This is a genomic window from Bacillus sp. CGMCC 1.16541 (assembly GCF_003184905.1).
GTDB lineage: Bacteria > Bacillota > Bacilli > Bacillales > Bacillaceae_H > Priestia.
The window spans coordinates 57672-173014 of sequence record NZ_KZ821207.1 but is presented as its reverse complement, the minus strand read 5'-3'; the positions used below and the strand labels follow the sequence as shown (position 1 = coordinate 173014).

Annotated in this window: 112 protein-coding genes, 2 pseudogenes and 6 riboswitches (2 of these 120 cut by a window edge); of the genes and pseudogenes, 41 read left to right on the top strand and 73 right to left on the bottom strand. The window is 37.8% G+C overall.

From position 1 onward, the window contains the following. Together DIS06_RS02735 and DIS06_RS02730 are read right to left on the bottom strand one after the other, a co-directional pair. Window positions 1-755: the 5' portion of a glucose-1-dehydrogenase gene (locus DIS06_RS02735; protein WP_110111720.1), read on the bottom strand. It extends 31 nt beyond the left edge of the window; 755 of the gene's 786 nt are visible here — the first part of the coding sequence; it begins with the start codon at window positions 753-755; its stop codon lies off the left edge, out of view. 13 nt (window positions 756-768) lie between these two features. Further along, window positions 769-1629: a GRP family sugar transporter gene (locus tag DIS06_RS02730; RefSeq protein WP_110111719.1), complete on the bottom strand. Its 861-nt coding sequence runs from the start codon at window positions 1627-1629 to the stop codon at window positions 769-771. 215 nt (window positions 1630-1844) lie between these two features. Here DIS06_RS02730 and DIS06_RS02725 point away from each other — a divergent pair, with 215 nt between their 5' ends. Continuing rightward, entirely contained in the window at window positions 1845-2315 is a 471-nt protein-coding gene (locus tag DIS06_RS02725; protein WP_110111718.1) for a YkyB family protein, read from the top strand. Window positions 2316-2399: 84 nt separating this feature from the next. On the opposite strand, the gene DIS06_RS02720 is transcribed toward DIS06_RS02725, so the two are convergent. After that, window positions 2400-3305: a chemotaxis protein gene (locus DIS06_RS02720; protein ID WP_110111760.1), complete on the bottom strand. Its 906-nt coding sequence runs from the start codon at window positions 3303-3305 to the stop codon at window positions 2400-2402. A gap of 337 nt (window positions 3306-3642) precedes the next feature. On the opposite strand from DIS06_RS02720, the gene DIS06_RS02715 reads away from it, so the two are divergent. The 3 genes from DIS06_RS02715 (at window position 3643) to DIS06_RS02705 (ending at window position 5893) form a co-directional block, all read left to right on the top strand. Then, entirely contained in the window at window positions 3643-4239 is a 597-nt protein-coding gene (locus tag DIS06_RS02715; protein ID WP_110111717.1) for a TetR/AcrR family transcriptional regulator, read from the top strand. Between the two features lie 172 nt (window positions 4240-4411). Further along, window positions 4412-4642: an IDEAL domain-containing protein gene (locus tag DIS06_RS02710; RefSeq protein ID WP_110111716.1), complete on the top strand. Its 231-nt coding sequence runs from the start codon at window positions 4412-4414 to the stop codon at window positions 4640-4642. 96 nt (window positions 4643-4738) lie between these two features. Further along, window positions 4739-5893, top strand: a complete 1155-nt coding sequence (locus DIS06_RS02705) for an aminotransferase A (protein WP_110111715.1) — start codon at window positions 4739-4741, stop codon at window positions 5891-5893. 51 nt (window positions 5894-5944) lie between these two features. On the opposite strand, the gene DIS06_RS02700 is transcribed toward DIS06_RS02705, so the two are convergent. From DIS06_RS02700 to DIS06_RS02690, 3 genes are all read right to left on the bottom strand, one after another. Further along, the gene (locus DIS06_RS02700; RefSeq protein ID WP_110111714.1) at window positions 5945-6127 is read right to left on the bottom strand and encodes a hypothetical protein; all 183 of its coding nucleotides are present in this window, start codon (window positions 6125-6127) and stop codon (window positions 5945-5947) included. A gap of 85 nt (window positions 6128-6212) precedes the next feature. After that, a complete protein-coding gene (locus tag DIS06_RS02695; RefSeq protein ID WP_275425409.1) occupies window positions 6213-7082 on the bottom strand; it encodes an NAD(P)-dependent oxidoreductase in 870 nt (289 codons plus the stop codon). 167 nt (window positions 7083-7249) lie between these two features. Next, complete coding sequence (locus tag DIS06_RS02690; RefSeq protein ID WP_110111713.1) at window positions 7250-7465, bottom strand: TM2 domain-containing protein; 216 nt, start codon at window positions 7463-7465, stop codon at window positions 7250-7252. Between the two features lie 236 nt (window positions 7466-7701). On the opposite strand from DIS06_RS02690, the gene DIS06_RS02685 reads away from it, so the two are divergent. After that, a complete protein-coding gene (locus DIS06_RS02685) occupies window positions 7702-8313 on the top strand; it encodes a nitroreductase family protein (RefSeq protein WP_110111712.1) in 612 nt (203 codons plus the stop codon). Window positions 8314-8341: 28 nt separating this feature from the next. On the opposite strand, the gene DIS06_RS02680 is transcribed toward DIS06_RS02685, so the two are convergent. Together DIS06_RS02680 and DIS06_RS02675 are read right to left on the bottom strand one after the other, a co-directional pair. Continuing rightward, on the bottom strand, window positions 8342-9127 hold the full coding sequence (locus DIS06_RS02680) for an SDR family oxidoreductase (RefSeq protein WP_110111711.1): 786 nt from the start codon (window positions 9125-9127) through the stop codon (window positions 8342-8344). 344 nt (window positions 9128-9471) lie between these two features. Then, window positions 9472-10248 (bottom strand): peptide ABC transporter permease, encoded by a 777-nt coding sequence (locus DIS06_RS02675; RefSeq protein ID WP_110111710.1) that lies wholly within the window; start codon window positions 10246-10248, stop codon window positions 9472-9474. Between the two features lie 249 nt (window positions 10249-10497). Here DIS06_RS02675 and DIS06_RS02670 point away from each other — a divergent pair, with 249 nt between their 5' ends. Further along, window positions 10498-11388, top strand: a complete 891-nt coding sequence (locus tag DIS06_RS02670) for a LysR family transcriptional regulator (RefSeq protein WP_110111709.1) — start codon at window positions 10498-10500, stop codon at window positions 11386-11388. A gap of 490 nt (window positions 11389-11878) precedes the next feature. Here DIS06_RS02670 and ptsP read toward each other — a convergent pair whose 3' ends face one another. The 10 genes from ptsP to DIS06_RS02620 form a co-directional block, all read right to left on the bottom strand. After that, complete coding sequence (ptsP, locus tag DIS06_RS02665) at window positions 11879-13588, bottom strand: phosphoenolpyruvate--protein phosphotransferase (protein ID WP_110111708.1); 1710 nt, start codon at window positions 13586-13588, stop codon at window positions 11879-11881. Beyond that, window positions 13588-13854: a phosphocarrier protein HPr gene (locus DIS06_RS02660; RefSeq protein WP_110111707.1), complete on the bottom strand. Its 267-nt coding sequence runs from the start codon at window positions 13852-13854 to the stop codon at window positions 13588-13590. The genes ptsP and DIS06_RS02660 overlap by 1 nt, the downstream gene beginning before the upstream one ends. A gap of 20 nt (window positions 13855-13874) precedes the next feature. After that, complete coding sequence (gene ptsG, locus DIS06_RS02655; protein WP_110111706.1) at window positions 13875-15947, bottom strand: glucose-specific PTS transporter subunit IIBC; 2073 nt, start codon at window positions 15945-15947, stop codon at window positions 13875-13877. Window positions 15948-16163: 216 nt separating this feature from the next. Next, complete coding sequence (gene glcT / locus DIS06_RS02650; RefSeq protein ID WP_110111705.1) at window positions 16164-17012, bottom strand: glucose PTS transporter transcription antiterminator GlcT; 849 nt, start codon at window positions 17010-17012, stop codon at window positions 16164-16166. Window positions 17013-17116: 104 nt separating this feature from the next. Continuing rightward, window positions 17117-18001: a hypothetical protein gene (locus DIS06_RS02645; RefSeq protein WP_110111704.1), complete on the bottom strand. Its 885-nt coding sequence runs from the start codon at window positions 17999-18001 to the stop codon at window positions 17117-17119. Between the two features lie 138 nt (window positions 18002-18139). Continuing rightward, window positions 18140-18607 carry a 6,7-dimethyl-8-ribityllumazine synthase gene (gene ribH, locus DIS06_RS02640; protein WP_110111703.1) on the bottom strand — a complete coding sequence of 156 codons (468 nt, stop codon included), beginning with the start codon at window positions 18605-18607 and terminating at the stop codon, window positions 18140-18142. A gap of 39 nt (window positions 18608-18646) precedes the next feature. Further along, complete coding sequence (locus DIS06_RS02635) at window positions 18647-19855, bottom strand: bifunctional 3,4-dihydroxy-2-butanone-4-phosphate synthase/GTP cyclohydrolase II (RefSeq protein WP_110111758.1); 1209 nt, start codon at window positions 19853-19855, stop codon at window positions 18647-18649. Window positions 19856-19868: 13 nt separating this feature from the next. Further along, entirely contained in the window at window positions 19869-20522 is a 654-nt protein-coding gene (ribE, locus tag DIS06_RS02630) for a riboflavin synthase (protein ID WP_110111702.1), read from the bottom strand. Further along, entirely contained in the window at window positions 20503-21615 is a 1113-nt protein-coding gene (gene ribD, locus DIS06_RS02625) for a bifunctional diaminohydroxyphosphoribosylaminopyrimidine deaminase/5-amino-6-(5-phosphoribosylamino)uracil reductase RibD (protein ID WP_110111701.1), read from the bottom strand. Before ribD ends, ribE begins: the two co-directional genes overlap by 20 nt. 203 nt (window positions 21616-21818) lie before the next feature. Further along, a riboswitch (FMN riboswitch) is annotated at window positions 21819-21965 on the bottom strand. Window positions 21966-22082: 117 nt separating this feature from the next. After that, window positions 22083-23111, bottom strand: coding sequence for a YkvI family membrane protein (locus DIS06_RS02620; RefSeq protein WP_110111700.1), 1029 nt, complete (start codon window positions 23109-23111; stop codon window positions 22083-22085). Between the two features lie 141 nt (window positions 23112-23252). Here DIS06_RS02620 and DIS06_RS02615 point away from each other — a divergent pair, with 141 nt between their 5' ends. Then, window positions 23253-24155 (top strand): aldo/keto reductase, encoded by a 903-nt coding sequence (locus tag DIS06_RS02615; RefSeq protein WP_110111699.1) that lies wholly within the window; start codon window positions 23253-23255, stop codon window positions 24153-24155. 57 nt (window positions 24156-24212) lie between these two features. Here the strand turns inward: DIS06_RS02615 and DIS06_RS02610 are convergent, their stop codons facing one another. Beyond that, window positions 24213-26741, bottom strand: coding sequence for a bifunctional 2',3'-cyclic-nucleotide 2'-phosphodiesterase/3'-nucleotidase (locus DIS06_RS02610; protein ID WP_110111698.1), 2529 nt, complete (start codon window positions 26739-26741; stop codon window positions 24213-24215). Window positions 26742-26996: 255 nt separating this feature from the next. After that, a riboswitch (SAM riboswitch) is annotated at window positions 26997-27106 on the top strand. 71 nt (window positions 27107-27177) lie between these two features. On the opposite strand from DIS06_RS02610, the gene DIS06_RS02605 reads away from it, so the two are divergent. Together DIS06_RS02605 and metH are read left to right on the top strand one after the other, a co-directional pair. Next, window positions 27178-29016, top strand: a complete 1839-nt coding sequence (locus DIS06_RS02605) for a bifunctional homocysteine S-methyltransferase/methylenetetrahydrofolate reductase (protein WP_110111697.1) — start codon at window positions 27178-27180, stop codon at window positions 29014-29016. After that, a complete protein-coding gene (metH, locus tag DIS06_RS02600; protein ID WP_110111696.1) occupies window positions 29017-32463 on the top strand; it encodes a methionine synthase in 3447 nt (1148 codons plus the stop codon). Window positions 32464-32498: 35 nt separating this feature from the next. On the opposite strand, the gene DIS06_RS02595 is transcribed toward metH, so the two are convergent. The 3 genes from DIS06_RS02595 to DIS06_RS02585 are packed head-to-tail and all read right to left on the bottom strand — an operon-like array spanning window position 32499 to window position 34061. Next, window positions 32499-33008, bottom strand: coding sequence for a hypothetical protein (locus DIS06_RS02595; protein WP_162595845.1), 510 nt, complete (start codon window positions 33006-33008; stop codon window positions 32499-32501). 32 nt (window positions 33009-33040) lie between these two features. Continuing rightward, a complete protein-coding gene (locus DIS06_RS02590) occupies window positions 33041-33514 on the bottom strand; it encodes a signal peptidase I (RefSeq protein WP_110111694.1) in 474 nt (157 codons plus the stop codon). Between the two features lie 19 nt (window positions 33515-33533). Beyond that, window positions 33534-34061, bottom strand: a complete 528-nt coding sequence (locus DIS06_RS02585; protein ID WP_162595844.1) for a TasA family protein — start codon at window positions 34059-34061, stop codon at window positions 33534-33536. Window positions 34062-34319: 258 nt separating this feature from the next. On the opposite strand from DIS06_RS02585, the gene DIS06_RS02580 reads away from it, so the two are divergent. Both DIS06_RS02580 and DIS06_RS02575 read left to right on the top strand, forming a co-directional pair. Further along, a complete protein-coding gene (locus DIS06_RS02580; protein ID WP_110111692.1) occupies window positions 34320-35750 on the top strand; it encodes a carbon starvation CstA family protein in 1431 nt (476 codons plus the stop codon). Between the two features lie 398 nt (window positions 35751-36148). After that, a complete protein-coding gene (locus tag DIS06_RS02575; RefSeq protein ID WP_110111691.1) occupies window positions 36149-36952 on the top strand; it encodes an HAD family hydrolase in 804 nt (267 codons plus the stop codon). A gap of 29 nt (window positions 36953-36981) precedes the next feature. Here DIS06_RS02575 and DIS06_RS20020 read toward each other — a convergent pair whose 3' ends face one another. From DIS06_RS20020 to DIS06_RS02550, 6 genes are all read right to left on the bottom strand, one after another. Beyond that, the gene (locus DIS06_RS20020; protein WP_162595843.1) at window positions 36982-37128 is read right to left on the bottom strand and encodes a hypothetical protein; all 147 of its coding nucleotides are present in this window, start codon (window positions 37126-37128) and stop codon (window positions 36982-36984) included. Between the two features lie 69 nt (window positions 37129-37197). Next, window positions 37198-37461, bottom strand: a complete 264-nt coding sequence (locus DIS06_RS02570; protein WP_110111690.1) for a hypothetical protein — start codon at window positions 37459-37461, stop codon at window positions 37198-37200. A 105-nt stretch (window positions 37462-37566) separates the two neighbouring features. Then, entirely contained in the window at window positions 37567-37941 is a 375-nt protein-coding gene (locus DIS06_RS02565; protein WP_110111689.1) for a cbb3-type cytochrome c oxidase subunit I, read from the bottom strand. Window positions 37942-38068: 127 nt separating this feature from the next. After that, window positions 38069-39367: an NCS2 family permease gene (locus DIS06_RS02560; RefSeq protein ID WP_110111757.1), complete on the bottom strand. Its 1299-nt coding sequence runs from the start codon at window positions 39365-39367 to the stop codon at window positions 38069-38071. A 238-nt stretch (window positions 39368-39605) separates the two neighbouring features. Continuing rightward, window positions 39606-40931: a short-chain fatty acid transporter gene (locus tag DIS06_RS02555; protein ID WP_110111688.1), complete on the bottom strand. Its 1326-nt coding sequence runs from the start codon at window positions 40929-40931 to the stop codon at window positions 39606-39608. A gap of 284 nt (window positions 40932-41215) precedes the next feature. Further along, a complete protein-coding gene (locus tag DIS06_RS02550; RefSeq protein WP_110111687.1) occupies window positions 41216-41419 on the bottom strand; it encodes a hypothetical protein in 204 nt (67 codons plus the stop codon). A 187-nt stretch (window positions 41420-41606) separates the two neighbouring features. Between DIS06_RS02550 and DIS06_RS02545 the strand changes: the two genes are divergently transcribed. The 8 genes from DIS06_RS02545 (at window position 41607) to DIS06_RS02510 (ending at window position 48201) form a co-directional block, all read left to right on the top strand. Further along, a complete protein-coding gene (locus DIS06_RS02545) occupies window positions 41607-41798 on the top strand; it encodes a hypothetical protein (RefSeq protein WP_110111686.1) in 192 nt (63 codons plus the stop codon). 181 nt (window positions 41799-41979) lie between these two features. Continuing rightward, window positions 41980-43266, top strand: a complete 1287-nt coding sequence (locus DIS06_RS02540) for a GntP family permease (protein ID WP_110111685.1) — start codon at window positions 41980-41982, stop codon at window positions 43264-43266. Window positions 43267-43298: 32 nt separating this feature from the next. Beyond that, window positions 43299-44075, top strand: a complete 777-nt coding sequence (locus DIS06_RS02535) for a 3-hydroxybutyrate dehydrogenase (RefSeq protein WP_110111684.1) — start codon at window positions 43299-43301, stop codon at window positions 44073-44075. Between the two features lie 402 nt (window positions 44076-44477). Beyond that, window positions 44478-44583: riboswitch (SAM riboswitch) on the top strand. A gap of 87 nt (window positions 44584-44670) precedes the next feature. After that, the gene (locus tag DIS06_RS02530; protein WP_110111683.1) at window positions 44671-45684 is read left to right on the top strand and encodes a methionine ABC transporter ATP-binding protein; all 1014 of its coding nucleotides are present in this window, start codon (window positions 44671-44673) and stop codon (window positions 45682-45684) included. Next, window positions 45674-46339, top strand: coding sequence for a methionine ABC transporter permease (locus DIS06_RS02525; RefSeq protein ID WP_110111682.1), 666 nt, complete (start codon window positions 45674-45676; stop codon window positions 46337-46339). The genes DIS06_RS02530 and DIS06_RS02525 overlap by 11 nt, the downstream gene beginning before the upstream one ends. Before the next feature lie 62 nt (window positions 46340-46401). Beyond that, window positions 46402-47223: a MetQ/NlpA family ABC transporter substrate-binding protein gene (locus DIS06_RS02520; protein WP_110111681.1), complete on the top strand. Its 822-nt coding sequence runs from the start codon at window positions 46402-46404 to the stop codon at window positions 47221-47223. Window positions 47224-47265: 42 nt separating this feature from the next. Continuing rightward, window positions 47266-47601 (top strand): iron-containing alcohol dehydrogenase, encoded by a 336-nt coding sequence (locus tag DIS06_RS02515; protein ID WP_275425412.1) that lies wholly within the window; start codon window positions 47266-47268, stop codon window positions 47599-47601. A gap of 231 nt (window positions 47602-47832) precedes the next feature. Continuing rightward, window positions 47833-48201: a YueI family protein gene (locus DIS06_RS02510; protein ID WP_110111679.1), complete on the top strand. Its 369-nt coding sequence runs from the start codon at window positions 47833-47835 to the stop codon at window positions 48199-48201. A gap of 60 nt (window positions 48202-48261) precedes the next feature. Here DIS06_RS02510 and DIS06_RS02505 read toward each other — a convergent pair whose 3' ends face one another. From DIS06_RS02505 to DIS06_RS02490, 4 genes are all read right to left on the bottom strand, one after another. Next, window positions 48262-48867: a cell wall hydrolase gene (locus DIS06_RS02505; protein ID WP_110111678.1), complete on the bottom strand. Its 606-nt coding sequence runs from the start codon at window positions 48865-48867 to the stop codon at window positions 48262-48264. 319 nt (window positions 48868-49186) lie between these two features. Then, window positions 49187-49513, bottom strand: a complete 327-nt coding sequence (locus DIS06_RS02500) for a hypothetical protein (RefSeq protein ID WP_110111677.1) — start codon at window positions 49511-49513, stop codon at window positions 49187-49189. 104 nt (window positions 49514-49617) lie between these two features. Next, window positions 49618-49812, bottom strand: a complete 195-nt coding sequence (locus DIS06_RS02495; protein WP_110111676.1) for a hypothetical protein — start codon at window positions 49810-49812, stop codon at window positions 49618-49620. 44 nt (window positions 49813-49856) lie between these two features. After that, on the bottom strand, window positions 49857-50732 hold the full coding sequence (locus tag DIS06_RS02490) for a patatin-like phospholipase family protein (protein ID WP_162595842.1): 876 nt from the start codon (window positions 50730-50732) through the stop codon (window positions 49857-49859). 312 nt (window positions 50733-51044) lie between these two features. Between DIS06_RS02490 and DIS06_RS02485 the strand changes: the two genes are divergently transcribed. Then, on the top strand, window positions 51045-51230 hold the full coding sequence (locus DIS06_RS02485) for a YkvS family protein (protein WP_110111675.1): 186 nt from the start codon (window positions 51045-51047) through the stop codon (window positions 51228-51230). A gap of 490 nt (window positions 51231-51720) precedes the next feature. Beyond that, the gene (locus DIS06_RS02480) at window positions 51721-51933 is read left to right on the top strand and encodes a hypothetical protein (RefSeq protein ID WP_110111674.1); all 213 of its coding nucleotides are present in this window, start codon (window positions 51721-51723) and stop codon (window positions 51931-51933) included. A 52-nt stretch (window positions 51934-51985) separates the two neighbouring features. On the opposite strand, the gene DIS06_RS02475 is transcribed toward DIS06_RS02480, so the two are convergent. The 5 genes from DIS06_RS02475 to queC all read right to left on the bottom strand — a co-directional run bounded on the left by DIS06_RS02475 (window position 51986) and on the right by queC (window position 55298). After that, on the bottom strand, window positions 51986-52687 hold the full coding sequence (locus DIS06_RS02475; protein WP_110111755.1) for an NAD(P)H-binding protein: 702 nt from the start codon (window positions 52685-52687) through the stop codon (window positions 51986-51988). Between the two features lie 133 nt (window positions 52688-52820). Then, on the bottom strand, window positions 52821-53318 hold the full coding sequence (queF, locus tag DIS06_RS02470; protein WP_110111754.1) for a preQ(1) synthase: 498 nt from the start codon (window positions 53316-53318) through the stop codon (window positions 52821-52823). A 98-nt stretch (window positions 53319-53416) separates the two neighbouring features. After that, window positions 53417-54148: a 7-carboxy-7-deazaguanine synthase QueE gene (gene queE / locus DIS06_RS02465; RefSeq protein ID WP_110111673.1), complete on the bottom strand. Its 732-nt coding sequence runs from the start codon at window positions 54146-54148 to the stop codon at window positions 53417-53419. After that, entirely contained in the window at window positions 54141-54584 is a 444-nt protein-coding gene (gene queD, locus DIS06_RS02460; protein WP_110111672.1) for a 6-carboxytetrahydropterin synthase QueD, read from the bottom strand. Before queD ends, queE begins: the two co-directional genes overlap by 8 nt. A 3-nt stretch (window positions 54585-54587) precedes the next feature. Next, window positions 54588-55298 (bottom strand): 7-cyano-7-deazaguanine synthase QueC, encoded by a 711-nt coding sequence (queC, locus tag DIS06_RS02455; RefSeq protein ID WP_110111671.1) that lies wholly within the window; start codon window positions 55296-55298, stop codon window positions 54588-54590. 173 nt (window positions 55299-55471) lie between these two features. Then, window positions 55472-55515, bottom strand: a riboswitch (PreQ1 riboswitch). A 146-nt stretch (window positions 55516-55661) separates the two neighbouring features. Between queC and DIS06_RS02450 the strand changes: the two genes are divergently transcribed. Beyond that, window positions 55662-56987 carry a DUF2254 domain-containing protein gene (locus tag DIS06_RS02450; RefSeq protein ID WP_162595841.1) on the top strand — a complete coding sequence of 442 codons (1326 nt, stop codon included), beginning with the start codon at window positions 55662-55664 and terminating at the stop codon, window positions 56985-56987. Between the two features lie 127 nt (window positions 56988-57114). Then, window positions 57115-57834, top strand: a complete 720-nt coding sequence (locus DIS06_RS02445) for a 3-ketoacyl-ACP reductase (protein WP_110111669.1) — start codon at window positions 57115-57117, stop codon at window positions 57832-57834. Between the two features lie 60 nt (window positions 57835-57894). Here DIS06_RS02445 and DIS06_RS20300 read toward each other — a convergent pair whose 3' ends face one another. Further along, window positions 57895-58032, bottom strand: a complete 138-nt coding sequence (locus DIS06_RS20300) for a DUF6254 family protein (protein ID WP_204166739.1) — start codon at window positions 58030-58032, stop codon at window positions 57895-57897. 251 nt (window positions 58033-58283) lie between these two features. On the opposite strand from DIS06_RS20300, the gene DIS06_RS02440 reads away from it, so the two are divergent. After that, the gene (locus DIS06_RS02440) at window positions 58284-58694 is read left to right on the top strand and encodes a CPBP family intramembrane glutamic endopeptidase (RefSeq protein ID WP_162595840.1); all 411 of its coding nucleotides are present in this window, start codon (window positions 58284-58286) and stop codon (window positions 58692-58694) included. 38 nt (window positions 58695-58732) lie between these two features. Here the strand turns inward: DIS06_RS02440 and DIS06_RS02435 are convergent, their stop codons facing one another. Then, on the bottom strand, window positions 58733-59635 hold the full coding sequence (locus DIS06_RS02435) for an alpha/beta hydrolase family protein (protein ID WP_110111667.1): 903 nt from the start codon (window positions 59633-59635) through the stop codon (window positions 58733-58735). 293 nt (window positions 59636-59928) lie between these two features. Then, entirely contained in the window at window positions 59929-61311 is a 1383-nt protein-coding gene (gene nhaC, locus DIS06_RS02430) for a Na+/H+ antiporter NhaC (RefSeq protein ID WP_110111666.1), read from the bottom strand. Between the two features lie 378 nt (window positions 61312-61689). Here nhaC and DIS06_RS02425 point away from each other — a divergent pair, with 378 nt between their 5' ends. Further along, complete coding sequence (locus tag DIS06_RS02425) at window positions 61690-63822, top strand: ATP-dependent Clp protease ATP-binding subunit (protein ID WP_110111665.1); 2133 nt, start codon at window positions 61690-61692, stop codon at window positions 63820-63822. A gap of 353 nt (window positions 63823-64175) precedes the next feature. Here DIS06_RS02425 and DIS06_RS20015 read toward each other — a convergent pair whose 3' ends face one another. Further along, a complete protein-coding gene (locus DIS06_RS20015) occupies window positions 64176-64322 on the bottom strand; it encodes a hypothetical protein (protein WP_162595839.1) in 147 nt (48 codons plus the stop codon). Between the two features lie 291 nt (window positions 64323-64613). Here DIS06_RS20015 and DIS06_RS02420 point away from each other — a divergent pair, with 291 nt between their 5' ends. Both DIS06_RS02420 and DIS06_RS02415 read left to right on the top strand, forming a co-directional pair. Then, complete coding sequence (locus DIS06_RS02420; RefSeq protein ID WP_162595838.1) at window positions 64614-64919, top strand: ATP-binding protein; 306 nt, start codon at window positions 64614-64616, stop codon at window positions 64917-64919. A 116-nt stretch (window positions 64920-65035) separates the two neighbouring features. Further along, entirely contained in the window at window positions 65036-66622 is a 1587-nt protein-coding gene (locus DIS06_RS02415; protein WP_110111663.1) for a PAS domain S-box protein, read from the top strand. A gap of 92 nt (window positions 66623-66714) precedes the next feature. On the opposite strand, the gene DIS06_RS20695 is transcribed toward DIS06_RS02415, so the two are convergent. The 6 genes from DIS06_RS20695 to DIS06_RS02390 all read right to left on the bottom strand — a co-directional run bounded on the left by DIS06_RS20695 (window position 66715) and on the right by DIS06_RS02390 (window position 73433). Continuing rightward, a complete protein-coding gene (locus DIS06_RS20695) occupies window positions 66715-66849 on the bottom strand; it encodes a hypothetical protein (protein ID WP_275425408.1) in 135 nt (44 codons plus the stop codon). Between the two features lie 66 nt (window positions 66850-66915). Next, window positions 66916-68898 carry a TRAP transporter permease gene (locus DIS06_RS02410; protein ID WP_110111662.1) on the bottom strand — a complete coding sequence of 661 codons (1983 nt, stop codon included), beginning with the start codon at window positions 68896-68898 and terminating at the stop codon, window positions 66916-66918. Then, window positions 68891-69397 carry a DUF1850 domain-containing protein gene (locus tag DIS06_RS02405; RefSeq protein ID WP_110111661.1) on the bottom strand — a complete coding sequence of 169 codons (507 nt, stop codon included), beginning with the start codon at window positions 69395-69397 and terminating at the stop codon, window positions 68891-68893. The genes DIS06_RS02410 and DIS06_RS02405 overlap by 8 nt, the downstream gene beginning before the upstream one ends. Before the next feature lie 109 nt (window positions 69398-69506). After that, complete coding sequence (locus DIS06_RS02400) at window positions 69507-70457, bottom strand: TAXI family TRAP transporter solute-binding subunit (RefSeq protein ID WP_110111660.1); 951 nt, start codon at window positions 70455-70457, stop codon at window positions 69507-69509. A 680-nt stretch (window positions 70458-71137) separates the two neighbouring features. Beyond that, window positions 71138-72832 carry a M3 family oligoendopeptidase gene (locus tag DIS06_RS02395; protein WP_110111659.1) on the bottom strand — a complete coding sequence of 565 codons (1695 nt, stop codon included), beginning with the start codon at window positions 72830-72832 and terminating at the stop codon, window positions 71138-71140. Between the two features lie 133 nt (window positions 72833-72965). Continuing rightward, on the bottom strand, window positions 72966-73433 hold the full coding sequence (locus DIS06_RS02390; RefSeq protein ID WP_110111658.1) for a MarR family winged helix-turn-helix transcriptional regulator: 468 nt from the start codon (window positions 73431-73433) through the stop codon (window positions 72966-72968). Between the two features lie 196 nt (window positions 73434-73629). Between DIS06_RS02390 and DIS06_RS02385 the strand changes: the two genes are divergently transcribed. The 4 genes and pseudogenes from DIS06_RS02385 to DIS06_RS02370 all read left to right on the top strand — a co-directional run bounded on the left by DIS06_RS02385 (window position 73630) and on the right by DIS06_RS02370 (window position 75985). Next, window positions 73630-74475 carry a PDC sensor domain-containing protein gene (locus DIS06_RS02385; RefSeq protein WP_110111657.1) on the top strand — a complete coding sequence of 282 codons (846 nt, stop codon included), beginning with the start codon at window positions 73630-73632 and terminating at the stop codon, window positions 74473-74475. After that, window positions 74465-74674 (top strand): annotated as a pseudogene (locus tag DIS06_RS20875) (histidine kinase dimerization/phospho-acceptor domain-containing protein); the annotation flags it as partial. The gene DIS06_RS02385 and the pseudogene DIS06_RS20875, both read left to right, overlap by 11 nt. A 33-nt stretch (window positions 74675-74707) precedes the next feature. Then, a complete protein-coding gene (locus DIS06_RS02375) occupies window positions 74708-75142 on the top strand; it encodes a sensor histidine kinase (protein ID WP_110111656.1) in 435 nt (144 codons plus the stop codon). A 75-nt stretch (window positions 75143-75217) separates the two neighbouring features. Next, window positions 75218-75985, top strand: coding sequence for a DUF4931 domain-containing protein (locus DIS06_RS02370; RefSeq protein ID WP_110111655.1), 768 nt, complete (start codon window positions 75218-75220; stop codon window positions 75983-75985). A gap of 114 nt (window positions 75986-76099) precedes the next feature. Here the strand turns inward: DIS06_RS02370 and DIS06_RS02365 are convergent, their stop codons facing one another. Continuing rightward, entirely contained in the window at window positions 76100-78196 is a 2097-nt protein-coding gene (locus DIS06_RS02365; RefSeq protein ID WP_162595837.1) for an EAL domain-containing protein, read from the bottom strand. A 345-nt stretch (window positions 78197-78541) separates the two neighbouring features. On the opposite strand from DIS06_RS02365, the gene DIS06_RS02360 reads away from it, so the two are divergent. After that, window positions 78542-79273: a ZIP family metal transporter gene (locus DIS06_RS02360; protein WP_110111653.1), complete on the top strand. Its 732-nt coding sequence runs from the start codon at window positions 78542-78544 to the stop codon at window positions 79271-79273. A gap of 167 nt (window positions 79274-79440) precedes the next feature. Here the strand turns inward: DIS06_RS02360 and DIS06_RS02355 are convergent, their stop codons facing one another. The 10 genes from DIS06_RS02355 to DIS06_RS02310 form a co-directional block, all read right to left on the bottom strand. Then, window positions 79441-79680, bottom strand: coding sequence for an aspartyl-phosphate phosphatase Spo0E family protein (locus tag DIS06_RS02355; protein WP_239421799.1), 240 nt, complete (start codon window positions 79678-79680; stop codon window positions 79441-79443). A 227-nt stretch (window positions 79681-79907) separates the two neighbouring features. After that, window positions 79908-81239, bottom strand: coding sequence for a CoA-disulfide reductase (locus DIS06_RS02350; RefSeq protein ID WP_110111652.1), 1332 nt, complete (start codon window positions 81237-81239; stop codon window positions 79908-79910). A 90-nt stretch (window positions 81240-81329) separates the two neighbouring features. Continuing rightward, window positions 81330-82247 carry an ABC transporter permease gene (locus DIS06_RS02345; RefSeq protein ID WP_110111752.1) on the bottom strand — a complete coding sequence of 306 codons (918 nt, stop codon included), beginning with the start codon at window positions 82245-82247 and terminating at the stop codon, window positions 81330-81332. Between the two features lie 107 nt (window positions 82248-82354). After that, on the bottom strand, window positions 82355-83860 hold the full coding sequence (locus DIS06_RS02340; RefSeq protein ID WP_110111651.1) for a sugar ABC transporter ATP-binding protein: 1506 nt from the start codon (window positions 83858-83860) through the stop codon (window positions 82355-82357). Window positions 83861-83953: 93 nt separating this feature from the next. Beyond that, window positions 83954-85021: a sugar ABC transporter substrate-binding protein gene (locus DIS06_RS02335; RefSeq protein ID WP_110111650.1), complete on the bottom strand. Its 1068-nt coding sequence runs from the start codon at window positions 85019-85021 to the stop codon at window positions 83954-83956. Window positions 85022-85152: 131 nt separating this feature from the next. Next, window positions 85153-85674, bottom strand: a complete 522-nt coding sequence (locus tag DIS06_RS02330; protein WP_110111649.1) for a 1,2-dihydroxy-3-keto-5-methylthiopentene dioxygenase — start codon at window positions 85672-85674, stop codon at window positions 85153-85155. 13 nt (window positions 85675-85687) lie between these two features. Continuing rightward, entirely contained in the window at window positions 85688-86317 is a 630-nt protein-coding gene (locus tag DIS06_RS02325) for a methylthioribulose 1-phosphate dehydratase (protein WP_110111648.1), read from the bottom strand. Further along, complete coding sequence (locus tag DIS06_RS02320) at window positions 86314-86976, bottom strand: 2-hydroxy-3-keto-5-methylthiopentenyl-1-phosphate phosphatase (protein WP_110111647.1); 663 nt, start codon at window positions 86974-86976, stop codon at window positions 86314-86316. Before DIS06_RS02320 ends, DIS06_RS02325 begins: the two co-directional genes overlap by 4 nt. Continuing rightward, the gene (gene mtnW / locus DIS06_RS02315) at window positions 86973-88217 is read right to left on the bottom strand and encodes a 2,3-diketo-5-methylthiopentyl-1-phosphate enolase (protein WP_110111646.1); all 1245 of its coding nucleotides are present in this window, start codon (window positions 88215-88217) and stop codon (window positions 86973-86975) included. Before mtnW ends, DIS06_RS02320 begins: the two co-directional genes overlap by 4 nt. A 77-nt stretch (window positions 88218-88294) precedes the next feature. Then, window positions 88295-88406: riboswitch (SAM riboswitch) on the bottom strand. A gap of 87 nt (window positions 88407-88493) precedes the next feature. After that, a complete protein-coding gene (locus DIS06_RS02310) occupies window positions 88494-89666 on the bottom strand; it encodes a pyridoxal phosphate-dependent aminotransferase (RefSeq protein WP_110111645.1) in 1173 nt (390 codons plus the stop codon). A 109-nt stretch (window positions 89667-89775) separates the two neighbouring features. Here DIS06_RS02310 and DIS06_RS02305 point away from each other — a divergent pair, with 109 nt between their 5' ends. From DIS06_RS02305 to DIS06_RS02285, 5 genes are all read left to right on the top strand, one after another. Then, window positions 89776-90561, top strand: a complete 786-nt coding sequence (locus tag DIS06_RS02305; protein WP_110111644.1) for a carbon-nitrogen family hydrolase — start codon at window positions 89776-89778, stop codon at window positions 90559-90561. A 114-nt stretch (window positions 90562-90675) separates the two neighbouring features. Next, window positions 90676-90836, top strand: a riboswitch (SAM riboswitch). 138 nt (window positions 90837-90974) lie between these two features. Further along, on the top strand, window positions 90975-92159 hold the full coding sequence (gene mtnK / locus DIS06_RS02300; RefSeq protein ID WP_110111643.1) for an S-methyl-5-thioribose kinase: 1185 nt from the start codon (window positions 90975-90977) through the stop codon (window positions 92157-92159). A gap of 28 nt (window positions 92160-92187) precedes the next feature. Further along, the gene (gene mtnA, locus DIS06_RS02295; RefSeq protein WP_110111642.1) at window positions 92188-93237 is read left to right on the top strand and encodes an S-methyl-5-thioribose-1-phosphate isomerase; all 1050 of its coding nucleotides are present in this window, start codon (window positions 92188-92190) and stop codon (window positions 93235-93237) included. A 161-nt stretch (window positions 93238-93398) separates the two neighbouring features. Next, window positions 93399-93845 carry a chemotaxis protein CheX gene (locus DIS06_RS02290; RefSeq protein ID WP_110111641.1) on the top strand — a complete coding sequence of 149 codons (447 nt, stop codon included), beginning with the start codon at window positions 93399-93401 and terminating at the stop codon, window positions 93843-93845. Between the two features lie 224 nt (window positions 93846-94069). After that, entirely contained in the window at window positions 94070-94252 is a 183-nt protein-coding gene (locus tag DIS06_RS02285) for a hypothetical protein (protein ID WP_110111640.1), read from the top strand. Between the two features lie 29 nt (window positions 94253-94281). Here DIS06_RS02285 and DIS06_RS02280 read toward each other — a convergent pair whose 3' ends face one another. The 10 genes and pseudogenes from DIS06_RS02280 to DIS06_RS02245 all read right to left on the bottom strand — a co-directional run bounded on the left by DIS06_RS02280 (window position 94282) and on the right by DIS06_RS02245 (window position 106948). Further along, window positions 94282-96471: a PAS domain-containing sensor histidine kinase gene (locus DIS06_RS02280; protein WP_275425407.1), complete on the bottom strand. Its 2190-nt coding sequence runs from the start codon at window positions 96469-96471 to the stop codon at window positions 94282-94284. Between the two features lie 608 nt (window positions 96472-97079). After that, the gene (locus DIS06_RS20870; protein ID WP_481746836.1) at window positions 97080-97898 is read right to left on the bottom strand and encodes a methyl-accepting chemotaxis protein; all 819 of its coding nucleotides are present in this window, start codon (window positions 97896-97898) and stop codon (window positions 97080-97082) included. A 123-nt stretch (window positions 97899-98021) separates the two neighbouring features. Beyond that, window positions 98022-98609: pseudogene (locus DIS06_RS20865) on the bottom strand (HAMP domain-containing protein); the annotation flags it as partial. A gap of 526 nt (window positions 98610-99135) precedes the next feature. Continuing rightward, window positions 99136-99858, bottom strand: a complete 723-nt coding sequence (locus DIS06_RS02270) for a LutC/YkgG family protein (protein WP_110111638.1) — start codon at window positions 99856-99858, stop codon at window positions 99136-99138. Beyond that, window positions 99858-101285 (bottom strand): LutB/LldF family L-lactate oxidation iron-sulfur protein, encoded by a 1428-nt coding sequence (locus DIS06_RS02265; protein ID WP_110111637.1) that lies wholly within the window; start codon window positions 101283-101285, stop codon window positions 99858-99860. Before DIS06_RS02265 ends, DIS06_RS02270 begins: the two co-directional genes overlap by 1 nt. A 37-nt stretch (window positions 101286-101322) precedes the next feature. Next, on the bottom strand, window positions 101323-102039 hold the full coding sequence (locus DIS06_RS02260; protein ID WP_110111636.1) for a (Fe-S)-binding protein: 717 nt from the start codon (window positions 102037-102039) through the stop codon (window positions 101323-101325). 186 nt (window positions 102040-102225) lie between these two features. After that, on the bottom strand, window positions 102226-104004 hold the full coding sequence (locus DIS06_RS02255; RefSeq protein WP_110111635.1) for an L-lactate permease: 1779 nt from the start codon (window positions 104002-104004) through the stop codon (window positions 102226-102228). A gap of 327 nt (window positions 104005-104331) precedes the next feature. After that, window positions 104332-104478, bottom strand: coding sequence for a hypothetical protein (locus DIS06_RS20010; protein WP_162595836.1), 147 nt, complete (start codon window positions 104476-104478; stop codon window positions 104332-104334). Between the two features lie 91 nt (window positions 104479-104569). Further along, entirely contained in the window at window positions 104570-105400 is an 831-nt protein-coding gene (gene nadE, locus DIS06_RS02250; protein ID WP_110111634.1) for an ammonia-dependent NAD(+) synthetase, read from the bottom strand. A gap of 21 nt (window positions 105401-105421) precedes the next feature. After that, on the bottom strand, window positions 105422-106948 hold the full coding sequence (locus DIS06_RS02245) for a nicotinate phosphoribosyltransferase (protein WP_110111633.1): 1527 nt from the start codon (window positions 106946-106948) through the stop codon (window positions 105422-105424). A 231-nt stretch (window positions 106949-107179) separates the two neighbouring features. On the opposite strand from DIS06_RS02245, the gene DIS06_RS02240 reads away from it, so the two are divergent. Further along, window positions 107180-107617 (top strand): protein-tyrosine phosphatase family protein, encoded by a 438-nt coding sequence (locus tag DIS06_RS02240; RefSeq protein WP_110111632.1) that lies wholly within the window; start codon window positions 107180-107182, stop codon window positions 107615-107617. Window positions 107618-107668: 51 nt separating this feature from the next. Here DIS06_RS02240 and DIS06_RS02235 read toward each other — a convergent pair whose 3' ends face one another. Next, window positions 107669-108397, bottom strand: a complete 729-nt coding sequence (locus tag DIS06_RS02235) for a FadR/GntR family transcriptional regulator (protein ID WP_110111631.1) — start codon at window positions 108395-108397, stop codon at window positions 107669-107671. Between the two features lie 202 nt (window positions 108398-108599). On the opposite strand from DIS06_RS02235, the gene DIS06_RS02230 reads away from it, so the two are divergent. Next, a complete protein-coding gene (locus DIS06_RS02230) occupies window positions 108600-110369 on the top strand; it encodes a B12-binding domain-containing radical SAM protein (RefSeq protein ID WP_110111630.1) in 1770 nt (589 codons plus the stop codon). A 43-nt stretch (window positions 110370-110412) separates the two neighbouring features. Here the strand turns inward: DIS06_RS02230 and DIS06_RS02225 are convergent, their stop codons facing one another. The 4 genes from DIS06_RS02225 to DIS06_RS02215 form a co-directional block, all read right to left on the bottom strand. Then, window positions 110413-110592 carry a hypothetical protein gene (locus DIS06_RS02225; RefSeq protein WP_110111629.1) on the bottom strand — a complete coding sequence of 60 codons (180 nt, stop codon included), beginning with the start codon at window positions 110590-110592 and terminating at the stop codon, window positions 110413-110415. Window positions 110593-110607: 15 nt separating this feature from the next. Continuing rightward, the gene (locus DIS06_RS20295; RefSeq protein ID WP_204166738.1) at window positions 110608-110763 is read right to left on the bottom strand and encodes a hypothetical protein; all 156 of its coding nucleotides are present in this window, start codon (window positions 110761-110763) and stop codon (window positions 110608-110610) included. A gap of 110 nt (window positions 110764-110873) precedes the next feature. Continuing rightward, on the bottom strand, window positions 110874-111209 hold the full coding sequence (locus DIS06_RS02220) for a DUF3905 domain-containing protein (RefSeq protein WP_110111628.1): 336 nt from the start codon (window positions 111207-111209) through the stop codon (window positions 110874-110876). Between the two features lie 137 nt (window positions 111210-111346). Then, window positions 111347-112708: a TrkH family potassium uptake protein gene (locus tag DIS06_RS02215; protein ID WP_239421789.1), complete on the bottom strand. Its 1362-nt coding sequence runs from the start codon at window positions 112706-112708 to the stop codon at window positions 111347-111349. Between the two features lie 188 nt (window positions 112709-112896). Between DIS06_RS02215 and DIS06_RS02210 the strand changes: the two genes are divergently transcribed. Together DIS06_RS02210 and glcD are read left to right on the top strand one after the other, a co-directional pair. Next, window positions 112897-114003 carry a CdaR family transcriptional regulator gene (locus DIS06_RS02210; RefSeq protein ID WP_239421787.1) on the top strand — a complete coding sequence of 369 codons (1107 nt, stop codon included), beginning with the start codon at window positions 112897-112899 and terminating at the stop codon, window positions 114001-114003. 117 nt (window positions 114004-114120) lie between these two features. After that, on the top strand, window positions 114121-115343 hold the 5' portion of the coding sequence (gene glcD / locus DIS06_RS02205; RefSeq protein WP_110111627.1) for a glycolate oxidase subunit GlcD. 190 nt of this gene lie beyond the right edge of the window; 1223 of the gene's 1413 nt are visible here — the first part of the coding sequence; its start codon is at window positions 114121-114123; the stop codon falls past the right edge of the window.

Genomic DNA, 115343 nt, shown 5'->3' with positions numbered 1-115343 from the left:
AGAGTCATACCACCGTCCGCATAAAGTGTAATACCTGTTACATATTTTGATTCGTTCGATGCTAACCATGCTGCGACTGATGCAATCTCTTCAGCTTCAGCAACATAACCCATTGGAATTAATTTTTCAACGTCTGCTTTCACTCCTGGATCTGAAAATTTCTCTGCATTAATCGGTGTATTAATGGCACCAGGACCAATCGCATTTACTCGAATACCTTGAGGTGCATATTCTAAAGCTAACGTTTCCGTCATCATCTTAATGCCACCCTTACTTGAAGCATAATGGACAAAATGAGGCCAAGGAATGATATCGTGAACGCTTGACATATTAATAATCGAACCCTTTATTTCATGTTTGAGCATATAATCAATTGCTTCACGACAACATAGAAAAGTGCCAGATAAATTAACAGATATGACTTTATTCCATTCGTCCAATGACATCTTATGAGATGAAACTTCACTTTGAATTCCAGCATTGTTAACCATTACATCTAACGTTCCAAATGATGTATGAGCCGCCTCAATAAGACGCTTCACATTCTCTTCTTTTGAAATATCAGCTTGAATGGCGACAGCTTCTCCTCCATTCTCTTGGATCGTTTTCACAACTTTTAAGGCATTTTCTTGTTTTGAAAGATAATTGACAACAACTTTCATTTTTTCTTGCCCAAATCGAATCGCTATCGCTTCTCCAATGCCACTTGCAGAACCTGTTACAATGGCGACTTTTCCTTTTAATTGTTCATACATGTCATTCACTCCTTTATTTCTTTGTAAAGCCTAATAGTACTCCACCGGCAATGATCAATAGGCACCCAATAATGACGAATACAATTTGACGTTTGGATTTCTTTTCACCTAATAAAAAGATTCCGCCTAGCGTTGAAATAATAATACCCATTTGAGAAAAAGAAAAACTTGTAGCAACACCTACTCTAGGAACAGCCAATAACAATCCAATGTTTCCTGTTGCCCATATAAACCCCGTAATCGTGTTTCGAATTGCATATTTATCAAATGGTTTATGACGAATGGTCAAAATGACTGCTCCAACAATCATCCCGAAAGCTTGAGGTAAAATAGCCGTCCAACCGTCTATTTCAAACCAACGAATGATAACAACATACGCAACATAACCAACCGTTGAAACAAGTAACGTAACCATCCCTTTTGTAAAGCTCTTCTTACCCTCTTCATCTGTTTCACTTTTGTCTTTTAAAGATGTAAATACAACACCGACAATAATACAAATTAACGCTGCAATCCCAATCATCAACTGTGTTTTCGTTGACCATTCTCCAAACACCAGAACACCAAATAACGACGTTCCAAGCAATTGCATACCTGTAGAGATAGGTAGCGCTTTTGAAACACCTAGCTGATCAGCAGCTGAGAATTGATTTTTCTGTCCTAGCGTCCAAAAAATCCCCGATATAAAACTGACAACGACTGCTTTTGTTGATAATTCTGGCTGTACAATAAAGTACGCACCTATTGAAAAAAGTAATGCTCCAATTGTTAGTCCTAGTGTTTGGCTATAGGGCGAACCACCTAATTTGGCACTCACTAATAAAATACTTCCCCACATCACTGCGGGAATAAGAGCAATTAAAATATCTGTCATGTTTCTACACCACCTTACTCTTGACGTAACGTTTTATGTATTATTTGTATAACCTGTTATTCCTAAACAAAACCAACAAGAAAAGTGTTTAGTCATCATAAAAAGATGGGTAATAGACTGATAAAGCCACTTTCTATTTCATACTTATTTGCAATTTTAAAAAGACAAGCTATAATAAGGGCAATAGTCTTAATTTATATAGAAGGAGTGACATTATGTCTGACGTAAACGGTCACGAATCCATCGCACCGTCCTTGCAAGAGATTGCTCAAGCTATCTTCACTGTAAATCGACATGCTAAATCTGCTCCTGACCCTAAGCAATTGTATCAGCTAAAAAAAGTCGCACTAGAACAATTAATTTTAGAAGGAAAAGCAAACAAAGAAGGACTTCATTTTTCACCTAACCCTGGTAATAGTAGACAAAGATCTGATGTACTTGTGAAAGTTGACACCTACTATTTCCACATGCCACCAAAAAAGGAAGACTTCAAATTATTACCACACCTCGGACAGCTAAATCATTCTTATCGAAATCCCAAAACACACATGTCTTTGTCACAAGCAAAACGAGTACTAATGAAGTATGTGGGACATTTAATTACAGAAACACCACAACCAACTTCGTCTCAACCAAGGCAAAGAAAGACACCTGTATTCAAACCTCTTGGTAAAAGTTATTTCTAAATGATTATGTTCATTAGAACGATATAGAATGTAAAAAGGGTGTGAAAAGCTGAAGCTTTTCACACCCTTTTTTAACGACATACGTTACAAAACAAGCTTATCAATCAACTGAACAAGCTCAGTGATTTCTGGCTTGCTTACTTGTGCATTAGCACCAACCATTTTTCCTTTGTGACGCAAATCTTCGGTAATCAGTGATGAAAAAATCACAACAGGCAAGACCATTAAACGTGAGTCACCTTTAATTTTCTTTGTAAGGTGATGGCCATCCATTTGTGGCATTTCAATATCTGTAATAATCAATTGTACTTCATCTTCAATTGCCTTACCGGAATCTGCAATACTTTCTAAATAACTCCACGCTTCTTGCCCATTTTCAAAAAACTCCGTAAACACGTAACCTGCTTGTTCAAGTGTGTCGCTAATCATGTGACGAAGTAACGGTGAGTCTTCCGCTATAACAAGTCGTTTATTTGAACGTTCACGTGGACCTAACTTCTTAATTTTACTTACATCAATACCCGAATCAGGATTTACATCTGTGAGTAATTTTTCAAAGTCTAACAGAAGTAACATCTCTCCACTCATCTTAATGACTCCCGTAATTTGTGTTTCGAATCCTTGATAAATCTGAGCAGGTTTTTCAATATCCTTCCATGAAAAACGATGAATTTGTGTAACGGTATGAACATGAAACACAATCTTTTGCTTATTGAACTCTGTGACAATAAATTTATCTTTTTCAGGATTATCTGAAGGTGATAGTTTTAACGCTTTTGCTACATCAACAATTGGTAAAACCTCTCCTCGAAGCTCGATAATTCCCTCTACGTAATGATGAGCATTTGGCACTGGCGTAATTGAAACAGGATTAATAATTTCACGCACTTTAATAACATTAATCCCAAAACGAATAGAACCAATGCCAAATTCTACAATTTCTAGTTCATTCGTACCACTCTCTAACAAAATACCTTTATCATTAAACATCCATTTTCGCCCTTCCATGTTAAAGTCTTCTAATCTAGTTCTATTATATAGCGCAAAAATTATTTGGCAAAGAGCAATTATGTACAATTCTAGATCTAAGATACCATTTTATCTTTTAAACATGATGTTCTTCCGACTTATACGTGGACTAAATATGAATGATTAACCCCATAACTTCAATTTAAAGTAAGAAGCCTAACGCCATTCGACTTGCTAGGCTACCCAAATCAGCAAAAAGCAACGTGAAAGACAGTTATTATTCCTTTCATTTTCTCGATAGTGATATAATGAGAACGGGATAAGAGTTATAAAAGTAGAGCTAAATGGAGTGGGGAAAATGAAGCGCACAATTCAAAAAGAGCAAACAAAACAAAAGCTTCAAAAGGTAGCAATTCGTCTTTTTCAGCAGCAAGGGTACCAAAAGACCACGGTTTCGCAAATTACAGAAGAGTCTGGGGTAGCAAAAGGAACTTTTTTTAATTACTTTAAATCGAAAGAAGAAGTATTGCATACATTAGGAGAAAAACAACTTGTACTTTTTGAACAACAAATGAAAGTGATTTTAAGTTCTGAGCAATCCATTTCATCTTCTATTCATGATATGTTTCAGTCATTAGTTAAAACGTATGAAGAAGCAAATACTCAACTTGTAAGGTCTCTTTTTCATATTTCCATCACAAATGAAACGTTTCAACGGTCTGAAATTCTTCAAATTGAACAAATCAAACATTATTTAATTTCATTAATTGAAGAAGGAAAAAAACGCGGTGAATTTAGGGGGGATATTTCTTCAGAAGAAGTAGGCTCATCTGCCATCTTACACTTTTTTGGTATCCTATTTTACTGGTGTACAACCTCTCAGCAATTCGACGTTTCGCTACAACAAAAAGTACATCATTCTGTTTCGCTTTTACTAAACGGAATTTGTTCGTAGTATATAAACGTTCTAAGATGTACACCTCATCACGTACTATTATGAATAGGTTACTCGTTTTTCATTAAAATTCTAACATTCTTTTTTAACACCTTGCGCTTAACTTACATATATATGGGTATATACCTAGTAAGTTGAAAACGTTCTACTTAGAAAACAGGGAGGTAGTAAAATGAATTATCATGGAAAACGAGCAAACGAGTTTTACAAAGAAAAGCAGTCTATTACAAGGCCGACACGTTTTGAAGAAGAAGCTGGCGCCCTTTTAAATCATGTTAGTGATGTTTTCAATAAAAAGCATTTACTATCTTTGATTGATCAGTCGTTGGACTTAAAAGATAAAGATACATTTCTTCAATTAACAAATGAATATAACAATCTAGTTCGTTTAGAACAAAAATAAAACGATGGGGCGTCTCCATCGTTTTATTTTTGTTCTATGATGTGATAAATACAAATGTGTTAAAATAGATGGTACAGTAAAGAAAGGATGAAAGAAATGGAACATCTCATTAATCATCGCGTTAAGGACATTCAAATTTCGGGTATCCGAACATTTTTTAATATGGTTTCACAGTATGAAGACGTCCTTTCATTAACCATTGGACAACCTGACTTTTTAACCCCAGAGTCTGTGAAAGAAGCTGCAAAACAAGCCATTGATGATAATCAAACATCATATACTCATAACGCAGGTATCTTGGAGTTAAGACAAGCTGCTTCTGAATTTGTGCGTACAAACTACGCTCAACACTATAACCCAGAAACAGAAGTCATTGTAACCATTGGTGCTAGTCAAGCCATTGATATTGCCATGCGCACCATCTTAACTGAAGGTTCTGAAGTTATTTTACCAGGCCCTGTTTACCCTGGCTATGAGCCACTTATTCGTTTAGCAGGCGCTGTACCTGTTCACGTTGATACAACGAACACAGGATTCCGCTTAACCGCTGAGTTAATTGCACAGCATATTACAGATCAAACAAGGTGCATTATTTTACCTTATCCTTCAAATCCAACAGGGGTTACATTAACAAAAGATGAGCTAGAAGACATCGCTACCCTTTTGGAAGAAAAAGATATTTTTGTATTATCTGATGAGATTTATAGTGAGCTTGTATTCGATGGAAAGCACGAATCCATTGCAACAATCCCTTCCATGCGTGAAAAAACGATTGTAGTAAATGGTGTATCGAAATCTCATTCGATGACCGGATGGCGCATCGGACTATTATTCGCTCCAGCGTACATAACCAAACATATGCTAAAAGTACATCAGTACAATGTGAGCTGCGCTTCTTCTATTTCACAAGCTGCTGCATTAGAAGCGTTAACAACAGCAAAAGACGAATCCATCGAAATGAAGAAAGAATACGAAAAAAGAAGAAATTATGTGTATGATCGATTAATTGAAATGGGACTTGAAGTGGAAAAGCCATCTGGTGCTTTTTATATGTTCCCTTCGATTAAAAAGTTTGAAGAAAATTCCTTTGACTTTGCGCTCAGCCTTGTAAAAGATGCCGGAGTCGCACTTGTTCCAGGAGATGCCTTCTCATCTTTAGGTGAAGGTTATGTGCGCCTTTCTTACGCATATTCTATGGAGACCTTAACAAAAGCATTAGATCGCCTAGAACAATATATCCGTACAAAATGAAAAGCTGTACGAGGAGGAGTGTAAAATCTCCATCTTCATACAGCTTTTTTGTTATAGTCCACCTTTATATTTTCCGTCATTCTTCGATGCTTTTTCTTGTTTCGCTTTTTCTTTATGGTTATGATTTGCTTGTGCACTTCCAAATTCGTGACTGAATTCAGCGTTTAATTTTGTTGCATCAAAGCCTTTTTTATTTTTTTGATCAGCATCATTCTTTTTTGTACGTTTCGCCATCTTTTAACACTCCTTTACTCTGTGAATACCGTTAGTGTAATCAGAATAGAAGAAGTTATAGCTGTTAGTACATACTACCTTACCCTTATTTATACAATTTATATAACGCTTGTGTGCCACTATTTTCTTCGCCTTGCTTAGCAAGCTGTTCATACAATTGTTTGGCAAGAGCTAAACCATGAGTTGGCATCTCCAACGCTTTTGCTTCTTTCAATGCAATATTCATGTCTTTAATGAAATGTTTAATATAAAAGCCAGGCTCAAAGTTTTGCGCAATCATACGCGGAGCTAGGTTATCTAACGACCAACTTCCTGCAGCGCCTGTTGCAATGGAAGAAAGTACTTTCTCAGGATCTAAGCCAGCTTTTTCAGCATACACCATCGCTTCACTGACTCCCATCATCGTAGAAGCAATTGTAATTTGGTTACACATCTTTGTATGCTGTCCTGCACCTGCTTTTCCTTGAAGAATGATGTTTGTTCCCAAACGTTCTAAAACTGGCTTACACGCTTCAAATACGCCTTCTTCTCCTCCAACCATAATAGTCAACCTTGCATCTCTTGCTCCTACGTCTCCTCCTGAAACAGGAGCATCTAATACATGAATATTCTTCTTTTTCCCTTCTTCATAAATGCGAATCGCTAAAGATGGTTCAGACGTTGTCATATCAATTAAATACGCTCCTGGCTTAGCATGATATAATAGCCCTTCCGCTCCTAAATACGTTTCTTCCACATCTTTTGGGTAACCAACCATTGTTAAAATAACATCACATTCTTTTGCTATTTCTGCTACACTTTCTTTCCAAACTGCTCCATTATCTAACAAAGCTTTTGCTTTTTCTTTTGTTCTTGTATAAACGTACAGTGAGAAACCTGCTTTTAAAAGATGTGATGCCATACTTTTCCCCATTACACCAATTCCAATGAAACCAACCTTTACATGTTTGTCCAATTCCTACATCCCCTTTATATGTACATATATAACCATCTTACACAATAACAACCACCGAAAAAAGAGGAAACGTTACTTCCTGTCTATTACATTCAATTACATGGATAGATAAACAAGAAATGATGTTTCAGGATGACTACAGATGGGGAGTGTAAAGACAAGAGGATTTACAGAAGGTGTTGACTTTTTTCATATTCTTCAAACTGTTCATCCGTTTTGAGTAGATACGACAAGCCTTCAATTACACCAATTACTTGAGGAATTCCTGTCCAGCAAAAAAGTAAATAACACACACCTTGAAAGGTTCTCCCAATGTAAAATTTATGAAAGCCAAGTCCGCCGAAAAAAAGAGCAAGAATGGCAGCTTTTATTCTTCTTGACATTCACCTCGCCTCCTTTATGCTTTCTATTCACTATATGAAAAGTACATCATAAACTTGACTTGTATTGAGATAAAGCAGAGAAGAAAAAGTTTGAATGAAAGAAATGTTCAAAAACGCACAAACTAAGTTATATTGTTTGACATTAAGAAATAGCTACTGTAGAATTTCTCTGACTTACGCATCGTAGGTCGCTTTTATCGCTACAATACATACTACGAACTACGGAGGTTTTATTTATGAGTAAAGATTTTTTCGAAGTAGTCAACGAACGTACATCGGTTCGTCATTACGACACATCCGTTAAACTAAGCAAAGAAGAAGTAACTGACCTATTAGAAACAACCATTAAATCTCCTTCTGCATGGAACCTACAACAATGGCACTTTATGGCGTTTACAAGTGATGAAGCAAAAGAACGTTTATTGCCAATTGCATACAATCAAAAGCAAGTGGTTGAAGCAGGAGCTGTTGTCGCGATTTTAGGTGACTTAGAAGCAAATAAAAATGTAGATGATGTCTATAATCCACTTGTTGATGCTGGACATATGAAAGCAGAAGTAAAAGACATTTTAGCTGGACAAATTGAAGGAGCGTACAGCAACCCTGTATACGCACGAGATGCAGCATTTACCAACTCTTCGTTAGCAGCGATGACATTAATGCTTGCAGCAAAAGCAAAAGGCTATGATACATGCTCAATGGGCGGATTTAATGTCCAACAATTCATTGACGAATTCAAAGTTAGCGATCGCTATATTCCAGTTATGTTAATTTCAATCGGAAAAGCAGCAAAACCTGCTCACCACAGTGCTCGCTTTTCAGTTGACCGCGTGACTACATGGCTATAAAAAAAATCCTGCTTAGGCAGGATTTTTTTTATATAGACTTCACCATTCCACCATCAACAAGGAATGATTGACCTGTCATATATGTATTTCCATTTGATAATAAAAATGTCACAACTTTTGCAAATTCTTCTGGCTCTCCATATCTTCCTAACGGAATACCGGCTTTTACTTTTTCTTCAATCTCTTCTTTTGAGATACCTTGTTTTTCTGCATTAATTTGATCTAGATGTAATGTACGCTCCGTTGCAATTCGTCCAGGTGCAACGGTATTAATTAAAATGTTATACTGCGCAAGTTCTTGAGCTAACGTCTTTGTTAAGCCAACGATTCCTGTGCGAAATGTATTTGATAAGAGCAATCCTGGAATCGGCTCTTTAATGGAAGATGATGAGATATTGACGATTTTACCGCCTTGTACTTGCATATGAGGAAGAACTTCACGAATCGTTCGGATATAACTTAATAAATTCAGTTCAAATGCTTGCTGCCAATCTTCATCACTTAATGATAGAAAACCACCCGCTTTTGGTCCCCCTGCATTATTGACTAAAATGTCAATGGTGCCAAATGCCTCAACGGTTGCTTGCACAAGTTGCTCGATTGATTCTTTATTGGCTACATCGACAACGTGATAACAAATTTCACCTTTTGAACCTACAGAGAGCTCTTCCACAACTGCTACTAATTTCTCTTCAGAACGGCTCGCTATCATCACATTTGCCCCTTCTTGCGCTAATTGTTTGGCAATCGCTTTTCCTAATCCTTGACTAGATGCTAGCACTAATGCATTTTTACCATTTAATTGTAAGTCCATGACACATATCCCCCTTTTCCTATATGTCATAATCGTACAGGAATTAAACAGATTACTCAATCAATTCACACTGCATTTCAATATTTGTTTCTAAGCAACTGCTTACTATTTTTCTACTATCAAGACATACAAAAAGAGGGTGGGACATAACGAAATGATTCCTTCTCAAAAACGAACAATACCGTTTCTATCATCGTTATGTTACAACAACAATTTCGTTCCATTTCGCTCCACTATTCTTTTAAACTTGTTTTCCAAACCTAAAAATGTCCGAACTATAAAGAGTATATAACTCAAAATAGTTCGGATATCTTATCAACTGAAACACTTATGTCCCAACCTCTTTACGCTTCTACTAGCGTCCACTCTAAGTCTTTTTTATTTAAAACAAGTGACGCTTGCAATTTGCTTTTCTTTTTATATTCATGACGATCATTATATAGTTCATCCATATCAATCATTTCTTTTCCAATTGTATAAATAGGTATTTGAATATCTTTCCGTGTTTGAATCATTGCTTCAAAGTCAATGATTAAACCATCACTCATTAAGGTTAAGAGAGTATTAGCTAACACAAGCGGTACAGGAGGGTACTCCACTTTTTTACGCCTTAATGCAAATCTCTTTTGCTTTAACAACGTAATTTTCAAAGGAATTAAACGGCTAATCAGATGTTTGACGTCATATACATCTCGGTAATACGTTTTGTTGCTAGACCCATCATCATGAGCCAAATAAACAAATTGATTACTTAATTTATTACTAAATGGGGTCACTAATGGTTTTTTATAATGCCCTAGATACAAAAGAGCTGCGAGTTCTGCTGGTTCAAGCAAATCTAATGAAGAAAGATCATCAAAGTCGATCCAACAAAAATCTCCATACTGATAAACATTGTCTTCAACAAGAGACCAAATTTGCTCATCCTCTACGTAATCTAAATGGGTAGGAAAATGATAGTCGCTATCCTCAAATTGATGCTTTAACAGTAACACATTCGTAAGAGGCCTAGGAAGTGAATGGACAAACTCTTTAAACTCAATTCCATAAGCCGTAAAATAGCGCTCTGCTAAATGATTATGTATGTAAACAACATCTCGGATTCCGTCTGCTTTACTCAACCGTACTAACCACCTTATATCATCATTCTACGTCTCGTATACAAGTGTGTATTCAATTCATATATTATATATCTAATACGGCTTTAAATCTACATAAATTCAATTAGAAATTTTTATGATAAATGATTATCTTTTTAGTTAAAATTGTTTAAGTACCAATCGACTTTTAAATGTTTATTCTCTATATAGAATGCGTTATGATAAGAAAATAAACTTCGTAATGAGACTTTAAAATGAAAGGTGAATTACATGGATGTACGTCATTTACACTATTTTAGCGAAGTAGCTAAACATGGTAGTTTTACAAGAGCATCTGAAGCGTTACATATTTCGCAACCATCACTCAGTAAAATGGTCAAATCTCTTGAAAGTGAGTTAGGCGTCATGCTCATTGATCGTTCTGGTAAAAGACTACAGCTAACGGATGCAGGGAAAATCGTGTATCAACAAGCCGATGGTATTTTGTCATCATTACGCGATTTATCAAACTCATTATATGATTTAATGCATCTACAAAAAGGGACGATAAAAATTGGACTTCCACCTCTCATTGGAACACTTTTCTTCCCTCGTATCATTAAATCATTTTATACTACTTATCCGGAAATTCAGGTGAAACTAATTGAATACGGTGCGAAAAAAATGCAAAAAATTTTAGAAATTGGAGAAGTGGATATTGGCATTGCTTTGTTACCAGTCGATGAACAAAAATTTTCTACCATTCCATTTGTGAAAGAACGACTACAACTTGCTGTACATAAGTCGCACCCTCTTTCTCATCGACAATCAATATCGTTAAAAGAATTACAAGACGAATCGTTTATTCTTTTCCATGAAGACTTTACAATGCACGAGCTCATTTATAATGAATGTATCAAATACGGATTTACACCTAAGATTGCTTATACAAGCTCTCAGTGGGACTTAATTGGAGAAATGGTTGCTGCTAATTTAGGAATTACGCTATTTCCATATTCAATCTGCCAAAAGCTAAATAAAGAGCAAATCTCTATTATCGAACTCGAAGCGGAAATCCCATGGGACTTAGCACTCATTGTTAAAAAAAACCGCTATATCTCGTTCGCTACACAGGCATTTATTGATCATATGAAATCAATTACTGACATTAAAAGAGACTGAGAAAAAAACACGAATGTTTTCCTCAGTCTCTTTTTATTGTTTCATTCATTCTCCTTCTTATTACAACAACATAACAAATATTACCCATACAACACGATTAACATTTGAACCCATCTAGCTCGCTTCGTTAACTATAACTTTTTTGCATGGTTTCTATAACTAATCGATATTTTACCTTTCTTCTCTTATCTAGTACACTTTAGTTGTAGCATTCATTTTCTCAATTTGTATCCCCATTTGCATAATTTAAAAAGTTTCTCTTTTCCCAATGATTGAGTCGCCGAACGTTAGGCGGCTCTTTTGTTTTGCCTATTTACATAAGTTTTGTCACCATTTAATGAGTTGTAGAAAATGGTTACTTTCCGCTTTTACCGACCACCAAAGAGTATCTCTACCAAACCAATCAACCTAAAAAAGCCATCACTTAAAAAAGGTCTGTGTATGGAACAAATCAAAAAAAGAAGCTCAGGAAAACCTGAACTTCTTTTTCTTATGCTAAATTGAATGTTGATTTAACAAATTCAATTACTTCTTCAGTTGAAGACATTGAAAGGATTGTTTCAATGTGTGGTTCGATGTCTGCTTTTGAAAGCTGACGGATTTGTGAGCGAGCTTTTAGAATCGATGTTGCACTCATTGAGAACTCATCTAAACCAAGGCCTAATAAGATTGGAATCGCAATCTCATCTCCAGCCATCTCACCGCACATACCTACCCATTTACCTTCTTTATGAGCAGCTAAGATAACCCGAAGAATCGCTGGGTTATACGGTTGATATAAGTATGATACGCGTTCATTCATGCGGTCTGCCGCTAGCGTGTATTGAATTAAATCGTTTGTTCCGATTGAGAAGAAGTCTACTTCCTTCGCAAATAAATCTGCCATGACTGCAGATGAAGGAATTTCAACCATCATTCCTACTTCGATGTCCTCTGAGACATTCACACCTTCAGCTTGTAGCTTTTCTTTTTCTTCTAAAAGAATTGCTTTTGCTTGGCGGAATTCATCAACAGTTGCAATCATTGGGAACATGATTTTCAAGTCACCATAAACACTTGCACGTAGTAGCGCACGAAGTTGTGTACGGAACATGTCTTGCATTTCAAGACATAAACGAATTGCACGGAAACCTAAGAATGGGTTCATTTCTTTTGGTAGATCTAAGTATGGTAACTCTTTATCTCCACCAATATCAAGTGTACGAACGACAACTGGTTTACCTTCCATGCGCTCTAACACTGTTTTATAAGAGTTAAATTGCTCTTCTTCTGTTGGAAGATCTTCACGACCCATGTATAAGAACTCAGTACGGTATAGACCAACGCCTTCTCCACCGTTTTCTAATACACCTTTCACATCTTCTGGTGTACCGATATTTGCTGCTAACTCAACATGATGGTCATCAGCCGATAGTGTTTTTTCGTTTACAAGCTTCGCCCACTCTGCTTTTTGCGCTTCATAAGCTGCTGCTTTTTCTTCATATTGTTTAACAACTTCTTCGCTTGGGTTCACAATTACTTTTCCATCTAAGCCGTCGACAATGACTAATGTACCATTTTTAATATCATGCATCACTGTTTTTGTACCAACAACCGCTGGAATTTCCATTGAACGTGCCATAATCGCAGAGTGAGACGTACGGCCTCCAATATCAGTCGTGAAACCTTTTACATATTGACGGTTAAGTTGTGCTGTGTCAGAAGGTGTTAAATCTTCCGCAATAATAACAACTTCTTCCGAAATCATGCTTGGATTTGAGATGTTTACACCTAAAAGGTGAGCTAATACACGCTTTGTTACGTCACGGATATCTGCCGCACGCTCTTTCATGTACTCATTATCCATTGATTCAAACATGTTAATGAACATAGATGCCACTTCGTCTAAAGCGAATTCTGCATTTGCATTCTCTGTTTGAATTTTTTCTTTAATTGGATTAATAAGTTCTGGATCGCTTAGTACTAATAAGTGAGCAGAAAAAATCTCTGCTTTATCTTGACCAAGCTCTTTTAATGCATGTTCTTTAATTTTTTCAAGTTCTGATGTAGATGTCGCAAGGGCTTTCTCTAAGCGTGCAATCTCGCTGTCAACGTCTGCTACTTGTTTCTTTTCTACTGTTAACTCTGGATTTTCAAGGCGAAATGCTTTAGCAATAGCAATGCCGCTAGAAGCGGCAATGCCTAGAATTTCTTGTGTCATTATTCGCCTAATCCTTCTTTTTTGATTGTTTCTTCGATGGCTGCGATTGCATCTGCTTCGTCAGAACCTTCAGCTGTTACTTTAATTGTAGCATCTTTTGGAATACCTAGAGACATAACACCCATGATTGACTTTAAGTTAACTGTTTTACCGTTGAACTCTAAGTTAACATCTGAATCAAATTTACTAGCTGCTTGTACTAATGTTGTTGCTGGACGTGCGTGAATTCCTGAATCTGCTGTTACTGTAAATGTTTTTTCTGCCATGATAATCAATCTCCTTTTGCCTATTTAGAAATAGTAATAATTTTTTCTTCTTTTAGGTTAACATTTCCTTGTTTTAGAATGCTAACTTTTTCATCTGCTTGTAGGTTTGTAAAAATGATTGGTGTGATAACTGAAGGTGCATTTTCTTTTACAAAGTCGAGATCAACTTCTAATAAAGGTTGACCTTGTTTCACTTCATCTCCTTGAGAAACAAGTGCTGTAAATCCTTCACCTTTTAAGTTCACTGTATCAATTCCGAAGTGAATTAATACTTCACGCCCTGTGCTAGATTCAATTCCTAAAGCATGCTTCGTCGGGAATAAGTTTACTATTTTTCCGTCCACTGGTGCAACTACTGTGCCTTTTGTCGGAATAATCGCAAATCCATCTCCCATTAACTTTTGTGAAAACACTTGATCTGGTACTTCTGATAACGGTACGATTTCCCCTTCAATTGGAGAGACAATGTTTGTTCCGTTTTCACTCATAGCAGCTGGTGTAATCACTTCTTTTTCAACAGGCTTTGGTTGTTCTTTTGGAGCCGTCGGTGTTTTTCCATCCATAATGTCTTTAATTTGACCTTTTAACGTGTCAGATTTTGGACCAAAGATAGCTTGGATGTTGTTTCCTACTTCAAGAACACCTGAAGCCCCTAATTTTTTCAGACGGTTTTTGTCTACGTTTTTCACATCGTCTACAGATACACGTAAGCGAGTGATACACGCATCTAAATGCGTAATGTTTTCTTTTCCACCTAATGCCTCTAGTACATTGCGTGGTAATTCTCCTGCTTCGACTTTTCCTTCTTCTTCGTCTTCTTGCTTTTCTTCACGACCTGGTGTACCCAAGTTGAATTTACGAATTGCAAAACGGAAGCCGAAGTAATAGATAACAGCAAGCACTAAACCGACTGGAATAACAAGCCACCAATCTGTTCGGTTTGGTAGAATCCCGAATAACACATAGTCAATAACCCCACCTGAGAACGTCATCCCGATTTTCACATTCAATAATTGCATAATCATAAATGATAGTCCAGCAAAAACTGCGTGAATCGCGAATAAAACAGGTGCTACGAATAAGAATGAGAACTCAAGAGGTTCTGTAATCCCTGTTAAAAATGATGTTAAGGCAGCTGAACCCATAATACCTGCTACATATTTTTTATTTTCAGGGCGAGCTTCATGATAAATCGCTAGTGCTGCTGCTGGCAAACCAAACATCATGAATGGGAATTTACCCGTCATGAACGTACCAGCTGTGAATTCAACACCATCACGTAATTGAGCCATAAAGATACGTTGATCTCCACGGAACACCTCACCTGCTTGGTTCACATATGAGCCAAACTCAAACCAAAACGGTGAATAGAAAATGTGATGAAGACCAAATGGAATAAGTGAACGTTCAATCAAACCAAATACAAACGCTGCTACTGTCGGATTTGCATCCAACATCGTTTGCGAAAATGCATTTAGACCATTTTGAATAGGCGGCCATAAAAATACCATTACAAGTCCTAGTACCAATGTAGAAACCGCTGTAATAATTGGAACAAAACGTTTTCCAGCAAAGAATCCTAAGTATTGAGGTAATTCAATTGTATAGAAACGATTATACATCGATGCAGCAATAACTCCGACGATAATCCCTCCAAATACCCCTGTTTGCAGGGTTGGAATCCCTAACACCATTGCTAGAGTTGGATCCTGACCAATTAAGCTAGGATTTTCTAACATCTCCGGTGTTAACGTCCCCATTCCTTCTAAAATTGTACTCATTGTTACATTCATAATTAAATACCCGACGATGGCTGCAATACCTGCTACTCCATCACCGCCAGCTAAACCAACCGCTACACCCACTGCGAAAAGCAATGGTAAGTTAGCAAATACAATGTCACCAGATTGAGCCATAACATTTGCGACTAATTGAAACCAATCCGCTTCAAGAGCAGGAATACGAGCTAATAAATCTGGGTTTTGAAACGCTGTCCCAAATGCTAATAGCAAACCTGCTGCTGGTAAAATCGCAACTGGTAACATAAGCGCTTTACCTACTTTTTGTAATACACCAAAAAGTTTTTTAAACATCGCGCCTACCTCCTTTTCTATATTTGTAGTGTGCAACAAGCAACATAATTGATACGCTTACATTCTTTACCTTTTTGTAGATGACCGTTGTTTGACAAATACAAAAAAGGCATGAGGAAAAAGAAACGGAAAAGGATAGACTACTCCCCTTATGTAAAAAATCCGCTTCATTTCTCACTCATGCCTGATCGAATCAGTAACACGTACCGAAATGATTTATAATTCAGTTTTGCTGACTAATCGTTGCAAATGCATCGTTAAGTAGACAGCTTCTGCTTCATACACAGGTAAACGTAACGCTTGTTGCATAACTTTTACCACTTTCCAAGCAACATTGTAGCATAGAGGATATTCTTCTTTCAAGAGTAAAGCTAATTTTTTTGGCTCCTCAATTTCTTCCCCTGTTTTCACACGATCAATCGCAAAGTGCAGATGACGAATTAGACGCATATAATGAACAGATTCTTTATCTAAAGTTACTTTAAATGAATCTTGAATCACTTGAATGATTGTCTGAATTAGACTTGAATGCTCGTTTACTTCTGAGATGTTTTTTTGAGTAATAGCACTATGAATATGCAACGCAATAAAACCGATTTCTCCTTCAGGAAGCTCCACACCCATTTCTTTTTTTATCATGTGAATGACCTCTGTTGCAATAACGTACTCTTTTGGATAAAGTGCCTTCGTTTCAATTAAGAAAGGATTTCTAAAATCCATTCCTTGTTGAAAACGCTTAATAGCAAATGCAATATGATCGGTTAAGGCAATATGAATATGTTCATTTAATGATGTTTGAACATGTTCTTGGATATATGAAATAATATCATTCATTAATTCTACAAACGATTCATCAATTTGCGTTAATAACTGTTTGTATTGCTCCTGTTCTTGTTCGTTTTTTAAAAGAAACATTTTTTCAACGTCTGAAGAATCAATACAATCATCTTTTTTCTTATTAAACCCAATCCCTTTGCCAATGAGAACTACTTCATTGTACATATGGTGAGTTGCAATTAATACATTATTATTTAGTACCTTTTTGATAAAAAAGGACTCCTTCACGAATCCTCCACTCCCCTATTTACTTTCAAATATTCGTCTTTTCATCTTACAAAATAGTTTGTTTTATCGTCAATTAGTTTTTTTGGGACGTTTATGATTTATTGTTAGTCGCTTTTATAACACTTTTGAAATGCCTGTTCTTTTGCTTGGTTTGTACCATAGCAATTTTTTATAATAAAACGATGCAAAACAAATGTAATGAGTAAAATAATTCCATCCAACAGTACAATGCTCCACAAAGAGTTCCAAGAAGCTAAAGATAAAATCCCTAATTTGATTAACATAAAGTCAAATAATCTTATTAAAAAGACTATTGCTACGATCCATATGATTGATACTCTCTTTAATACAATCCACACATAAATAAGTGTTAATATGCAAACATATAGTGTATTTAAATTGATATGATCTCTGATACTGTTTGCAAATAAGTTCATTTGCAGCCAATGTGTTTTATACCCAGCAACTGCAATAAACATAACGGTAGCATTGATGCTAATCATTGAAAAGTAAAGCGTTGCTGTGTGAATAAACACATTAAATCTTTCATGTAGCCACACATACCATGTTTTTGCAATCAAATAACCAATAATCATAAAGGTAGCCGTATAATATGTTTTCCACCAATACTGCGTATACACTCCCCACGTGATAAATAGCTCTTCAATTCCCATAAACATGATCGAAAGTACAATAATGTAAGACAAGCGCAATTGATAAGCCGCAATAACTACTGCCATCACGGGAAACGCAAATGCTTGTGAAGTAACAGAACCTAATATATTATCAAAATAATCATTTTGCATTAAATTTGGGTTGTACCGATAGCTATTAAGTAAAATTAAAATAATATATTCCAAAACATACGCTAACCCTGTCATAAAAAGGAAAAGCACAATTAATATCGGATCACGTTTATGCCATAGTACGATAGTAAATAAGACTAAGCTTATAATAACTAAGAAAAGAAAAGGGATATAATGAGGCATATAATTCTTCCTCTCACAGAAGCAGATGATACTATATAGGTTTAGACGTTTAATGGAAATTATACACCTTTAACAACAAGAAGTGGTGAACCACTTCTTACGGTCACCACTTCTTCAAGCACTTGTTATTTTCTTTATTTACTCGATTCCTCTTAGTAAATTCGCCATTTCAATTGCAGCTGCAGCAGCTTCCCATCCTTTGTTTCCTGCTTTTGTTCCAGCACGTTCAATGGCTTGTTCAATTGTTTCAGTTGTTAAGACACCAAAGATAATTGGAATGCCTGACTGTAAGCTTTGAGATGCCACTCCTTTTGACACTTCACTACACACGTAGTCAAAGTGTGGTGTCGCACCACGAATCACAGTTCCAAGTGTAATCACAGCATCATACTTTTTTGAATCTGCTAACTTTTTTGCTACTAAAGGAATTTCAAATGCACCTGGTACCCATGCGATATCGACATTCTCATCTTCTACACCATGACGTTTTAATGCATCTTGTGCCCCACCTAATAATTTACTCGTAATAAATTCATTGAAGCGACCTACAACGATTGCCACTTTTAGACCTGTCCCAACTAAATTCCCTTCAAATACGTTACCCATTTTTAACGTCCTCCTCTAATGTGTTTGTTGTTGTATTGATTAATGTTTAGAATGAGCAAAATTTAATAAATGTCCTAACTTCTCTACTTTTGTGGTTAAGTATTTTTCATTATCTTTAACTGCTGGCATTTGAATCGGAACACGCTCCACAACTTCTAAATCGTATCCTTTTAAACCTGTAATTTTACGCGGGTTATTTGTTAATAACTTCATTTTGCGCACACCTAAGTCTTTTAACATCTGTGCACCAATGCCATATTCCCTTAAATCTGCACCGAATCCAAGCTTTTCATTTGCTTCGACTGTGTCATAGCCTTCTTCTTGCAATTTATAGGCACGCAGTTTATTTAACAAACCAATGCCTCTACCTTCTTGACGCATATAAAGTAAGATGCCTTTTCCTGCTTCTTCAATTTGCGCAAGTGCCGCATGAAGTTGAGGGCCACAATCGCAACGATAAGAGCCAAACACATCACCTGTTAAACATTCTGAATGCACACGCACTAATACAGGTTCTTCTGGTGTGATGTCTCCTTTTACAATCGCGATATGTTCTTTGCCATCCACTTCATTTGTGTAGCCGACTACTTTAAAATCCCCAAACGAAGTTGGTAAGTTAATCTCTACTTCACGATGAACAAGTTGCTCGTGCTTACGGCGATAGGCGATCAGATCTTTAATTGTAATCATCTTTAAGTTGAATTTTGCCGCTACCTCTACTAAATCCGGAACACGTGCCATCGTACCGTCTTCTTTCATAATTTCACAAATGACACCCGCAGGCTGACTTCCTGCTAAAACAGCTAAATCAATGGCAGCTTCTGTATGACCAGCACGTTGCAATACGCCACCCTTTTTACCAACTAAGGGGAAAACATGACCAGGTCTTCGAAAGTCAGCTGCAACCGCATAATCGTCTAATAACGCTTTAATCGTTGTAGAGCGCTCATATGCACTAATGCCTGTTGTCGTCGATTGATGATCAATACTTACAGTAAAAGCTGTTCCATGCATATCTGTGTTCGTTGTCACCATTTGCTTTAAGTCTAATTTTGCTGCTAGCTCCTCAGTAACAGGCGTGCAAATTAGACCTCGCCCATGAGTTGCCATAAAATTAATCACTTCCGGTGTAGCAAGGTCTGCTAGAGAAACAAAGTCACCTTCATTTTCTCGATCTTCATCATCACACACAATGACTACTTTGCCATTTCTTAAATCTTCAATGGCTTCTTCAATTGTATGAAACATACTATTCACCTCATCATTCATCTGTATATCCATGTCTTTGTAAAAGATCATACATGTTCCCTTTACTTGATGGAACTTCTCTTTTTGTCGTCATTTCTTTTATATATTTAGCAAGCATGTCACATTCAATATTGACCGTGTCACCTCGTTGCTTGTGACCAATTACTGTATGAGTGACGGTATGTGGAATAAGTGAAATTGTAAAGCTATTAGTACTTAATCCAAATATCGTTAAGCTCGTTCCATCAACTGAAACGGATCCTTTTAGCATCATAAATTCTCTTAGCGATGGACTCACTTCAATTTCGTAATAGATTGCATTTCCTTTTGGAGTCTTACGAATGATGCTTCCCACTCCATCAATATGACCACTGACAAAGTGACCTCCAAACCGTCCATTCGCTGCCATTGCTCGTTCAAGATTTACTTTTGCACCTGCTGTCAATTCTTTTAGTGTTGTTGCCTTAATGGTTTCAGGCATGACATCAACGGTAAACTCCTGCTTTGAAAAAGAAGTAACCGTTAAACAAACACCGTTCACTGCGATGCTATCTCCTAAATGGACATCTTCTAAAATTTTGTTTGCACCAATAGAGATGACAATGGCTTCGCTACCTTTTTGAATCCGATTCACTTCACCTATTTCTTCAATAATCCCCGTAAACATTCATTTCACCTTCTTTTGGAACTGCCACAATTTTAAGATCTTGACCAAGCTGTTCAACAGACTTAATCTCTACATTTACTATGTCATTCATTGACGCTATTCCTTTGCCACCAAATGACGTTGGAGCTTCTCGACCTCCAATCAGCTTTGGAGCGATATACGTAATAACTTGATTAAACAACTTCTCTTTTAAAAATGCACCGTGAATTGTAGAGCCACCTTCAACAAATAGAGAAGTAATCCCTCTTTCACCTAGCGCGTGTAGAACATCTTTTAACAAAAGCTGTTTCGTCGGTAATTTGATGATACGAACAAATTCATTTGTAATAGCTTCAATCTTTTTACTTTGTGCAGGTTGTCCGACAATAATCCACGTAGGTGCTTGTCCATCGTGAAGAATGGTTGATTTTTCATCGATACGCAAATGAGTATCTAAAATAACACGAATGGGGTTTTTACCACCGTTAGGGAGTCTTGTTGTCAGACTTGGATTATCGATATTCACTGTGTTCACACCGACTAATATGGCATCGTGTTGATGTCGCAACTCATGCACATCTAGCCGAGCTTGTTCACTTGTAATCCATTTACTCTCTCCTGTATACGTTGCTGTTTTCCCATCTAAGCTCGTCGCTGTTTTTAACGTGACAAACGGAAGCTTTGTGTCAATAAAATGAAAAAATGATTGATTCAGAGCAGTCGCTTCTTGTTCTAACACACCAACGACGACTTCTACACCCGCTTCTTTCATAATTGCAATCCCTTTACCTGCTACTAATGGGTTGGGATCTGTGGATGCAATGACTACTCGCTTGACTTCCTTTTCAACGACTAAATGTGCACAAGGGGGTGTTTTTCCATAATGCGCACAAGGCTCTAGTGTCACATATAGCGTTGCACCTGTCGCTCGTTCTCCAGCCATTCCTAATGCATGCACTTCAGCATGAGCTTCTCCTGCTTTTAAATGTGCCCCCATTCCTACGATCGCACCATCTTTTACGACAACGGCTCCTACAACTGGGTTAGGACTGGTTTGCCCTTGTGTCGTTTTCGCTAATTCAATGGCTAGCTTCATGAAATGAAAATCGTTCAATGTATCTCCTCCCAACCAAATGTAAACGAAAAACCCCTAGGAGTACCTAGGGGTTGGTTGAGTTGAATCAGTATCTATTGTATACGTTTTAAGCATACTTAAATAAACAGTCGTTATCTTCGTCAAAATGAAAAGGCATCTGTATTTATGTAGCACAAATACACCCTTTACACGTTGTAAAAAGAAATAACATACACTGCATCCTGATCCTTCTCCCATCCAGACTATACTGTCGGCTCTAGATTTTAACTAGATCCACCGCGTGTTAACGTAACAAGCGGGTCACGGGCTTAAAGATACGAGATCTTATCACCGCCGGTTGGGACTTTCACCCGACCCCGAAGGATTCACTATTTTATTATCATTCTTACCATAATGCGGACACCTCTACCTTGTCAACGAATTAACTCAGTGAGTGTGTCCTATTTCATTATATCAAAAGTGACACGAATTGTCATAATTTTTATTTATTTTACTTTTTTTACGCATAACATCGCAATGAACAACAATCCCATATAACCAAATAAGGGATAAAGTACTTCTAATAACTTTCCATATCCAATCTGACCGACTGTAAAACAAAGAAGTAAGATAATGATAAAAGCTTTATGTTCAGAAATACGTAACACACTCTTCACTTGCCTTGCCATTCCAAACACATTTCCAATTAACGTCGTAAAAATCTCTCCAAAAATAACAATTAAAAAGAGCCAGTTAATCCAAACTCCAACATCTTTAATCACTTCACTCATTGGAATCTCAAGTTGAAACGTGTAAGGTACATTTGATAACGCTAAGTGAGTCGCTACCATCATAAATGTTAGCCCAATCCCCCCTAAAATTGCACCACGCTTAATAATTGACTTATCTTTTATTTCACTACCAAGAGGAACCAATACCGCTTGTGACATCGCTAAATTAAACGCAATATATAAAAATGGACTTAGCGCCCAGCTTAAATCACTTGTTATTAGATGGACAGATGATACCTGTAAAAACGAAAAGTGTTGAAGGTATGGAAACATAATGATAATTGAAAACGTCAACATCATCGGTACCACTAACGAGTTTACAATCATCAACCCTTCAATGCCTTTCATAATGGATACATACGCTAAAATCATTGTCAAAACCATTCCTAGCTGAGGCCATAACCCTAGCTGTTCATGTGCAATCGCTCCTGTACTGGCCAACATAACGGATGTAATCCCAAATAAAATAATAATGGTAAAAAGATTCACCACTCTCCCAATGGCAGAGCCAAACAAATGATTATTTAAGTCTTGATAGGATTCAGCTTTAATCTCATTTGCCATTAACATCATTTTAGAACCAAGCCATATAAAAAAGAGCCCACTAATTAAAATGCCAATTAATCCTGCTGTTCCATACTTCGTAAAAAACTGTACAATTTCTTTTCCTGTCGCAAAGCCTGCTCCAACGACTGTTCCGATATATGTTGCAGCGACTTGTAATGTAAGCTTCCACTTTTTCATGTAACCACCCTTTTCTAGCGCGATAGTACACTATATGTGGTTGTCTTCAAAAAAAGACGAGCCTTTTCTTCCTTAACATTCGCCGACTGCCCTTTACTTTGCTATAATAAGCGAGAAAAACTTACATACGAGGTGACCGATATGCAAACGGTTAATTTAACAGACGATTTACAGTTTTCACGTATTATACATGGATTATGGCGCTTATCTGATTGGAAGTTAACAAAAGAGCAAACGCTTGCATTAACAGAACAATGTTTAGACCTTGGCATTACAACATTTGATCACGCTGATATTTACGGAGATTACACATGCGAAGAGCGTTTTGGAGAAGCATTAGCTTTAAAACCTTCGTTACGAGAGTCCATGCAGATTGTGACAAAGACAGGGATTAAACTTAAATCCAGTAAATTCCCTGAACGTAAAATCAACTTTTATGACACAAGCAAAGAACATATTGTAAAAAGCACGGAACAATCTCTGCGTAACTTACAAACAGATTATGTAGACGTTCTTCTCATTCATCGCCCAGACCCATTCATGAACCCAGAAGAAGTGGCAGAAGCATTTATTCAGTTAAAAGAAGAAGGAAAAGTTCGTCACTTTGGTGTGTCAAACTTTAAACGATCACAATTTGACATGTTGCAGTCATACTTACCGTTCTCACTTGTGACAAATCAAATTGAGATTTCCCCTACTTACTTAGACCATTTTGATCAAGGTACCATCGAACAGTGTCAACAACATAAGATTGCACCAATGGCTTGGTCTCCATTAGGTGGAGGAAAGATTTTTACAGCTGATGATGAACGTTCTGTACGTGTTCGTTCAAAGCTTGAAGAAATTGGTGCTGAAATTGGTGCAACTTCACTTGATCAAGTTGCATACGCTTGGTTACTTGCTCATCCAGCAAACATTATGCCGATTGTTGGTTCAGGTAAGATTGAACGTGTTCAAGCTGCAGTTGATGCAATGAATTTAAAGATGGATCGTATGCAATGGTTCCAAGTTCTAGAAAGTTCAAAAGGCCGTCCTGTCGATTAAATTTCAAAAAAGAGCGTTCCCCTCGCTTATCACGAAGGGAACGCTCTTTTTATTTCTTTATTTATTTAAGTAATACACGACTTTTGACGCTTGAGCACGGTTTGATTTACTTTTTGGATTAAATGCCGAGCCTTGTCCTGTCATAAACTTTAGTTCATACGCTGCATTTACATAATCTTTCGCCCAACCTTGAACGCTTTCTTGATCTTGATAAGGTGCTGGTTGTTTTGTTTTGTATTCACTACCTGTTTTGTACTCATATGCACGCATAATCATCGCAGCCATTTGTTCACGAGTAATCGATGCGAACGGTGCAAACGTATCATTCGTTCTTCCTGTTGTAATTCCCGCTTCTTGTGCTGCTGCTACATCAGCTTGTAAGTAAGCTGGAACATCTTTAAACTTCGATGTACCCTCTGCTTTTATATTCAATGAACGAACAAGCATTGAAGCAAATTGACCTCGCGTAATGTTTCCTTGTGGATTAAATAATTCTTCTGTCTGTCCTTTAATAATGCCAGCTTCTTGTAAAGCGGTGATGTAATCAAACGCCCAGTGAGCTGTTGGTACGTCTTTAAATGGCTTTTTCTCCACTTGCTTTGGTGATAAGTCCACTGTGTATTTGGCAAAACCTGTTGATAAGGTTTCTTGATATTGAATATGCTTATTACTTGCTAAGTAGTTTTGTGCTTTTGGTGATGATTCAAATGTTACCTTCACATCACCTTTGATTGGTGTTAACTTCCAGTTTTGATCAGCCGCTGGATTGATTGTTTTTGTTTCCGTAATATAATCAATAATCACTTGGCGGTTTTCATCTGGAGCGGCTAAAATTGTATTTTTCCCTTTCGGATTCACAAGGTTACTTGTCCCTGCACGATAATTATTCGTCACAACTACAAATTCTTGATCATCTTTTAACGCTTTTCCTTCGAATTGAATATTTTTGACACGATTTGCTTTTTCATCAACAATCGCTGCGTTGCGATCATATTTTGCTGGTTCCGTTACATCAATCTCATAAGTAATTCCATCAATGATATCAAAATTGTACGTTGGGAAGTTTCCATTTACAAGTGATTGTTCTTCTGTTTTCTTTGGATCGATTTGATTAAATTGACCTGCTGACCATTCTAACCACTCTTTGATTTCTTTCCCTGTTAATTTTAACGCATATACCGTATTCGGATATAAATACAAATCGGCTACGTTCTTAATTGCAATGGTTCCAGCTGGGATATCTGTATAGTAATCCGCTCCATTACGCCCACCTGCTTTAAATGGTGCAGCTGAAGAAAGGATTGGTAAGTTCTCATACTGTGTTCCTTTTAATGACTTTTCTACATACCATTTTTGAGCTTGATTGACAATTTGAACAGATGGATCATCCTGCACTAACGCAAAGTAACTGTTAATTGGTGCTGTTGTCGTTCCAACAGGTCCGTTCACATATTTGATCGTTCCTTCATGGCGTTCTTTCACTGCTGCTTCAATCTCTTTATCTGACTCCACTGTCGGCTTTCCATCTGTCCCAACAATTGGTTTAATCGTTGCTGCAGACTGCTTGACTGCCCACTTCCCATCTGTTTTTTCAATCGTTAAGTCAATTTGACCTAAATGATCGCCCCAAGATCCTGGCATCGTAACAGGTACACCATTAATTGTTCCTGTTGCGTTATCGATTTTCTTTTCTTCGCTATCTGGAAAATCTTGTTTTGCTCCGTTGATTGCTGGGAACTTGTTGTGTTGATGCCCCGTAACAACTGCATCAATTCCTTCCACTTCTGTTAGATAGTACGCTGCGTTTTCCATACCTTCTTTATAACCAGAATAATCAATTCCTGAGTGAGAAAGAACAACAATGACATCTGCTCCTTCTTCTTTCATCTTTGGAACAATTGCTTTTGCTGATTCGACGATGTCTTTTACAACTACTTCACCTTGTAAGTGAGAGCTATCCCAGCTTAAGATTTGAGGTGGGACAAATCCAGTTACACCTACTTTAATTGTGTGCTTCTCTCCGTCTTCATCCGTTACTGTACGCTCTAACATCTGATATGGAGAAAAATAAAATTTATCGTTTGTTGGATCATTATCTTTATCATCATGATACACATTAGCATTTACATACGGGAATTGTGCATCTTTTGAACTCTGTTCAAGGAAGTCAAGTCCATAGTTAAATTCGTGGTTTCCTGGTGTAGCAGCATCATACTTCAATAAATTCATCACATCAAAAACAGGGTGAACTTCCCCCTCTTTTAACGGTGCTACTCGCGCTGTATAATCACCAAGCGGATTTCCTTGAATAATATCACCGTTGTCTACAAGTAATGTGTTCGGTTGTTCTTCACGAGCTTGCTTAATAAGTGACGCTGTTTTAGATAAGCCAAAGTTTTGAACCGTCTTATCTTGATAGTAGTCATAGTTTACAAGGTTTGTATGAATATCCGTTGTGCCAAGAATTCGCAACTTTACAATGTCCTCATTAAAGTCTGCATACGAAACTGTCGGTGCTACTTGTGGAACAATTAATCCTAATGCAAGCGCTGCACCAGCGAGTGTTCTTTTCTTAAACTTTTTCACTTAAAACTCCCCCTATATGTAAATGAAATATCGTAACCAACATCTATTTTAATGGAAAATTCGACAAAAAGATAAAGTTTTTGTTGAAATTTACAAAAAAATTACTTTTATCACACCATTCGATCAATCTACCTATGAAAAGAATACAAAATTTTAAAAATTCCAATGAATCTATTGTATAATTGTTAAAAATCAGATAAATTAGAACGTACATATTCTTTTTCGTACTGACGTACATAAGTTTATAATCAAACAATCTTATCCAGAGAGGTGGAGGGACTGGCCCTTTGAAACCTCAGCAACCAGTCGTAGAGACATGGTGCTAAATCCAGCTAAGCAATGATTTATTGCTTGAAAGATAAGGAGAGAGCATGCATTCAAGCCTTCTTCTATAGAAGGCTTTTTATTTTATCTAACGCTAAAGGAGGCTTTTTCAGTGGGACTACTGGAAGATTTACAATCAAAGATTTTAATTGGAGATGGTGCAACGGGCACACTTTTATATACACATGGTATTGATAGTTGTTTTGAAGAATTGAACCTGACGAAAAGCGAAGAAATTTTCGGTATTCATCAAGCTTATTTACAAGCTGGAGCAAACGTTATTCAAACAAATACCTATGCCGCTAACTATCAAAAACTTTCTCGACACGGGTTAGAAGACTCTGTCAAAGACATTAACGTTGCAGGTGTAAAGGTTGCAAAACAAGCCGTACGTCATAACGGGTATGTCGTTGGAACAATTGGAGGAACAAGATCTTTTCAAAAAAGTTCCACAACGATTGAGGAAATAAAAAGAAGCTTCCGCGAACAACTCTTTTGGTTATTACACGAAGACGTGGATGGCCTTCTCCTTGAAACATATTACGACTTTGAAGAGTTAAAGACTGTTTTAGAAATTGCTAGAAAAGAAACAGATAAACCGATTATTTCACACGTCTCACTTCATGAAATTGGTGTCTTGCAAGATGGTACCCATATTGGTGATGCTCTCTCTCAACTTGAAACGTTAGGAGCGAATGTCGTTGGGTTAAACTGCCGACTAGGACCTTACCATATGATTCAATCACTTGAAGAAGTGCCATTACCAAAGCATGCACACTTGTCTGCTTATCCGAACGCAAGCTTACCGTCTTATGTCGATGGCAAACTTGTGTATGAAACAAATAGTGACTATTTTACTGAAAGTGCTCTCTCCTTTCGCAATCAAGGTGTACGCCTGATCGGTGGCTGTTGTGGTACGACACCTTCTCATATCTCAGCGATGGCAGATGCATTAAAAGACAAAGAACCCATTACAACAAAAGCGGTAAAAGAGCGACCTAGGATTATTGTAGAAGAACAAACCATTGATCATCAACCGCATTTACATGAGATTGTCAAACAACGCAAATCAATCATTGTTGAATTAGATCCACCCAAAAAGCTAGGAGTGACGAAGTTTTTAGAAGGAGCAAAAGCGTTAGAAAAAGCGGGTGTAGACGCTGTTACTCTTGCTGATAACTCACTCGCTTCACCACGGGTAAGCAACCTGGCGATGGCAACATTAATGCAGCAACATACAACAGCACGACCGCTCGTTCATCTTACATGTCGTGATCGAAACTTAATTGGACTTCAATCCCACTTAATGGGGCTTCATACGTTAGGAATGAACCAAGTGTTAGCCATTACAGGTGATCCATCAAAGGTTGGGGACTTTCCTGGTGCAACATCTGTATATGATTTATCATCATTTGATTTAATCAGTCTTATTTCTCAATTCAACGAAGGGCTTTCCTATTCTGGAAAACCACTCGGTCAGAAAACAAACTTTTCTATCGCAGCTGCTTTTAACCCAAATGTGAGGCACTTAGATAAAGCCGTACAGCGCCTTGAGAAGAAAATCACCTGTGGTGCTCACTACTTTATTACGCAGCCACTTTATTGCGAAAAGCAAATTCGTGATGTATATGAGGCAACTAAACATTTAGACGCACCTATTTACATCGGTATCATGCCGTTAACAGGTTCACGAAATGCCCGGTTTATCCATCATGAAGTACCTGGTATTAAATTATCAGATCAAATCCTAACGAGAATGGATGCTACAGGAAACGACCGAATCCAAGGTCAAATCGAAGGATTAGCCATTGCAAAAGATTTAATTGATACAGCTTATGAGTTGTTTGATGGCATTTATTTAATTACGCCTTTTATGCGCTATGAAATGACCGTTGAATTAACACAATACATTCACGAAAAACAACTTGTCACAACAGAAAGGAAGATTTAAATGAGCACAAGCATTCAACAGCAACTTCAACATAAAATCCTTGTCATCGATGGTGCAATGGGAACAATGATTCAAGATGCCAACCTTACTGCATCTGACTTTGGTGGTGAAGAATACGAAGGGTGTAACGAATACCTCTCGTTAACTGCTCCTAACGTCATTCAGTCTATTCATGAAGCATACTTACAAGCAGGTGCAGATATTATTGAGACCAATACGTTTGGTGCAACCTCCACTGTACTCGATGAATATGAATTAGGTTACTTAGCGTATGAAATCAACGTCGAATCTGCAAAACTAGCCAAGAAAGCTTGTGAAAGGTTTTCAACACCTCAATGGCCACGTTTTGTTGCAGGTTCCATTGGACCGACAACTAAGACACTTTCTGTAACAGGCGGAATCAGTTTCCAAGAACTAATCACATCTTATGAAGAACAAACAAGAGGTTTAATAGATGGTGGTGTAGACTTACTACTCGTTGAGACATGTCAAGATATGCTGAACGTGAAAGCTGCCTTTTTAGGTATTTCAAACGCCTTTTCCACGACTGGCAAAGAAATGCCAATTATGATTTCAGGTACGATTGAGCCAATGGGTACAACACTTGCTGGTCAAGATATTGAGTCCTTTTATTTATCACTTGAACATATGAAACCTTTATCTGTTGGATTAAATTGCGCAACAGGCCCAGAATTTATGACTGATCATATTCGTTCACTATCAAACTTAGCTACAACAGCTGTAAGTTGTTATCCGAACGCTGGTTTACCAGATGAAGATGGTCTGTATCATGAATCACCAGAGCTATTAGCGATGAAAATTAAAAACTTTGCAGACAAAGGTTGGTTGAATATTGTCGGGGGCTGTTGTGGAACTACTCCTGCTCACATTGCAGCTCTAGCTGAAGCTGTAAAAGACGTGCAACCGCGTTCGTTATCTATTCCTTCTCACTCTCATGCAGTATCAGGAATTGAAGCACTCATTTACGATGACTCCATGCGCCCTCTTTTTGTCGGGGAACGTACCAATGTAATTGGATCTCGTAAGTTTAAACGACTGATTGCAGAAGGAAAGTTTGAGGAAGCATCCGAAGTTGCTCGTGCACAAGTAAAAAATGGTGCTCACGTCATTGATATTTGTTTAGCGGATCCGGACCGCGAAGAATTAGAAGACATGGAAAACTTCATTTCAGAAGTGGTTAAAAAAGTAAAAGTACCACTTGTTATTGATTCTACAGATGAAGCAGTGATTGAAAAAGCATTAACATACTGCCAAGGAAAAGCGATCATTAACTCCATTAACTTAGAAGACGGAGAAGAACGTTTTGATGCCATTGTGCCATTAATTAAAAAATATGGAGCAGCTATTGTCGTCGGAACCATTGATGAAGAAGGAATGGCCGTGACTGCTGAGCGCAAAGTCGAAATTGCGAAGCGCTCTTATGATTTGTTAGTCACAAAACACGGGCTCAATCCAACTGATATTATTTTCGATCCACTTGTGTTCCCTGTTGGAACAGGCGATGAGCAATATATTGGATCTGCGGAACAAACCATTAAAGGGATTGAATTAATAAAAAAAGAACTGCCACAATGTCTAACCATGCTTGGTATTAGTAACGTTTCATTTGGACTTCCCCCTGTCGGCCGTGAAGTTCTAAACGCCGTGTATTTGTATCACTGTACACAAGCGGGTCTTGACTATGCCATTGTAAACACAGAAAAATTAGAACGCTATGCTTCCATTCCAGAAGCAGAAATTCAGTTAGCTGACCAACTTCTGTTTCATACGAATGATGAAACGTTAAGTACATTCACAAATTTTTATCGTGAAAAGAAAAAAGAATCCAAAGTTGAAAACCTAAACTTATCATTAGAAGAGCGACTGGCTCTTTATGTAGTGGAAGGAACGAAAGAAGGATTAATTCCTGATTTAGAACAAGCATTAAATCAATATAGTGATCCGTTAGCTATTATCAATGGACCGTTAATGGATGGCATGACAGAAGTTGGTCGTCTCTTTAACGATAATCAGTTAATTGTAGCAGAAGTTCTTCAAAGTGCAGAAGTGATGAAAGCATCTGTTGCTTTTTTAGAGCCGCATATGGAAAAAGGTGAAGAAGATAACGGAAAAGGGAAAGTCGTTTTAGCCACTGTGAAAGGTGACGTTCATGACATCGGAAAGAACTTAGTTGATATTATCCTAAGCAACAACGGCTTTAAAGTGGTTGATTTGGGTATTAAAGTGACGCCTCAACAGCTAATTGAAGCTATCCAAAAAGAAAAACCCGATATTGTTGGTTTATCTGGCTTACTTGTAAAATCAGCTCAACAAATGGTGTTAACGGCTCAGGATTTAACGCAAGCTAATATTTCTGTTCCCATTTTAGTTGGAGGAGCCGCTCTATCAAGACGCTTTACTGATCACCGTATTGCTCCTGAATACAACGGAGCTGTCGTGTATGCAAAAGATGCAATGGATGGATTAGCGCTAGCAAACAAACTGCAAAACAAAGGTGAACGCGCACAATTTATCGAGCAGTTAAGAGGACTGCAAGCTGAAAAGGCTGTTCGTGAAGAAACGCGTCAAGAACCAGCTAAAACAGTAGTTGCCGTTTTAGAACGTTCCGATGTTTCAACAGATGTTCCAGTCTTAGTACCAGCAGATACAAAGCGTCACGTTGTTAAACAATACAGTTTATCTCAAGTTATTCCGTACATTAACTGGCAAATGTTATTAGGTCATCACCTTGGCATCAAAGGAAAAGTGAACAAACTCTTAGCTGAAAAAGATGTGCGAACAGTTCAGTTAAAAGAAACGGTTGATGAATTGCTGATAGAAGCTCAACAAAATAACACCATTCAACCTGCTGCTATTTATCAATTCTTTCCTGCTCAGTCAGATGGTGATGATTTGCTCATTTATGATCCAAACGATCATCAAACAGTCATTGAACGCTTTACATTCCCAAGGCAAAAGAAAGCACCATTCCTTTGCTTATCAGACTACGCAAAGCCTGTTCGTTCAAATGAAATGGACTATGTTTGCTTCTTTTCTGTCACAGCAGGTACAGGAATTCGAGATCAAGCAAAACAGTATAAAGAAAACGGCGATTTCTTAAAAAGCCACGCATTACAAGCGTTAGCTCTTGAACTAGCAGAAGGGCTAGCAGAACGCATTCACCAACAAATTCGTGATCAGTGGGGATTCCCTGATTCACCAGATTTCACGATGGCGGAGCGTTTCTCTGCAAAATACCAAGGTCAACGTTTTTCTTTTGGTTATCCCGCCTGTCCGGATCTTGAAGACCAAGAAAAGTTATTCCGTCTGATTGAGCCAGAGCAAATCGGTATTCACTTAACAGACGGCTTTATGATGGAGCCAGAAGCTTCGGTTACAGCTCTTGTATTCGCTCATCCAGAAGCAAAATATTTCAATGTTTTATAACTCAAAAAAGTGGAGCAATTGCTCCACTTTTTTACTTATAGCAGAATAATAAATACGCGAATCGGAACTCGAAATGTGATCCCTTGCTCTATGTCACGTATGACAATATTTCCTGTATATGTTCCACCAATTCTTAAAAGTGGCAAAAAGCTTGTTGTCACCGTAACAGGTCGAGTCGTCTGTGCTGGAATGGTAATAGAAGAAGGAACACTTACCATGTAATTTGTTCCGACTAACGCTAACATCGGTCTCGTTACATTCTCGACTGACAACTGCAACGTACGCGCAGAGTTGGTTTTATTAGTAATGGTGAATGCTTCATCTACAGGACGGTAGGAATCCAATAAGCTTGATAGATTTCCTTTATCTAATCGCAACGTTTCGTCTATCCCTGTTGATATGTTCTTAGATGAATCATTGGGCTGTTTCACATTTGTGCTTCCGAGAATGTAAGAGAAATATGGACTCGATCCTACCGAAACCGTTGCTGACGTTTGCTGTTTAGCTGAAAATAAACTATAAACAGATACATTAGTAACAGCCATCCACAAGAGAGTGAATAAAAACAAACTGAAAACTACGTATCTCGTCTTTTTTTTTGATACGTATATAACATCGTAATTAAAAAGGCACCTACTATAATCAGCCAATACTTTTGAATGAGAAAAGCAACATACCCTATAACTGGAATGTGAGCAACATACACACCATCGATGTCTTCTAACTTAATGGTCAGATGATCTTCAACTCGGTTTGCATCTCCTTTTGTTACAAAAGAAAAAGAGCCTTCTTCGTTAAGGTCTGTTCTTTCCACTCGGTGCATAACGTTTTGATGAACTTGCTGATGTTGAAATAAAATAATTTCACCAACTAACTCCTCTTCTTTCGCTTGACTAACAGGTTTCGTAATGGCTACTGAACCTTTTTCCATTGTTGGACGCATGCTATCTGTCACGACAATATGAAAGTTCCACCCCATCAAAAGTGTGATTCCAAATGAAATCAGTAAGCAAATAGAGAACAGTAAACTAATGAGCGGAAGATGTTTCATTGTTTGACCATCTCCTTATTTAACGATTTGCTCCGGTTAATTGTACAGCATTAAAATCAAATGTAACCGTTTCTGTTAGGTTCTGAAATGTATTGTTTGCAGACTGTGGCAATGTAACGGTAAATGTTAATACGTCAGTTTCTGCACTATTCAATTGAATTGGAGACAGTCCGGCATTTAACTGAGATATTGGACCAGCATATAAAATAGTAGAGCCCTCTTTCACCTCTAGCTGTAAACCATTCGTTACGTCTGTCCAAAGTAATGAACTCATACTCGATGTATTTGTCACATCGTATAAAAATGGAACCGTACCCGTATTCTGAACTGTGACAGTTCGTTGAATAACATCTCCAGGTACAATATCACTTACATTAAAGATGGGTGACGGGGTTACTTCTATCGACAATGTCGCAGTTGAAAAAATATTATCATCAATGACCACTTCGTCTGTGAATAAAGCCGTTGTTTTACCAAAAAACATCATTGGAACGAAAGTGATAATAATTGCCCACCACAGGAGTGAACTTCTTCTTTTCCTTTTCAACTTACCTGCTCCTTTATCAATCATAATAACTAATATATGAACATACCTCTTCAAATGGAACATTCTTTTAACAAACAAAAAAGAATCCACTTTTACCTTGTCAAATTCATCTAAATTGTTCTCAAACAAGAATGTAATTGCTTAAATTGACATATTTTTTATTTTTTCTGAAAAATAGGTTGTCAACTCACCTGACATTTGTTAGGATAAGAACATTAAATTTTCTAAAAATTCTAGTAAATGAGGAGGCTCTTCAACATGATAACCTTTTTCGCTTCAGTCGCACTATTAATCTGTGGTTATATTTTTTACGCAAAGGTGGTTGAGCGAATTTTCGGTATCGATGCATCACGAAAAACGCCTGCCTATGAGAAAGCTGATGGACTTGATTATGTTCCAATGAAATGGTGGAAAGGTTCACTTATTCAATTGTTAAATATAGCTGGTTTAGGTCCAATCTTCGGGGCTGTTATGGGTGCCCTTTACGGACCAGTCGCTTTTATCTGGATTGTACTTGGCTCAATCTTCGCTGGAGCTGTACATGATTATTTCGCAGGAATGATGTCATTACGACACGGGGGAGCACAATACCCTAGCTTAGTAGGTCGGTATCTAGGAAAATACGCAAAATCAATTATTAACCTTGTTTCTCTTGTTCTTATGATTTTAGTTGCAGCAGCATTCACGGCTGGACCTGCTCAATTAATTTCAAGTGTCACATCTTTACCATTTTTAACTGCACTTATTATCATTTTTGCTTATTTCATCTTAGCAACAATCTTACCTGTTAATAAAATCATCGGAAAGATTTATCCAATTTTCGGAGCCGTTTTAATCTTTATGGCAGTAGCCATCGCATTTGGACTTGTCTTCTTAGTAGACAAACCGATTCCGAACTTAACCTTTACGAACTTACATCCAGGTGAATTACCAATTTGGCCATTGTTAATGGTAACCATCTCTTGTGGAGCTATTTCTGGCTTCCACTGTACACAGAGTCCTATCGTCGCTCGTACGTTACAAAATGAGCGTGACGGACGAAAAGTGTTTTACGGTGCAATGATTGGTGAAGGAATTATCGCATTAATTTGGGCCGCTGCAGGAATGACATTTTTCGGAGGCACAGGAGGTTTACAAGAAGCATTAGCAGCAGGTGGACCAGCTGGAGTTGTAAATGAAATCTCAACTTCTCTACTTGGTACATTAGGTGGGATTTTAGCAATCTTAGGTGTTATTATCCTTCCAATTACAACAGGAGACACAGCTCTACGTTCATCTCGCATGATTTTATCAGATTTAGTTAGTAAAAAAGCAAATCAAAACAATTGGAAAGTGGCTCTACTATTTACGATTCCAGTTGCCATCCCTGCTTTTTATTTATCAACAATCGACTATTCATTCTTATGGCGTTATGTTGGATGGACAAACCAATTAGTTGCAACTGTTATGTTATGGACAGCTGCTATCTACTTATTAGAAAAAGCAAAGAATCACTGGATCTGTAGTGTACCTGCTTTGTTTATGACAGGTGTAGTAAGTACGTATATCTTCTATGCACCTGAAGGATTCCAATTAAGCTACAACACTTCATTAGCGATTGGCGCAACTTTAACAGTACTAGTAGCTATTTGGTACGTAAAACAAATTCGTCATCATCAAAATCAAAAAGTAGCAACACAAGCAGCATAAAAAAGAGGCTGGGACATAAGTGTTTCAGTCGATAAGACATCCGAACTATTTATAGTTCGGATATTTTTTGATTAAAAACCAAGTTTAAAAGAATAGTGGAATGGAGCGTAGGACACTCGACTCCTGCGGGAAATAGAGGAAAGGCTGAGACCCCACAGGAACGAGGAGGCTCAGGTTCCTCCCCGCGGAAAGCGAGTGGCTCGAGCGAAATGGAACGAACTTGTTGTTGTACCATAACGATGACAGAAACGTTCTTGTTCGTTTTTGAGAAGGAATCATTTCGTTATGTCCCACTCTCTTTTTTCGTTATGAAAAGACGTCACAATTGCATGACACTTACCTGTTCCTTATAATGGATAACGTGACATCTTTCATTAAGAGAAAGGAGTTCCGTTCTTATGATTAAATTATTTGTCAGTGACTTAGACGGTACATTATTAAATGAAAACAAAGCAGTAGAACAACATAACATTGATGCACTAAAGAAGTTGCGTGAACAAAACATTGATATTTGTCTAGCTTCTGGACGAATGGATAATGAAATTACCAAAATTGCACGTGACGTAAAAGATTCTTTCCACCGCATTAGCCAAAACGGCGCTTATGTGATTACAAACGAAAACCATTCTCTACATGAGAAAGTGTTTCACCATGAACTCGCATTAAAGCTTTATTCATTAACCAACCTTCCAGATAAACTGACGATCGTGTGCTCGAATAACACCAACTTCGTTGAAGAAAAAACAGAGATCGTGGAACAAATTGAGAAATTTATGTTTTTTCCAATTGAAGTAGAAGCAAACATGCAAACAGAAATTGGTCTTTCTCTTAGCCCCTCTAAAATTACTGTTTTAGGTGAGGATGATCAGTTGTTTGAATTGCAGCAAGAGTTAGCAAAAGCATTTCCAGATGAGGTTGATACATACATCTCTGCTCCTAAATGTTTAGATATTATGCCTAAACACATTAGTAAAGGTAATGCGATACAAGTATTGCTTGATCATTTGCAACTAAAACCTGAAGAAGTGGCGTGCATCGGTGACTCCTTTAATGACATCCCTATGTTTCGTTTAACTCCTAATAGCTTTGCAATGGCTACTGCGCCTGAAGCTGTAAAAAAAGAAGCCGCATACGTTGTAGATTCGGTTAGTGAAGCTGCTCATATCGTGTTAGAACAAAATAAACCAAGCCACGTATCTTAAGATGCTTTGGCTTGGTTTATTTATCTTTATCATAAATCGTCATCCATAACCTCTTCTTCCTCTGAATCAGTTAACTTTCGCTTTCTAAATAGGATATTGACCACTAATAAAATCACTGCAAAGAAAATAAACACAAACACAGCGGAAAAGAGCAGTAAAGCAATCGATTCAAACATATGGAGTAAACCACTTCCCTTCTAACGCTTTATATTCAAAAGGTGTTTATGGAAGTAGTAGTGCTCATATTAAGAGTGTAATGCTTCTTTTTTCTTACTGTTTTCCATTTGATTATAGGCCATTTTCATTTTACAAACTGTTGCTTTTAAAGAAGTGGATGTATCAGCATCTTCTGACAGCTGAATATTGACCAAATCAATGACAGAACGAGCAAGTAATTCAACGTTATTTTTCAACTCTAGCTCACTAAACTCCGCTGAATCTTGAAGGCGTAATCGAATAATCTCACTAGCTAGCTCTTTTACACGTACTAATTGATCACGTTCACTCATTGTTCATCCTCCTCTTAATTACCCTATTAATATGAAAGAAAAGAACACAGTATTCTTGTTTCTTACTTCATTATTTCGAGATGAACATGAGTTTTTCCTGTTACGTCATGACGACGGCTTTAAATTCTTTATAACATTGAATGAAAAGGTCAAAACCGCAAGAGCCGTGAACGTTCCACCAATTGCTACGATCGGTACAAACTGCTCGTTTCGTAATAAAATCATAAGTGCTAATCCAATCATCATGACCGGCAACCCAATATTATGAAGCCAAAAGTGTGCTTTTGCTAGCTTATTTTCACCAAGTGTAGGAAATAGCTGATAAAGAATGCCAGCCAACGTTAACGATGTCCATCCAAGTAAATTAATATGAACGTGCACAGGTGTTAACTCGTAGTTATGCGCCGTGGACATATAGTATCCAATTAATACTCCAATCGCAAAATAAGCAGCTGAAATTTTAATCAAACGAATCCCCATCTTCTTTCCCCCTTCTTTAGGTACAGTTCTTTTACATTTCTACGCTCAAAATGTGAAATTAGACTGAATTTTACAATTATTAATCATAAAAAAAGATACGACCAATTATGGTCATATCTCTTAAAAACTAGCCTATATAATGTAAAACAAAATTTAATAAAAATAAAAACGCAATGCCATACATAAATGCAGATACCTCTCGCATTTTGCCTAATGCTACCTTTAAAATTGGATAAGCAATAAAGCCAAATGCAATGCCGTCCGCAATACTGTATGTGAGCGGAATTAATGCAATAATTAAAAATGCAGGGAATCCTTCTGATAAGTCTTGTAAATTGATGTTTTTAATGTTTTGAATCATTAGTCCACCAATCATAATTAAAATAGGCGCTATTGCACTGTTTGGAACCATTTTGATGAATGGTATGAAAAGCAATGAACTTAAAAATAAAGCGCCGGTTACAAGTGATGTTAATCCAGTACGACCACCTGATGCAATACCAGCTGCACTTTCAACAGATGAAACAGTTGGACTCGTTCCAAATAGTCCACACGTAATCGCTGATACAGCATTTGCTTGAAACGCCCGAGGAAACTTTTCATTTTGGTTCATCATACCTAATTGCCCATGAATTAAGCCAATGTTTTCAAAAACAATAACCATTGTCAATGAAAAAACAGCTGCCCAAAATGCCACTTCTCCTAATGCTGTGAATGAAAATGCACTGAATCCTGCAAAGAATTGAGTGATTCCTTCAGCTTGTTCCGTTGAGTCTGTCGAAGGCAACACACCAAATAGCATAGCAATAAATGTACCTGCTACCATACTTATCAGGAAGTTTCCGGGTACATTTCGAATAAATAAGACAACCGTAATCACCAATGTAATGAGTGTACTCAATACAAACGGACTAGCTAAGTTTCCTAATGCAACAAAAGTTGTTTCACTCGGAATAACGAGGCCACCTTTTTGTAAACCGATAAACGTTAAAAAGAGACCGACTCCGACAGTAATTGCTTCTTTCAATGAATGAGGAATCGATTCTACTAACTTCCCGGCAAAGCGAGAAAATGCCAGTAGGGCAAATAGAATTCCTGAGAGCAATACTGCTGCCAAACCTTCTTGCCATGATAAGCCCATTGATTGCACCATCGTATACGTAAATAACGCATTAATTCCCATTCCAGGAACCAAAATGAGCGGTGCATTTGCCCAAAAAGCCATTAACAAACACCCAATCACAGATGTTGCAACCGTAGCGAAAATACCAGCTTCCATTGGAATACCTGCATCCGCTAAAATCGCGGAGTTAATCGCAATAATATACACAATTGAAAGAAACGAAACAACTCCTGCTACACTTTCCTTACTAATCGTCGTGTCATGTTGCTTTAAATGAAATGTTTTTTCAAATAACGCTTTCAAAACTTCTTCCTTCTTTTCAACATATCCCTCACCCACCCAGTGAATCTCAAAATAGAGTCACCGGACCATATTATAGCAAAATAAAAAATTGTTTCAAGAAAAACATTTTATTTTGCTTACGTTTATTTTTTCCACTTCCTCTTCTGCTATTAACCCATAATTATCCACTAACTAAAAAAAACAAAAGGCTTTCTCATCGTAAGAGACACCTTACTACCGAGAAAGCCTTTTATTTTTCTTATCCGATTAAAAACCCTAGTGAGATAATAATACCTGTTACGAAAAGAAGAATGACACAGTATCCCATGATATCTTTTGCTTTTAAGCCTGCTATGGCAAGTGCAGGTAATGCCCAGAACGGTTGAATTAAGTTTGTCCATGCATCTCCCCAAGCAACTGCCATTGCTGCTTTTGATACAGGCACACCAAGATTTTGAGCTGCTTCTAACACAATCGGTGCTTGTACAGCCCATTGCCCTCCTCCTGATGGAACAAAGAAGTTGACAATTCCTGCACTCCAAAAAACAAAGACTGGGAATGTCACACTATTTGAGATGGATACAAATCCCTCTGAAATGACGTTTGCTAATCCAGATGAGACCATAATACCCATTAGACCTGCATAGAATGGAAACTGAATAATAATACCGCTTGCTCCTTTCACTGCATTTGTGACCGCTTCCAAAAAGCGTCGAGGTGTGCCGTGAAGGAGAATTCCTAAAAATAAGAATAAAAAATTGACAATGTCTAGATTCAGCTTAAATCCGTTGTTTGTAAAATAATAAACTAAAAAAGACACCCCTGCGATACCAATGAGCATTGATAATACTCGACTATTCTCTAACTTTTCAGATGGTGTGGATGCAGATGCTTCAATGCTTGCTGCTTGCAGACTTTCTCCATCTTCTAATAATGATTTATCCACTGTAATGGTTTGATCTTTAGCAGGCATCATCAGTCGATTGACTAATGGAATTGTAATGAAAAGAGCTGCAATAATGATTAAATTATATGTAGCAAAGATGGTTTCACCTGTTGGAATAACACCAATTAACCCTTCAGAAAAGTGTCCTGGCGTTGCAATGGTTAGTGGGACTGAACCTGATAATCCACCATGCCAAATCACAAAACCACTATAAGCACTCGCAATCAGTAAGCGATAATCCACTCCATCTACTTTTCGAGCGAGCTCTTTTGCAAATAAAGCCCCAATAACAAGACCGAACCCCCAGTTAATAAAACTTGCTAATAAAGACACGATAGTTACTAAAATGATCGCTTGACCAGGAGTCGATGGTAAGGAAGCCAGTTGACCAAGCCCCTTTTTAAAAAACGGGCTACTAGCAAGAACATGCCCTGTTACAAGAACGAGCACCATTTGCATCGAAAAAGCAAGCAATCCCCAAAATCCTTCTCCCCAATATTGAACGATATTCATTGGTGTACTATCTGTTAGTACGAGCGCAAAACCAAATACCGTAAGCGTTAACAAAATAACGAATAAAAACGGATCTGGCAAATACCTTTGCATAATTCGATTTGATAATGAAATTATGTACTTCATGTTTCTCCCCCTTTGTTTGTTGTCAGACAACCGATGACGTAAACCCCCTTAAGAAAGTTGAATTTTCCAACTCTACTAAATAATTCGACTTTTTCATCTAAAATCCTTCATAAAATTCATAGTTCATTAAAAGAAATTACCTACATCGTCTTTCTTGCATCACGTGACTTTTATCCTTGTTAATCAATCATTTCGGCAGAACACAAAGCTCTGTTTTTGCAATAATAGAGAGTGAGTCGTGCATGAATGAACATAAAAAAAGGAGCTTTTTTAGCTCCTGTTCATTAATAATAAGGATAATATGGATATGGTGATGGATAGTACGGGTAATAGCCTGGATAATTTGGTGTGACAAGTGCACTACCAACTAACCCTCCTACTAATCCTCCAACAAATGGACCACCAAAGCCAAATCCTGGACGGGGACCCCATCCCCAACCTGGACGACCTCCCCAACCGATTGGACGTCTTGCATCAAATTGCTGCATATTTCGTTCCTCCCTCTTCTCATAGTCTTATGGGAAACCTACTACACTATTACATATGCACAAACCAACTTGAAGGAGTGGGCATTTGTCCACTCCTTTTCAAATTTTCTCCACGTTTGTCCTATGATGGTTTAAAAAAAGAGCGAAACGGGAAAAGTTTTATAACGAGTTTTAGGGAGGAATGTACATGAATGGCTGGATGATAATTATCTTGCTTGCATTGATTCTACTCATTGTTGACTTTATAGTCGATCGATTAAATAAACGCCGCCAAACAAAAATGACCCCTCATACAACGTATCCGATTGGCAAAGTGATGGAACGTGAAAAGAAAATTGAAAAAGCAAAGCAAAAAGCACACGAGTTAGACATTAAGTAAGACAGTTCTCAAAAAGGATGCATTGATAGGACAATTTCAACTCTTTGTAGGAGCCCTCCTTTTCGGGCTCCTTTTCCGTTTATTTAAATTTTCTTCTTCATACATATATTGCATAAAATAACACAAGCTATAGAAAGTCTTTTCTTCCTTTTTTAACTACTTACTTACAAGGAGGACCTCTATGCTTAGTATTATTGTGGGCCTAGTTTTATTAATGATTCTCGCTTACTTAGGTTGGTCAATTATTTGGATTGCTCCTCTCGTTTCAGCTGTTGTGGCGTTACTAAGCGGGTTAGATTTACTGCCTGCTTATACAGAAACTTACATGACAGGCTTTGTTGACTTCGCCAAAAAGTGGTTTCCTGTCTTTTTATTGGGAGCTATTTTTGGAAAACTAATGGAGGATACAGGAGCAGCTCAATCTGTTGCATTTCGTATTACAAAAATTTTAGGTGAAAAAAGAGCGATTCTTGGTGTTTTAATCGCCGCTGCGGTTTTAACGTATGGTGGTGTAAGCTTGTTCGTTGTTGTATTTGCTATTTATCCGTTAGCGATTGCTCTCTTTCGCCAAGCAAATATTTCGCGAAAATTATTACCTGGGACATTTGCTTTAGGAGCTTTTACGTTCACAATGACTGCTTTACCCGGTACTCCCCAAATTCAAAACTTAATTCCAATTCCTTATTTTAAAACGTCGCCTATCGCTGCACCCATTATGGGAATTGTCGCGGCATTAATCATGGCGGTCGGTGGGTATTTTTATTTAAAGTGGCGAGAAGGGCGATTAACAAAAGCTGGTGATACATACGACGAACCTAAAGGTGGACAAGAAGTAAAAGAAGTAAACGAATCAGAATTACCAAACTGGATTCTATCGTTCTTACCACTGGTGATTGTTGTCATTACACTAAATGTGTTTAAATGGGACATCATTCCCTCTTTAATTGTTGGATCACTGGCCATTATGCTTTTTAACATTAAGAAATACAAGTCGTTCATTAAAGCCGTAAACGGAGGCGCATCTGGCTCTGTAATGGCACTAATCAACACGAGTGCAGCCGTTGGGTTTGGCTCTGTTGTTACAGCTGCCCCTGGCTTTGAGACATTAACCGATTTGCTTCTTGGCATTAAAGGAAATCCCTTGATTTCAGAAGCAGTTGCTGTGCAGGTACTAGCGATGATTACAGGATCTGCGTCTGGAGGAATGGGAATTGCGCTTGAAGCACTTGGCGATCAATACTATCAGTTGGCTCAATCAACTGGAATGGATGCGGCTGCTTTTCACCGTATCGCGGCTCTTGCATCTGGTGCTTCCATCTTGCCTCATAACGGTGCTTTATTAACGCTATTTGCTGTAACAGGATTAACTCATAAAGATTCGTACAAGGACATTGCAGTTGTTGCACTCTTAATCCCAACAGTTGCTGTTGTTGTCGCCATTATTTTAGCTAGCTTAGGTATTATGTAATCAATCCATTGTTCATAAAGGAGGAGTTTCACATGGTAAAAGATAAAGTGGTGTTTATTACAGGAGCTGCACAAGGAATTGGATTTGAAGTTGGAGAACGATTTGCGGAAAATGGTGCAAAAGTAGCCCTATCTGATATTAATGACGAAGGGGTTCAAAAAGCAGCGCAACAACTAAAAGATAAAGGCTATGATGTTATTGGCGTTAAATGTGATGTAACAAATGAAGAAGACATAAAAGCTGCGCTAGACGAAACACACTCTCATTTTGGTTCGTTAGACATTTTAATCAATAATGCCGGAATGCAACATGTTGCACCAATTGAAGAGTTTCCAACCGAAAAGTTTGAACTATTAATTAAAATTATGTTAACTGCTCCATTCTTAGCAACAAAGCATGTATTTCCACTAATGAAGAAAAATGGATTTGGCCGTATTATCAACATGTCTTCTATCAATGGACTCATTGGATTTGCCGGAAAAGCAGCTTATAATAGTGCTAAACACGGAGTCATTGGTCTTACGAAAGTATCAGCTCTAGAAGGTGCAGCTGACGGCATTACTGTCAACGCTCTGTGCCCTGGCTATGTAGACACACCACTTGTGAGAAACCAACTACAAGATCTTGCAAATACAAGAAAAATCCCGCTAGAAAAAGTACTGGAACAAGTGATTTATCCACTGGTTCCTCAACAACGACTGTTATCTGTAGATGAAATTGCGGATTATGCACTGTTTTTAGCAAGTGACAAAGCAAAAGGTGTAACAGGACAAGCCGTTGTCATGGATGGCGGATATACAGCTCAATAAAAAGAAAGGCATGCAACGATGGCATGCCTTTCTTTTTCCCCTTTTGTTACAACGATTATTTTCTTTTCTATTTTTACCCTTTTTGACCGAAATATTTCCCTCTATATAATCCCCTTTTATAGAAAGCAATGCACGCTCATATCAATGACAGAACAACTATCGTCTCCCCAAACGTAGTTGCATATGTAACGAAAACTGAAATCGCTTACATTAAGCGTTAAAAAAATATAATCGTTGTAACAATTTGTATCTATTTCTATTAAACCCTATTTTCATTCAAACTTCAATACTTAAATTAATAATAGGAATATTCTATACTATTTAAAATAATCTTACTGTTATCTATTGACAATCTGTTTAGTAGGAATTATGATTCAATTATCTCAAAAAAAATGAATAAGATACTTATCAAGAGTGACAGAGGGACCAGGCCCTACGATGTCCAGCAACCTCCCCTAGTGGAACGGTGCTACTTCCTGCAGAATGATTTTATTCTGAAAGATAAGTCGTTTATATAAAGCGATGCCTCTTTTAGAAAGAGGCTTTTCTTTTTTCATCGATGATGCAGACACCTAGATTCAAAGGAGTGAAGAAATTGATTGAGGTTCAAAACCTACACAAAGAATACATAACGAAAAAAGGAACCGTGACAGGAGTCGATCATGTATCTGTCACAATTGAAAAAGGCGAAATATTCGGCATTGTTGGCTATAGTGGTGCTGGTAAAAGTTCGTTATTACGCTGTTTAAATTTACTAGAAAAGCCTACATCCGGTCACATTATCATTGACGGAATTGATTTAACGACATTACCTGAAAAAAAATTACGAGAAGCAAGACAAAAGATCGGCATGATTTTCCAACATTTTTATCTTGTAAGTTCTAAAACAGTTTTTGAAAATATTGCTTTCGCTTTGAAGGCAGCCAAACTATCAAAAGATGAAATTAATAAACGTGTCATTGAGCTACTTGAAATGGTTGGATTATCGGATAAAAAAGATGTGTACCCTTCTCAACTTAGTGGTGGTCAAAAGCAACGCGTGGGGATTGCTCGTGCATTAGCTAACAACCCAAAAGTGCTACTATGCGACGAAGCAACTTCTGCTTTAGATCCAACTACAACAAAATCTATTTTACAGCTCTTGAAAAAAATCAATCGCGAGCTTGGATTAACCATTGTTTTAATTACACATGAGATGGAAGTCGTAAAAGACATTTGCCACCGTGTAGCTGTTATGCAAGATGGAAAAATTGTGGAGGAAGGACCTGTATACAACATTTTCGCTCGTCCGCAAGCCCACTTAACAAAACAATTTATTTCAAGTGTCCTAGACTTCGAGATCCCTGCGCATTTATTAAGTGAGACCAAAGGAAAAGTGGTTAAAATTCAATTTCAAGGCGCTGTGGCCGGTGAGTCAGTCGTATCTGACGCTCTTCAATCTTTTAAAGTGAAAGGAAACATCCTCCACGGGAAGATTGAATATATCCAAAGTGTTCCTCTCGGCGTTTTTATTATGGAACTTATCGGACAACCTGATGAGATTGAAAAAGCAATTCACTATTTACATGAGCGAACACATGATTTGGAGGTGATTTCTCATGTCTCTTGATGCCATCATTGCTCTGTTACCTGATTTAAATAAAGCATTCATTGAAACGTTATATATGGTGGGAATTTCACTGGTGATTTCTTTGATTATTGGTTTACCAATTGGTGTTCTCCTCTTTGTAACAGATCGAAATTTGTTTTTAGAGAATCGTATGTTAAAAGAAGTGTTAGGCTTTTTTGTCAACATCGTTCGCTCCATTCCTTACATTATTTTGTTAGTGGCACTTCTTCCATTAACACAAGTGATTACAGGAACCACAATTGGGCCTACAGCCGCCTCTGTGTCTTTATCAGTCGCTGCTATCCCTTTCTTCGCACGTATTGTTGAAACGTCTTTACGTGAAGTTGATAAAGGAGTAATCGAAGCATCCATTGCAGTTGGTGCTTCACCGTGGATGATTATAAAAGATGTGTTATTACCAGAAGCAAAGCCTGGGATTATCCAAGGTGTTACCATTACAACGATCAGCTTAATTGGTTATTCAGCGATGGCAGGGATTGTTGGTGGTGGTGGAGTTGGAGATTTAGCCATTCGATTCGGCTATTACCGTTATGACAACACCGTCATGATTACAACCGTTATTGTATTAATCTGTTTAGTTCAAGTCATTCAATTTGCAGGAGATAAACTTGCTCGTGTCGTGGACAAACGATAATGACACCATAACTCTTTAGCACTAAAACGCTTTTTACTGTTAAAATTCGGAGGGAAACAAACATGAAAAAATGGTTATTTGCACTTATTCTACTATTAAGTCTTACAGCTCTAGCAGCTTGTGGAAACAACGAAGAAAGTTCTTCATCTAGTGAAAAGAAAGAAATTAAAATTGGCGCAACAACAGGCCCTTACAGTGACATGGTAACAAAAGCAATTAAGCCTGGATTAGAAGAAAAAGGATACAAAGTTGAGGTTGTTGAGTTTAGTGATTATATCCAACCAAACAAATCATTAGGAAATGGCTCAATTGATGCGAACTTATTTCAACACAAAGTATACATGGAGTCTTTTGCAACAGAAAATAAATTAGATTTATCAGAAGTCGTTGTCGTTCCTACTGCACCAATGGGTATTTATTCAAACAAATATAAGTCGCTTGATGAAATCAAAGAAGGAACAGCAATTGCCGTTCCAAACGACCCAACAAATATGGCACGTGCATTAAAGATGCTTGAAGAAGCAAAGCTTATTACATTAAGTGAAGAAGCAAACCCATTAACAGTATCTGAAAAAGATGTTGTAGAAAATCCAAAAAAGATTGCGTTTAAACCGATTGAAGCGGCTCAACTTCCTCGTGCCGTTGAAAGTGTTGATTTATCAGCTGTTCCAGGTAACTTCGCACTTGCAGCCAAAATGGATTTACTAGATGCACTTCAATTAGAAGAAATGCCTGATGATTATCGAAATCGTGTTGTTGTTAACACAAAAGATCTTGATGCAACTTTTACAAAAGACCTAAAAGCGGTTGTAGAATCTGACGAGTTTGAAAAAGTGATTGACAATGAGTTCAAAGGTTTCGGAAAACCTGAGTGGATGAATTAACAAAGAGGAAAAAAGCAACGTTGCGGCGTTGCTTTTCCTTTTATTGAGAGGCAAGGAATGAGACGAGCATTATTTATACACGGGGAAAAAGCATGGAATGCAGCTCAACCTTTTATTTCCGAATTTTGTACTGTGCAACCATATTATCGTAGTTACAAAGGCGAATGCTCTTTTGAAGAGGTGAGACGACTACATGATGATGCGCAATCTTTACAAGTAGATGTAATCATTGGCGTAGGTGGCGGGAAAGTGCTTGATTTAGCAAAAGCCGTTGGAAACGAAACAAACATTGATGTCATTTTAATTCAAACGATTAAACTACCTTATTCTCTTAAAACGCTTGGGCTCTCACCAAACGACGAAAAACCTCGTCCATAAAATTGCTCATGCTTCTGTAAAAGAAGGAGAAGCGATTTACGCTCAGTTTTTTTCCATTACAGCCACTCAAGTGTATGAAGCGATGATTCAGTTAGAGACGTTCATTGAAACACATGCACTCCACTCTCCTTAAGTAATTTTGCATATTATTAGCGAAAAGCGGGTAAAACGAGTAAGGTGTAGATGAAAGCCAGTCACACGTTTGAAGAGATGACAATAGGAGTGATACGCATGGAAAGAAACAACATTGATGAATACTTAGAGCGTGGAATACACGGAGCAAAGGAAACAAAACCTGATGAACGCCGCTACTACTTAACGACTCTTCGTGAGCGTATTGAAATAGCTTTAAAAAAAGGACAAGTGATGAAAGCACAACCGTACGAACAAGTGGTGTCTAAAATAAAGAACGTACAAGACGGACAGCTTTTCTTAAACGGCACGATTTCATACAGTCATTTATCTAAATACATTCAAGTAGCAAATGCTCATAACGTACCGTTTACCATTGTTCAAAACTTAGAAGCTGATACTGACATCGGTCTTGTGCTAACAGGTAGTCAAGGTAGCGAAGACATTGACATTTTCATTGAAGACTAAAAAAGCCGCTCGTTACATCTTTTTACACGAGATGTAACGAGCGGTTTTTTCACGACTTTTTTATTTTGCAAATACATGATTACCAACTTTTTCCACTACTTCTCTCGTACGAATCCAATCACTTGTTGCAATGTCTGGATTGTAAAAGTAAAGAGACTCGGTTGAGCGATTCGGAGCTGAAATGACTTCTTGAACCGCTCGTTTTGATTCTTCTGAAGGTGAATTATTAATTGTACCGTTTTGAACCGGTGTAAAAGCATAGGCACCGTTAGGAATTTTTTGGTTGATGACATCTGTAATGGAATTTGGAAATTCTGATGAGTCCACTCGATTCAACACAACGGTTGCAACAGCAACCTTCCCTTCATAAGGCTCACCTTTTGCTTCCGCTTCAACGACACGCTCTAATAAATGAATTTCTTCAGAACTATACGCATCGCTGCTCGGAATGGTTAACGATTCACCTGCGTAAATGGTATCTGATTGTCGACTATTTGCTTCTTTAATATGATCAATGGATACACCGTATGTTTGTCCAAGTGCCCAAAGAGTTTCCCCTTTTTCGACTTTGTGTTCCGTACTTGCTTTCGCTTCATTATGTACACTAAAAAAGGAAAAAGCCGCCGCCGATGTGACGACTAAATTTCGTATGTTACCTTTTTTCATAGAGTAAAATCCCTCCTGAAAAGTCGTATGCTCATACTTTAACATAGGACTTGGACCATTTCATTGAAAAAAACGATAACATTTATGTTCATTTCATGTAAAATGTAACAGCTTATCTCCTTGTGTGACATAATGACATACCACCGTCATATTACATCCATTTAACAGGTAACTTATGTATCTATTTTCCATTTCACTCATTGTTCATCAAATGCTTAAAACAAAACCCCAGCTCTCTAGCCATTGTATGTGGGCTAGATTTGTCAGCTGGGGGCTTTGCAAGGTGTATCATTTGCGCTTTCTGCTCTATTGATACACCTTAATCAAAGATCTCTATTTCAACTACATCATAAAAATCAATAACCAGTTTTGCACCTGTATCATCCATAAAGGTAAATACATCACCTTCATCTGCTAAATGAAGCACATACCCTTTGAGAAATTGTTCTCTGTTATCATAAACAGTGGTCAATTCTACTTTCTTTTGCTCAGTATAAGCTTCCTTTAATAAAGAATGGAGGTCATGACTTTCAAATGTGTCCGGGCGGTTTACTAATAACATCCCGTATGTCGTCTCACCACGTTCATTTTTCCAAATATAATCTGCAAAGTAAAACGGTGATGTACTTTTACGAAAATCGTCCATCAAATCCCTCCTCTAAACATACTTACAAGCTTGCAAGTATTTATTACTTTTAATCTATCACTTTTTACACGAGAACGCATCTTTTATTTCTCATTCAACAAGGATTAGCTACGCGGTGTTTCTAAGTAGCGATAAATCACATCTCCACCTCGCTGAGCGATTCCTCGAAAGTGTTTAAAATCTTCACGCTGAACAAGTGTTTTTCTAAATTCTAAAAAATCGTCTTTAGAAACTCTAAACTCTTTGATTTCTCCGTCTTTTAGTTGATTGACTAATTGTGTTGATTGTTGTTGATCCAACTTAACCACCTCAAATATGATGACATTTCCTGATTTGCATTATATCAAGTTTTTGAATAAGACGCACTTACTTCTAGTTGTAACCACTTTGTTAATGCTTCATGTTGCGCTTGTGCTTCTTTATAACCTTGCTCATACAGAGCTTCTAGTTTTAACGGATTTTTCTCCATTCTCCCTACTTGTAAAGGTAATTGTGGTCGAATAACAAAGACGTTTCCTTGTTTCTCTTGTTCTTCAATATAATCAAGCGTTTCATTATAACGTGCGTAACGATTTTCCATCGCATGAAGCAGCCCCTTATACTGTCGATAAGAGCGCTTTGCTAACCAAAACATTGATGATTTTTTCTTTCGATATTCTCGATTGCGAGTTAACACTACAACGTTTCGAGTATTTCCATCTTGCTCTGATTTTTTTAAAGGGATTGGGTCACTAATACCTCCATCTAGTAATTTACGTCCGTCGTATTCAACAATCGGTGCCACAAACGGTAAAGAGCTTGAAGCTCGAATAATCGTTAATACGTCCTCTTTATAATCATCATAATAAACAGGTTCTCCAGTTATGCAATCAGTTGTACCAATGACAAACTTCTCTTTTCGGTTTCGAAACGTATCAAAGTCAAATGGAACAAGAGAAGTTGGGATTTCATTGAACACAAAGTCCATACCAAACATTTCTCGATTTCGAAGGTAGTTACGAAACGATAAATAGCGTGGGTCATTAATAAAATCAATGTTCACTTTTCGATTACGCCCATGCTGCCGTGATAAATAGGAAGAAGCTTGACATGCTCCAGCAGATACACCAATAACGTAGGGAAAATAAAAGTCTTGTTCCATAAAATAGTCAAGTACCCCTGCTGTGTAAATCCCTCTCATTCCTCCGCCTTCTAACACCAGACCTGTGGAATTCATCATTTTATACACCTTCTCTTTTTATCATTTGTATGTGAGTAATATATCGAATTCATATTTATTTGTCGACCATTACACTCGAATAATTTGGTATTTTTTTGAAGGATTTTAAGAAATAAATGTCGAAAACATCATTAGGGAATGAATAGGTGTCAAAAAACGCTTTACTCCATTTCATTTTTCATTCAAACTAGTACTTAAAAAGAAAGCGTTATCTTTTCCATTTTATTTACTATTTTTAAGATGATTTCTGTTAGTAACCGTATCGTCTATGTATGGATAGAAGCGTTATTTAATTATAAAGGAGAGATTGACATGAACATTGCTCAAGTAGGGAATATAATTGAATTTAAACAAGGATTAAAAGGTATTGTTGAGAAAGTAAACGAAAACTCTGTGATTGTAGATTTAACATACATGAGTAACTATCGTGAACTAGATCTTGAACAACGCACTGTGGTAAACCATAAGAATTATAAAATTATCGCAGAAACCCTATAAAGCCTAGTAATCATTTCTCCATTACACATATCTCTGAAAGCGATTACTAAAAAGAGATTGAATTAAAGATGAAAAAACATGTTGAGCTGTAACACCTCTCACCTGTCTATCCATTGGTATGGCTGTACTTTATGGGCAAGAGGTGTTGCAGATCAAAACATCGGAGGCGCTCTTTTCCTCTTTTTTTGTTTTATCGCTTCGGTGTATCTCATTCACTACCTTCACTCTTTATTTTGACTTGCAAATTTCATTTTTTTGCTGTTCGTTAATCAGTCCTAACTTATACATGAGATACGCATAATTTTGAGCTTTTTTACTTCCTTGTTGTTTCATCCTTTTTCACCCTTCTTCTTTACTAGAGTTAGTACATTATATGAGCAAAGCTAAAAAAGTTTCCTTAAGGAAAGATTTTTAGCCGTAACTTTTTCTTGAACAAACTTTCTATACCTGTCACAATACAAACAAAGAGATAGGTAAAGGAAGCGTTAGAATGATTGATACACTTTTATTTTTAATTGGTCTTGGAACTGTTTTATTTTTTGCTTTTGGATTACTGTTTCGCAAGTACAAACTAGGAAGTAAAAAGGAAAAAAACATAGTTGATTATGTTGATGACAATGATGATCACGATGAATTGGATGATGGCACCTCGTATACGAGTTGGAGTGATCAATCATCAGGTGATGATAACAACAATAATTAAAAGACGCTGAGACAACAGGGAAGTTCTTTCCCCTAATTGTCTCAGCGTCTTTTTATTTCGATAATACACGTTTTCCATTCGTAAAGGAGTAATAACATTCACCTGTATAAATGTCATTACTTTCATGAACGTGAACGCCTACTTTATCTTGTGTAGCTGCTTCTACCATCGATTTTGCAACATTACACGCTTTAATTGGCTTATACTTTCTATATTTACCAATCAGTAAAAAGGAACAACTTTTCAAGAAGTATTCTCCTATTTTTTCACCAAAACGAAATTCGTTTCGCTTTCCGAGCAATAACGATGGACGGAAGAAGTGTGTTGAACGAATATATAAACTCGCAATATCTTCCTCTGTTTGTCCTTTTACTTTACTATAAAAAAACGGTGAACGAAGGTCTGCACCAATCGCAGTAATGGCTAGAAAGTTTTTCGCTTTCTTTTTCTCAGCACATTTCGCTGCTGATAATGGGTATTCATAGTCCACTTTCATAAATTTTGCTTTTGTTTTTGCTTTTTTCATTGTTGTTCCAAGACAACAATACACATCATCAACGGCAAACTCATCTTCATATTGCGTTAATTGTCCAAAATCAACTACCACTTGACGCAATTTCTCATGCTGAAATGGAAGCTCATTTCGAACGAGAACTGTCACATGTTGATAAAGTTTACTTTGAAGTAATAGTTGCAAGAGTTCTTTTCCTACTAATCCACTTGCTCCTAATACTACTGCTGATCTTTGCGACATTCTTTCACCTTCTTTGTTCATTATGATTGCAGTCAAAGTGGCTGACCCGTCCTCTCCTTGAACTTCCTTCATTGAAACGTTCAAGTATCGCTCTTTGGGGCAGCCACTTTGTTTATCTTATAGATACTTTTTATTATCGATTATCAATCGTTTCTGGATATAAGTCATGATTCATCATACGGTACTCTGCCATCTTTTCATACTTCGTATCCGGACGACCATAGTTTACATAAGGGTCAATCGAAATACCGCCACGTGGCGTGAATTTCCCCCACACTTCAATATAACGTGGATCCATTGCTTCAATTAAATCATTCATAATGATGTTCATACAATCTTCATGAAAATCACCATGATTACGAAAGCTAAATAAATACAATTTCAATGATTTACTTTCAACCATCTTCACATCTGGAATATAACTAATATAAATTGTCGCAAAATCTGGCTGATTCGTTTTTGGACATAAACTTGTGAATTCTGGACAATTGAACTTTACAAAATAGTCTCGGTTTGGATGTTTGTTATCAAATACTTCAATCACTTCTGGTGAGTATTGAAATAAGTAGTTTGTTCCTTGATTACCAAGCAACGTAACACCCTCTAATTCTTCATTTTTACGACCTGACATCATTGTTTCCTCTCTTTCCTCGCTTGTCATTCTAACAGCGTTTTATCATTTTGTGAATACATGTTTTCTTATTTTATTTGTAAATTTTTTGAAAAGGTTTACACACCACGTTTATTGCCCCATACGAGCGTATGAAGCTGAGGTAAAACGCGCGCATTATTCATCTTGTTTGACCCTACTACTTTCTCTATCAACCACTCATATTTTTGTAACAGGTGTTGAATAAGCGTTGAATCATCCGTCGTTGTTGCATCATCATTTCCTACTTGTACATAAAAAGGAAGCATTGGATAACGCTTATGAACTTGTTCAGCATAAGTAAAGTCACAATCATCAAACACCACTACTTTTAAGCTTGCATGTTTCTGACGACCATTTTGTACGAGCGTATCAATGATGGCGTCTAATACATCAAAGTTCGTGGTCATTTGTGAACTAGGTGGCTTTGGTGAAATCGTTAAGTCATCGACAGTTAGCAACCAATCTTGCCATCTACTTCCCTGTGTTTCAATGGCTACTTTGATATCGTACTTTTTTAACAAATCAATAAGAGATGCGAGTGATTTTAAAAGGGCTGGGTTTCCTCCTGAAATGGTCACATGGTTGAATGCGTCACCACCGAGCTCTGTTAACTCCGTCCAAATTTGTTCTGCTGTTAATTGACGAATGTCTTCTTTTGCTGATCCGTCCCATGTAAATGCAGAATCACACCAACTACATGAATAATCACAACCTGCTGTTCGTACAAACATGGTTTTTTGCCCAATAACCATCCCTTCTCCTTGAATGGTCGGCCCAAAAATTTCGAGAACTGGAATCGTATTACCCATTGTTCTTCACCTGCTTTGGTCGGTACACAACATAACTTGTAGGGGTTTCACGAACAAATACTTGAACACACACAGGCTTATTTTTTAATTGATTTAAATGAGCTTGAATGAGCTCATAAATTTTACGCGCTACGACTTCCGTTGTCGGAAAATCAGTCGAATGTTGATCATTAAAAAGATCTTTATGATCATTTAAAAGCGTGTGATCAAATTGACCTGATACAAGTTTTTTTAACGTGGCAAAATTAACGAGAAATCCTGATTCATCCAATTCGTCTCCTGCTACTGTTATGTTCACAAAATACGTATGACCATGAATGTTTTGGCATTTCCCTGCGTCTTTATGGGGAACAAAGTGTGCCGCTGCAAACTGCATATCTTTATTCAATTCATACTCATAATGATGAAAAACTTGTGGATAGATTTGCTGAAGCATGATTTAACGCTCCTCTTCTTTTTGTTGTAGATAGTCATTTAAACCTCGCTTACGCAGTAAACATGCCGGACATTCACCACAGCCATCTGCAATGATCCCGTTGTAGCACGTTAATGTACGCTCACGAACAAAATCAAGAGCTCCAAGCTCATCCGCTAATCCCCACGTTTCTGCTTTATCAATCCACATTAATGGCGTATGAATGACAAATTGATAATCCATTGATAAATTCAACGTGACATTTAAAGACTTAATAAAAACATCTCGACAATCTGGATAGCCAGAAAAGTCTGTTTCACATACCCCTGTAACCAGGTGACGAGCGCCTGCATTTTTAGCCAATACCGCTGCAAACGACAGAAACAACAAATTACGTCCATCCACAAATGTTGTCGGAAGATCACCCTCGTTATGTTCAATGTCAATTTCATTTCGTGTTAACGCATTCGGCGCTAACTGACTCAATAGCGACATATCTAGTACGGTATGCTTAACGCCTAGTTCCGCTGCAATCTCTTTTGCTACTTCAATTTCTTTACTGTGTCGTTGTCCATATTGAAACGTCACAGTTTCTACTTCTTTAAAATTCTTTAACGCCCAAAATAAACAAGTTGTGCTATCTTGACCTCCGCTAAAAACAACAACTGCTTTTTCTTGTTTCACTTTACGCCATCTCCTTTTTACTCTGTAGAAGGAAAAGCATTCGTGAACCATTCTCTATAACGTGTCTATATACGAAAAAAAGACTGCTTTCTTAAAAGCAATCTCCCTTCAACTAAACACCATTAAACATAAGCCTTCACACATAGAGGCGTATATACATAAACAGACTAAAAAAGACCCGTGTCAGTATACAGTGACAGTGTCTATTATTCACTCATTTATTAATGGTTATAGTTTTTTATAGAGGGAGTTCGCGAACCTCTCCCGCACAAATGAGTTGTACGGACTTCTTTGTTTAATTGTCTTTGTTTACTATACCACATTGCTTTTGCAAAGACTATACTCAAAAAGGTTTTAGTTTTGCAAAGAATGGTTATAAGGAAAATGAATGATAGGAGAGGACGGCATGTATTTATGAAACTAAACGACACGATTGAACGACTACGCTCAAATTTTTGGTACTTACCCACTTTATATGGAGTCGTTGCTTTTTTATTAGCCTTGTTAACGATGCAGTTTGATTACTTTATTACAAAGCAAGAACCGTGGATGAAGTACATACCGAAAGTCATTTTATCAGATAAAGACTTGGCTCAAACCGTACTAAGCTCGATTTCAACTTCGTTACTCACAATTACAACCATTACTTTTTCGTCTATTTTGGTTGTCCTTACTACTTTCTTATCGAACTTTTCACCAAGAACAGTTCAGAACTTTATTACCGATCATAATACCCGGCGTGTGCTTGGTAGCTTTATTGGCGGGTTTGTTTACTCCGTTATTTTATTGCTACTGCTAAAGAAAGATAACGACCAACAGCTATTTTTAGCACCTACCTTTGCCATTATCGTGACAATTTTTTGCTTAGCTGTCTTCGTTTTTTTCGTTCATCATACCGCTTCTTGGATTCAAGTAGGAAATTTAATCTTCAACATTTCCTCTGCTACTACAAAGATTATTGATGGAAATTATCCTGACCGCGGAACAGAGCGAATTGATGCTCCATTCGAACAATCAGACCTAAACGAAAGCAATGAACAACATCCCGTTGAAATTACCCCTTCCATATCAGGGTATATTGAGTTCATTAATACAGATCAGCTCTTACGGGTGGCCATTGAGCATGATATTGTCATTAAAGTACATAAGCGACAACCAGATTTTACAGATAAGTACTCTCCTTTATTTTCAATATGGGGAGGAAAAAAAGAAGATGTGGAAAAATCACTTCAAGATGCTGTGTTAATTGGGGAGCAACGAGCGCCTTATCGAGACGTTGAGTTTGGGTTGCGAAAATTAGCGGAGATTGCTTTAAGAGCTATTTCACCTGCTGTCAATGATCCGAATACTGCCATTAACTGTATTGAACAGATCGGAAATATCTTGGCTCGTCTTGGTAAAAAGAAACTTCCGCGACCTTACTATTACGATGAAAATAACAAGGTAAGAGTCATTATGCAACGTCCTCGTTTTTTTGATTACTTATACTTAAGCTTTTATCAAATTCGTCACTATGCAAAAGAAGATGTATCCGTTAACCGTAGTATCATTAAAGCACTGATTGTCATTGCAGAGAGTAACGATAACGAGATTCGAGAAATGGTATGGGAGTTTAGTGAATATATAGTGGAAGGCATCCAAGTTGATACACTGTTAACCCTAGATAAAAGGTACATGAACGAACTCATTGCAAACCTTGCTCATGTGTGCCATAAATCCACAAAAGGAACAGGTTTATAAATGAGCAAGTACTCTTGAATGCACAATAAAAGAAGTAGCATGCTAAATAAGGTGAAGCAATCATTTTGACTTCATTACAGGTTTATTAGATAATTACTCATCATGTACTTTTGAAAGGAGTTTATGTATGACACAATCATTAAAAGGAAAAGTTGCACTTATCACAGGAGCTGGTAAGGGTATTGGTCGTTCGACAGCACTTGCACTTGCTAAAGAAGGCGTACATATCGGACTCATCGCACGCACAGAAGCAGATTTACAGTCTGTTGTAAAAGAAGTAGAAGCACTTGGTGTAAAAGCAGCTTATGCAACAGCAGATGTAGCATCTATGCAAGAAGTGGAAGCAGCAGTTGCTTCGTTAAAAGAAGAGCTTGGTTCAACCGATATTTTAGTAAACAACGCAGGAATTGCAAAGTTCGGTAAATTCCTAGAAGTTGATCCTGAGGATTGGAAGAAAATCATTGATGTAAACTTAATGGGTGTGTACTATGTGACACGTGCTGTTTTACCACAAATGATTGAAAAGAACAGTGGAGACATTATCAACGTGTCATCAACCGCAGGTCAAAAAGGAGCACCGGTTACAAGTGCTTATAGTGCTTCAAAGTTTGGTGTATTAGGCTTAACGGAATCTCTTGCATTAGAAGTTCGCAAACATAACATTCGTGTTTCTGCCCTAACACCAAGTACAGTGGCAACAGACTTAGCAATTGACCAAAACTTAACAGATGGTAACCCTGAAAAAGTCATGCAACCAGAAGATTTAGCAGAATTCATGGTGGCACAATTAAAACTACATCCACGCATCTTCATTAAATCGGCTGGAATGTGGTCTACAAATCCATAAATAAGCAGATAGGGTATGTCAAACAATCACGCTGGTGTGCATTTGACATACCCTACTTTTTTATTGTTTCGGTTGATCTGTCGCTGGTGTTAATTCTTCAGCCAGTTCTTCAAATGATTTCACTTTACCATGAGTCGGGTTTTGCGATTCTTTTCTTACGCGCCATTGACGCTCTTGTTGTTTTTTTGATTGTGTCATATTGTTTATCCTCCTATCAATCATTTCCTTTATTAGAGTGGCATCTCTGCTTATAATTATGCTTAAAAGAAAGGTGGAAGATTGTGAAATATTTTCGTTTGGTGTGCCTTGTACACCTTGGCTTTTATCTCAGTTTTGGGGATGTCACTCCGTTTTGGTATACGTTCCCTATCGTCTATGGCTTATTAATTATACTGTCAAGACCATACATACGCGTCTCTCAATTGCCTTTTTCTATGTGGATGTTAAGTATGAGTAGTGGTGTTTTCTTATATTTACTGTTTTTAATTGGCTCATACGTTTTAACACCGTTTTCGATTGAGCCTTACGTAGATGCTCTTTATGCGTCGATTGCACCTACTACATGGTGGCAGCATCTTGCGCTTTTGCTACTCATTATTCCCGGGGAAGAAATTGTTTGGCGAGGATACCTCTACAAAAAGCTCGCATTTCTTTCTTCTCCCTCTCTTCGAATATTAATAGCGACTGCTTTGTATACAAGTGTTCATGTGTATGCACTTAACCCTTTGCTTCTTCTTGCCGCGATTGTTGGTGGCATTGTGTGGGGGACTTTATATGAAAAAACAAAGAGCTTACCATTTGTCATCGTTTCGCATTTGGTGTTTGACCTTCTTCTTCTATATCTTTTTCCTCTCAAGTGAAAAAGGACCGTCCTTTTATGACGGTCTCTTTTGCCATTTTATGAAGCTCCCTCTTTTTCAATCGTTTGATTGAGATGAGTGGTAAACCATTGGTCAATTTCTTTGTTGTATTCATCAAAGTAAGCTTTAATTGGATGATCTGCACCTTTGTATACAATAAATTTATATTCTTTCCCTTGTTTTTCAAGGTGTTGTACTAATTTTTGAGCTTGAGTGTGATGGACTTTTTTATCTCGGTCACCATGCAGTAACAAAAGCGGTGAATTGACTTTTTCGCTCCAGTAAATAACAGAACGACTCGTATACTTGTCATAATCACGAACGGGGTCTCCAACGAGCTGTTGCAAAACGCTCTTCATTTCGGTTCCTCTTTGCTCATAAAATTGAAACATATCCGTAATACCTGCCACAACGGCCACAGCATCAAATTGAATATCATTCTTCATCAGTAAGTATGTCATCATGCCACCACGAGAATAACCGATGGCTACTTTTTTATTTTCATTTACATACGGCAACGATTCAGCCCAGTGAATTAAGTTGATAACGTCGTGAATATCATCGCCCCCATACGTTTCTACTCCTTCGCTTCCACCATTACCACGATATTGTGTGGTGACCACTACATAGCCTTTTGCTGCCCAAGATGACAAGTATTCTAATGTTCTTTTATTAACCGCTCCGTGATCTCGATTTCCACCTCGGTTGTAGACAAGCAGCGGCAATTGTTTATTTTTGATGTCTTTTGGTTGTAATAAAAAGCCTTTGATTTGTAGTCCATCACTTGGGTACGTTAACTCATACACATCAACTTGACTCGCATATGGAGACATAAGATACATTTTCCTTTTAAAATCATCACGGCTCTCTGCATGGTTTAAAAAGAGCGTTAATGACAATCCAATCACTGCAAGTAATACAACGATGCTCCACCTTTTCAATATGAACCTCTCCTCGGTTGTCTATATCATTAGGATGAATCCTTGCTTGGCAAATTACCCTTAGAATTGTTGGATGGATAGGATAAATATGACAGCACGTGTTCGACCTTTTATCTTTATAGTAAAGGTATTTGAGTTACCTGACTAGAGAATTTTAAGATTGATTTATTAACGTTTTTGTGAACAGAAAACGAAGAAAAATTTTATGCACAAAACCCCTTGCCAACTTATCAATTATCGCAATCGATTTTATCGGCAAAGGGTTTAGTTAGCTAACACTACATTTCGTTGTCTTAGCTTCTTTTTCCATTCTCTTTTGCAATACCTATTCCCGTGTATCCTAATACAACAGAAACAATCGGACATAGTAAAAGGAAGAAAGCGTAAGGTGCGTAATCCACCACATCAACACCTAATGTTTGAGCAATAAACGCACCACTAACTCCCCATGGAATAAGCGGATTTACAAGTGTTCCTGCATCTTCTAACGTACGTGATAAGTTCTTTGATGCAAGGTTCCACTTTTCATACAATGGTTTAAATGTTTGACCTGGTAATAAAATTGATAAATACTGCTCTCCTGTAATGACATTGACACCAATAGAAGATAATACAGTTGATAGTACAACATCACCACTTCGACGAATTTTATTAGCTAATCCTTCTAGAAGTGATTTCACAATGCCAACTTCTCTCATCAATCCACCTAACGCAAGAGCAATCATGACAAGTGAAATTGACCACATCATGGATTGCAATCCACCACGATTCACAATCGTATCAACAATTTCATTCCCTGATTCAACTTTTAAACCTTGTTGTAAGATGGTGAATAATTGTGGCAATGATTGTTGCTGAAGAACAAGCGCTGTCACAAATCCTGTTAAAATTCCCGCAATTAAGGTTGGAATCACATCAAATCGTTTAACAGACAAAATAAGGACAAGTAATGGTGAAAGAAGCGTAAGTAAGCTAATTGTAAACTGCTCACTAAGTACCGTTTGTACGGCTGCAATATCATCATATTGAAAAGCAGAATAGTCCGTACGCATTCCAATGACAAAGAAAATCACCGCAGTAATAAGTAAGCTCGGCAGCGTCGTCCAAAGCATATGACGAATATGTGTAAAAAGCTTTACTCCAACAATTCCAGACGCAAAATTCGTTGTATCAGAAAGTGGCGACATTTTATCACCAAATGCTGCACCCGATACAATCGCACCTGCTGCTAAGCCTGGATGCACACCAACCGCTGTTCCAATTCCAATTAACGCCACACCTACTGTACTGACCGTTGTAAATGTACTTCCTGTAAAGGTAGATACAATAACAGTAATAAGTAAGGCACTAATTAAGAAGTAAGAAGGTGAAACCCAGCTAAATCCATATGATAAAATGGTCGGAATCGTTCCGCTTGCCATCCAGATGGCAATGAGCAAGCCAATTAAACCTAAAATGATAATTGGTTTAATCCCTAACTTAATTCCTTCTAAAATCCCGTTTTCAAGTTCTGACCATTTGTATTTTAGAAAAACACCGATAATACTTAGTAAAACGACACTCATTAATAATGGAATATGAGGTTCTACTTTTAAAATAAATAAACTAACAAAAATAAACGCTAAGATAAGTACGATAATACTTAATGATTGCCAAAATGATAGCTGTTTTCTCATGATCTCTAATCTCCTCTTCTACTTTCACACTTAAACGCTTTTACGCTTTTGTGCAGTTAAGTGCGAAACCTAGTTGAAGTATAAGCTCTCCCCTATTGTTTGTCAATTGGTCAACGTCTCATTCTTCGTGTGAATTTATATGTTTTTTCCTTATTATATAGGGTAAAAAGTAAAAAACAGAAAATCTGCACTTTTTGTAAAACATCATCTCTTTTTCTATAGCATGATCGTTAACAAAAACAACCAAAAACAAGATGAAGCAAAATAGTTGAAAGTCAAAAAAGGTCAAAGTATAATGAAGTTACAATAGTCAAAGATAGTCAAAGTCAAACCTCATTTCTTTGACCATTTTTACAATCATTTTAGGAGGTAGAAAAAATGATTTGTCAAAACTGTCATCAACATCACGCAACGATTCATTTAAATATGCAAGTCAATAATGAAAAGAAACACTATCGTTTATGTCATAAATGTTACCAAGAAGTCGTTAATCAATATAAAATTCCATCTGGATTAGGTGGTGGATTTATGAATATGGATGAATTATTCCATCAAATGGCCAACGAGCAACCAACAGGAGCCAAACAAACAGCCCCTTCTCCATCAAAAGGCGGAGGTGGATTGTTAGATGAGTTTGGCCGAAACTTAACACAGATTGCGAAAACTGGGTTGATTGATCCTGTGATTGGACGTGACGATGAAATTGAACGCGTCATTGAAATTTTAAATCGTCGCAATAAAAACAACCCTGTATTAATTGGTGAGCCTGGAGTTGGTAAAACAGCGATTGCAGAAGGGCTAGCATTAAAAATTGCAGAAGGTGACGTTCCTTCAAAGCTAGTCAATAAAGATGTGTATTTATTAGATGTTGCATCGCTTGTTGCTAACACAGGAATTCGTGGTCAATTCGAAGAACGTATGAAGCACTTGATTACTGAACTGCAACAACGTAAAAACGTGATTTTGTTTATTGATGAAATCCATTTACTTGTTGGTGCAGGATCTGCAGAAGGCTCAATGGATGCTGGAAACATTTTAAAACCAGCACTTGCGCGTGGAGAGTTACAACTTGTAGGTGCAACGACGTTAAAAGAGTATCGTGCCATTGAAAAAGATGCAGCTCTAGAACGTCGCTTTCAGCCAGTTATGGTTCATGAACCTACCGTGGATGAAGCGATTGAAATTTTAAAAGGGATTCAATCGAAATACGAAGCTTTCCACAACGTAACCTTTACGGACGAAGCCATCAAAGCTTGTGTCACACTGTCACATCGTTATATTCAGGACCGTTTCTTACCTGATAAAGCCATTGACTTATTAGACGAAGCTGGTTCGAAAATGAATTTACAAGCTGGTGTGACAAATAAAGACGATGTAGAAAATCGTTTAAAAGAAATCTCTGTACAAAAAGAAGACGCGTTAAAAGAAGAAAAGTACGAAGTTGCAGCAAAACTTCGTGATGAAGAAATGAAGCTTGAGAAGCAATTAACGGATGATTCAAACCGCGAAGCAACTGTTGATGTTTCACAGATTGAACGTATTATTGAAAAGAAAACAGGGATTCCTGTTGGGAAACTTCAAGCGAATGAAACAACAAAAATGAAACACCTTGCTGATCATCTACAAGAGAAAGTAATTGGTCAACAAGAAGCCGTACAAAAAGTCGCAAAAGCGGTTCGTCGCTCTCGTGCTGGCTTAAAAGCTAAACACCGTCCAATTGGTTCATTTTTATTTGTAGGTCCAACAGGTGTAGGTAAAACAGAGCTAACAAAAACGTTAGCGGAAGAATTATTTGGCTCTAAAGACGCGATGGTGCGCCTTGATATGAGCGAGTATATGGAAAAACATGCTGTATCAAAATTAATCGGTTCACCTCCAGGTTATGTTGGCCATGAAGAAGCAGGTCAATTAACTGAAAAAGTGCGCCGCAACCCATACTCCATCATCTTATTAGATGAAATTGAAAAAGCACACCCTGATGTTCAGCATATGTTTTTACAAATTTTAGAAGATGGTCGTTTAACAGATAGTCAAGGTCGTACTGTAAGCTTTAAAGATACGGTCATTATCATGACAAGTAATGCTGGAGTGGGTGAAAAGAAAATTACGGTTGGATTCGAAGCAAACAATGATGCATTAAAACAAGCATCCATTCTTGATTCGTTATCATCTTACTTCAAACCTGAATTTTTAAACCGTTTTGATGCCATCATTGAATTCAATCACCTTGATAAGCAAGACCTTGTCAAGATTGTCGACTTGTTACTTGTTGACTTACAGGAAACGCTGTCTGAACAACAAGTGACACTTACAATATCAGACGCAGCCAAAGAAAAGATGGCCGAGTTAGGGTATCATCCAGCTTTCGGAGCACGACCTTTACGCCGCGTTATTCAAGAACAAGTAGAAGATCGAATCACAGATTTACTACTAGACGAAACAACAATAGCTACTCTGTATATAGATGTCGAAGAAGACACGATTATCGTTCGACCTTCTTCATCTAATTAAGGAAAAAGAAACTGGGATATAAGTCTTTTAGTCAGTTAGATCCGAACTATCATAGGTTATCCTATTGATAGTTCGGATCTTTTGTTGAATCGGAAAACAGTTTTAGAAAATGGTGGAATGAAGCGTAGGCACTCGACTTCTGCGGGAGATAATGGAACGAACTTGTTCTTATAACCTAACAATTATAGAAAAGTCATCGTTCGTCTTTAAGAAGGAATTAAGCTTAAAAAGTGGATTTAGATACAGCGGCCCTTACCTCTGTATCCATTGATATGACTGGATTTTATGGCAAGGGCCGTTGTGGGCTGAGCCAAACAGGGGTGTTCCTTGCCCCTTTTGTCTTGGCTCCTAATTTATTCGGTTGTCTCTTCTTCCGTTTCTTCTTGTTGCTCAGTTTCTGGTGTTTCTTCTTGTTGATCCTCTGTTTGACCGCTACAAGCCGTAACCAACATAACCGCTAAAAGTGAACCAAATAGTTTGACTGCTAGACGTTTGTTCATATTTCACGTTCTCCCTTCAGATCTTAAAAGTAAGCCACTATGTACATCATGTTGTGTGGCTCTGTCCTGATTATATGAGATCTAGTGAGACAAGTGTTGATTTTTACAAGATTATCACCAAATCTTTACAGCTGTTTCACGCTGTAATATTTCCTTTTTATTCCCTTTACAAATGTTGGTTTCAAGGAGAAATGAGAGAGTTGGAATCTGTTTTATTTTTACCATCAAGATGGAGAACAACTTTTTACTGAAGTTTATCAAACCGACTTTACCTTCTTTCCTTTAAAACAGGTGTTTATTAATTTATTTAAAAATGCACTAGAATCGATGTCTAAAGGTGGGGCGTTATCCATTCAATCCACTTTAGGTGATTCGACGATTTCTATTATGATAACCGATACAGGAAGTGGAATTCCCCAAGAAATTTTAGCTCACATTCAAAAACCATTTTTCACAACAAAGAAGCAAGGAACGAGACTAGGATTGATGGTATCAAATAAAATTATCGCCGCACACAAAGGAAAACTTGCCATTACAAGTGAAAGAAATGAAGGAACAACCATTTCGATTACACTTCCTTTCGTAATCAATGAGTAAAAAAGCGTGATACAGCCAAAAAGCACTGTATCACGCTTTTTTTATCTATTCATCTTTATTTCCTTATGATACTATAAAAATTAGAAAACTAGGTAAACATAGGAAAGGTACTTTACATGAACAAACATGCTTCTAACCATCAACATAATATCCTTCTCTTTAAAACATTTTGGTGTTTTTATTTCTTCCATACACTTTCATATAAAGTCATTGACTCACAACCAACACCTATCTCCCCTCTTGTTGGTTTACTTATGATGACTGTCTTATCTGCTTTTATCTATTTTCATATACATCCTTCAGTAACCATGTATACGTTTATTTTCTTCTATTATCTATACATGGCTTATCTAAACATCATTGAACCAGAGATTGTGAATTACATTTTTCTATTTTTAGGAATTATTATTAGTGTCATTTACCAAAGTTACCGACTTATTTTCACATCAACTGTTCTGTCTCTTTCTTTACTTTGGTACTTATATGAACGTTCTTTTACTATAATGAAGGCAGACATTACCGAAGCGGACCTTATTTACTTTCTCTTATTTGCTGTTTTTATTATGCTTTTCGTGTTGTATTATACAAAGTTCACGAAAAGTCTATGGACTGTCACGAAGATGAAAATAAACGAACAAGAAACAGAACTACATTCAAGTCAAGAATACCTTCAATCCTTTTTCACGTATAATAATGACGCGATATCTGTTTTTAGTGTGGATGGGAAAGTGATTTCTGTAAACCCTGCATTTGAACGAACGTATGGATGGATGAAAGAAGAGATTGTTGGCCTTGAGATGCCATTTATCCCTGAACCACTAAAAAAGAGTGCATTTGATCGCTTTGAGCGTGTAAGAAGTGGCGAAAGTATGATTAGCTTTGAAACACAAGATGTACACAAAGATGGCCATTTCATTGATGTTGAAATTACTCTTTCTCCTATCTATGATCAAAAGCAGACAGTCATTGCTCTTTCTGCCATCGCTCGTGATATAACGGAGAAAAAAGAAACAAAAGAATTTTTAAGAAGAACGGATAAATTATCACTAGCAGGAGAAATGGCCGCTGGAGTGGCTCATGAAATCCGCAATCCTTTAACGTCTTTACAAGGGTTTGTGCAACTTATTGATGAGAAAAGTCCCGAACATCATATGTATACATCGATTATGAAGTCTGAAATCAAGCGCATTGATGGTATTGTTAATGAATTTTTAATGCTTGCAAAGCCTCAACCTGTTTCCATGAAGCCTCATTTATTTCGAGGTATCCTAAACGATGTCATTTTGTTGTTTGAAACAGAATGCGCGTTAAAAAACGTATTGATTGACGTTCGCATGAACATCCGTGACACACAACTTATGTGTGATGCGAATCAACTTAAACAAGTTTTTATTAACTTATTAAAAAATGCGATTGAAGCCATGCCAAACGGTGGCCTTATTTCCATATCAGTCACGCACTATGAAAATGAATTAGTGATTACAATACAAGATTCAGGAGAAGGGATTCCTTCACATATGATCAAGCATATCGACAAACCTTTTTTCACGACAAAAGAATATGGTACAGGTCTTGGCTTGTTAATTACAAAAGATATTTTAAAACAACACCACGGATCGATGACAATAGAAAGTAAAGAAAAGCATGGAACAACGATTGAGCTTCGCCTCCCGTTAATTCCATCTGCTGTGTTATCACTTTAAACAAACACCCATCAGTCAAAAGGCTGATGGGTTCTTTGACAAAATAAGGATAAAACTTTCCTTCTTCTTTCTGATTCCTCTCACGTTTGAGTTTAATAAAATAAAAGTAAGAAAACAAACGTGAAAGGTGGCAAAAATGATGTATATGAATGATTTTGAAGCCATGATGATTTATCAGTTACAACAGCAACGCCCACTCCCCCAGCATGTTTATCTAATTTCACCATCGACTAAACACTTTTGGTTTTCAAGAAAAAATAAATAATAAAAAAAAGGGAACGAATCCCTTCTTTTTACGCTTGTGCCGTTGTTGGCTTTTGTTTGTTTTGATCTTTATTCTTTGTCATAATTTGTACAGCCAATAATACGATGAATAGACCAAACCCAGCGATATCTGTAAACCCTTCTGGGATAATAAGCATTAATCCTGCTGTTAGAGCAAGAACACGCTCTCCCCAATGTAGTTTACGATACCAGAATCCAACCATTGCAGCACCGATTGCAATCATACCTGCTAACGCTGTTGCCACAACCCAAATGGTTCTCGTTGGCGTCGTATCAATCATAAGCATTTCTGGTGATAAGACGAAAATATACGGAATAATGAAAGCTGCGATGGCTAATTTCGCAGACTGCACACCCGTTCGAATTGGCTCTCCACCTGATACACCTGAAGCAGCAAACGCCGCTAGCGCAACTGGTGGTGTAATGTCAGCAATGATTCCAAAATAAAACACGAATAAATGAGCTGCTAAGTCTGGTGCACCTAGTAAAATAATAGCTGGCGCTGCAATTGTAGACGTAATAACATAGTTTGCAGTTGTAGGTGAACCCATTCCTAAAATAAGAGCTGCAATCATCGTAAAGAATAACGTTAAGATTTCTACGCCACCCGCAAGCTCTACTAATCCATTTGCTAACTTTAATCCAAGACCTGTTTTCGTTACAATCCCAACAATTAGCCCTGCTGCTGCTGTTGCTGCTGCTACACCTAATGCAGTACGCGCTCCATCAACAAGCGCATCAAAGAAATCGGCAACTGAAATACGTGTTTCTTTACGAATCGCACTCACGGCAATTGTAATGACGATGGCTAATAAAGCTGCTCGTGTCACCGTAACGCCGGACATCAATAGAACAACAACTGCTAGAATTGGAATTAATAAATAAATCTTTTTTAATACTTCTTTTTTGTTTGGAATTTCTTCAGGTGGTAATCCTGTTAATCCGATACGCTTTGCTTCAAAGTGGGTCATAATCCAAATTCCTGTAAAGTATAACAGAGCTGGAATTGTCGCTGCTTTTGCAATATCCCAATACGTAATACCGTTTCCAATAAACTCAACCATCAAAAAGGCTGCTGCTCCCATAATAGGAGGCATTAGTTGGCCACCGGTTGAAGCTGCTGCTTCTACTGCACCTGCGAACTCTTTACGATAACCGAGTTTCTTCATCATTGGAATCGTAAATGATCCTGATGTTACAACGTTTGCAACGGAACTACCACTGATGGTACCTTGAAGGGCACTTGAGAAAATCGCTACTTTGGCAGGACCACCGACACGACGACCGGCAATGACAACCGCTAAATCATTAAAATATTGACCCACCCCTGTCTTCACAAGGAAAGCTCCGAATAAAAGGAATAAGAAAATGAACGTAGAAGATACCCCTAAAGGCGTACCTAAAATTCCTTCTGTTGTAAAGAACATCGTTTGAACTAAACGCTCTAATGATAAGCCACGGTGTACTAAAAACCCTGGCATGTACGGTCCGAATAACCCGTATAGTAAAAAAACGGATGCAATAATGGTAATCGGCAATCCAACCACACGTCTTGTTGCCTCTAATACAAGAACAATCGCTAATAAACCAATAATAAAATCTAATGTATCTAATCGACCTACTTTGTTAACGAGTTCGTTGATTTTTAGTGGCCAATACGAACCAACTACAACTCCTAATAGTGCTAATATTCCATCATACCAAGCAATTTGTAACTTTCCTTTTTTCTTATTCTTCTTAGACGCCGGAAACAGTAAGAAGATAAGTCCTAATGCAAAACCTAGGTGAATCGAACGCTGAACTTGAGCTGCAAACACCCCAAAGACAGCTGTATAGAGCTGATACAATGAAAAAGCTAGCAATCCGCCATATGCAATCCAACCTAGCACACCTGTTAGCTTACGTGTGTTTGCTTCTGGATCATACTTTGCTAGCAACTCTTGTTGCTCTTTTTCTGATAACGTTTCATGTTGTCTATCTTTTTTATCCAAGTATATTCACTCCTTTAATAATGTCCCATAAGTTGACATATTTATAATCTATCCTGATCCATTTTCCTTCTTGTACAAATGAAGAGAATGGTATCTTTCGATTTTGATAAAGCAATGTATGATTGGCGACAACTTGTCCAATCCGCAAGTCAATAAACGGAAAAACAAGGTTCATATCTTTCAGATAATAGCGACCATCTTTTTCAATAAAGGTAGCACCCTCTACCCCTTCAGACGGCATTCCGATCGCAAAATCTTCATATTGTAATTCCACTTGTTTTACGTCGTTTTTATTGGTAATTTCATATGTTTCAATCACATCTGATAAATGAATGGAATGCGTATATTGAATTTTAAAACGATCACTCTTCCCAATCCAAGCATACCCGATTAAGCGACCTGAATTTTCATGTTCGATTACAAGTGCTTCCTTAAACGGAACGAAGCATAAGCTAATACTAATACTCACTAACAGAACGAAAAGCAACCTTTTTTTCATAATAAATCCCCTACATAAGAAAGATGACTCCTCAAAAATGAAGTCATGTGTATTAAGGAAAAGATAGACCAATTGACATCAACTGGTCTATCTTCTGTTCGTTATAAAATTAATCTAATAACCCTTGCTCTTTAAAATATTTCTCAGCACCTGGATGGAACGGAATTCCAGCACCTTCAACTGCTGATTCAGCTGTAATTAATTTTCCTTTAGCATGTGTAATTTTGTCTGTGTTCTCAAAGATAGATTTTGTAATTTCATATACTAAATCTTCTTCTAAGTCTGTTGATACAGCAAGCATGGCTTGAACCGCTACTGTCTTCACTTCAGCTGGAAGTTTGTAAGTGCCAGCTGGTACTGCATCTTCAATGTAGTACGGGTATTTTTCGATTAACTCTGCTACTTTTTCATCAGCAAGTGGCACAATGACAACTTCTTGTGTAGCAGATAAACTTTCAACAGCTCCAGTTGGTGTACCAGCTGTAACGAACGCAGCATCGATACTACCATCTTGAATTCCTTCTGTTGAATCTGCAAAGTCTAAGTTACGTGCTGTAATGTCGTCCATTGTTAAACCATGAATTTCTAAAATTTGTTCTGCATTCGCATATGTTCCACTTCCGGGTGCTCCGACAGAAACTGTTTTTCCTTTTAAATCTTCAACAGATGCAATACCATTCTTTTTCAATGTTACAATCTGCACTGTTTCAGGATATAGCGTTCCGATTGCTTGGATGTTATCAATTTTATTTCCTTCAAACATTAACTTTCCTTCTGTTGCATAACTAGCAATATCCGTTTGCGTAAATGCAATATCAGCATCACCCGTGCTCAATGTTTCCATGTTTTCCGCAGATGCACCTGAAGATTGAGCTGTTGCTTCTGCATCTGTATTATCTGAAATGATTTGAGCCATTGCTCCACCTAATGGGTAGTATGTACCACCTGTACCACCTGTTACAAGGCTAAGTTGTTTAGTTCCACCACCGCCACAAGCAGCTAAGATCATCATTAATCCGACCATAAGAGCAACTGGCATAAGATAGCGTTTTCTTTTCATAAATATTCCCCCTCTTTCCTATATTACTATTTTTCTACATTACAATATTAACATAATTGTTAACATAATTGTCAATAAAGTGTTACATTTTTGTTATACAATACCTTTAAAAATACGCTGTTGTTGCATAACTATTGTCAATTACTGTATCCATTTTTAAGTGATTAAAGTCTGTAACCCTGTAAAATCAAAGTTCTTAAAAACCTTGATTTATCAATGTTAATGATGATGATTAAAAATTTTAATCGTTTTCTTTTTCTATTTTATTTAGAACAGCTTTACAATTCTATTATCATTGTCCATTTTATTTTTATTTTTCAAAAAAATAACTATATTTTTTTAGTTCTAAAAACCTCTTTTGCATATATATTTTCCAAAAACTATATTTATACATTTAGATTTTATGCTTCCAAAGGTAATTTCTCGTCACCTTAACAAGAGGTTGCGACATAACGAAATAATTCCGTCTCAAAGACAAACAACGATGTTTCTATGATTGTTAAGTTGTAAGAACAAGTTCGTTCCATTGCGCTTCAGACACTCGCTTTCCACTATTCTTTTAACATTGTTTTCCCAATCAACAAAAAAAGATCCGAACGATCAAAAACCCCAAGGATCGTTCGAATCTATCATTAACTAAAAGGCAGGCTTATGTTCCAGTCTTTTGTTGTCTACAGCTATTACAATTTTTTATCATCAATAGAGTTTAAATACTGTTCAATTTCTCCGACTACGGACTCGACACAGCCGTCCTCAAACGGTGAAAGTAAATTAGCTTCTTTTACAAGCCCTACAAATGATTGACTTCCACCTAACTTACATAAGTGTAAGTAATCATTCCATGCCTCTTCATGATTTTCACGATCTTTTTTCCAGAATTGGAACGCACAAATTTGCGCAAGAGTATAATCAATATAATAGAATGGGACATTGTAAATGTGACTTTGACGTTGCCAAAAGCCTCCGTTTTCAAGATACTCATTGCCATCATACTCTTTCCATGGTGTATATTTTTTCTCAATTTGACGCCAAGCTTCTTTACGCTCACGAGGCGTTGCATCTGGGTTTTCATATACAAAATGTTGAAACTCATCAACTGATACACCATACGGTAAAAATAATAGTCCTGAGCTTAAATGAGAAAACTTGTATTTCTCTGTATCTTCTTTAAAGAATAGCTCCATCCATGGCCATGTGAAATATTCCATACTCATGGAATGAATTTCTGCTGCTTCGTACGTTGGCCAAGAGTATTCCGGTACATCAAAGTGACGGCTACAATACACTTGAAACGCGTGACCAGCTTCATGTGTTAACACATCAATATCACCTGATGTTCCATTAAAATTCGAGAAAATATAAGGAGATTGATGATTTTCAATAAATGTACAGTATCCTCCACTTGCTTTGCCCTTTTTCGCTACAAGGTCCATTAAGTTATAATCAATCATGAATTGGAAAAACTCGTTTGTTTCAGGTGAAAGTTCTTCATACATTTTTTGACCATTTTCAATGATCCATTCAGGACTTCCTTTTGGGGTTGCATTTCCTGTTTTAAATTCAAACGGGTCGTCATAATACGTTAATGATTCAACGCCAATACGCGTTCGCTGTCTTTCTTTTAGCTTACTCGCAAGCGGCACAATAAAATCAAGCACTTGTTTTCTAAATTTTTTCACCATGTCAGCGTTATAATCGGTACGAGCCATACGCGCATAGCCTAGTTCCACAAAGTTTTGATAACCTAGTGTCGTTGCAATCTTTGTTCGTACTTTCACAAGGTCATCGTAAATTTGATCGAATGCTTCTTCATTCTCAGCAAAGAATTGAAAGCGTGCCTCTGCTGCTTTTTTACGCATATCTCGATCTGTTGATTGCATAAATGGCTCTAACTGGGCAAGTGTACGCTCTTCCCCTTCAAATAAAATTTTGGCTGATGCCACTAACTTTGTGTAATCAGAGGAAAGTTTGTTTTCTAATTGTAAGTCTTCTACAATCTCTGGTGAATAGGTTTTCAATTGTGCTTCCGCTAAATCAAACAGCTGTTTTCCCCACTTTTCTTCTAATTGTTTACGAAATGGAGATGACACAAGTGCTGTGTAGTATTGATGAATAAACCCTTCAAAAACAGGTTCGATTTCATCCATGTAGTCTTGTTCTACTTTGTAGAATTCATCTTCTGTATTAATCGAGTGACGAACAGAACAAATCGTTGACATCGTCCCGAAATCTGCACGAATTTGATTGATTTTATTAATTGCCTCACTTTGCGCTTCTACTGTTTCAGCTTCTTTAAACACTTGTAATGCTCGTTGAAATGCTATTTCAACTTCTTCTATGTTTGGTCGTTTGTATTCAAAGTCTTGAAATTTCATCTGCTACCACCTCATATATGTATTAAAAAGTATCAGTTACTTAACTTTATATATTTTCTTCATTCGGCTCTTTATTTCCTTCATTTCTTTTAAAAAAAATAACAGCATTCGACACGCGTTGTGTCGTACACTGTTATTCACCTTTTGGAACATATTCACTTGCATGGTGCCCTAGCTTCTTGAGCAATTCAATAGCCGTTGCTTTTTCCTCGTCTTCAAGAACCGATAATAAATCATGAATGCGTCTTTCGTGACTTGGGAACATGCTCTCCATGACTTTTTTCCCTTGTTCTGTTACTTCTGCATATGTGACACGTCGATCGTTTGGACATGCAACACGAGTTAAATATTCTTTTTTCTCAAGCTTATCAATTACATAGGTGATACTACCGCTTGCTAATAAAATTTTACCGCCTATTTGTTGAAGAGGCTGCTTTCCTTTATGATACAACAATTCTAATACTGCAAATTCTGTTGGGTTCATTCCATGCTGTTGAATTAACTTATGCACATGATCATTCACTGCTCGATGTGCTCGTGATAATACAATAAATAATTTTAATGATTGATCTAATTGTTCCCTCGAAACATCTTGATTCATCGTCATCATTTCCTTTATCTCGATATCAAGACAATTTTACTAAAATAGCTAGCCTCTGTCAAATCTCTCCTAAATATGACAAAGCTTATTCACATTTCCTCTCTTAAAGTGTTTTCATATTTATCATAAATCCTTCTATATAAGGGTTTATGATATAATAAATGCAGATTATGTAGCAAGGAGCGTTTAACTGCGCATGTTTATTTCCTTTTTTACAAATTCAAAACGGCATACGATTCAACTTTATTTAATCATTGTCCTTATTCCTTCTATTATGATTAGCCTATTATTTGTACAACTACGGTATTATCAATTAAACAAAGATGTCGTGGATTACGCAGAAGAAACCGCTCTTTTTCACAAAGGCCATTTAGACCGGTTTGTAGGTGAAACCAAAGCAAGTATCGAAACCATTGCCTTAATGGCAAACCCAGACAAGTCTTCTTATGCAGAGATTGAACGGACATTAAGACGCACACACCAAAGAGACTCTCGATTATCTGGTTTATATTATATTGATATGAACGGAGAGATGTTGTTTGGTTCACACGAATTACCAAAACGCATTAACGTGTATGATCGTGACTACTTTAAGCGTGTTCTCTCTACAAAAGAAACAGCTATATCGGATGCATATTTCGGGAGACTGACCGGAAGATATATCGTCACCATTGCCACGCCTATTTTAGATCGAGATCAACAAATTAGAGGCGTATTACTTGCTAGTTTGCGACTTAATTACATAGAGACCATTATGGCTGAACTAACACCGGATGTGAAAATAGATGTTTACGATCGCAACCAATTGCTTGTGTTTCAAACAAGCGAAAAAGTTCATTCAAATGACGTGTTTGTTCGTACGCAATTAGACCGCGTACCTTGGACGGTAACTGTTTCGGTTCCATCTATTCCAAGTAAAGATATTTTTTATCTATTTTTACATGCATTTCTTTTGTCATTTGTAGTCACAAATATCATCTTTTTACTAGCAAAATTGGCTTTAATCAAAAGACAAGCAAAAAAAAGAACGTATTCAAACTGAACGCCAAAAATTAGAACTGATTGGGACGTTAGCGGCTAGTACAGCTCACGAAATTCGCAACCCCCTAACAGGCATTAAAGGGCTTGTTCGTTTATTAAGTGAAAAATACACAAAAGAAGAAGATCAGTTTTATTTTTCTGTTATTCATAGTGAAATTGATCGTATTAATCAAATTGTCAGTGAGTTTCTTATCCTGGGTAAGCCAACTGCTGAAAACCGTCAATCAAACGATTTGCGTGCAATTGTTCAAGAGGTCGTTCCAGTCATTGAGTCTGAAGCAACGATTTATGGAATCACACTCAAAATGCATGTAGACGAAAAGCCGTTACCCATTTATTGTGACGAAAATCAAATCAAGCAAGTGCTTTTAAATTTAACGAAAAATGCATTGGACTCTATGCAACCAGGCGGTATCCTTACTCTTACCTTAACGAGGCGTAATCACGATTGCTTGTTGAAGGTATCTGATACTGGAAGTGGCATACCACCTGAAGCACTCGATAAAATCTTTCAACCTTTTTTCACCATGAAGCGTGATGGAACAGGATTAGGTCTTGTTGTATGTAAGCGGATTATTGATGCGTATAAAGGGACAATTCATTTTAGTAGTCAAGTAGATGTTGGAACAGAAGTAGAAGTTTCCCTTCCGCTAGATCACTCTCAGTAGCCCTATTTCTTTTCTTTTCCTATTAATTTTGAGATAATGAAATCACTTAAAATTATTCCATCAAAGGTGACTGACATGAAAAATTCTCATCTTATTTTTAACTCGTCTATTGGCTCAAAAAAGCCTGAAACTATTATTAATCGTCAAAACCCCTGTCCCTTTTGTGATGTTCACTCTCTGACAAACATCCTAGCAAAAGACGGATCGATTATTTGGCTAGAAAATAAATATCCCGTCTTACAAGATACGTATCAGACTGTTATTATTGAGACGGATGAATGTTCTTCTGAACTTTCTCTTTATCCGAAAAATCATTTGTACAAGCTCTTATCGTTTGGAATTAAACATTGGGTTGAGATGCTCAATAGCGGGGAATATACGTCTGTTATTTTTTATAAAAATCATGGACCGATGTCTGGCGGATCATTAAGGCATCCTCATATGCAAATTATTGGGTTAAAACATATTGAATGCAATTCAACGGTTGAGCGAAGCATGTTTGAGGGCATCACGATTGACAAAAAAGGCGGAGTGACATTCAACTTGTCATCAAAGCCAAGAGTAGGGTTTTTCGAGTTTAACGTCTTAATGAATAATCATGATCAATTAAAACACTTTGCCGATTACGTTCAAATCGCCACACACTATGTATTAAATCATTTTCATCGAAGTTGTACGAGTTATAATTTATTTTTCTATTATTTTGAAGATCAAATTATCGCTAAGATTTTACCAAGATTTGCCACTTCACCTTTATATATGGGATACGGCATTCCACAAGTATCCAATAAGATCGATGTCATTGCTGATGAGGTAAAGCGTCTTTATTTGACCGAGGAGTAAACAGCTCTATATTTTTTACTTCAGTAGAAATATGAATTAGCATGCAAACCATTACTTTATAACTGAACAACAAAACAGACTCAAGCTAAGAGGTCTTAGTCTTGAGTCTGTTTTTTAGTGAGACACTGCTTTTGAGATTGCTTTTTCAAAGTAATCTTTAGGTTCATCATAAATATAAAATAGTTGACTAGATGCACTCTCTTTTTTCAGTTGAACTTCTAATCGGTGAATGAATCCTAAAACGGCAGGTGAACCGTATTGATTCGAAATAAACCGAACACCATACTGATTAATACCTCTTGTTACTTCTTTCTCCCATACAATCGTGCCTAGAAGTGTAAAGCTCTCACCTAGCAACGTCATCGTAACCGCCAAAATCATATCCGTTTGTACTGGAAACTTGATAGTGGATAAAAAGCCAATCCCACCACCACTGATGTTTTCAAGTAAAATCGGGCTTTTACCAGTAGACACTCGCTTCTTTTTATATTCTTGAATGGTGACAAATGCTTCTATCGGTGACGGAAATAATACGCGATGAAATTCTCGTTGGTTATATTCCCCACTATGATGAATGTTTTTTTCCATATAGCGCTCAAACTCATCCACATACAAAGGTTTACTAAAATAAAAGCCTTGTAGGAAGTGACATTGTAACGATTGTAGAACTAATAGTTGCTCATAGGTTTCGACTCCTTCTGCTACCACTTGAATGTTTAAATTTCGAGCGATTTGAATGAGTCCTTTAATAATTTCAAAGTCTACTTTGTTATGAATTGCTTCTCGAACGAAAATTTTATCAACTTTAATTGTATTGACTGTAAATCTTTTCAAGTAACTTAGTGCAGAATAGCCAATACCAAAATCATCAATTGCAATTAGAAAACCTAGTCTACTTAACTCATTAATGTAATGACAAATAGCTGATTCATTCTCAATGAACGAACTTTCAACAATTTCAATTTGAATTTGACTTGGATTCACTTCATAGCGAGTGATGATGTTGTGTACACGATCTAATAAATGCGGATCTGTGAATTGTTCGGGTGAAAAGTTAATGGACACACGCAAATCCGTCATCGCTTGTGATTCCCATGTTTTTAATTGTTGACAAACTTGTTCAAGTGTCCAATAAGTCACTTCTTGAATCAATCCTTCTTCTTCTAACAAGTGGATAAATTCAGCTGGAGAAACAATGCCTAAATCTGGGTGATTCCATCTTAATAACACTTCAGCACCGACTATCGCCTCACTTTCCGCTGCGACAATCGGTTGATAAGCAAGACAGAACTCACGTTGTTGCAAAGCTCTTTGTAAATCCATACGTAATAAAAAGGAACGATAAGAGCTTGCAGATACTGATTGATTATATACTTCATAATGATTTCGCCCTTTTTTCTGCGCCATGTGTAACGCGAAACGAGCTTGTTCAATTAGTAAGACTTGATTTGTTTGCTCACTTGATAGACTAATTCCAATGCATGTGGGCATATAATAAGCATACGTATGAATATAAATGGGTTCTTGCAAAAGTAAGAGTAGGCTTTCCGCCACCTCATAAACCTCTTCGATGCGATCATAATAAGGCAATAAGATTGCAAAGTCATCATCATTCATGCGTGCGACTAATGCTTTCTCTCCAATCGCACTTTGTAATTTTATTGCTATATGCTTGATTAAATCTTGATGAATATCGTATTCCATCGTCTCGTTCATAAAACGAAAAGACTCAATACTCAGTATAAGTAAAGCTCGTTTTTCACTTGATACACCCTTTAGCTGTTCTTCAACAAAGTAGCGATTCGGTAGCTGAGTAAGTAAATCGACATACAATAAAGACTCTATATCTGTTCGTTGTGTAAGTTGAAATGTCAAAGAAATCGTACCATCTATCATCCATTTCCCTACAATGGTTGCTGCGAATGTTTCTGCCTTCATCGTTTGAATGGAACCGTGAAACACAGCTTGTCCTTGAACCTGAACTGCTTTTATAAATGACTGAAAACCATCGTGTTCTTGTTGCTCAATAAATTCTAAAGCATGATGATTTACACCTTGATTGATGTTTGTATGAAACAAAGAACGAGCTAATGTGTTAGTGGCCTCAACAAGCCCATCTACATTCACTAAGATAATAGGTTGAGGATACTCTTCAAATAGTAGTTGATAAACATTTAAATCTTGTTGAGTCTGTTTTTTAAACCAGGACATACGATTCCTCATTTTTCCTTTATTCACTTATCATCACATCCTAGTTAATAAAGAATAGTTGTTCAATGAATCTTTAGACCCACTAAAAAGAACATAGACCTATTATTATCCTTATATTACCGAACATTTCGTTGTTAAGCGACATTTTTTGCACCTTTCACTTCGGACTTTTTGACATTTCATATCATATTCAACGGCTTTTCAATGCATATTTTCACCTTTTCATAGATATGTTGTATCATAAAAAAGATAAACTTACTTTTTCTTTTTTCTTTCTCATGAATCAAAACGGATTTATAATAAGAATTATGGATGATTATTGATTCGCATAAAAGGAGATTACCTATGAAGGATGTACTATTAGGAAGTATTCTTTCAGCCCTCTCAACAGGAGTCGGCGCTTTGCCCATTTTGTTTTTGAACAATATGTTAACGCATCGATGGAGAGATGTTTTGTTAGCTTTAACAGCGGGGATTATGACGGCTGCTGCCACAATGAGCTTAATTCCAGAAGCACTGCAAGCAGGGGGATTTCCCGCATTAGCCATTGGTCTTATGCTTGGTGTTGTGACATTAACCTTAATGGAACAAAACATTCCACACATCGATTTGCAGCATTCGAAAACAGGCATACAGTTTGATGAAAAAGCGCTCTTAATTGTGGCTGCTATCACGCTTCATAATTTACCAGAAGGTCTTTCAGTCGGAGTAAGTTATGCGTCAGATGTAGAGAATACGGGGAATTTAATTGCACTTGCAATTGGTTTGCAAAATGCGCCGGAAGGTTTATTAGTGGCCTTATTTTTAGTGCAGCAAAAGATTAGTAAGCTAAAAGCATTTGTGATCGCTACATTAACAGGGGCTGTCGAAATTATTACAGCGCTAATCGGCTTTTACTTAACAGCTTATATTGACTCACTTGTTTCTTACGGACTTGCTTTTGCAGCGGGCTCTATGTTGTTCATCATCTACAAAGAGCTTATCCCGGAAAGTCACGGAGATGGGAACGAGCGGTTTGCTACGTATTCTTTCATTTTAGGATTGTTATTTATGATTTTCCTCATTCAAATTTTTTAACAAACCAATGTTTGAACACAAGCCAATAAATAAGATCCCTGCTTCTAAAGTCCAATCTAATCAGTGGCTAAATAAGCAGGGATTTTTCTACAAAAAGACTATGTTTATGTTTTAAAGATGTATAAACCATGTTCATCGTTTTTTACCTATTCCTTGTCCACCTTGGTTCATGACTTTTGAAAAGCAAGATGATTTCCTAAGAATGAAAACAACGGCAGCTTTCTTTCCTCTTCTAGTAATTGCTTTTGGTATATATTTAAGAGCCCATCTAATTCTTGACTGCATCGAATTGTTTCACAGCTTGTAAAACCTGTTTGTTCTGCAATCTCCATCATTTGTTGTCTTTTTAAGACAATCTCAACAAGTAAGGCTTCAACATTTACCTCACGTTGATTTTGGATTCGCAACGTTAAGTCCTCCCTTAACTCTAATAAATTATCCCCCTAACGCATTATTACAAATTCTACTAAATATGTAAATAGACTCGCAATAATAGACAATTTTTTTAATTATTTTTTTAACACTTTGTAATCAAAATGTTTAAAAAGTATTAATATAGCAACATTTATCCATTCGATAGGTTGTTTTGCATTCGACAAAATCTGTTGACTTATCTGACAAGTTTTTCACTTTTTCATGTCGCCTTTTGAGCAGCTCGTTGCACAGCATCCCAGACAGATGCGAATGGTGGTGCGTAACTTAAATCAAGCATCGACACTTGTTCACCCGTTAATTTCATCGTAATCGCCGTGGCAAATACATCAATACGCTTTGCTACGCCTTTTTTCCCAATCATTTGAGCACCTAATAGGACATTTGTCTTCTCGTCATAAACCAGTTTAATCGTCATCTTTTCAACATGTGGATAATAAGAAGCATGACTGTTAGCTTGTTCAGTCACCGTTTTATAAGAAAACTTGTATTGTTTTGCTTCCTTCTCACTAATTCCTGTTTTTGCTACTTCAAATTCAGCAATCTTCACGACGCTTGTTCCAACGACGCCAGGAAATTCTTTTTTCTCGCTTGCTAAATTATAGCCAACCACTCTTCCTTGCTTATTTGCAATCGTTCCAAGCGAAATGTGGACACGCTCATTTAACACGAGGTGATAACTAGTCGCACAATCGCCAGCTGCATAAATATCGTTCACCGAGGTTTCCATCCGATTCGTGACTTCAATGACTCCTTTTTCATTCTTTTTAATCGATGTTTCATTTAAAAAAGCCGTGTTTGGTTGAACACCTACATTTACAATAACGGCGTCTGTTTCATAGGACCCTTTATTCGTCTGTACAGCCGTTACATTCTGATGGCCTGTTAACTCTTTTACTTCCTCATTTAAGTGAAACGCAATTCGGTCTTGTAATCCCTCTTGCACAATTGTTGCCATATCAGCGTCAAAAGGTGGCAAAATCTGTTCACTCAGCTCAATCACACGCACGCGTTTACCAAGCTCTAACATTGATTCAGCAAGCTCTAGTCCAATATAACCACCACCAATAATGGTCACATCTTGAATATGTGGCTGAGACATAAACTGTCGAATCCGAACACCGTCTTCAATATCTTTTAATGTAAAAACATTTTCCATCTCATCTTTAAGGAACGGAGGACGAACAGGTGATGTTCCTGTTGCAATGACCAATTTATCATACGTAACCCGCTGTTTCTTTGACGTTTGAAGGTTCACCACAACCACTTCTTTTTTTACCTCGTTCACTTCAATGACTTCATGGCACGTATGAACATCAATGCGTTGCTCCTTAAATTCTTCTTTTGTACGAGCAATTAACTCTTCTTCAGACTCCACAACACCCGAGATATAATAAGGTAACCCACAAGCTCCGTATGACACATAATTTCCCTTTTCAAATACAACAATGTCTACTTCTTTATTTAATCGTCTTAATTGCGATGCAGCACTCATGCCAGCTGCCACTCCACCGATGATGACTACCTTCTCCATTCTAATCCTCCTATTTCACACAGTTTTGTCTATCTTTCCCTTTCCTCTTTTGACTCATTCCTAAACAAAAAAAGCGCTCAATATGAACGCTTAGGTTAACTTTTTACGGTAGTATGTGAGGGCTAGAGCACCTGCTAATACAGCACCTTTAATAATATCTTGTGTATAATAAGGAACGTTTAGCATCGTTAATCCATTTAACAGTACCCCAATTAAAATGGACCCAAATAAAGTCCCGATCACATTTGGTTTTCCTGCTCCAAATACAGAAAATCCAATATATGCAGCAGCTACAGCATCCATTAAAAATGGTGCTCCGGCATTCACTTCACCAACACCAATACGTGCAGCTAACACAATTCCACCAATACCAGCAAATAAACCAGAAAGCATATACGCATACATGCGATAGCGATTAACCGGAACACCTGATAGACGAGCCGCTTCGATGTTTCCTCCTGTTACGTAAAAGAAACGCCCAAACTTCGTATACGTAAAGATAAGATGAACGACTAAAACAGCGAGCAGCATAATGATAACCGGCATAGGAACACCCAATAGCTCTCCTTGACCAATGTGTATAAAAGAAGGAATGAAAATACCTGGTGCACGTTCTCCTCCTCCTAATGGCATATTCGCATAAATAGCTGAACCTTTTGTATAGGTTAATAAAATTCCTTGAACGATGAACATCATGGATAACGTCGCTAAAATATCAGGGATTTTTACTTTCACGACTAAAAAAGCATTGATTAGTCCAATTAGAACAGCCGCTAAAATCGGGACTAGTAGTGCAATCATAAGCTCTTGTCGATGCAACACAAGCATCGATGCAGATAAAATGGTCGCTAGTCCTGCGGTAGAACCTACTGATAAGTCGAGTCCATTCACTGTTAACGAAATCGTGACACCAATGGCAATGAGGGTCACAATGGAGATGGAACGCAAAATATCACTAATATTTGCCGCTGTTAAAAAGTTTGGTGATAAAAGAGAAAAAATGACCATTACGGCGACAATCGTTAAAACCGTTCCATATCGATAAAGAAAATCAAACACACTACTTGTTGATTCACTTGTTTGTTTTTTTGTTTTCACTTCATTTAATTCCGTACTCACTTTTCTGTCCCTCCTGCAGCATAGTAGAATAACTGTTCATGCGTTGCTTCAGCACGCGTTAATTCTTTGACAAACGCTCCGTTGTACATCACATAAATCCGGTCTGCAATGCCAATTAATTCATTGAACTCACACGTTGCATATACCACGCCTTTTCCTTGTTTGACAAGTCCATTGACTAGTTCAAAAATATCGCGCTTAGACCCCACGTCTACTCCCTTTGTTGGCTCATCAAACAGATAGACATCCGCATCTTTTACAAGCCATTTTCCAATCGCCACTTTTTGTTGATTTCCTCCACTCAATGTTCCGACTGCTTGTTTAATCGAAGATGCTTTTACCCCTACTTCTTGAACGGTTTTTACTGCTTGCGCTTTTTCTTTCTCTTTTAATAAAAAGGAAAGCTTCGTAAAACGAGCTAAACTCGGCAATGTTAAATTAGCAGTAATGGATTCTTCAACAAGAATTCCTTCTTTTCTACGCTCTTCGGGAACGAGTGAGATTCCATGATTAATATAATAGTAAGGCTCTTTATTCGTTTTTAATAATTGACCTCGAACGCGGATGCGGCCTGATACACCTTGTTGAAGACCAAATAAACTACGACACAACTCCGTTTTACCAGCCCCTACTAATCCTGCAATGCCGACAATTTCCCCTTCATTCACGTGAAACGAAAGATTGGATAGCTTCGTAGACCACGATAAATTCTCCACTTCCATTACTACCGGACCAATGGGCACTGTGTCTTTCGGAAACTCTCCTGAAAATGTTTTACCTAGCATATGAGAAATCACTTCATCGATGCTCGTTGTTTGAATGGTTGTTGTGATAATGTGTTCTCCGTCGCGAAGTACAGTAACACGATCGGCAAGATCAAACACTTCTTGTAGACGATGAGAAATGTAAATAATACCGACACCTTGCTCTTTTAATGTACGAATGACATGAAACAATCGCTTCGTTTCTTCTACGCTTAACGGTGCGGTTGGTTCATCTAAAATGAGGTATTCTACATCTTGTGCAATCGCTCTTGCAAGGAGCACTTGTTGTTTTTCAGACAAAGTTAGTTCGCCTACCGTTTTTTTTACATCAATGTTAGATCCAAGACGAAGAAGTGCAGCCTTTGCTTGTTCGTATATGCGTTTCCACTTTATCAGTGACGATCCTTTTTCTGTTACTTGCGCATCGAGCATAATGTTTTCTGCGACTGATAAAGAAGGAATAAGTGCCATATCAACTTCTTGATGCACAATTTGCAACCCATGATTCTTAGCATCTTTCGGCGAGTGAATGGAGATTGTTTGTTCATTCTTTTCAATGGTTCCTTCATAGGATTCATACGTTCCTGATAAAATTTTCATAAGCGTACTTTTTCCCGCTCCATTCGCACCTAAAAGGGCATGAACTTCTCCTTTTGTCACTGAAAACTGCACATCTTTTAGTGCTTGAAATGAACCAAACGCCTTTGTAATGTTGGTCATCTTTAATCTGTGTACCATGTGCTCCCTTCTTTCTACCATTCTTATTGACTACTTTAAAAACAGAATATGACATAGGCCTCGGCATCCTATGTCATATCATATGGCTATCAATTAATCCCATTCCTCCACATATTCATGTAACTGATCCATATTAATTGGAGATTGTGGTAAGTCATCTTGCGTGACGAGAACTGGATCAAATGAATAATAACGAGGTGTTTGTTCGCCTGCTAGCTTTTGTAACACAAGCTCTACTTGTTTTGCACCTACAGAAGCTGGGTTAACAGCTGATGACGCTTTCCACGGGCTGTTTTCTTCTTGCATCATTTGTAAATCTTCATCTGATAAATCAATTCCGTACACTTTAATTTCGTCACGACCTGCTTCTTTAATCGCACGCGTTACACCTTTAGCAAACTCATCCCAAGGTGCCCAAACAGCCGTAATATCACCTTTATTTGGATATTGTCGCAAAATAGCTTCCATTTTCGTTTGCGTATCTAATGATGTATTGCTTGATGCATTCCCAAAACGAGCCACTTCTTTTAAACCAGGATAGCGCTCAAGCATCATTTCATAGACGCGATTACGCTTTTCCATCGGTGCAAATCCACCTACGAATACATATACGATATTTCCTTCTCCGTTAATGTCTTGAGCCATTTGCTTTAAGCCTTGAAGAGCCATCATGTAATCATCTTGGTCAATCGTTGTCACACCTTCAACGTTTAACTCAACGTCAAACGCAACAACCGGAATACCTTTTTCAATCGCACGTTTTACACCTGGTTCTAACGTTTCTGTACGACCATGTTTAATGATGATTCCATCAACGTTTTGGTTAATCGCTGCCTCTAGGTAAGACGCCATTTTCGATTGATCGTTATTCGCATCTGAAATCGTTAACTCTACACCGCTATCTTCCGCTGCTTGCTTTACTCCGTTTATGTATTGAGCAGCGTGCGTACCCGTTGTAAATTCAGCAATGAGTGCAATCTTTGCATCTCCTTCAAATTTCTTCGTTGCTTTTTCATCTGTTTGTTCTTTTTGTGCTGGTTCCTTTTTTTCCGTTGAAGTGGCTGGTTGTGCAGCTGGTTGTTCACTCGTACATGCAACTAACGGAAACACAAGAGTGAAAATCAATAACCACGCAAACGCATGTCGAACCCAATGTTTCATCTTCTGTTCATCCTTTTCTCAGTTTTTCTATGTCATTAATCAGCTTTAAAAATCGAGTTAAAAAAAGCTCTACTTTTATAGGTGAATAAAAGCAGAGCTTTCTCACTTTCTTCTATATTAATAGTTAATGATTACTGTGCATCGTAAATCGGTACCCAACCTTCTGTTGTTACAAAGATTCGCACAGCTACTACTTTACGATCATCCATTAATGTGAAATAATGACGCACATTTTCAGGTACAGAAATTAAATCACCAGGCTCTAACTCTACATCAAAAAAGTTACCGTCTTTACCTTGAATGACAAAGATACCATGACCACTTACAATAAAGCGCACTTCGTCATCGGTATGATGATGCTCACGTTGGAAGTTTTGAAGTAATTGCTCTAAGTTTGGTGTTGATTCTGAAAGTGAGATGACGTCTTGTGATTGATAGCCACGTCGCTCAGAAATGTCTTTAATTTCAACTGCAAATGTTGTTAAAATTTCTTGTTTTTCTTCATCAGTTAAAGCAAATTTTTCACGTAAATGTTTAGGTAATTTGTTCATATCCCAGTTTTCATAAATAACCTCATTCGTCGTTAAAAATGCTGCTACCTCTTGTTGATTTTCAATACGCTCATTGTTTTGATGCAAACGAATTGTTGCCATTAAAAATTCCTCCTTAGTTAACTTGTAATTGATTTTTTAAGGTTAATAGCTTCACATGATAGCTAAATAAAAATTCATAGGCTTCTAATACTTTTTTCGCTTCAAATGCATTTCGTCCCCATACTGTAATCCCATGATTACGAATAAGAACAGCACCTTGATCGCCTTGGATATGTTGATCAAATTCTTCAGAAAGAGTCGGAATATCTGCATGATTCTGAATAATCGGGACAGACACTTCCGCATCTTCTTCCCAAATTCCGAGTGCTTTTATAATTTCTTGTCCTTTAAATCTCACTTCACCTTTGTCACCATACAACTCGGAAATAATGTTGTTATCAATTGTATGCACGTGCAAACTGCAACCAGCATTCGTTTTTCCATATACTTTCACATGAAGCAATGTTTCTGCTGAAGGTCGCAAAGAAGTCTCTTCAGCAGGTTTTCCATACGCATCCACGAGTAAAAAGTCTTCACTCGTACGCTTGCGTTTATCTTTGCCACTAGCTGTCACTAGAAACGTAGTTGGATCATGGCTAACACGAATGGATAAATTCCCACTCGTGCCAAAGAACCAATCTCGTCCTGCTAGTTCATCTTTCACTTCCGCTAGCTCATTCCAACGCTGTACCACGATACTCATGTTGTCACCTCCACTAGTTTCTCGACATGCTTTCGTACGTCATAAAATGTTTCAAACGGCTTATATGGAATGTTTAGTTCTTCACACTTTTCAATCAAGAAATCCCTCGCAATCACAGCATCTACCATCTTCGCTGCTTGTAAATCCGTAATGGAATCTCCAATCATAATGGTGAAGTCCTCTTTTTCAGCTAATGTCCGAATAAGGGTTGGCTTACAGCATCCACAATCATTGTCACACTGGTCATCACACGTATGTGGCCATTGAATGACGATGCGCTCTTTACTGAAATCCGATTCGTTACAATAGATGTGTTCTTTTTTTACTTGATCTCCTAAAAGAGGATGAACAAAGAAATCAATGCCTCCACTTACGATGTAAAGAGGAAGGTTGTGATCTTTTGTAAATTGAACAAATTCTGAAAAGCCTTCTCGGATTTTGGCATGACTTAAAATAAATGAAATGATTTCTTCTTTTAAGTCGGAAGGAAGTAAGGAAAACATCTTCCCCACTCCTTCTTGGATGGATACACGCTGTGCAAGTACATCTTCTTTTATCGCATCCCACTCGGGTGGAGCGAATTGTTTCATAATCGCAATAATGTTATCGCTATTTGTAATCGTCCCATCGAAGTCACAAAAGATTTTGATGTTACTCATGCTTTCACCTCTGGCTCGCCCCATAGATTTAATGCTTTTTGCAACTCTGGTGAAGATTGTGCGCCTTCTTGTAACGTTTTTCCTTCTAATACAGCATCTACTGCATCACGGAATGCTTTTGCACCACCTGCAGCTCCGTCTGGATGACCGTGAACTCCACCACCAGCGTTAATGACACTATCAATGCCAAAGTCTTTAATCAGAAGTGGCACCATACCAGGATGAATGCCTGCTGAAGGCACTGGGAATGCTTTTTTTACATAATGGTTAGGTTCAACAAGTTCATTGGCAATGCTAATGGCTTCTTCAAATGGTAGCGCCACGCTTCCGTATGGTGATGGAAACAGTGAAAGGTCTGCACCTGCGATACGAAGTAACTTCCCTAGTAACAGCGAATTTGAGAAACCATAAAACTCAGATGGTGTTAACGCCCCACTCACAGCTGGGTGAGCCATAATGGGTAAGGCAATCTCATCATCTTCACGAAGCGCTTGAAGAACATCGAGTCCGTAAGCAAATACATTGAACAAAAGTGCATCTGCTCCAAGCTCTTGTGCTCGCTTTGCTTTGTCTTTTAAGTCGAAGGTACGCCCCGATACATTCACCGCATAAAGCGCACGATGACCAGTTGTTTCATACACCTCTTTTAAAATGGACTTTCCATGTGTAATCCGCTTTTCAAATGGTGTTAAGTCATTTTCAAATAAGATTTCATCATCTTTGACGAGGTCTACTCCACCTAATGCTTGCTGTTTTAACTGTTCTGTTAAGTACGCTAAGTCTTTTCCGATGACTCCTTTAAAGATACTCATCACAAGCGGACGGTTAAAAACATCTAGCTTTTTACGAATGCCTTCAATTCCAAAGCGCGGTCCTGGAAACGATTGAAGTAACTCTTTCGAAAACTCTAAGTCTATTAATTTAATTTTTCCATCTAGCGATAATTTTCCGAAAACCGTTGTTAAAATGGCTGGTAAGTCGAGTGAAAAGTTCGCTGTCGGATACGCAATTTTAATAATGGCTTGATTCACTTCGTTGTTTAAATATTGATTCACACGGTCACAAGGTTGTAGCGGTGAAACCGATACGACGCGACCTTTATGTTTTTTTAATTGCTCCTGCTCAAGCAGCGGTAAATTGGTCCATGAACCTACTGTTAAGCCTAGTGCAATGCCTTCTGCTTTTTTATGAAAGTCACTATTGTTATCATGAATTAAATAACTTGCAATTACTTCACTCATTCTGTCTAACTCCCTTGCTGATTAATACGGATAAAAGAAAAAGCCCCTTCGCTATAAGAAGAGGCTTCAATCCGCTCTTCTTATCTCCCAGCTCTGCGCTGCAAGAATTAGCACCGTGCGTAACGATTACTCGTTAGGTCGGTTGCCGGGCTTCATCGGGCTAGTCCCTCCACCTGCTCTTGATAAGAAAATTGTCTATTTACTTGTACGATTATTCGTGTCAATTGATAACTTATTACATAGTATGATAACTTGTCTTTTTTTGTCAACAAATTTTTAAAATAATTTTAATTTTTTTATTCGTTCGACCGCTTCTTTTAACCGGTCCTCATCTGTTAGAAGTCCTACGCGCACATAGCCTTCGCCGTACTTTCCAAACCCAATTCCTGGTGCAACAACCACATGTGCTTTTTCAAGTAAAAGGTCAGAAAATTGCTCGGACGTATATCCGTTAGGAACTTCGAGCCACGCAAAGAAGGAACCCTCTGGTGCTGTTACATTCCAGCCAATTTCTCTTAAACCATCAATGAGCACATTTCGACGCGACTCATAGCGTGCAACTAACTCATCGACACACTGTTGTGATTCGAGCAGTGCAGTAGCTGCTGCATGTTGAACTGCACTAAAGATGCTCACATACAAATGATCTTGTAATAGATTCAGTGCTTCAATGACACTTTCATTTCCTACTGCAAAACCGATGCGCCACCCTGCCATGTTATATGTCTTTGATAGTGTATAAATTTCAATTCCAACGTCTTTTGCTCCTTTTGTTTGTAAGAAGCTAATTGGTTTTTTGCCGTTAAATCCAATTGCTCCATAAGCAAAGTCATGCACCACACAAATATCATGCTCGTTAGCTAACTGAACCGTTTCGTCAAAGAAAGATTCTGTTGCAACTGCACCCGTTGGATTATTGGGGTAGTTTAAGAACATCAATTTAGCTTTTTCTTTCACCTTTTCAGGAATCGCTGCATAATCTGGTAGAAAAGCATTCTCTGCTTTTAATGGCATCATTTCCATGTTTACTCGCGCTAACTCCACACCTGACCAATAGTCTGGGTAACCTGGATCTGGGACAAGTACAGTATCACCAGGATTTAAAATGCACTGTGGAATTTCAACAAGTCCAGCTTTCCCCCCAAATAAAATTGCGACTTCTTTTTCAGCGTCTAATTCAACACCGTATTCTCGCTTGTAAAATTGGACAACCGCTTCTTTTAAGAATGACTGACCACGAAACGGTGAATATTTATGATAAGTTGGGTTTTCACTTGCTTCTTGAAGAGATTTTACAATGTGTGCGGGCGTTGGTTGATCAGGATTTCCTTGACCAAGGTTAATCACATCATGCCCTTGTTTCATCACGTTTCCAACTTTTGCAACAAGTGATGCAAAAAATTGCTTTGGTAAGCTTTTTAATAAATCCGATTGCTCAAAATGATTCATAATTGTACACCTTCTCAAAAATTTCTTGAAATTCTAGTCACAAATAATATATGGTTATATTCGACTTGTAAAGTCATTTTTTTAAACTAGTAAAGAGGTGACGAGAAAGATGAGCTTAAAAGTCGCATGTATTCAAATAGATATCACCTTTGGTGAACCCAAAAAAAATCGTGCACATGTTGAAGAAAAAATGAAAGAAGCACTCGTACACAAGCCGGACGTTCTAGTCTTACCCGAATTATGGAACACAGGTTATGATTTAACAAGACTAGATGACATTGCCGATGAAAATGGAAATGAGACACAATCATTTTTGTCTGCCTTTTCAAAGCGTCATCACGTTAGCATCGTGGCTGGATCTGTCGCAAAGAAGACTGAAAAAGGCGTAACCAATACGATGTATGTATTTAATAAAAATGGTGAATACATCTCTGAATATAGCAAACTGCATCTTTTCAAACTAATGGATGAGCATTTGTATTTACAGCCAGGTGATTCAAAACACCTTTTTACTCTCGAAGATACCTTATGCAGTGGTGTTATTTGTTATGACATCCGATTCCCTGAATGGATTCGAGTTCATACGAGTGCTGGTGCAGAAGTAGTGTTTGTTGTAGCTGAATGGCCTCTTCCACGTCTTGCTCATTGGAAAGCGCTGCTTATTAGCCGAGCAATTGAGAATCAGTGCTATGTTGTCGCATGTAACCGTGCAGGGTCTGATCCAAACAATACATTTGCTGGCCATTCCCTCATTATTGATCCGTGGGGAGAAATCATCGCAGAAGCTGGGCAAGACGAGGAAACGATTATCGGTACACTTGATGCTAAAAAAGTGCGCGACGTCCGCAATCAAATTCCGGTCTTTTTAGATCGACGTACAGAATTTTATCAATAATTTCAAAAAAGTCTGTTGACACATATTGGCTTGACATGCTAACATTCTCATCAAGTGATTTTTACCATTACTCATAATCTTTCGAATAGTGAAACAACTAAATAAATATGTTTACTCTTATCAAGAGTTGGCTGAGGGATTTGGCCCTATGAAGCCCAGCAACCGACCGTAATACCATCGTAAGGTGGAGCGCAGCAACAACGCGCTATGAACTATTCGTTCATGAAGGCACGGTGCTAATTCCAACAGAAAGAATTCTTTCTGGCAGATAAGAGGTTTGAGCACGCGATCAAGCCTCTTTCACAACAGAAAGAGGCTTTTATGTTTTTAAAATGTAAAAGCCTCCGTAAAGCAACCTTATCATTTTTCTTAGTATTTCAATGAATTTACTAATAATTTATGGAGGGATTACAATGGCATTATCAAATGAATTAGTTTATAACCCATTAACAGAAATCACTGCAATTAAACTTGTCAAAAAACTCAACTTATTTGGCGAAGAGGAAGCTCTCACTTGTCGTGAAATTGGAGATGGCAATCTAAATCTTGTGTTTCACATCATCAATGAGGTAACAAATAAATCACTAATCGTGAAACAAGCATTACCATATGCAAAAGTGGTAGGTGAAAGTTGGCCACTATCATTAAACCGTGCGAAAATTGAGAGTGATGCATTGCAAACGTTCGCAAAATACGTTCCACAATATGTACCGAAAGTGTTTTATTCAGACGATACATTAGCTGTTACCATCATGGAAGATTTATCTCACTTACAAATTTCACGTACTGGCTTAATTAACGGCAAACAATACCCACTTCTTTCTCAGCATGTCGGTGAGTTTTTAGCACATATTTTGTTTTACACGTCCGATTTTGCAATAGAGCCTGAAAAGAAGAAAGAGCTTGTCAAACAGTTTATTAACCCTGATTTATGTAACATTACAGAAGATCTTGTGTTCACAGATCCGTTCTTTGATCACGATACGAATGATTTTGAAGAGAGTTTGCGTCCTGATGTAGAAGCATTATGGCAAGATCAAGCCGTCAAGCTAGAAGTAGCAAAGTTAAAGAAAGTATTTTTAACGAATAGTGATGCTCTCATTCATGGTGATTTGCATACAGGAAGTATTTTCGCTGATGATGCGACAACAAAAGTCATTGACCCTGAGTTTGCGTTTTACGGACCTCTTGGCTTTGACCTTGGACAGTTCGTAGCGAATTTATTGTTAAATGCTCTTTCGCTTCCAGTGGAAAAACGAGACTTCTTGTATGATCATATTGAAAAAACATGGGATGTATTCGAAACGACATTTACAAAATTATGGAACAAAGATAGCGTTGAAGCATTTTCGAAAACAGAAGGTTATGTTCAACACGTATTAACACAAATATGGCAAGATGCTGTTGGTTTTGCTGGATGTGAAGTCATTCGCCGTACGATTGGGTTAGCACACGTAGCAGACCTTGATGGCATTTTGAATGAGGAAGCTCGCCTCGCTGCTAAACGTCAAGCACTAAAGCTAGGTCGCCAGTTGTTACTGAACCAAAAGACCTTCTCACCAAACGATTTAAAAGAAGTTATTTTAAAAAACGTGTAAACGAAGCAAGAGAAAGGATGTATACATCATGACAAATACATTATCCCTTCCTCGTTCAGTCGAATGGGAAGATACACATATTACATTACTCGACCAACAGCTGTTACCAGGAAAAGTTGAATACGTTCAATTAAAAACCATTCAAGATGTGTGGGATGCGATTGTCACGTTAAAGGTACGTGGCGCTCCTGCTATCGGCATTACAGCAGCATTCGGTTTAGCTCTTTCTGCACAACAATACGAAGCCGATTCAATTGCTGCATTTAATGAGCTGCTAGAAAAAGATAAAGACTACTTAGCGAGCTCTCGTCCAACAGCGGTGAACTTATTTTGGGCACTTGAGCGAATGGTTAAAAGCGTAGCAGGTGTCACATCCATTAACGAAGCAAAAACAACGCTTGTTCATGAAGCGATTCGCATCCAAGTGGAAGATGAAGAGGTTTGTTATAAAATTGGCGACAACGCGCTCTCACTTTTCCAAAAGAACGACCGAGTTATGACAATTTGTAACGCAGGGTCAATTGCAACTGCTTATTACGGAACAGCACTTGCTCCGTTTCATTTATCTCGTGAACGAGACCTTCCTCTTCAAGTTTACGCATGCGAAACTCGTCCTGTTTTACAAGGCTCTCGTCTCACAGCTTGGGAACTTCAACAATCAGGCGTTGATGTGACACTGATCACAGATAGCATGGCCGCTCATACGATTAAAACGAAACAAATCAATGCCATCATCGTAGGCGCAGATCGAATTGCAGCAAATGGAGATACAGCAAACAAAATTGGTACGTATGGCTTAGCTCTGTTGGCAAAAGCATTTAACATTCCGTTTTATGTTGCTGCTCCCCTCTCTACATTTGACCCTTCAATTGCAAGTGGTGATGAGATTCCAATTGAAGAACGTAATCCAGAAGAAGTGACTCACTTGAACGGGCAACAAATCGCACCACAGGGTGTTGCTGTTTTCAACCCGGCATTTGATGTGACGCCAAGCGAACTCATTACAGCCATCATTACGGACAAAGGCATTTTAAAAGGGAATTACCAAGAAAACATTGCACGTCTATTCCCATTTTAAGTCATCAAGCCTCACCTTTCCATGTGCATCGTCTACTGGAAAAGATGAGGCTTTTTTATCGCGATTTTTAAGCGATTTCTTCAAATTCATCCGTTATAAATCGACAAAATATGGTATGATAGTAATAATCCAATAGACCTAATAATTAAAGAGGTGAAACGGTGAATATTTCAGATTCACTTCCACAGTTACTCAAACAAGCAATTTTATCTTTCCAAACTTCAATGCCTGTTTCCATGTCCATTGAACCTAACACGTCATTGGTGGATGAATTTGAAAATAGTCAAAGAGTGAGCATCCAACTCATCGGTGATCTCCAAGCGACCTTAATTATTGAAGGAGAAGAAGAAACCTTTTCAAAGATTGCACAACTTATGTTTGGAATGGATTTACAAAAAGAGATGCTATCATCTTTCACTTGTGAGTTAGGAAATATGGTAGCAGGTAGTATTGCAACGGAAGCAACAAGTTATAAGTTGCATGTAGACATCACACCTCCGACTCTTCATTTAGATGTGATGGTTGAACGCAACTCTTCTTTTACGCTGCCCATAAAATGCGAGGATAGCGGCTACTTACATGTTGCTCTTTTACCTCTTTCTAGTTAGTGAATAATTCTTGTATGAAATGGTACATAATCGTTTATATTGATAAAAGATGATACTCCTTAAAACGACTCAGTCTATTTTGTTACAAAAATGTAAAGTAACTCTTTGATTTCTCGACATATATTGTATAGCTACGTATAAAAGTGCTTCAATATCGAATCGTTTTTCGGATGTAGACTTGGAGAAACAACTTTGTTTCAGTAGGTTAAAGGAGGCTTTTATTTGTGTATAACAATGAAAAAGAGGAAACTCCCTTACAAAAGTATAACGATGAACAACGTAGGCAAGATCTCCAGCTATTAAGTATAAATGAGACCGAAACGAATGATGAAAAAGAGGAAGAAACAACGTCCGTTGATATTGTATTTGTAGAAGGAAAAGGTTGGAAGCTCGATAGCGACTATTAATCGCTTCAGCTTTCCAACCTTTCTTACATTCATTCACTGAACTCACTTCTTGGATCTAGAATAGGTAGTGTAACGTGAAAAATTGTTCCTTTTCCTAACTCACTCTCAACGTGAATACACCCTTTATGCTCTTCAATAATTTTATACGATACCATTAATCCTAAGCCGGTTCCTTTTTCTTTCGTCGTGTAAAAAGGTTCTCCAAGCTTCTTCACTCGATCCTCTGATATCCCTTCTCCTTCATCTTCAATCGACACTGTGACCGATTTTCCGTCTACACACTTCGTACGAACCGTAATCGTACCACCGCTTTTCATCACTTCAATGGCGTTTTTAATCATATTAATAAACACTTGTTTTAGTTGATTAGCTTCACAGTAAATTGGTGGCACGTTCTCATCTACCTGTAAATTAAATTGCACATTCTCAAGCATTGCTTGTGCATTCAACAATTCGGTCGTTTCTTTTACAATTTGCTGAATGTATTTTTTTTCAAACTTCACCGCTTGTGGTTTGGCTAAGACCAGAAATTCCGTAATGATGGATTCAATCCTTTGTAATTCTGATTTAATAATATCAAAGTAAAGTGAATAGTCTTCCTTCACACTTCCTTCTAGAAGTTGAATGAACCCTTTTAAAGCGGTCATTGGATTGCGGATTTCGTGTGCAATCCCTGCTGCTAATTGGCCTACCACTTGCATCGTATCAGATTTACGAATTTGTTCATGCATTTCTTTCTTCTCAGTAATGTCACGGATAATTGTCATATACAAGCCTGGAATAATGTCTTTTTTTGTGGAGAATTCAATGTTGCGCTCTTTTCCTCCCCTTGTAAAGAGACAAATCTCTCCATCTGCTTCTCCTTCTGCTTCTAACGTATAGTGATGATGAACAAACGATTCGTATGTTTCATTGGTCATAAAGTCATCGATATGACTCGAACACACTTCTTCCTTTGTCATCTCAACAATTTTACACGTTGCTGAATTAGCATCAATCACTTTCCGATCTTCGTTCCATAAAACAATGCCATCTAACGAACCATTAAAGATTTTACGGAATTTTTGTTCACTCTCTCTGAGTTCTTGCTCCATTCTTTTGCGCTCACTCACGTTTCGAAAGATGGTTAAATTATAGCCATCGATAATATCTTTTTTTCCTGTAAACTCTAAGTCTTTCACTTCACCATTCGGCATATAAAAAGGAAGCTCTGCTCGGATAGAACCAAACGTTTCAAACTCTTGACACACGTCACCAAATGCTTGACTCTCACAATTTAGAAACGAATAAAGCGGTCGTTTGATTAGCTCTTCTAGCGGTAATTCAAATGTGCGTGCAGATGCAACGTTAGCATCCACAATGTATCCATCATCTTTCCAAATAATAATAGGATCAATGGCATTTTCAAAGATTTCACGAAACTTTTGCTCACTTTTTGAAAGTTGCTGTTCCATGTATCGCTTTTCTGTCACATCACGCATAATCGACATGTAATATTCACTATAAATATTGGAAGTCGTTGTAAACTCAAAGTACTTCAACTCTCCATTTTGTGAGCGAATCGGTAGTTCTCCCCGAGCTGTTCCGTTTTGATGAAGAATGCGCCATAATTTTTTTATTTTATAGTCACATTCAGGTTCAACAAGTTCATTTAACGTTTTGGCTAACAATTGCTCTTTTGTATACGAAAGGCGTTTACAAAAAGCTGGATTGGCGTCAATAAAATAACCGTTACGATCAAAAACGACGATGCCGTCTACCGCTTGATTGAACACGTCCATAAACATTTGTTGACTAATAAACCGTTCATTTTCTAGCGTCTTACGTGATGTAATATCTCGAAACGTACAAACGAGAATACCAGCTGGAGAACTATGCTTCTCACACGTAAATTCAACTTGCTTCGTCACTCCGTTAGGAAGCGTTAGCGTTCCTTCATAATGAAAATAACCATTCTCTGTAACCGATGCATAATACCCTTCAATAATGGTATAGGGAAGCATCATTAAAAAATCTCGAACATGATAAGCTAATAATTCCTCTTCTTGTACTTCGAACAATCGACACGCTGCTTCATTCACATTGATAACTTGAAACGATGTATTAAACACGACGATGCCATCTAACACACGGTTAAAAATCATTCGTAATTGTTGTAGCTCTTCCTTTTCATTGACGATTTCTTTCTTCAATGACATCACACCTTCTCGCTCTGTCATGCTCATCCCCCTAACCCTTTCTCCCCATTTTTTAAGCAAAAGCTCCCCTACCTCTTACTTAAAAGCTTAAACAACCACCATCTATTTCATCAGTTACTTTCGCAACCTTTGATGTCATCAACCGTAAGCGTTAGAAAGTGCATCCTAACTAACACCCCGAGCGTTATTATACATTCTCTACATCAATCTATTAGACTACTATTCTACAAATTGTGATAATCCCCTGCTAAATCAGTCGAAAATCGAAAAAGGATTACCCCCAAAAAGTTCACCTAAGCGAATAGGGTCTACCCCGTAAGTAGAGGTCATTTTATACTTCAGTTCCTACTAAAAAACCTATCCATACTAACTCTACAACTAATAAACCACCTCTCAAACGCCTACCCACACCAACTCTACAACCAATAAACCACCTCTCAAACGCCTACCTAGACCAACTCTACAACCAATAAATCACCTCTCAAACGCCTACCCAGACATCCTGAAACTACCCCAAAAGATCCACCTAAGCGAATAGGGTCACCCCGTAAGGGGGACCCTATTCGCTTAGATCTAGAAAATTCCCCATGACAGCCCTACCGTCATGGGGAATTTTCTAGATCAATATTTTACACTTTAAATGTAGAGATCATTTTACGTAACTGATCAGATAACCCTGCAAGATACGCTGTATTGGTTGAAATATCTGTCATCGCTTCATTCGTTTGTTGAACAGAGACAGATGTTTGTTCAATCCCTGCAGCTGATTCTTCTGAAACAGATGCAATTTCTTCAATTGAGCTATTCATTTGAGTTGTATAAGTAGCAATATCTTGCAAGTTTGCAGTCATACCCGTAATATTTTGATTCATCGTCGTAATTGCTTCATGAATACGAGCAAACGTCACTTGCGTATTTGCGACTTTTTCAGCTCCCGCTTCTACTTGTTCGTATCCCTCTTCTAATGATTGAACCACTTCATGCGACTCAGCCTGAATCCCTTGTACAATAGAGGTAATATCTAGAACCGAACGAGACACTTGTTCAGCTAACTTTCTTACCTCATCTGCTACAACAGCAAATCCTCTCCCGTGTTCACCCGCTCTTGCCGCTTCAATAGCTGCGTTTAACGCTAACAAATTTGTTTGATCAGCAATATCACTAATGACTTTAACTAGATGAGAGATTTGCTTAACTTCTGTATCTAACCCTTTTACGCGCTCAACGGATGAATGAACAAGGTGCTGAATAACCGTCATTTTTTCTGTTGACTCGTGCATGAGCTCATTACCTGTTTGCGTCATGTCTAACACATCTGCTGAAACCGTTCGAATTCCTTTACTTTCTTTATTGGCTTCATTCATTTTTTCTACATAAGAGTCCATCATGACGACAATACCAGAAGATGTAGATGCTTGTGCATTTGCACCTAATGAAAGCTCGTCCATTGTGAATGCAATTTGTTGACTAGCTGCCTTCACTTCATTAGAAGATTGCATCAACTCTTCACTTTTTTCGGTTACTTGGTAAGACACCGATGAAATCTCTTGAATCATCCCTTGTAGATTTTGACGCATCGCATCAACCGATTGACTTAACTGCTTAATTTCATCGTTTCCTTGATAGGAAGGGATGTCAACAGCTAGGTTTCCTGATGCAATCGCGTTGGCTGTTGAAATCAGATGATTTAAATGTTTGTTTACTGTACGAGTGACAATGTATAAAAGCCCCACTCCGACGATTGTTGAAACAATTAACGCCACAACTAATAAAAGAAACGTCGATTCAATGATAGAAGTTGCTCGACTTGCGATATCCTTCCGTTCTTGACTAAGCACTGTATTAAATGACTCTAATGTTTGTACATTATCTTCAATGATTTTATCGCCTCTAAATTTAGCTGTTTTATATGTACGCTCATCATGAGCTGTGACGGCTGGTACAATTTCTTGTTCAAACAACGCAACTAGCTCTTGTTCTTTTTTCACAATTTCATTGAATCTGATTTTCTGTTCTTTTGTCGTTAAAATCGGCTGAATCTTTGTTTCTAGTACTTTAAAACGTGCTGCTTTCTCTTTTACGGTTCTAATGTGTTTTGGGTTTTTATCGATAATATAGTTACTTATAAAAAAGCCTTGTTGTTGAAAGATTTTTGCCATTTCAACCGTGTCTACTGACCGCTGACTACTTGATGTGACATCGTTCACATCACGCTCAACATATTTAAGCCCAGCTCCTGCTATGACAATTGAAATAAAAAAGAGCGAAATGGTAATAAGCATCCCCATGCCATATTTTTTCCCAAGGTTTAAATTATGCCAAAATATCCATTTTGGACGCACAAGGCGTTTCTTTTTCTCTCTGTTCACCCTACTAATCCCCCTATGCCAAATCTACTTTATGTTCCACCTTTTATGAAGCAATATCTACTCATAAACGATGTTTACACAACCTTTGCTGCTTTGAGTAAAAGAATGAATCATTCTCCACCTTAAAATAACAAACTTTTCTTACATTTCTATATTATATATTATTTTTCGAAAATAGTAAGATATAATTATGATTTTTTACCTAGTTAAGAAGCGTTGCTTATGTAAAAATAGGCATATAGATTTCTCTCATTATAAAAGAAACGACAAAAAGAGCCTTACCCAACTTTGTTAATTGCTGGGTAAGGCTCTTTTTTTACTTATCATCCACAATGATATACGTTGCTTTAATGGGGCCATGAACTCCTACAACCAGGTTCATTTCAATATCAGCTGAGTTACTTGGGCCAGTTATAAAGTTAACACATGATGCTACTTCATGACCTGCTTGAATTTCTTCATGAATGTGCGTAGCAGCTTGTGTGATACGCGGCACAAGTGTACTCTTAGGAATAATCGCAATGTATGTGGCTGGTAATAAGCTCACTGAACGACCTTTTCCGTTTCCACTAAATAAAACGACCGTGCCGGATTCAGCAAGCGTCATATCACTGAACGTAATACCAACATTGGCTTTTTCAGATTTCACAATGTTTTCTTGCCCTTTTTCCTTATCCCAAACGTGCACCTCGACGTTTTCATTCGGCCATTCTTCACCTAGTAAATGAGATAAACCAAACTCAGCAAAGCGTGGATCATCCCACGTGACAATCGGACCTCCACCATATACATCAACGACTTTTTTTAGTGTAGAAACAAGGTTAACACTTGTTGTTTCAACATAATCTGTATGAATGCGTGTACACTGATCTTGTAACTGCTCTTTTAACTGATCTAGTGAATACCCTTTATATACATCGTGCTGTGGTTGATGTTTCCACTCTGGTCGTGTCACTCCTTCTGTGCGACGTTCACGTCCTAATCGTTTTGAAATGTTCGTTAAAAAGCGCTCTCGATTGTGAATTGTTCCAACGCTCATTATGATTTCTCTCCCTTCTCACGATTGTCGAACCAGTCTCGGAAACGCTCTTTGTTTGGTGCAGGGAATTCGCGAATTTCTGTCCAAGCTTTTAATGGTCCTGGTCCTTTTGAGATTTTATCTCCCACTGTAAAAGGATTCATCGCAGTCGGTGCGACTTTTGAACCCATTTGATACAGTGTAGAAGAAGCGGCTCCTAAACCGAATGCTTTCATCGCTAATTTCTCTGAGATTGGTGCTCGTCCTTCTTTTTCAACGATTTGCTGACGGTGTTTGTGCAACAATTCATGAAGTGGAATTTTCACAGGACATGCTTCTGTACAAGCTCCGCAAAGCGTAGATGCATAAGGTAGCTCTTTGTAATCATCATAGCCACCAAGCAACGGTGAAAGTACGGCACCAATTGGACCTGCGTAAATGGATCCATATGAATGACCACCAACGTGGCGATAAACAGGGCAAACGTTTACACACGCTGCACAGCGAATACATTGTAAAATCGATTGAAACTCTGTTCCTAAAATATCGGATCGGCCATTGTCAACAATCACGAGATGAAACTCTTCTGGACCATCTACATCTCCTTCATCTTTCGGTCCCGTTAACGCTGTCACATAACTCGTTAAACGCTGACCTACTGCACTTCGCGTCAGCAAGCTCACAAGCACTTCAAATTCTTCAAATGTTGGAACAATGCGCTCCATTCCCATAACGGTAATTTGTGTTTTCGGTAGCGCCGTTGTCAGTCGTGCGTTTCCTTCATTTGTGACCAGACTAATGGAACCTGACTCTGCAATGGCGAAGTTACAGCCTGTAATACCGATATCTGCTGATAAAAACTCTTGTCGCAGCATTTCTCGTGCATGAAGCGCAAGCTCTTCAGGTTTTTCCGTCTTTTTATACGCTAATTTTTGTTTAAACACATCGCGAATTTGCTCTTTGTTTTTATGAAGTGCTGGGGCAACGATATGAGACGGTGGATCATGGTCGTCTACTTGTAAAATGTACTCGCCTAGATCTGTTTCAATCACCTCACAGCCAATAGCTTCAAGATTTTGATTCATGTTGATTTCTTCGGTGACCATTGATTTTGATTTAACGATTTTCTTTGCTTGTTTTTGTTTTGCAACATTTGTGATATATTCGTTTGCTTCTTCCGCAGTTTGTGCGAAAAAGACGTGACCGCCACGCTTTGCCACATTTTCAGTTAGTTGCTCTAAATAGTAATCGAGGTTATCAAGTGTATGCTGACGAATTTCTTCCCCTAATGCACGCCAATCTTCCCAGTTACCTAACTCTTCTGCTGCATCTAAACGGCGTGTGCGTAGACGTTCTTGTGCACCAGCGACCGCAAATCGCATGAATGTATTGTTGACTCCGTTGTCGACACGTTCTTTAAAATTATCCGATCCAAATTTCATTGCCATTGTTCTCAGCCCCTTTTCTATTCATCTATGAAGTTGATTATCGGCTATTTAATACTTCTGCAATATGCATCACACGCACTGGTTTTCCTTTACGATCAATACGTCCACCAATGTTCATCAAACAGCCACAGTCGGCTCCAATTAAATAGTTTGCTTCTGTTTCTTCAATGTGCTTCACTTTCTCATCAACCATTTGTTCAGAGATTTGCCCCATTTTCACAGAGAACGTTCCTCCGAATCCACAGCAATTATGAGCGTTTGGCAACTGTTCAACCTGTAATCCCTCAACTTGTTGTAAAAGGGTAAACGGTGCATCTTTTACGCCGAGTAAGCGCGTCATATGACAAGATGTATGATACGTTGCTTTTCCTTTTAACTTCGCTCCGACATCAGTGACGTTTAAAACATCGACGATAAATTGAGTGAATTCATAAGTTTTATTAGCGAGTGCTTTCGCTTTTGGTTCCCAGACTGGATCATCTTTAAATACATGTGGATATTCTTTAAACATCGACACACACGATCCTGATGGTGAGACGATATATTCAGCGTGTTCAAACGCTTTCATCATATTCTTCATTGCTTCCTTTGATTCTTTTACATACCCGCTATTGTAAGCAGGCTGACCACAGCATACTTGTGCTTTTGGAAAGTCGATTTCACACCCAAGTCGTTCTAGTACTTCAACCGTTGCTTTTCCAACATCTGATTGAAACATATCAATTAAGCATGTGGTAAATAATGAAACTTTCATGTCTTTCCCCTCCAAAAAGGTTCATTTCTCTCGTTTAACCTTAATTAACAGGTCATCTGATGACTATACCTTTATTATACTCCTTTTAAAATGGAGTTTCACGGTTTTTCTTTCATTTTTTATACACTTACATAAAAAGTGAATGACACCACACGAAGACAGGCGGTGTCATTTCACTTTTACGTATTAAGCAGCTTTATTTTGATTATTTGGCTTTGCGTCTGCTTTACTTCCCGCAAGAATAGCAGCGACAATCCCACCAATCACAATGGCTAATACGATTGTACCTGCGTTAAAACCAATTCCATTTAATGCAACATACCCAATGCCACCAGCAAAGATGACATAGAACGTCATTGGAATCAATGTTTTACGAATGAGGTTTCCTTCTTTTCCGATTAAACCAGCGGCTGCTGATGCAGCTACCACATTGTGTACACAAATCATGTTACCGGCTGCACCACCGACTGCTTGAAGTGCGACAACCATACCAGGTGCTACACCAATGTTGTCAGCTACACCGAATTGGAAAAGAGCGAACATCATGTTACTAATCGTGTTACTACCGGCTACAAATGCACCGATTGCTCCTACTGTAGGTGCAACAAGTGGCCAATTTTCGCCGAATGCTGATGAAATTCCTTCTGCTAAGACAAGCGGCATACTAAGGTATCCAGTATCGTTTACACCCGAATTGATAAAGATCTGAACCATTGGGACCGCAAACATTAAAGCAGCCATCGCACTAATCACCGTTTTGGTTGAATCTTTTACAGCACGTACCGCTTCTCTTCCATTCATTTTATGAAGGAAGAACACAAGTCCTGCTACTATGATGAAGATAACACCAGGAATGTTAAGTGGCTTTGATGAAATCAACATTTCGGTTCCAAATACGTTTTCTAAGTTAATCACAACAGACTGTAACCAGCCCGCAAACGGTAAAAACTGAACGCGTGTTGCTACTAATAGTAAGGCTACTAGCACGTAAGGTAACCAAGCCATCGCCATGGAAATTGAACGTTTTGGCTTTTCGTCTGATACTTGTAACGTTCCAATCCAGTCGCTATCCCATTTCGATTTGTCTTCGAAATCCCATGTTGTTTTTGGCATTAAAAATCCTTTTTGAGCAGCCGGAATAATGATCGCTAATCCAACTAACCCTCCTACTAATGATGGAAACTCTGGGCCTAGCAAATTCGCAACAAGCGCATATGGAACAGTCATTGCTAATCCTGCAAAAATCGCAAACTTCCAAACTCCTAATCCTTCACGAAACGACTTTTCTTTTCCAAAAAATTTTGTTAACATTGCGGCTAAAAATAATGGAATAAATACACCTACAATTCCGTGAACGATGGCCACTTGACCCCCAATTTGAGTTAAGTAAGTCTCATAGCCAACACCTAATGTTGAAATGTGTTCATTCACAAGTGGTGAATCTTTTAATCCTGTATTAACACCAATTAAGATTGGCGTACCCACTGCTCCGAATGATACAGGTGTTGATTGAATGATAAGTGCAACCATTACGGCTGCCATCGCAGGGAAACCGATTGCCACAAGAAGTGGACCTACAATTGCAGCTGGTGATCCCCAACCTGCTGCTCCTTCTAAAAACGCACCGAACAGCCAACAAATGATAATGGCTTGAATACGTCGGTCTGGTGTAATGCTTTGAAAGCCGTGACGAATCGTATGTACAGCACCGCTTTCTTTTAACATATTTAATAGTAAAATTGCCCCAAATACGATTAAACCAACTTCTAACGCAGTGACAATTCCTTTTAATGACGCCGCTGCAATTTGATTAACCGGTACTTGCCACACAAAGTAACTCATGATAGCGGTTACAATTAAAGCCACTGGCATCGCTCGGTTTGCTGGCCAACGTAGTACAACTAAAAAGATAAACACAGCTAAAATTGGAACAATTGCAAGTAGTGCTAATACTCCTGTACTCATACGTATCTCTTCCCTTCCCCTATGTGCTACACTTTTTTCATATTTACATATCTTTTTAAATTAAGGTCATCTGATGACTGGATTATCTGTTGTTGTTATTATAGAATAAAACGCTTTCACTTACAATATCATTTGTCAAAAAAAGTTCACAGATAGAAAAGAAGCGCATAGCCGATACGTCGGTACGGGTAGAAAAAACGTTCACATGAAACATCCCTTGCCCATTTATCCAGTCACATATGAACTGAATAGTTGTCGGCAAGGGATGTGATGAACTGAGTCCGTCCGGGTTTTTCCCACTTTTAGCTCAGCTTTCTCTTTTTTTACTTAGCCATTTGCTTGTTGATCACCCATTTGATCTGCTATAGGATCTACGTGGGCTTTTCGCTCTAAATACATCATCATATCCGGATTCAATGCGGTGTCCATCATTAGCTCAATCGATTGCTTCTTTTTATGATTTTTTTCTTCCAATGTAAAACACCTCCACCCTTAGCATTGACTACATGGAAAATTTCATACTTCTTCCATCTATCGTTCACACTCGTTACGGATGTCTTTGTTGTTATTTCCAAAAATCATCAAATACCGTAATTGGCATGTGACGCTTATGTTGTGATTTTAAATAGTGACTTTCAATTTTATCGCTTGCTTCTTTTCCGACATCTTTTCCTTCTAGGTAGTCGTCGATTTGATCATATGTGACACCAAGTGCGTCTTCGTCTGGTAATTGTGGACGATTTTCTTCAAGATCAGCCGTTGGTTTTTTTGTATAAAGATGTTCTGGGCAACCTAACTCTTTTAGCAGTTCTTTTCCTTGTCGTTTATTTAAGCGGAAAATTGGCACTAAATCTGCACCACCATCACCATACTTCGTGTAAAACCCAGTAACCGCTTCGGCTGAATGATCCGTTCCAAGTACCACTCCATTTAACGCACCCGCAATCGAATATTGCGCAATCATACGTTGTCTCGCTTTAATGTTTCCTTTATTAAAGTCAGATACTTTTTCACCAGTTGCTTCTTCAACAGCTGTAACCGCTTGGTCAGTAGCTCCTTTAATATTCACGACGACACTGCGACTTGGTTGAATGAAACGTAGCGCATCTTGGCAATCGTCTTCATCAGCTTGTACACCATATGGCAAGCGCACCGCAATGAATTGATACTCTTGACTGCCTGTTTCTTCATTTAATTCATCGATCGCGATTTGTGCTAATTTTCCTGTTAATGTTGAGTCTTGTCCACCTGAAATTCCTAGTACCATTGTGCGTAGAAACGAGTGCTTTTTCATATAGCCTTTTAGAAACTCGACACTGCGACGAATCTCCTCTTTCGCATCGATCGTAGGTTTAACTTCCATTTCACTAATAATTTGTTTTTGTAATTCACTCATTGTATAAGCTCCCTTCTCTTTTCACTTATTACTCTCTTTTATCTTTTTTGCAACTTTTAAACGTGTTTGCTCAATGTTTTCCATTTTATTGTTCCAGCAATCCGTACTTAAATCGACTGGATATTCAGTCGGACCGGATACATCTTTTTCAGATTTCGTAATGATTTTATAATCATCCCATAAGTGTTGAAGGTTGTGTAAGCAATAAGCTCGCATGTCTTCAATCGATGGCTGCTTATAAATAAGCTCTCCACCTTTAAAAATATCTTGGTGAATGTTGCGGGCTTCAAAGTTTGTCACAAATTTGCTCACGTGCGTATGAACAGGATGAAACATTTTTAAATGTTCTTGTTCATTAGGGCGCTCATCTTCTAACGTAATGTAGTCCCCTTCCCATTTATGATTGAGCTGATTGACAATGCGGTACACATCTTTCAAGCCTGGTGTGGAAATTTTCTCTGGGTTTTCTGATAACTTAATCGTATCCACCATCTGACCATCTTGATCTTCGATCGACACAAGCTTGTAGACAGCACCTAATGCTGGCTGTTCATAAGAAGTCATTAATTTCGTTCCAACACCCCATCCATCGATCTTTGCTCCTTGGGATTTCAAATCCATGATGGTGTATTCATCTAAATCATTTGATGCGAAAATTTTTGCATGTGGAAATCCTGCTTCATCAAGCATTTTTCGTGCTTCTTGTGAAAGATATGGTAATTTACCACTATCAAGACGAATACCGACAAAATGAATGCGATCTCCCATTTCTTTTGCGACTTTAATGGCATTTGGCACACCGGATTTTAGCGTGTTGTATGTATCGACAAGGAAAATGCAGTTTTGGTGAGATTCCGCGTACTTTTTAAACGCAGTATATTCATCGCGGTACACTTGAACAAGCGCATGCGCATGTGTTCCTGCTACTGGAATACCAAATACTTTTCCAGCTCTGACGTTGCTTGTCGCGTCAAACCCACCAATGTATGCAGCTCTTGCTCCGTAAAGCGCTGCATCAAGTTCATGTGCACGTCTTGCGCCAAACTCCATTAACCGCTTCGACATCGACGATTCAACGAGCTCGTCACTCCCAACAGCAAGGCGGATGCGTGATGCTTTTGTTGCAATTAAGGGATGAAAGTTCAATATATTTAAAAGCGGTGTTTCGATCAATTGCGCTTGCGCAAGAGGCGCATCTACTTGAAGGATAGGTTCATTCGCAAAAATGATTTCCCCTTCCACAACTGAGCGTACATCACCTGTAAATCGGACCGTTTTTAAATAATCAATAAATTCATCTTCCATTTGTAATTCACGGTGTAGATAATCCAAATCACTGTCTGTAAAACGAAAATTAGCAATAAAGTCAATCATACGCTCAAGACCTGCAAAAATCGCATACCCGCCTCCAAACGGCATTTTACGAAAATACGCTTCAAATACCGAGCGGCGATTATGTACGTGATCATGCAAATACGTTTTGGCCATGTTGATTTCATATAAATCTGTATGTAAAGCTAAACTATCATCTTCATATCGCGTACTCATCTGAAAAACCTCCACGTTGTGTCACTACATCTAGTTTTAGCTTTTTCTACTCGTTTTACTAAAACTTTATTATAAACCTTAAAATCATGACCTTTCATTTATTATGTGAGGTTTTCTGTCAAACGACAAGTATTTGAACTAAACAAACACAACTTTTGGTGAAATATCGGCAAAATCGGTACACATAGTAAAAAGGCGAATATAGTAGTGTGAAAAGAAAGGGGGAGACTAATGGATTTTGTAGAAATGATACCTAAACGGTTATATATAGGAGGAAGAATCTCCAGTAACGATTGGTTATTCGTTCACGACAATATTTCCGCAGTTATTAATTTGCAAACGTTACCGGACCGTCCTCCATTTGATTTCTCTAACCGAGTGATGATTTGGACGCCTCTTTACGTTTGGACTGTTCCTACAATCGACTGGCTTGATCGATTAATCACTCAAATAATGGACCTTTTTCGTCAAGGGCATCGCATTCTCATACATTGTCGATTTGGTATTCACCGTCTAGGATTTGTAACGACTGCTTTTTACATGAAACAATTTGGCTTAACGAGCGAGGAAGCACTTGCTGCTGTTAAGGAAAAACGTCCAATAGTAAATCCACCTGAACATTATCGACAAGTATTAAAACAATATGAACAATTTTTAAATGTAAATTAAAAGAAGGCTACCTTAAAACAAAATCGTTTAAGATCGCCTTCTTTTTTATGACTAACCGTTTGAATGTTCTTCTCTAATATACTGCATCAGCACTTGCTCGACATTCACTAAATGAGCCAGCATTCGCTCTTGTGCTTTTTGAACGTTTTGCTCGGCAATTGCTTCATAAATTTGCTTATGCTCTTCGTAAATGCGTTCAGCCGTTGTTTGTTCTGAATACAGCCAAATACGGCGTGTTTCGCGCATTGTTTCAATCATCATTTCCGATACATTGTTCATTAATTTAACAAGAAGCGGATTTTGAGAAGCTTCAGCGATGGCCATATGAAAGTCAAAGTCTGCTTTTTCACCAAGCTCTTGATTTCCAAATGCATCTTTCATTTGTTCTAATACTTCAGCAATTTGCTGTAACTGCTGTTCGTTTCGCTTCATCGCCGCTGTTCCGACTGCTCCTACTTCTAATACTTTACGAACTTCTAGTAAATGTTCAATGTCTTGTTTGTTCATCAAAACAGCACTCGTAATTGGCAATGAAAGCATCTCTGGGTCAAACTGACGCACGTACGTCCCTTCTCCTTGCTTCATTTCCACTAACCCCATTGCGCGCAATGCACTTAATGCTTCACGTATCGCAGAGCGTCCAACTTGAAAGTTTTCCGCTAACTGTTGAACAGACGCTAGTCGGTCACCTGGTTTTAAATCTCCGCTTTTAATACTATGTAAGAGCGCTTCGGCTACTTCTTCATAAATCTTTCTCGGTTTGATTCGTTTATATTCCACCTGGATTCACCTCAATCATGTCGTACTTTTTATTTTATCGGAAATTGTGTGTGTCGACAATGAATTTGTAAGCCCTTACGTTTTTCTTTTCATGTAATGGTCGTATACTCATCCTTCTTTTTGGGCGAAAATGTGATAAAATAAGAAGTTGATTTTTAAAAGTGGATGAAAAAATCCTCATAAAAGGAGTTTGAATAAAAACATGAACATTGTCGTGAGTACGTTAAACGCCAAGTATATTCATACGTGTTTAGCGCTTCGATGTTTAAAAGCATACGCTGCCCCTGAATACGATGTACAAATGGCTGAATACACCATTAAAGATCCAGCGATGAACATCGTCACAGATTTATATAAACGTAACCCTGATGTAATCGGGTTTAGCTGTTACATTTGGAACATTGAAGAAACTATTAAAATTGTCCATATGATCAAGAAAATTAAGCCAGAGATTAAAATTATTCTCGGTGGACCAGAAGTAACATATGACGTGTCTTATTGGCTAGACCGTATTCCTGAAGCTGATTTTATCGTCATCGGTGAAGGAGAAGAAACGTTTAAGCAATTGTTAGATGAACTTCATGGTGACGGTCAATTTGACAAGGTAAGTGGCTTAGCTTACCGCGAAAACGGTGAAAAGAAAATTAGCCCACAACGCAATAAAATTGACTTGCGTGAGATGCCGTCTCCATTTCGTTTTGAAGAAGACCGAAAAGAGCTATCAAAGCGCGTTGTTTACATTGAAACGAGCCGTGGCTGTCCGTTTAGCTGTCAGTTCTGTTTATCATCCATTGAAGTGGGTGTCCGTTATTTTGACCGCGAAAAAGTAAAAGAAGATATTCGTTATTTAATGGCAAATGGTGCTCGTACGATTAAATTTGTGGACCGTACATTTAACATCAGCCGTAGTTATGCGATGGAAATGTTTCAATTTTTAATTGATGAGCGTGTTCCTGGTGTCGTATTCCAATTTGAAATTACAGCAGATATTATGCGCCCAGAAGTCATTCAGTTCTTAAATGATCACGCGCCTGCTGGTTTGTTCCGTTTTGAAATTGGCGTTCAATCCACGAATGATGCCGTGAACGAGCTTGTGAAACGAAAACAAAACTTTACAAAGCTAACACGTACCGTCACGATGGTAAAAGACGGCGGAAAGATTGATCAGCATCTTGATTTAATTGCTGGTTTACCTGATGAAAATTACGATTCATTTAAAAATACGTTTAATGATGTATTTGCTCTTCGCCCAGAAGAATTACAGCTTGGCTTCTTAAAAATGTTGCGTGGAACAGGATTGCGTTTAAGTGCTGCAAAACATAACTATCAATTCATGGACCAAGCACCTTATGAAATTTTAAGCAACGATGTCCTTCCGTTTGAAGACGTTGTACGCATTAAACAAGTAGAAGACATTCTAGAAAAGTATTGGAATGACCATCGTACAGATGAAACAATTGAGTACTTAGTGAATCACGTATACGACACACCATTTGACTTCTTCCAACGCTTTGGTACGTATTGGGATGAACAAGGTTGGTCACGAATTGGCCATCAGTTAGAAGATTTATTCCGTCGTTTAAGCGAGTACTTGAACACAGAACGTTTTGAGAAGGCAAAGATCATTGAAGGATTTATGAAAGTGGACTATCTCCAAAATCAAAAGCATAAACCGCGTAAACCTTGGTGGGATGAAGGTGTGGAGAAACACGTACGCTCACATTACTATCAACAAATGCTTGAAACACCAGACTTAATGGGCGAAACATTCGTTCAAGAACAATTCACTGAAAAAGAGTTATACAAGCATACCGTGCTAGAAGTGTTACCGTTTGATTATGATTACTACAAACAAACAGGTGAACTTATTGAAAAGCCATCGCTTTTACTCGTGTATTACGATCAAAAAGCAGGTGAAACAAAAGTATACTCACAACCAACTGAACGCTTTCAACTTCCGGTTGTTAGCTAATAGAAAACAACCCCTCTCATGATTCAAAAGGGGTTGTTTTTAATTAACGCTCTTTTTCACATTTCTCTTTTCGCGCCTTTGATTCGGCATCGAGCTCCATAAATTTCGCTGCATTCATGTCGCCCATTTCTTGTCCGAACTCTTCGCGAAGAAGTTGTGTTTGTTTAGCTTCGCTATGTGCAAGGTGTTTGTTTGGGTTTTTTACTTTGTCTTTTTTATTCATAATAATCCCTCCTGATTACTTTCCTTGACGACCTTTTTTCGAGTTGCGGTTTGCGCCCTTAATGGCATCTTCTCCACCGTATTCCACTGAAAATTCAGTATCAGGTAAGCTTTCAGTTGGTGTATTATTGTTTGTTGTTGCCGCATCATGAGCTACTTTACGTTTTGCCATGATCGTCATCCCCCTTTGGTTTCACACTCTCACATGTTTCTTGAAGACATAAGTTCTTCGTTCTTATCATATGCAACGAGCAAGGTATCATAAGTTGTAATGATTCCCTGTTAATCAGAACCATATCCGACATCTTTATCTGGATGCGTGAATGTAGGGGACTCTGGCGCCTTTTTCGCTTCAAGTAACTCCCGATTTTCACTTGTATTCCAGCCAATGTCATTCGTTGGATGCACCCATTGATCTCCTGCCATAATGGCTGGGTCCACCTCATCACTCCAGTTGTTTAATGGCGACTGTTTGGAATCATAAAAGCTATCACCAATCATGACACCATATTCGTTTAAAAAAGGTTGTTGCATCTTCATGCCCGTTCCTTTAAAAGAAGGAGCAGCGATTTGATGTGGTAATGTTTCGTCAATTGATAATTCCACTTTTTTACTCATCTTCATCCCCCCTTCTACTCTTAGTGTTACTGCTGAATGCTTCTTTCATGAGCGTTGTTTTCTTCCTTTTTTAAAGCGTTAAAGGCTGCAAAACGAAAACATCTCTCGCCTGTTGTAACAGACAAGAGATGTTTTAGTTATCCAATAATGACACGCTCTTTCGGATAATGATAGTCAGGTTGAACACGTGGCCCACCCATCATGAGGATGAACGATACCATTCCAATTCTTCCGATAAACATCAATACGATGATAATAAGCTTTCCCGGAGTAGAAAGACCCGAAGTGATTCCCATTGAAAGACCCGTTGTTCCAAATGCTGAACATACTTCAAACATAATTTCAATGAGGGAAAATGGTTCGGTTAATGTGAGTAACACAACCGAAGTAAAGCAAATAAAACTTGCTAGCATCGTCACAACAAGTGATTTAATGATGTCATGTTCGTGAAGTTCACGTCGAAAAACTTTGACCGTTTTTCTTCCACGTACATAGTGATAAATAAAGAGAATATTTAACGCGAATGTCGTCGTTCGAATTCCTCCTCCAACGGAACTTGGAGATGCACCGATAAACATGAGTGCACACATCACAAGGAGCGTTGGAATGGTAAACTGACTCACATCCATAGTTGACAATCCACCACTTCTCGTTGTGGCTGATTGGAAAAATGAATAGAAAAAGGCTTCATGCCATGTCATTTCACTTAAATAAGCAGAACGTTCAAGCGTAGCAATTAAAACCGTACCGACAACTAACAACAAAGCAAACATAACCGTCGTTAATTTTGTGAACAACGAAAATTGAAATCGTTTTTTCTTTTTCACGTTTAATAAAAATTGTTTCACTTCAATTAGTACAGGAAAACCAATCGCTCCAAGTGTAATAAGAATGACAACTACTACTTGAACAAAATAGTCATTTGCATAAGGAACTAATGAAGCACCGGTAATATCAAATCCAGCGTTGGTTGTCGCACTAACTGATGCGAAAAAGCCATGCAAAAAAGCTTCTTGCCAAGTGGGATAGTAATTTAGAAAATAGACCCCTAACACTAACGCACCGATTGCTTCAATTAAAAAGATGATAAGCAAAATATTTCTCATTAAATTAACAAGGCCTGAAAGATTAGATTGATTATGATCGGTCATAATGAGTTGACGTTCTTTTAAACCGATTTTCTTCCCAATTAACATCCAAATGAATGTACTAAGTGTCATGACTCCAATTCCACCAATTTGGAAAACAAACGCGAGAATAAAATAGCCAGCTACACTAAACGTCTCAGGCGTTGAAACAGTTGATAGTCCTGTTACACTTACAGCACTAACCGCAACAAATAACGTATCGATGAATGACAATTCTACTTCTGGACGGTGTGCAATTGGCAAGCTCAATAATAAAAAACCAATTGTAACAGCAACTAAGTAAAAGGTAAAAATAACCTGAGCAGGAGACATTTGACGAAACTTTCGCTTAAACGATAATGATTGAGACATGATTGACATTCCTTTTTTAAAGTAATACGACTATAGTTTAGTAAAAGTGTTTCCGAAAACACACCATTTAAGAAGTCGATCAGAAACATTCCTTTTAATCAACCGACTTCCATTGCACTCCCTTCTTGTCTGTTTGATTTGGTATACTAAGTAAAGCCAGAAATCGAAACGAAACAGGAGGTTTTTTTGTGCTGCTATTACCTTCACTTGCCCAAAAAATTATGTACGAAGTGAAAACATTACTAGATGAAGATATTATCATCGTAAATACAGATGGGTCAATTGTGGCAAGCACAGACGAAAATCGTGTCGGTGCTTTTCACGAAGGTGCCCTTCTTAGTATAAAAGAACGACGAACAGTTGTCATCACCAAAGCGGATACAAATGTGATGAAAGGTGTAAAGCCTGGCGTGAACCTCCCTATTTTTTTCTCACAAGACATTATTGGTGTAATTGGTATTACAGGTAACCCCGATCAAATTTTACCGTATGGACAATTGTTGCGAAAAATGACCGAGTTACTCATTCAAGATAATTATTATGCTGAACAAATGGAATGGCGCTCACGCATGCTTGAAGCATTTGTATTTGATTGGCTTCACTTAAAAGATTGGACATCTGCTTTTCGTGAACGTGCACGCCTTTTGCATATGAACCTTGAAGCAAATCGACAAATTCTTTTGCTTTTCTTTCATGAAGAACATGCAATGAAGCGAGACATTTGGCAGCTTCATCACTTTTTAAGTGAAGAAGATGTTCTCATTCGTTGGGGAAACGATCGTCTCCTCATTGCGCAAGCTGTAAATGAATATGTAACAACTGAAACCACTCTGCAAAAAGTGAACAAGCTAAAATCATTTATTGAAGATACATGGCAACTTACTGTTTCGGTTGGTGCCGGTCAACCTATTTCAAGTGACAACCTCTTACAGTCGTATGAACAAGCAGAGCGCGCGTTAACCGTAGCAATGAAGCACGATACGATTGTATTTGATGAAGATTTACGCCTTGAAATGTGTTTAAAAGACATTTCTCTAGAAACGAGGAAAGATTTCGTGACACGTGTGCTCGGTTCCGTTGCAAAAGATGACGAGCTTCTTTCCACTTTTCATACTTACTTTCACGAAAACATGTCATTAAAAGCAACGGCTGAAGCACTTCATATTCATATTAATACGCTTCATTACCGCATCAAAAAGCTAGAGCAGGCCACTAAGCTTAACTTAAAAGTTTCTTCTGACGTTGTGAGCTTATATTTGGCGCTTCAATTTTTAGAGGAACATCCAAAAAGTTAATAAAAGAAGAGATATTTTTTAGATATTCATCTATAGATATCTCTTCTTTTCTTTTTTATGATGAACAAAAGAGATCAGTTAAACGGTTTCATCATGATAAAAAAGGATGCGATAACGATGATTACATCAGAAATCAAACAACAATTTATCCATATTGTAGGTCTAGAAAACTATGACGACTCCAAAGTGGGCCGACTCGTTTATTCATATGATGCAACACCTCAATTTCAATCAATGCCAGATGCCGTGATTGCACCGCGAAACACAAAAGAAGTAGCAGACATTGTGAAAATCTGTAACGAACATCAGATTCCCATTGTTCCACGTGGATCAGGAACAAACCTTTGTGCAGGAACGTGTCCAACAGAAGGTGGTCTTGTCATTCTTTTTAAACATATGAACAAGATTCTAGAAATCGATGAAGAGAATTTGACTGTCACGGTACAACCGGGTGTGATTACGCTCGACATGATTCATGCGGTAGAAGAAAAAGGATTATTTTACCCACCAGACCCTAGCTCGATGAAAATCTCAACAATCGGTGGCAACATTAATGAAAACTCAGGCGGATTGCGTGGTCTAAAGTATGGAGTGACACGTGATTACGTCATGGCGCTAGAAGCTGTTATGCCAAATGGTGATATCATTCGCACAGGTGGGAAACTCGCAAAAGACGTAGCAGGTTATGATTTAACTCGTTTATTTGTTGGATCAGAAGGAACGCTTTGTATCATTACGGAAGCAACATTAAAGCTTGTACCGATGCCAGAAACAAAGAAAACAATTTTAGCTCTTTATCAAGATTTAGAAGCAGCAGCTCGTTCAGTCTCAAAAATCATCTCAAACAAAATCATTCCAACAACGCTTGAATTTTTAGATCAGCCAACACTTCAAGTGGTCGAAGATTTTGTAAAGATTGGATTACCAACAAACGTGAAAGCTGTTTTATTAATTGAACAAGATGGTCCTCAAGAAGTCGTCGATCGTGATATTCAGAAAATAGCTGAAGTATGTACGTCTGAACAAGCTGTATCCGTTCAAGTTGCAGAATCAGAACAACAAGCCGATGCACTTCGCACAGCACGTCGTTCGGCTTTATCTGCACTCGCTCGCTTAAAGCCAACGACCATTCTAGAAGATGCAACGGTTCCTCGTTCTGAAATTGCCAAGATGGTTACAGCGATCAATGATATTGCTGAGGAATACAACGTGAAGATTTGTACATTCGGTCACGCTGGAGATGGAAACCTTCACCCAACTTGCCCAACCGATTCACGTGATCACGATGAAATCGAGCGCGTCGAGCAAGCGTTTGCTTCGATTTTTGAAAAAGCAATTGA

Excerpts from the sequence above, each read along its gene's own strand:
- DIS06_RS02615 (WP_110111699.1), top strand. The coding sequence starts at position 23,253 with ATGCAAACGGTTAATTTAACAGACGATTTACAGTTTTCACGTATTATA.
- DIS06_RS02445 (WP_110111669.1), top strand. The coding sequence starts at position 57,115 with ATGACACAATCATTAAAAGGAAAAGTTGCACTTATCACAGGAGCTGGT.
- nadE (WP_110111634.1), bottom strand. The coding sequence starts at position 105,400 with ATGAGTGAATTACAAAAACAAATTATTAGTGAAATGGAAGTTAAACCT.
- DIS06_RS02595 (WP_162595845.1), bottom strand. The coding sequence starts at position 33,008 with ATGGCTGTTACTAATGTATCTGTTTATAGTTTATTTTCAGCTAAACAG.
- DIS06_RS02305 (WP_110111644.1), top strand. The coding sequence starts at position 89,776 with ATGAGCTTAAAAGTCGCATGTATTCAAATAGATATCACCTTTGGTGAA.
- DIS06_RS02245 (WP_110111633.1), bottom strand. The coding sequence starts at position 106,948 with ATGAGTACGCGATATGAAGATGATAGTTTAGCTTTACATACAGATTTA.
- DIS06_RS02635 (WP_110111758.1), bottom strand. The coding sequence starts at position 19,855 with ATGTTTCATACAATTGAAGAAGCCATTGAAGATTTAAGAAATGGCAAA.
- DIS06_RS20300 (WP_204166739.1), bottom strand. The coding sequence starts at position 58,032 with ATGACACAATCAAAAAAACAACAAGAGCGTCAATGGCGCGTAAGAAAA.
- DIS06_RS02680 (WP_110111711.1), bottom strand. The coding sequence starts at position 9,127 with ATGGACTTACAATTAAATGGTAAAAATGCATTAGTGCTAGCATCTAGT.
- DIS06_RS02580 (WP_110111692.1), top strand. The coding sequence starts at position 34,320 with ATGATAACCTTTTTCGCTTCAGTCGCACTATTAATCTGTGGTTATATT.
- DIS06_RS02335 (WP_110111650.1), bottom strand. The coding sequence starts at position 85,021 with ATGAAACATTGGGTTCGACATGCGTTTGCGTGGTTATTGATTTTCACT.
- DIS06_RS02360 (WP_110111653.1), top strand. The coding sequence starts at position 78,542 with ATGAAGGATGTACTATTAGGAAGTATTCTTTCAGCCCTCTCAACAGGA.
- DIS06_RS02705 (WP_110111715.1), top strand. The coding sequence starts at position 4,739 with ATGGAACATCTCATTAATCATCGCGTTAAGGACATTCAAATTTCGGGT.
- DIS06_RS02535 (WP_110111684.1), top strand. The coding sequence starts at position 43,299 with ATGGTAAAAGATAAAGTGGTGTTTATTACAGGAGCTGCACAAGGAATT.
- DIS06_RS02255 (WP_110111635.1), bottom strand. The coding sequence starts at position 104,004 with ATGAGTACAGGAGTATTAGCACTACTTGCAATTGTTCCAATTTTAGCT.
- DIS06_RS02400 (WP_110111660.1), bottom strand. The coding sequence starts at position 70,457 with ATGAAAAGAAAACGCTATCTTATGCCAGTTGCTCTTATGGTCGGATTA.
- DIS06_RS02230 (WP_110111630.1), top strand. The coding sequence starts at position 108,600 with ATGAACATTGTCGTGAGTACGTTAAACGCCAAGTATATTCATACGTGT.
- DIS06_RS02545 (WP_110111686.1), top strand. The coding sequence starts at position 41,607 with ATGAATGGCTGGATGATAATTATCTTGCTTGCATTGATTCTACTCATT.
- DIS06_RS20020 (WP_162595843.1), bottom strand. The coding sequence starts at position 37,128 with ATGTTTGAATCGATTGCTTTACTGCTCTTTTCCGCTGTGTTTGTGTTT.
- DIS06_RS02590 (WP_110111694.1), bottom strand. The coding sequence starts at position 33,514 with ATGAAACATCTTCCGCTCATTAGTTTACTGTTCTCTATTTGCTTACTG.
- DIS06_RS02690 (WP_110111713.1), bottom strand. The coding sequence starts at position 7,465 with ATGTCAAGAAGAATAAAAGCTGCCATTCTTGCTCTTTTTTTCGGCGGA.
- DIS06_RS02730 (WP_110111719.1), bottom strand. The coding sequence starts at position 1,629 with ATGACAGATATTTTAATTGCTCTTATTCCCGCAGTGATGTGGGGAAGT.
- DIS06_RS02670 (WP_110111709.1), top strand. The coding sequence starts at position 10,498 with ATGGATGTACGTCATTTACACTATTTTAGCGAAGTAGCTAAACATGGT.
- DIS06_RS20870 (WP_481746836.1), bottom strand. The coding sequence starts at position 97,898 with ATGGACGAGCTTTCATTAGGTGCAAATGCACAAGCATCTACATCTTCT.
- mtnK (WP_110111643.1), top strand. The coding sequence starts at position 90,975 with ATGGCATTATCAAATGAATTAGTTTATAACCCATTAACAGAAATCACT.
- DIS06_RS02525 (WP_110111682.1), top strand. The coding sequence starts at position 45,674 with ATGTCTCTTGATGCCATCATTGCTCTGTTACCTGATTTAAATAAAGCA.
- DIS06_RS02390 (WP_110111658.1), bottom strand. The coding sequence starts at position 73,433 with ATGAATCAAGATGTTTCGAGGGAACAATTAGATCAATCATTAAAATTA.
- DIS06_RS02575 (WP_110111691.1), top strand. The coding sequence starts at position 36,149 with ATGATTAAATTATTTGTCAGTGACTTAGACGGTACATTATTAAATGAA.
- DIS06_RS02540 (WP_110111685.1), top strand. The coding sequence starts at position 41,980 with ATGCTTAGTATTATTGTGGGCCTAGTTTTATTAATGATTCTCGCTTAC.
- DIS06_RS02450 (WP_162595841.1), top strand. The coding sequence starts at position 55,662 with ATGAAACTAAACGACACGATTGAACGACTACGCTCAAATTTTTGGTAC.
- DIS06_RS02370 (WP_110111655.1), top strand. The coding sequence starts at position 75,218 with ATGAAAAATTCTCATCTTATTTTTAACTCGTCTATTGGCTCAAAAAAG.
- DIS06_RS02550 (WP_110111687.1), bottom strand. The coding sequence starts at position 41,419 with ATGCAGCAATTTGATGCAAGACGTCCAATCGGTTGGGGAGGTCGTCCA.
- DIS06_RS02265 (WP_110111637.1), bottom strand. The coding sequence starts at position 101,285 with ATGGCAATGAAATTTGGATCGGATAATTTTAAAGAACGTGTCGACAAC.
- DIS06_RS02395 (WP_110111659.1), bottom strand. The coding sequence starts at position 72,832 with ATGAAATTTCAAGACTTTGAATACAAACGACCAAACATAGAAGAAGTT.
- DIS06_RS02510 (WP_110111679.1), top strand. The coding sequence starts at position 47,833 with ATGGAAAGAAACAACATTGATGAATACTTAGAGCGTGGAATACACGGA.
- DIS06_RS02660 (WP_110111707.1), bottom strand. The coding sequence starts at position 13,854 with ATGGCAGAAAAAACATTTACAGTAACAGCAGATTCAGGAATTCACGCA.
- DIS06_RS02240 (WP_110111632.1), top strand. The coding sequence starts at position 107,180 with ATGGATTTTGTAGAAATGATACCTAAACGGTTATATATAGGAGGAAGA.
- DIS06_RS02260 (WP_110111636.1), bottom strand. The coding sequence starts at position 102,039 with ATGAAAGTTTCATTATTTACCACATGCTTAATTGATATGTTTCAATCA.
- DIS06_RS02325 (WP_110111648.1), bottom strand. The coding sequence starts at position 86,317 with ATGAGTATCGTGGTACAGCGTTGGAATGAGCTAGCGGAAGTGAAAGAT.
- DIS06_RS02405 (WP_110111661.1), bottom strand. The coding sequence starts at position 69,397 with ATGAAAAAAAGGTTGCTTTTCGTTCTGTTAGTGAGTATTAGTATTAGC.
- DIS06_RS02480 (WP_110111674.1), top strand. The coding sequence starts at position 51,721 with ATGATTGATACACTTTTATTTTTAATTGGTCTTGGAACTGTTTTATTT.
- DIS06_RS20695 (WP_275425408.1), bottom strand. The coding sequence starts at position 66,849 with ATGGTGAAATTAGATAAACATGCTGGGGGAGTGGGCGTTGCTGTTGTA.
- DIS06_RS20295 (WP_204166738.1), bottom strand. The coding sequence starts at position 110,763 with ATGGCAAAACGTAAAGTAGCTCATGATGCGGCAACAACAAACAATAAT.
- ribH (WP_110111703.1), bottom strand. The coding sequence starts at position 18,607 with ATGGGTAACGTATTTGAAGGGAATTTAGTTGGGACAGGTCTAAAAGTG.
- DIS06_RS02645 (WP_110111704.1), bottom strand. The coding sequence starts at position 18,001 with ATGCCTCATTATATCCCTTTTCTTTTCTTAGTTATTATAAGCTTAGTC.
- DIS06_RS02220 (WP_110111628.1), bottom strand. The coding sequence starts at position 111,209 with ATGAGTAAAAAAGTGGAATTATCAATTGACGAAACATTACCACATCAA.
- DIS06_RS02620 (WP_110111700.1), bottom strand. The coding sequence starts at position 23,111 with ATGAAAAAGTGGAAGCTTACATTACAAGTCGCTGCAACATATATCGGA.
- nhaC (WP_110111666.1), bottom strand. The coding sequence starts at position 61,311 with ATGAGAAAACAGCTATCATTTTGGCAATCATTAAGTATTATCGTACTT.
- DIS06_RS02365 (WP_162595837.1), bottom strand. The coding sequence starts at position 78,196 with ATGTCCTGGTTTAAAAAACAGACTCAACAAGATTTAAATGTTTATCAA.
- mtnA (WP_110111642.1), top strand. The coding sequence starts at position 92,188 with ATGACAAATACATTATCCCTTCCTCGTTCAGTCGAATGGGAAGATACA.
- DIS06_RS02350 (WP_110111652.1), bottom strand. The coding sequence starts at position 81,239 with ATGGAGAAGGTAGTCATCATCGGTGGAGTGGCAGCTGGCATGAGTGCT.
- DIS06_RS02520 (WP_110111681.1), top strand. The coding sequence starts at position 46,402 with ATGAAAAAATGGTTATTTGCACTTATTCTACTATTAAGTCTTACAGCT.
- DIS06_RS02725 (WP_110111718.1), top strand. The coding sequence starts at position 1,845 with ATGTCTGACGTAAACGGTCACGAATCCATCGCACCGTCCTTGCAAGAG.
- DIS06_RS02490 (WP_162595842.1), bottom strand. The coding sequence starts at position 50,732 with ATGATGAATTCCACAGGTCTGGTGTTAGAAGGCGGAGGAATGAGAGGG.
- DIS06_RS02415 (WP_110111663.1), top strand. The coding sequence starts at position 65,036 with ATGAACAAACATGCTTCTAACCATCAACATAATATCCTTCTCTTTAAA.
- queC (WP_110111671.1), bottom strand. The coding sequence starts at position 55,298 with ATGGTTCACGAATGCTTTTCCTTCTACAGAGTAAAAAGGAGATGGCGT.
- metH (WP_110111696.1), top strand. The coding sequence starts at position 29,017 with ATGAGCACAAGCATTCAACAGCAACTTCAACATAAAATCCTTGTCATC.
- DIS06_RS02385 (WP_110111657.1), top strand. The coding sequence starts at position 73,630 with ATGTTTATTTCCTTTTTTACAAATTCAAAACGGCATACGATTCAACTT.
- DIS06_RS02555 (WP_110111688.1), bottom strand. The coding sequence starts at position 40,931 with ATGAAGTACATAATTTCATTATCAAATCGAATTATGCAAAGGTATTTG.
- DIS06_RS02425 (WP_110111665.1), top strand. The coding sequence starts at position 61,690 with ATGATTTGTCAAAACTGTCATCAACATCACGCAACGATTCATTTAAAT.
- ribE (WP_110111702.1), bottom strand. The coding sequence starts at position 20,522 with ATGTTTACGGGGATTATTGAAGAAATAGGTGAAGTGAATCGGATTCAA.
- ptsG (WP_110111706.1), bottom strand. The coding sequence starts at position 15,947 with ATGTTTAAAAAACTTTTTGGTGTATTACAAAAAGTAGGTAAAGCGCTT.
- DIS06_RS02345 (WP_110111752.1), bottom strand. The coding sequence starts at position 82,247 with ATGGTCATTTTTTCTCTTTTATCACCAAACTTTTTAACAGCGGCAAAT.
- queD (WP_110111672.1), bottom strand. The coding sequence starts at position 54,584 with ATGCTTCAGCAAATCTATCCACAAGTTTTTCATCATTATGAGTATGAA.
- DIS06_RS02225 (WP_110111629.1), bottom strand. The coding sequence starts at position 110,592 with ATGAATAAAAAAGACAAAGTAAAAAACCCAAACAAACACCTTGCACAT.
- DIS06_RS02685 (WP_110111712.1), top strand. The coding sequence starts at position 7,702 with ATGAGTAAAGATTTTTTCGAAGTAGTCAACGAACGTACATCGGTTCGT.
- ptsP (WP_110111708.1), bottom strand. The coding sequence starts at position 13,588 with ATGACACAAGAAATTCTAGGCATTGCCGCTTCTAGCGGCATTGCTATT.
- DIS06_RS02310 (WP_110111645.1), bottom strand. The coding sequence starts at position 89,666 with ATGAATCATTTTGAGCAATCGGATTTATTAAAAAGCTTACCAAAGCAA.
- DIS06_RS02440 (WP_162595840.1), top strand. The coding sequence starts at position 58,284 with ATGAGTAGTGGTGTTTTCTTATATTTACTGTTTTTAATTGGCTCATAC.
- DIS06_RS02330 (WP_110111649.1), bottom strand. The coding sequence starts at position 85,674 with ATGGCAACAATTCGTTTGCATCAAAACAATGAGCGTATTGAAAATCAA.
- DIS06_RS02505 (WP_110111678.1), bottom strand. The coding sequence starts at position 48,867 with ATGAAAAAAGGTAACATACGAAATTTAGTCGTCACATCGGCGGCGGCT.
- queF (WP_110111754.1), bottom strand. The coding sequence starts at position 53,318 with ATGTCAGGTCGTAAAAATGAAGAATTAGAGGGTGTTACGTTGCTTGGT.
- DIS06_RS02710 (WP_110111716.1), top strand. The coding sequence starts at position 4,412 with ATGAATTATCATGGAAAACGAGCAAACGAGTTTTACAAAGAAAAGCAG.
- DIS06_RS02280 (WP_275425407.1), bottom strand. The coding sequence starts at position 96,471 with ATGACAGAGCGAGAAGGTGTGATGTCATTGAAGAAAGAAATCGTCAAT.
- DIS06_RS20015 (WP_162595839.1), bottom strand. The coding sequence starts at position 64,322 with ATGAACAAACGTCTAGCAGTCAAACTATTTGGTTCACTTTTAGCGGTT.
- DIS06_RS02320 (WP_110111647.1), bottom strand. The coding sequence starts at position 86,976 with ATGAGTAACATCAAAATCTTTTGTGACTTCGATGGGACGATTACAAAT.
- DIS06_RS02715 (WP_110111717.1), top strand. The coding sequence starts at position 3,643 with ATGAAGCGCACAATTCAAAAAGAGCAAACAAAACAAAAGCTTCAAAAG.
- DIS06_RS02475 (WP_110111755.1), bottom strand. The coding sequence starts at position 52,687 with ATGTCGCAAAGATCAGCAGTAGTATTAGGAGCAAGTGGATTAGTAGGA.
- DIS06_RS02340 (WP_110111651.1), bottom strand. The coding sequence starts at position 83,860 with ATGGTACACAGATTAAAGATGACCAACATTACAAAGGCGTTTGGTTCA.
- DIS06_RS02270 (WP_110111638.1), bottom strand. The coding sequence starts at position 99,858 with ATGAGCGTTGGAACAATTCACAATCGAGAGCGCTTTTTAACGAACATT.
- DIS06_RS02720 (WP_110111760.1), bottom strand. The coding sequence starts at position 3,305 with ATGTTTAATGATAAAGGTATTTTGTTAGAGAGTGGTACGAATGAACTA.
- queE (WP_110111673.1), bottom strand. The coding sequence starts at position 54,148 with ATGGGTAATACGATTCCAGTTCTCGAAATTTTTGGGCCGACCATTCAA.
- DIS06_RS02485 (WP_110111675.1), top strand. The coding sequence starts at position 51,045 with ATGAACATTGCTCAAGTAGGGAATATAATTGAATTTAAACAAGGATTA.
- mtnW (WP_110111646.1), bottom strand. The coding sequence starts at position 88,217 with ATGAGTGAAGTAATTGCAAGTTATTTAATTCATGATAACAATAGTGAC.
- DIS06_RS02700 (WP_110111714.1), bottom strand. The coding sequence starts at position 6,127 with ATGGCGAAACGTACAAAAAAGAATGATGCTGATCAAAAAAATAAAAAA.
- DIS06_RS02565 (WP_110111689.1), bottom strand. The coding sequence starts at position 37,941 with ATGGGGATTCGTTTGATTAAAATTTCAGCTGCTTATTTTGCGATTGGA.
- DIS06_RS02570 (WP_110111690.1), bottom strand. The coding sequence starts at position 37,461 with ATGAGTGAACGTGATCAATTAGTACGTGTAAAAGAGCTAGCTAGTGAG.
- DIS06_RS02500 (WP_110111677.1), bottom strand. The coding sequence starts at position 49,513 with ATGGACGATTTTCGTAAAAGTACATCACCGTTTTACTTTGCAGATTAT.
- DIS06_RS02215 (WP_239421789.1), bottom strand. The coding sequence starts at position 112,708 with ATGTCTCAATCATTATCGTTTAAGCGAAAGTTTCGTCAAATGTCTCCT.